At 66.5% G+C, this 111,542-nt stretch carries 111 protein-coding genes, 2 tRNA genes and 4 pseudogenes (1 of these 117 running past the window's edge); 58 read left to right on the top strand and 59 right to left on the bottom strand.

Annotated features, from left to right (window positions below):
* Positions 1 to 447 (bottom strand): annotated as a pseudogene (locus ASG67_RS10735) (aminopeptidase P family protein) (it extends 1,271 nt beyond the left edge of the window).
* 528 nt (positions 448 to 975) lie between these two features.
* Entirely contained in the window at positions 976 to 1,593 is a 618-nt protein-coding gene (locus ASG67_RS10730) for a TIGR02281 family clan AA aspartic protease (protein ID WP_056530513.1), read from the bottom strand.
* Positions 1,594 to 1,718: 125 nt separating this feature from the next.
* Here ASG67_RS10730 and ASG67_RS10725 point away from each other — a divergent pair, with 125 nt between their 5' ends.
* Genes ASG67_RS10725 through ASG67_RS10715 form a run of 3 tightly spaced genes read left to right on the top strand, consistent with a single transcriptional unit; the run spans position 1,719 to position 4,762 of the window.
* The gene (locus ASG67_RS10725; RefSeq protein ID WP_056529652.1) at positions 1,719 to 3,806 is read left to right on the top strand and encodes a S9 family peptidase; all 2,088 of its coding nucleotides are present in this window, start codon (positions 1,719 to 1,721) and stop codon (positions 3,804 to 3,806) included.
* Entirely contained in the window at positions 3,807 to 4,361 is a 555-nt protein-coding gene (locus ASG67_RS10720; protein ID WP_056529649.1) for a DedA family protein, read from the top strand.
* Positions 4,358 to 4,762, top strand: coding sequence for an acyl-CoA thioesterase (locus tag ASG67_RS10715; RefSeq protein WP_156460802.1), 405 nt, complete (start codon positions 4,358 to 4,360; stop codon positions 4,760 to 4,762). The genes ASG67_RS10720 and ASG67_RS10715 overlap by 4 nt, the downstream gene beginning before the upstream one ends.
* Before the next feature lie 7 nt (positions 4,763 to 4,769).
* On the opposite strand, the gene ASG67_RS10710 is transcribed toward ASG67_RS10715, so the two are convergent.
* The 3 genes from ASG67_RS10710 to ASG67_RS10700 all read right to left on the bottom strand — a co-directional run bounded on the left by ASG67_RS10710 (position 4,770) and on the right by ASG67_RS10700 (position 10,506).
* The gene (locus ASG67_RS10710; RefSeq protein ID WP_056529644.1) at positions 4,770 to 6,047 is read right to left on the bottom strand and encodes a hypothetical protein; all 1,278 of its coding nucleotides are present in this window, start codon (positions 6,045 to 6,047) and stop codon (positions 4,770 to 4,772) included.
* Between the two features lie 72 nt (positions 6,048 to 6,119).
* The gene (locus tag ASG67_RS10705) at positions 6,120 to 8,564 is read right to left on the bottom strand and encodes a glycosyl hydrolase 115 family protein (protein WP_156460764.1); all 2,445 of its coding nucleotides are present in this window, start codon (positions 8,562 to 8,564) and stop codon (positions 6,120 to 6,122) included.
* A 133-nt stretch (positions 8,565 to 8,697) separates the two neighbouring features.
* The gene (locus tag ASG67_RS10700; RefSeq protein WP_235535164.1) at positions 8,698 to 10,506 is read right to left on the bottom strand and encodes a glycoside hydrolase family 15 protein; all 1,809 of its coding nucleotides are present in this window, start codon (positions 10,504 to 10,506) and stop codon (positions 8,698 to 8,700) included.
* A 136-nt stretch (positions 10,507 to 10,642) separates the two neighbouring features.
* On the opposite strand from ASG67_RS10700, the gene ASG67_RS10695 reads away from it, so the two are divergent.
* Together ASG67_RS10695 and ASG67_RS10690 are read left to right on the top strand one after the other, a co-directional pair.
* Entirely contained in the window at positions 10,643 to 11,785 is a 1,143-nt protein-coding gene (locus ASG67_RS10695; RefSeq protein WP_056529639.1) for a Gfo/Idh/MocA family protein, read from the top strand.
* A 1-nt stretch (position 11,786) separates the two neighbouring features.
* On the top strand, positions 11,787 to 12,590 hold the full coding sequence (locus ASG67_RS10690) for an SDR family NAD(P)-dependent oxidoreductase (protein ID WP_056529636.1): 804 nt from the start codon (positions 11,787 to 11,789) through the stop codon (positions 12,588 to 12,590).
* 37 nt (positions 12,591 to 12,627) lie between these two features.
* On the opposite strand, the gene ASG67_RS10685 is transcribed toward ASG67_RS10690, so the two are convergent.
* Together ASG67_RS10685 and ASG67_RS10680 are read right to left on the bottom strand one after the other, a co-directional pair.
* Positions 12,628 to 13,290, bottom strand: coding sequence for a dTMP kinase (locus ASG67_RS10685; protein ID WP_056529633.1), 663 nt, complete (start codon positions 13,288 to 13,290; stop codon positions 12,628 to 12,630).
* Positions 13,287 to 13,574 carry a chorismate mutase gene (locus ASG67_RS10680; protein WP_056529631.1) on the bottom strand — a complete coding sequence of 96 codons (288 nt, stop codon included), beginning with the start codon at positions 13,572 to 13,574 and terminating at the stop codon, positions 13,287 to 13,289. Before ASG67_RS10680 ends, ASG67_RS10685 begins: the two co-directional genes overlap by 4 nt.
* 99 nt (positions 13,575 to 13,673) lie before the next feature.
* Between ASG67_RS10680 and ASG67_RS10675 the strand changes: the two genes are divergently transcribed.
* Both ASG67_RS10675 and ASG67_RS10670 read left to right on the top strand, forming a co-directional pair.
* Positions 13,674 to 14,684, top strand: a complete 1,011-nt coding sequence (locus tag ASG67_RS10675; protein WP_056529628.1) for a polyprenyl synthetase family protein — start codon at positions 13,674 to 13,676, stop codon at positions 14,682 to 14,684.
* Positions 14,685 to 14,883: 199 nt separating this feature from the next.
* Positions 14,884 to 15,144, top strand: coding sequence for a hypothetical protein (locus ASG67_RS10670; RefSeq protein ID WP_056529625.1), 261 nt, complete (start codon positions 14,884 to 14,886; stop codon positions 15,142 to 15,144).
* A 187-nt stretch (positions 15,145 to 15,331) separates the two neighbouring features.
* Here ASG67_RS10670 and ASG67_RS10665 read toward each other — a convergent pair whose 3' ends face one another.
* Positions 15,332 to 16,357 (bottom strand): cation diffusion facilitator family transporter, encoded by a 1,026-nt coding sequence (locus tag ASG67_RS10665; protein WP_200940779.1) that lies wholly within the window; start codon positions 16,355 to 16,357, stop codon positions 15,332 to 15,334.
* Between the two features lie 67 nt (positions 16,358 to 16,424).
* Here ASG67_RS10665 and hrpB point away from each other — a divergent pair, with 67 nt between their 5' ends.
* The gene (hrpB, locus tag ASG67_RS10660; RefSeq protein WP_056529624.1) at positions 16,425 to 18,875 is read left to right on the top strand and encodes an ATP-dependent helicase HrpB; all 2,451 of its coding nucleotides are present in this window, start codon (positions 16,425 to 16,427) and stop codon (positions 18,873 to 18,875) included.
* A gap of 9 nt (positions 18,876 to 18,884) precedes the next feature.
* Positions 18,885 to 19,166 carry an ETC complex I subunit gene (locus ASG67_RS18900; RefSeq protein WP_056529621.1) on the top strand — a complete coding sequence of 94 codons (282 nt, stop codon included), beginning with the start codon at positions 18,885 to 18,887 and terminating at the stop codon, positions 19,164 to 19,166.
* Between the two features lie 115 nt (positions 19,167 to 19,281).
* Here the strand turns inward: ASG67_RS18900 and msrA (ASG67_RS10650) are convergent, their stop codons facing one another.
* Positions 19,282 to 19,818: a peptide-methionine (S)-S-oxide reductase MsrA gene (msrA, locus tag ASG67_RS10650; RefSeq protein ID WP_056529618.1), complete on the bottom strand. Its 537-nt coding sequence runs from the start codon at positions 19,816 to 19,818 to the stop codon at positions 19,282 to 19,284.
* A gap of 60 nt (positions 19,819 to 19,878) precedes the next feature.
* Here msrA (ASG67_RS10650) and galE point away from each other — a divergent pair, with 60 nt between their 5' ends.
* Both galE and ASG67_RS10640 read left to right on the top strand, forming a co-directional pair.
* Positions 19,879 to 20,868 (top strand): UDP-glucose 4-epimerase GalE, encoded by a 990-nt coding sequence (gene galE, locus ASG67_RS10645; RefSeq protein WP_056529617.1) that lies wholly within the window; start codon positions 19,879 to 19,881, stop codon positions 20,866 to 20,868.
* Between the two features lie 3 nt (positions 20,869 to 20,871).
* Positions 20,872 to 21,690, top strand: a pseudogene (locus tag ASG67_RS10640) (HpcH/HpaI aldolase/citrate lyase family protein); the annotation flags it as partial.
* Here the strand turns inward: ASG67_RS10640 and ASG67_RS19505 are convergent.
* The 11 genes from ASG67_RS19505 to ASG67_RS10585 form a co-directional block, all read right to left on the bottom strand.
* Complete coding sequence (locus tag ASG67_RS19505; RefSeq protein ID WP_056529616.1) at positions 21,676 to 22,353, bottom strand: phosphatase PAP2 family protein; 678 nt, start codon at positions 22,351 to 22,353, stop codon at positions 21,676 to 21,678. The pseudogene ASG67_RS10640 and the gene ASG67_RS19505 sit on opposite strands and share 15 nt — an antisense overlap.
* 233 nt (positions 22,354 to 22,586) lie before the next feature.
* Entirely contained in the window at positions 22,587 to 23,234 is a 648-nt protein-coding gene (locus ASG67_RS10630; protein ID WP_056529615.1) for a PEPxxWA-CTERM sorting domain-containing protein, read from the bottom strand.
* A gap of 236 nt (positions 23,235 to 23,470) precedes the next feature.
* Positions 23,471 to 23,546: transfer RNA gene (locus ASG67_RS10625), tRNA-Lys, on the bottom strand.
* Between the two features lie 21 nt (positions 23,547 to 23,567).
* On the bottom strand, positions 23,568 to 24,044 hold the full coding sequence (gene folK, locus ASG67_RS10620) for a 2-amino-4-hydroxy-6-hydroxymethyldihydropteridine diphosphokinase (RefSeq protein WP_056530503.1): 477 nt from the start codon (positions 24,042 to 24,044) through the stop codon (positions 23,568 to 23,570).
* 52 nt (positions 24,045 to 24,096) lie between these two features.
* Positions 24,097 to 24,528: a hypothetical protein gene (locus tag ASG67_RS10615; protein ID WP_056529614.1), complete on the bottom strand. Its 432-nt coding sequence runs from the start codon at positions 24,526 to 24,528 to the stop codon at positions 24,097 to 24,099.
* A 65-nt stretch (positions 24,529 to 24,593) separates the two neighbouring features.
* Positions 24,594 to 25,454 carry an N-carbamoylputrescine amidase gene (gene aguB / locus ASG67_RS10610; protein ID WP_056529613.1) on the bottom strand — a complete coding sequence of 287 codons (861 nt, stop codon included), beginning with the start codon at positions 25,452 to 25,454 and terminating at the stop codon, positions 24,594 to 24,596.
* Positions 25,455 to 25,462: 8 nt separating this feature from the next.
* Complete coding sequence (locus ASG67_RS10605) at positions 25,463 to 25,822, bottom strand: DUF3147 family protein (protein ID WP_056529612.1); 360 nt, start codon at positions 25,820 to 25,822, stop codon at positions 25,463 to 25,465.
* Positions 25,822 to 26,790 (bottom strand): agmatine deiminase family protein, encoded by a 969-nt coding sequence (locus ASG67_RS10600; RefSeq protein WP_056529611.1) that lies wholly within the window; start codon positions 26,788 to 26,790, stop codon positions 25,822 to 25,824. The genes ASG67_RS10605 and ASG67_RS10600 overlap by 1 nt, the downstream gene beginning before the upstream one ends.
* Entirely contained in the window at positions 26,787 to 28,424 is a 1,638-nt protein-coding gene (locus tag ASG67_RS10595; protein ID WP_056529608.1) for a M28 family peptidase, read from the bottom strand. The genes ASG67_RS10600 and ASG67_RS10595 overlap by 4 nt, the downstream gene beginning before the upstream one ends.
* 170 nt (positions 28,425 to 28,594) lie before the next feature.
* Positions 28,595 to 29,209, bottom strand: coding sequence for a 30S ribosomal protein S4 (gene rpsD / locus ASG67_RS10590; protein WP_056529605.1), 615 nt, complete (start codon positions 29,207 to 29,209; stop codon positions 28,595 to 28,597).
* A gap of 205 nt (positions 29,210 to 29,414) precedes the next feature.
* On the bottom strand, positions 29,415 to 29,645 hold the full coding sequence (locus ASG67_RS10585; RefSeq protein ID WP_056529602.1) for a hypothetical protein: 231 nt from the start codon (positions 29,643 to 29,645) through the stop codon (positions 29,415 to 29,417).
* Between the two features lie 98 nt (positions 29,646 to 29,743).
* On the opposite strand from ASG67_RS10585, the gene ASG67_RS10580 reads away from it, so the two are divergent.
* On the top strand, positions 29,744 to 30,043 hold the full coding sequence (locus ASG67_RS10580; protein WP_056530500.1) for a chorismate mutase: 300 nt from the start codon (positions 29,744 to 29,746) through the stop codon (positions 30,041 to 30,043).
* On the opposite strand, the gene ASG67_RS10575 is transcribed toward ASG67_RS10580, so the two are convergent.
* The 5 genes from ASG67_RS10575 to rpiB form a co-directional block, all read right to left on the bottom strand.
* Positions 29,981 to 31,102 (bottom strand): TrmH family RNA methyltransferase, encoded by a 1,122-nt coding sequence (locus ASG67_RS10575; RefSeq protein WP_082543460.1) that lies wholly within the window; start codon positions 31,100 to 31,102, stop codon positions 29,981 to 29,983. The two genes, ASG67_RS10580 and ASG67_RS10575, sit on opposite strands and share 63 nt — an antisense overlap.
* Before the next feature lie 125 nt (positions 31,103 to 31,227).
* On the bottom strand, positions 31,228 to 31,689 hold the full coding sequence (gene nrdR / locus ASG67_RS10570) for a transcriptional regulator NrdR (RefSeq protein WP_056529600.1): 462 nt from the start codon (positions 31,687 to 31,689) through the stop codon (positions 31,228 to 31,230).
* A gap of 7 nt (positions 31,690 to 31,696) precedes the next feature.
* Positions 31,697 to 31,870: a small multi-drug export protein gene (locus ASG67_RS19220; RefSeq protein WP_200940778.1), complete on the bottom strand. Its 174-nt coding sequence runs from the start codon at positions 31,868 to 31,870 to the stop codon at positions 31,697 to 31,699.
* 5 nt (positions 31,871 to 31,875) lie between these two features.
* The gene (gene glyA / locus ASG67_RS10565) at positions 31,876 to 33,186 is read right to left on the bottom strand and encodes a serine hydroxymethyltransferase (RefSeq protein WP_056529597.1); all 1,311 of its coding nucleotides are present in this window, start codon (positions 33,184 to 33,186) and stop codon (positions 31,876 to 31,878) included.
* Complete coding sequence (rpiB, locus tag ASG67_RS10560) at positions 33,183 to 33,623, bottom strand: ribose 5-phosphate isomerase B (protein WP_056529594.1); 441 nt, start codon at positions 33,621 to 33,623, stop codon at positions 33,183 to 33,185. The genes glyA and rpiB overlap by 4 nt, the downstream gene beginning before the upstream one ends.
* 149 nt (positions 33,624 to 33,772) lie before the next feature.
* Between rpiB and ASG67_RS10555 the strand changes: the two genes are divergently transcribed.
* The 4 genes from ASG67_RS10555 to ASG67_RS10540 are packed head-to-tail and all read left to right on the top strand — an operon-like array spanning position 33,773 to position 36,104.
* Entirely contained in the window at positions 33,773 to 34,342 is a 570-nt protein-coding gene (locus tag ASG67_RS10555; protein ID WP_056529591.1) for a sigma-70 family RNA polymerase sigma factor, read from the top strand.
* Entirely contained in the window at positions 34,332 to 35,066 is a 735-nt protein-coding gene (locus ASG67_RS10550) for an anti-sigma factor domain-containing protein (protein ID WP_056529588.1), read from the top strand. Before ASG67_RS10555 ends, ASG67_RS10550 begins: the two co-directional genes overlap by 11 nt.
* Positions 35,063 to 35,500, top strand: a complete 438-nt coding sequence (locus ASG67_RS10545) for a DUF3429 domain-containing protein (RefSeq protein WP_235535163.1) — start codon at positions 35,063 to 35,065, stop codon at positions 35,498 to 35,500. Before ASG67_RS10550 ends, ASG67_RS10545 begins: the two co-directional genes overlap by 4 nt.
* 31 nt (positions 35,501 to 35,531) lie before the next feature.
* Complete coding sequence (locus ASG67_RS10540) at positions 35,532 to 36,104, top strand: Uma2 family endonuclease (RefSeq protein WP_056529581.1); 573 nt, start codon at positions 35,532 to 35,534, stop codon at positions 36,102 to 36,104.
* 21 nt (positions 36,105 to 36,125) lie between these two features.
* On the opposite strand, the gene hemA is transcribed toward ASG67_RS10540, so the two are convergent.
* The gene (hemA, locus tag ASG67_RS10535) at positions 36,126 to 37,367 is read right to left on the bottom strand and encodes a 5-aminolevulinate synthase (RefSeq protein WP_056529578.1); all 1,242 of its coding nucleotides are present in this window, start codon (positions 37,365 to 37,367) and stop codon (positions 36,126 to 36,128) included.
* Between the two features lie 97 nt (positions 37,368 to 37,464).
* Positions 37,465 to 38,262 carry a glutamate racemase gene (murI, locus tag ASG67_RS10530; protein ID WP_056529575.1) on the bottom strand — a complete coding sequence of 266 codons (798 nt, stop codon included), beginning with the start codon at positions 38,260 to 38,262 and terminating at the stop codon, positions 37,465 to 37,467.
* A gap of 128 nt (positions 38,263 to 38,390) precedes the next feature.
* Between murI and plsY the strand changes: the two genes are divergently transcribed.
* The 3 genes from plsY (at position 38,391) to topA (ending at position 42,750) form a co-directional block, all read left to right on the top strand.
* The gene (plsY, locus tag ASG67_RS10525; protein WP_056529571.1) at positions 38,391 to 38,993 is read left to right on the top strand and encodes a glycerol-3-phosphate 1-O-acyltransferase PlsY; all 603 of its coding nucleotides are present in this window, start codon (positions 38,391 to 38,393) and stop codon (positions 38,991 to 38,993) included.
* Complete coding sequence (dprA, locus tag ASG67_RS10520; RefSeq protein ID WP_056529568.1) at positions 38,986 to 40,065, top strand: DNA-processing protein DprA; 1,080 nt, start codon at positions 38,986 to 38,988, stop codon at positions 40,063 to 40,065. Before plsY ends, dprA begins: the two co-directional genes overlap by 8 nt.
* Before the next feature lie 96 nt (positions 40,066 to 40,161).
* Positions 40,162 to 42,750, top strand: coding sequence for a type I DNA topoisomerase (topA, locus tag ASG67_RS10515; RefSeq protein WP_056529565.1), 2,589 nt, complete (start codon positions 40,162 to 40,164; stop codon positions 42,748 to 42,750).
* A 45-nt stretch (positions 42,751 to 42,795) separates the two neighbouring features.
* Here topA and ASG67_RS10510 read toward each other — a convergent pair whose 3' ends face one another.
* Complete coding sequence (locus tag ASG67_RS10510; RefSeq protein ID WP_056529563.1) at positions 42,796 to 43,092, bottom strand: SEL1-like repeat protein; 297 nt, start codon at positions 43,090 to 43,092, stop codon at positions 42,796 to 42,798.
* 70 nt (positions 43,093 to 43,162) lie between these two features.
* Positions 43,163 to 43,999 carry a pantoate--beta-alanine ligase gene (gene panC / locus ASG67_RS10505; protein WP_056529561.1) on the bottom strand — a complete coding sequence of 279 codons (837 nt, stop codon included), beginning with the start codon at positions 43,997 to 43,999 and terminating at the stop codon, positions 43,163 to 43,165.
* A gap of 76 nt (positions 44,000 to 44,075) precedes the next feature.
* Between panC and ASG67_RS10500 the strand changes: the two genes are divergently transcribed.
* From ASG67_RS10500 to ASG67_RS10485, 4 genes are all read left to right on the top strand, one after another.
* Positions 44,076 to 44,879 (top strand): division plane positioning ATPase MipZ, encoded by an 804-nt coding sequence (locus ASG67_RS10500; protein ID WP_056530496.1) that lies wholly within the window; start codon positions 44,076 to 44,078, stop codon positions 44,877 to 44,879.
* Complete coding sequence (locus ASG67_RS10495; protein ID WP_056529558.1) at positions 44,876 to 45,154, top strand: molecular chaperone DnaJ; 279 nt, start codon at positions 44,876 to 44,878, stop codon at positions 45,152 to 45,154. The genes ASG67_RS10500 and ASG67_RS10495 overlap by 4 nt, the downstream gene beginning before the upstream one ends.
* Positions 45,151 to 46,515, top strand: coding sequence for a phosphoglucomutase/phosphomannomutase PgmG (gene pgmG, locus ASG67_RS10490; RefSeq protein WP_056529555.1), 1,365 nt, complete (start codon positions 45,151 to 45,153; stop codon positions 46,513 to 46,515). The genes ASG67_RS10495 and pgmG overlap by 4 nt, the downstream gene beginning before the upstream one ends.
* A 62-nt stretch (positions 46,516 to 46,577) precedes the next feature.
* Complete coding sequence (locus tag ASG67_RS10485; protein WP_056529553.1) at positions 46,578 to 47,339, top strand: exonuclease domain-containing protein; 762 nt, start codon at positions 46,578 to 46,580, stop codon at positions 47,337 to 47,339.
* An 18-nt stretch (positions 47,340 to 47,357) separates the two neighbouring features.
* Here the strand turns inward: ASG67_RS10485 and ASG67_RS10480 are convergent, their stop codons facing one another.
* Positions 47,358 to 48,158, bottom strand: coding sequence for a class I SAM-dependent methyltransferase (locus ASG67_RS10480; protein ID WP_156460763.1), 801 nt, complete (start codon positions 48,156 to 48,158; stop codon positions 47,358 to 47,360).
* Between the two features lie 141 nt (positions 48,159 to 48,299).
* Between ASG67_RS10480 and ASG67_RS10475 the strand changes: the two genes are divergently transcribed.
* Together ASG67_RS10475 and ASG67_RS10470 are read left to right on the top strand one after the other, a co-directional pair.
* Positions 48,300 to 51,197, top strand: a complete 2,898-nt coding sequence (locus tag ASG67_RS10475) for a TonB-dependent receptor (RefSeq protein ID WP_056529547.1) — start codon at positions 48,300 to 48,302, stop codon at positions 51,195 to 51,197.
* A gap of 53 nt (positions 51,198 to 51,250) precedes the next feature.
* Complete coding sequence (locus ASG67_RS10470) at positions 51,251 to 51,838, top strand: NADPH-dependent FMN reductase (protein ID WP_056529546.1); 588 nt, start codon at positions 51,251 to 51,253, stop codon at positions 51,836 to 51,838.
* A 225-nt stretch (positions 51,839 to 52,063) separates the two neighbouring features.
* On the opposite strand, the gene gyrB is transcribed toward ASG67_RS10470, so the two are convergent.
* The 5 genes and pseudogenes from gyrB to dnaN form a co-directional block, all read right to left on the bottom strand.
* A complete protein-coding gene (gyrB, locus tag ASG67_RS10465) occupies positions 52,064 to 54,640 on the bottom strand; it encodes a DNA topoisomerase (ATP-hydrolyzing) subunit B (protein ID WP_056530493.1) in 2,577 nt (858 codons plus the stop codon).
* 58 nt (positions 54,641 to 54,698) lie between these two features.
* Positions 54,699 to 54,842 (bottom strand): annotated as a pseudogene (locus tag ASG67_RS19830) (PEPxxWA-CTERM sorting domain-containing protein); the annotation flags it as partial.
* A gap of 162 nt (positions 54,843 to 55,004) precedes the next feature.
* A pseudogene (locus tag ASG67_RS19500) lies at positions 55,005 to 55,988 on the bottom strand (PQQ-dependent sugar dehydrogenase); the annotation flags it as partial.
* A gap of 304 nt (positions 55,989 to 56,292) precedes the next feature.
* Complete coding sequence (gene recF, locus ASG67_RS10455; RefSeq protein WP_056529540.1) at positions 56,293 to 57,336, bottom strand: DNA replication/repair protein RecF; 1,044 nt, start codon at positions 57,334 to 57,336, stop codon at positions 56,293 to 56,295.
* Between the two features lie 248 nt (positions 57,337 to 57,584).
* The gene (gene dnaN, locus ASG67_RS10445; RefSeq protein ID WP_056529535.1) at positions 57,585 to 58,703 is read right to left on the bottom strand and encodes a DNA polymerase III subunit beta; all 1,119 of its coding nucleotides are present in this window, start codon (positions 58,701 to 58,703) and stop codon (positions 57,585 to 57,587) included.
* Positions 58,704 to 58,881: 178 nt separating this feature from the next.
* Between dnaN and ASG67_RS10440 the strand changes: the two genes are divergently transcribed.
* The 4 genes from ASG67_RS10440 to ASG67_RS10425 all read left to right on the top strand — a co-directional run bounded on the left by ASG67_RS10440 (position 58,882) and on the right by ASG67_RS10425 (position 62,128).
* A complete protein-coding gene (locus ASG67_RS10440) occupies positions 58,882 to 59,397 on the top strand; it encodes a hypothetical protein (RefSeq protein WP_235535162.1) in 516 nt (171 codons plus the stop codon).
* A gap of 39 nt (positions 59,398 to 59,436) precedes the next feature.
* The gene (rlmN, locus tag ASG67_RS10435; RefSeq protein ID WP_056529530.1) at positions 59,437 to 60,633 is read left to right on the top strand and encodes a 23S rRNA (adenine(2503)-C(2))-methyltransferase RlmN; all 1,197 of its coding nucleotides are present in this window, start codon (positions 59,437 to 59,439) and stop codon (positions 60,631 to 60,633) included.
* A gap of 1 nt (position 60,634) precedes the next feature.
* Positions 60,635 to 61,396: a sulfite exporter TauE/SafE family protein gene (locus tag ASG67_RS10430; protein WP_056529527.1), complete on the top strand. Its 762-nt coding sequence runs from the start codon at positions 60,635 to 60,637 to the stop codon at positions 61,394 to 61,396.
* A gap of 156 nt (positions 61,397 to 61,552) precedes the next feature.
* Positions 61,553 to 62,128, top strand: coding sequence for a type II secretion system protein N (locus tag ASG67_RS10425; RefSeq protein ID WP_156460761.1), 576 nt, complete (start codon positions 61,553 to 61,555; stop codon positions 62,126 to 62,128).
* A gap of 21 nt (positions 62,129 to 62,149) precedes the next feature.
* Here ASG67_RS10425 and ASG67_RS10420 read toward each other — a convergent pair whose 3' ends face one another.
* The 3 genes from ASG67_RS10420 to ASG67_RS10410 all read right to left on the bottom strand — a co-directional run bounded on the left by ASG67_RS10420 (position 62,150) and on the right by ASG67_RS10410 (position 65,435).
* Positions 62,150 to 62,785, bottom strand: coding sequence for a PEPxxWA-CTERM sorting domain-containing protein (locus ASG67_RS10420; RefSeq protein ID WP_235535161.1), 636 nt, complete (start codon positions 62,783 to 62,785; stop codon positions 62,150 to 62,152).
* Positions 62,786 to 62,838: 53 nt separating this feature from the next.
* Positions 62,839 to 64,716 (bottom strand): rhamnogalacturonan lyase, encoded by a 1,878-nt coding sequence (locus tag ASG67_RS10415; protein ID WP_056529521.1) that lies wholly within the window; start codon positions 64,714 to 64,716, stop codon positions 62,839 to 62,841.
* A gap of 107 nt (positions 64,717 to 64,823) precedes the next feature.
* Positions 64,824 to 65,435, bottom strand: coding sequence for a flavin reductase family protein (locus ASG67_RS10410; protein ID WP_056529518.1), 612 nt, complete (start codon positions 65,433 to 65,435; stop codon positions 64,824 to 64,826).
* 26 nt (positions 65,436 to 65,461) lie between these two features.
* Between ASG67_RS10410 and ASG67_RS10405 the strand changes: the two genes are divergently transcribed.
* The 4 genes from ASG67_RS10405 to ASG67_RS10390 all read left to right on the top strand — a co-directional run bounded on the left by ASG67_RS10405 (position 65,462) and on the right by ASG67_RS10390 (position 70,745).
* Positions 65,462 to 66,175, top strand: a complete 714-nt coding sequence (locus ASG67_RS10405; protein WP_056529515.1) for a cytochrome b/b6 domain-containing protein — start codon at positions 65,462 to 65,464, stop codon at positions 66,173 to 66,175.
* Positions 66,172 to 66,927, top strand: coding sequence for a molybdopterin-dependent oxidoreductase (locus tag ASG67_RS10400; RefSeq protein ID WP_056529512.1), 756 nt, complete (start codon positions 66,172 to 66,174; stop codon positions 66,925 to 66,927). The genes ASG67_RS10405 and ASG67_RS10400 overlap by 4 nt, the downstream gene beginning before the upstream one ends.
* A 45-nt stretch (positions 66,928 to 66,972) precedes the next feature.
* Positions 66,973 to 68,196 carry an SAM-dependent methyltransferase gene (locus ASG67_RS10395; protein WP_056529509.1) on the top strand — a complete coding sequence of 408 codons (1,224 nt, stop codon included), beginning with the start codon at positions 66,973 to 66,975 and terminating at the stop codon, positions 68,194 to 68,196.
* 185 nt (positions 68,197 to 68,381) lie between these two features.
* Positions 68,382 to 70,745: a TonB-dependent receptor gene (locus tag ASG67_RS10390; protein WP_235535160.1), complete on the top strand. Its 2,364-nt coding sequence runs from the start codon at positions 68,382 to 68,384 to the stop codon at positions 70,743 to 70,745.
* Between the two features lie 42 nt (positions 70,746 to 70,787).
* Here ASG67_RS10390 and ASG67_RS10385 read toward each other — a convergent pair whose 3' ends face one another.
* Positions 70,788 to 71,273, bottom strand: coding sequence for a hypothetical protein (locus ASG67_RS10385; protein WP_056529506.1), 486 nt, complete (start codon positions 71,271 to 71,273; stop codon positions 70,788 to 70,790).
* A 12-nt stretch (positions 71,274 to 71,285) separates the two neighbouring features.
* Here ASG67_RS10385 and ASG67_RS10380 point away from each other — a divergent pair, with 12 nt between their 5' ends.
* Both ASG67_RS10380 and ASG67_RS10375 read left to right on the top strand, forming a co-directional pair.
* Positions 71,286 to 72,509: an argininosuccinate synthase gene (locus ASG67_RS10380; protein WP_056529502.1), complete on the top strand. Its 1,224-nt coding sequence runs from the start codon at positions 71,286 to 71,288 to the stop codon at positions 72,507 to 72,509.
* Positions 72,510 to 72,554: 45 nt separating this feature from the next.
* Entirely contained in the window at positions 72,555 to 74,168 is a 1,614-nt protein-coding gene (locus ASG67_RS10375) for a hypothetical protein (RefSeq protein ID WP_200940776.1), read from the top strand.
* Here ASG67_RS10375 and ASG67_RS10370 read toward each other — a convergent pair.
* The 4 genes from ASG67_RS10370 to ASG67_RS10355 all read right to left on the bottom strand — a co-directional run bounded on the left by ASG67_RS10370 (position 74,132) and on the right by ASG67_RS10355 (position 76,781).
* Positions 74,132 to 75,262, bottom strand: coding sequence for a GNAT family N-acetyltransferase (locus ASG67_RS10370; protein WP_056529499.1), 1,131 nt, complete (start codon positions 75,260 to 75,262; stop codon positions 74,132 to 74,134). The two genes, ASG67_RS10375 and ASG67_RS10370, sit on opposite strands and share 37 nt — an antisense overlap.
* A 96-nt stretch (positions 75,263 to 75,358) precedes the next feature.
* A complete protein-coding gene (locus ASG67_RS10365) occupies positions 75,359 to 75,832 on the bottom strand; it encodes a RidA family protein (protein ID WP_056530481.1) in 474 nt (157 codons plus the stop codon).
* Positions 75,833 to 75,876: 44 nt separating this feature from the next.
* Positions 75,877 to 76,512: a hypothetical protein gene (locus ASG67_RS10360; RefSeq protein WP_056529495.1), complete on the bottom strand. Its 636-nt coding sequence runs from the start codon at positions 76,510 to 76,512 to the stop codon at positions 75,877 to 75,879.
* Positions 76,509 to 76,781, bottom strand: a complete 273-nt coding sequence (locus tag ASG67_RS10355; protein WP_056529493.1) for a DUF3572 domain-containing protein — start codon at positions 76,779 to 76,781, stop codon at positions 76,509 to 76,511. The genes ASG67_RS10360 and ASG67_RS10355 overlap by 4 nt, the downstream gene beginning before the upstream one ends.
* 36 nt (positions 76,782 to 76,817) lie before the next feature.
* On the opposite strand from ASG67_RS10355, the gene ASG67_RS10350 reads away from it, so the two are divergent.
* Positions 76,818 to 77,192 carry a response regulator gene (locus tag ASG67_RS10350; RefSeq protein ID WP_056530478.1) on the top strand — a complete coding sequence of 125 codons (375 nt, stop codon included), beginning with the start codon at positions 76,818 to 76,820 and terminating at the stop codon, positions 77,190 to 77,192.
* A 115-nt stretch (positions 77,193 to 77,307) separates the two neighbouring features.
* Here ASG67_RS10350 and rpmG read toward each other — a convergent pair whose 3' ends face one another.
* Entirely contained in the window at positions 77,308 to 77,475 is a 168-nt protein-coding gene (rpmG, locus tag ASG67_RS10345) for a 50S ribosomal protein L33 (RefSeq protein ID WP_017977469.1), read from the bottom strand.
* Positions 77,476 to 77,674: 199 nt separating this feature from the next.
* Here rpmG and ASG67_RS10340 point away from each other — a divergent pair, with 199 nt between their 5' ends.
* The 3 genes from ASG67_RS10340 to ASG67_RS18390 all read left to right on the top strand — a co-directional run bounded on the left by ASG67_RS10340 (position 77,675) and on the right by ASG67_RS18390 (position 78,767).
* On the top strand, positions 77,675 to 78,013 hold the full coding sequence (locus ASG67_RS10340) for a hypothetical protein (protein ID WP_235535159.1): 339 nt from the start codon (positions 77,675 to 77,677) through the stop codon (positions 78,011 to 78,013).
* Positions 78,014 to 78,080: 67 nt separating this feature from the next.
* A complete protein-coding gene (locus tag ASG67_RS10335; RefSeq protein ID WP_056529490.1) occupies positions 78,081 to 78,578 on the top strand; it encodes a Dps family protein in 498 nt (165 codons plus the stop codon).
* Positions 78,579 to 78,590: 12 nt separating this feature from the next.
* Positions 78,591 to 78,767 carry a DUF1328 family protein gene (locus tag ASG67_RS18390; protein ID WP_082543456.1) on the top strand — a complete coding sequence of 59 codons (177 nt, stop codon included), beginning with the start codon at positions 78,591 to 78,593 and terminating at the stop codon, positions 78,765 to 78,767.
* Here ASG67_RS18390 and ASG67_RS10330 read toward each other — a convergent pair.
* Positions 78,764 to 79,438: a metallophosphoesterase gene (locus ASG67_RS10330; RefSeq protein WP_235535158.1), complete on the bottom strand. Its 675-nt coding sequence runs from the start codon at positions 79,436 to 79,438 to the stop codon at positions 78,764 to 78,766. The genes ASG67_RS18390 and ASG67_RS10330 overlap by 4 nt on opposite strands.
* Positions 79,439 to 79,648: 210 nt before the next feature.
* Between ASG67_RS10330 and ASG67_RS10325 the strand changes: the two genes are divergently transcribed.
* The gene (locus ASG67_RS10325; RefSeq protein WP_056529487.1) at positions 79,649 to 81,223 is read left to right on the top strand and encodes a cisplatin damage response ATP-dependent DNA ligase; all 1,575 of its coding nucleotides are present in this window, start codon (positions 79,649 to 79,651) and stop codon (positions 81,221 to 81,223) included.
* Here the strand turns inward: ASG67_RS10325 and ASG67_RS10320 are convergent.
* From ASG67_RS10320 to ASG67_RS19750, 3 genes are all read right to left on the bottom strand, one after another.
* On the bottom strand, positions 81,216 to 82,190 hold the full coding sequence (locus tag ASG67_RS10320) for a glutathione S-transferase family protein (protein WP_056529485.1): 975 nt from the start codon (positions 82,188 to 82,190) through the stop codon (positions 81,216 to 81,218). The two genes, ASG67_RS10325 and ASG67_RS10320, sit on opposite strands and share 8 nt — an antisense overlap.
* A gap of 64 nt (positions 82,191 to 82,254) precedes the next feature.
* The gene (locus ASG67_RS10315; protein WP_082543455.1) at positions 82,255 to 83,091 is read right to left on the bottom strand and encodes a glutaminyl-peptide cyclotransferase; all 837 of its coding nucleotides are present in this window, start codon (positions 83,089 to 83,091) and stop codon (positions 82,255 to 82,257) included.
* A 91-nt stretch (positions 83,092 to 83,182) separates the two neighbouring features.
* Positions 83,183 to 84,058 carry a cold-shock protein gene (locus ASG67_RS19750; protein WP_056529481.1) on the bottom strand — a complete coding sequence of 292 codons (876 nt, stop codon included), beginning with the start codon at positions 84,056 to 84,058 and terminating at the stop codon, positions 83,183 to 83,185.
* Positions 84,059 to 84,391: 333 nt separating this feature from the next.
* On the opposite strand from ASG67_RS19750, the gene ASG67_RS10305 reads away from it, so the two are divergent.
* From ASG67_RS10305 to ASG67_RS10280, 6 genes are all read left to right on the top strand, one after another.
* Positions 84,392 to 85,012: a ribonuclease D gene (locus tag ASG67_RS10305; RefSeq protein ID WP_056529479.1), complete on the top strand. Its 621-nt coding sequence runs from the start codon at positions 84,392 to 84,394 to the stop codon at positions 85,010 to 85,012.
* On the top strand, positions 85,005 to 85,643 hold the full coding sequence (gene lptC / locus ASG67_RS10300; protein WP_056529474.1) for an LPS export ABC transporter periplasmic protein LptC: 639 nt from the start codon (positions 85,005 to 85,007) through the stop codon (positions 85,641 to 85,643). The genes ASG67_RS10305 and lptC overlap by 8 nt, the downstream gene beginning before the upstream one ends.
* Before the next feature lie 6 nt (positions 85,644 to 85,649).
* On the top strand, positions 85,650 to 86,195 hold the full coding sequence (locus ASG67_RS10295; protein ID WP_056529471.1) for an LptA/OstA family protein: 546 nt from the start codon (positions 85,650 to 85,652) through the stop codon (positions 86,193 to 86,195).
* A gap of 175 nt (positions 86,196 to 86,370) precedes the next feature.
* Positions 86,371 to 87,144: an LPS export ABC transporter ATP-binding protein gene (gene lptB / locus ASG67_RS10290; protein WP_056529468.1), complete on the top strand. Its 774-nt coding sequence runs from the start codon at positions 86,371 to 86,373 to the stop codon at positions 87,142 to 87,144.
* A 51-nt stretch (positions 87,145 to 87,195) separates the two neighbouring features.
* A complete protein-coding gene (rpoN, locus tag ASG67_RS10285; protein WP_056529465.1) occupies positions 87,196 to 88,674 on the top strand; it encodes an RNA polymerase factor sigma-54 in 1,479 nt (492 codons plus the stop codon).
* A complete protein-coding gene (locus tag ASG67_RS10280; RefSeq protein WP_056529463.1) occupies positions 88,671 to 89,507 on the top strand; it encodes an endonuclease/exonuclease/phosphatase family protein in 837 nt (278 codons plus the stop codon). The genes rpoN and ASG67_RS10280 overlap by 4 nt, the downstream gene beginning before the upstream one ends.
* Before the next feature lie 10 nt (positions 89,508 to 89,517).
* Here ASG67_RS10280 and ASG67_RS10275 read toward each other — a convergent pair whose 3' ends face one another.
* On the bottom strand, positions 89,518 to 91,164 hold the full coding sequence (locus ASG67_RS10275; RefSeq protein ID WP_056529460.1) for a S10 family peptidase: 1,647 nt from the start codon (positions 91,162 to 91,164) through the stop codon (positions 89,518 to 89,520).
* A gap of 161 nt (positions 91,165 to 91,325) precedes the next feature.
* On the opposite strand from ASG67_RS10275, the gene ASG67_RS10270 reads away from it, so the two are divergent.
* Positions 91,326 to 92,165, top strand: a complete 840-nt coding sequence (locus tag ASG67_RS10270) for an SPOR domain-containing protein (RefSeq protein WP_235535157.1) — start codon at positions 91,326 to 91,328, stop codon at positions 92,163 to 92,165.
* A 134-nt stretch (positions 92,166 to 92,299) separates the two neighbouring features.
* Here ASG67_RS10270 and ASG67_RS10265 read toward each other — a convergent pair whose 3' ends face one another.
* From ASG67_RS10265 to ASG67_RS10255, 3 genes are all read right to left on the bottom strand, one after another.
* On the bottom strand, positions 92,300 to 92,539 hold the full coding sequence (locus ASG67_RS10265; protein WP_056529458.1) for a hypothetical protein: 240 nt from the start codon (positions 92,537 to 92,539) through the stop codon (positions 92,300 to 92,302).
* Positions 92,536 to 92,808, bottom strand: a complete 273-nt coding sequence (locus ASG67_RS10260; RefSeq protein WP_056529453.1) for a DUF1488 family protein — start codon at positions 92,806 to 92,808, stop codon at positions 92,536 to 92,538. Before ASG67_RS10260 ends, ASG67_RS10265 begins: the two co-directional genes overlap by 4 nt.
* A gap of 72 nt (positions 92,809 to 92,880) precedes the next feature.
* Positions 92,881 to 93,894: a ligase-associated DNA damage response exonuclease gene (locus ASG67_RS10255; RefSeq protein ID WP_056529450.1), complete on the bottom strand. Its 1,014-nt coding sequence runs from the start codon at positions 93,892 to 93,894 to the stop codon at positions 92,881 to 92,883.
* Between the two features lie 79 nt (positions 93,895 to 93,973).
* Here ASG67_RS10255 and ASG67_RS10250 point away from each other — a divergent pair, with 79 nt between their 5' ends.
* From ASG67_RS10250 to ASG67_RS10235, 4 genes are all read left to right on the top strand, one after another.
* Positions 93,974 to 94,324, top strand: coding sequence for a hypothetical protein (locus ASG67_RS10250; RefSeq protein ID WP_056529449.1), 351 nt, complete (start codon positions 93,974 to 93,976; stop codon positions 94,322 to 94,324).
* Between the two features lie 173 nt (positions 94,325 to 94,497).
* A complete protein-coding gene (locus ASG67_RS10245; protein WP_082543454.1) occupies positions 94,498 to 96,903 on the top strand; it encodes a ligase-associated DNA damage response DEXH box helicase in 2,406 nt (801 codons plus the stop codon).
* Positions 96,904 to 96,955: 52 nt separating this feature from the next.
* Positions 96,956 to 97,906: a retropepsin-like aspartic protease gene (locus ASG67_RS10240; protein WP_056529445.1), complete on the top strand. Its 951-nt coding sequence runs from the start codon at positions 96,956 to 96,958 to the stop codon at positions 97,904 to 97,906.
* 275 nt (positions 97,907 to 98,181) lie between these two features.
* Positions 98,182 to 99,576 carry a M20/M25/M40 family metallo-hydrolase gene (locus ASG67_RS10235; RefSeq protein WP_056529443.1) on the top strand — a complete coding sequence of 465 codons (1,395 nt, stop codon included), beginning with the start codon at positions 98,182 to 98,184 and terminating at the stop codon, positions 99,574 to 99,576.
* On the opposite strand, the gene ASG67_RS10230 is transcribed toward ASG67_RS10235, so the two are convergent.
* Positions 99,557 to 99,913, bottom strand: a complete 357-nt coding sequence (locus ASG67_RS10230) for a hypothetical protein (protein WP_156460760.1) — start codon at positions 99,911 to 99,913, stop codon at positions 99,557 to 99,559. The genes ASG67_RS10235 and ASG67_RS10230 overlap by 20 nt on opposite strands.
* Before the next feature lie 133 nt (positions 99,914 to 100,046).
* Here ASG67_RS10230 and pdeM point away from each other — a divergent pair, with 133 nt between their 5' ends.
* Positions 100,047 to 100,709 (top strand): ligase-associated DNA damage response endonuclease PdeM, encoded by a 663-nt coding sequence (pdeM, locus tag ASG67_RS10225; RefSeq protein ID WP_056529437.1) that lies wholly within the window; start codon positions 100,047 to 100,049, stop codon positions 100,707 to 100,709.
* A gap of 190 nt (positions 100,710 to 100,899) precedes the next feature.
* Here pdeM and msrA (ASG67_RS10220) read toward each other — a convergent pair whose 3' ends face one another.
* The 6 genes from msrA (ASG67_RS10220) to ASG67_RS10200 form a co-directional block, all read right to left on the bottom strand.
* The gene (gene msrA / locus ASG67_RS10220; protein ID WP_056530466.1) at positions 100,900 to 101,505 is read right to left on the bottom strand and encodes a peptide-methionine (S)-S-oxide reductase MsrA; all 606 of its coding nucleotides are present in this window, start codon (positions 101,503 to 101,505) and stop codon (positions 100,900 to 100,902) included.
* 52 nt (positions 101,506 to 101,557) lie between these two features.
* Positions 101,558 to 101,701 (bottom strand): hypothetical protein, encoded by a 144-nt coding sequence (locus ASG67_RS19210; protein ID WP_199038346.1) that lies wholly within the window; start codon positions 101,699 to 101,701, stop codon positions 101,558 to 101,560.
* A gap of 198 nt (positions 101,702 to 101,899) precedes the next feature.
* Positions 101,900 to 103,099, bottom strand: a complete 1,200-nt coding sequence (locus ASG67_RS10215) for a pyridoxal phosphate-dependent aminotransferase (RefSeq protein WP_056529434.1) — start codon at positions 103,097 to 103,099, stop codon at positions 101,900 to 101,902.
* Between the two features lie 38 nt (positions 103,100 to 103,137).
* Positions 103,138 to 104,898 (bottom strand): aminodeoxychorismate synthase component I, encoded by a 1,761-nt coding sequence (pabB, locus tag ASG67_RS10210; protein ID WP_235535187.1) that lies wholly within the window; start codon positions 104,896 to 104,898, stop codon positions 103,138 to 103,140.
* Positions 104,886 to 105,647: an SDR family NAD(P)-dependent oxidoreductase gene (locus ASG67_RS10205; RefSeq protein ID WP_056529431.1), complete on the bottom strand. Its 762-nt coding sequence runs from the start codon at positions 105,645 to 105,647 to the stop codon at positions 104,886 to 104,888. Before ASG67_RS10205 ends, pabB begins: the two co-directional genes overlap by 13 nt.
* Before the next feature lie 74 nt (positions 105,648 to 105,721).
* Positions 105,722 to 107,128 (bottom strand): sigma-54-dependent transcriptional regulator, encoded by a 1,407-nt coding sequence (locus ASG67_RS10200; RefSeq protein WP_056529428.1) that lies wholly within the window; start codon positions 107,126 to 107,128, stop codon positions 105,722 to 105,724.
* 143 nt (positions 107,129 to 107,271) lie between these two features.
* Between ASG67_RS10200 and ASG67_RS18895 the strand changes: the two genes are divergently transcribed.
* The 6 genes from ASG67_RS18895 to ASG67_RS10175 all read left to right on the top strand — a co-directional run bounded on the left by ASG67_RS18895 (position 107,272) and on the right by ASG67_RS10175 (position 111,440).
* Complete coding sequence (locus tag ASG67_RS18895; protein WP_233150947.1) at positions 107,272 to 107,409, top strand: aa3-type cytochrome c oxidase subunit IV; 138 nt, start codon at positions 107,272 to 107,274, stop codon at positions 107,407 to 107,409.
* A gap of 7 nt (positions 107,410 to 107,416) precedes the next feature.
* Positions 107,417 to 108,538, top strand: a complete 1,122-nt coding sequence (locus ASG67_RS10195) for an NAD(P) transhydrogenase subunit alpha (protein WP_056529425.1) — start codon at positions 107,417 to 107,419, stop codon at positions 108,536 to 108,538.
* A 61-nt stretch (positions 108,539 to 108,599) separates the two neighbouring features.
* Positions 108,600 to 108,911, top strand: coding sequence for an NAD(P) transhydrogenase subunit alpha (locus ASG67_RS10190; protein ID WP_056529422.1), 312 nt, complete (start codon positions 108,600 to 108,602; stop codon positions 108,909 to 108,911).
* A complete protein-coding gene (locus tag ASG67_RS10185) occupies positions 108,904 to 110,337 on the top strand; it encodes an NAD(P)(+) transhydrogenase (Re/Si-specific) subunit beta (RefSeq protein ID WP_056529419.1) in 1,434 nt (477 codons plus the stop codon). The genes ASG67_RS10190 and ASG67_RS10185 overlap by 8 nt, the downstream gene beginning before the upstream one ends.
* Positions 110,338 to 110,394: 57 nt before the next feature.
* Entirely contained in the window at positions 110,395 to 111,294 is a 900-nt protein-coding gene (locus tag ASG67_RS10180; RefSeq protein ID WP_056529416.1) for a MarR family transcriptional regulator, read from the top strand.
* A gap of 70 nt (positions 111,295 to 111,364) precedes the next feature.
* Positions 111,365 to 111,440, top strand: a tRNA-Val gene (locus tag ASG67_RS10175).
* Positions 111,441 to 111,542: the final 102 nt, after the last annotated feature.

Raw genomic sequence — 111,542 nt, 5'->3', positions numbered from 1 at the left:
CACCGATCGCCGCGCGCTTGGCGGCGGAAGAGGCGCCGGCGAAGTCGTCGTGATGGACCGTCATGATCGCGGGCGACGGGGCGGGGCCGCATCGATCGGGTTGGTATCGACCGGCACCAGCACGGCGCCCCGATCCGCCAGCGCGGCGCTGGCCTCGTCCACCCAGGCGCGGGTGTGGAGCCAGGGATCGTAACCGATGCGCGCGCCGCCATCGACATGCTCGCCCAGCCAGCCCGCGACCGAGGTCTGCGGCACGCTGACGAACTGCCAGTCGTCACCCGATACCTGTTCGCGCACCTGCAACGTGTAGCGGCCATCGGTGAAGATCGCCGCATCGGCGGGCAGGACGACGGCAGTGCCGGCGGAACCCTGAAAGCCGGTCAGCCATGCCAGCCGCTGCGCATAGGCGCCGACATATTCGCTCAGATGCTCGTCGGTCAGGGGGATGACGAAGCCGTCGAGACGCTGGCGGGCGAGGGGCGCGCCCGCCCGCGCGTGGGGGCGATTATAACGCCGGTGGTGTGGCGGGTGGTCATCAGGTGATGGCTTTTGCCAGATGCGGGGGGTGTAGGACAGGGGTGTGTGGGTTCACGCGAAGGCGCGAAGGCGCGAAGAGAAGTGCAGAAGGAGGTGATTCACGCGGAGACGCGGAGGCGCGGAGATTTCGTTTTGGGTTATCGTGCGGGCAGTTACCGGGCGAGCCGATATGGGTGGCGCGGATGAGGTGGATGATGTTTCACCGGGCGTAACCCCTCCGCGTCTCCGCGTCTCCGCGTGAACATCACTTTTTCTGCTTCGCGGCTTTGCGGCTTCGCGTGAACATCCTGTTTTGAGGTTCGGAGTCTTGCTGCCCGTTCCTGTCAGAGTGATCGCCTTGGGCCACCCTCACCCTTCCGACGCTGCGCGCCTCCCTCCAGCGTCGGGTGAACAGTGCGGGGCACTGTTCACCCGACGCTCCCGAGGGGAGAGGGATTTTCAGGTGTTTGGCTGGGGGTGGTGGGGGACGAGGATCAGCGTGTTGTCCTCGACGCGCCAGGATTTCAGTCTGGACAGGAAGTTCATGCCGATCACGTTGATGTCGCCGAAGGCGGGGGAGACGACGACGGACAGGTCGCGGGCGACGATGTTGCCGAGGCGCAGTTCGTCGACGCTGGTCGTCTGGGCCTGCACGGTGCCGTTGGCGGTGCGCAGCAGGATGGGGACGATCCCCTCACCGACCGACAGGCCGGCGGCGGCGGCGGTGCGGGTCGAGATGGCGGTGACGGTGGCGCCGCTGTCGACCAGCATCCGCCGTTCGGTCTCGCCGATCCGCACGCGGACCCAGAAATGGCCGTCGGGGCTCATCCTGACGCGCATCGTGTCGCCGACGACGCGCTGGTCCTCCAGCTTCAGGAACCGGGTCACGCGGCCGAGATAGGGGTCGAATTCCGCCCGCTGGCCCAGCACCGTCAACAACAGCAGCGCGATCGCGCCCCAGGTGACGACCTGCACCGCCAGCCGCACGATCATCAGGCGCCGCGCGAGCATCAACACCGCGACGACCGCGATCACGGCGGCGTAGAGCGTGGGATGGGAGACCGGGTCGGGGATCATCGAACGATGATGATAGCGCAGGCTGCCTGTATGCAAGATGACCGGACCCAAGACGTCGACCCGGTACGGGGGCGGATCGACGGAAGTAGGATGTTCCGGCGGCGCGCAGGCGTTATGGGGCATGAATGACCGAACCAACCATTACCGCCGCTGCGCTGCCGACGCCGCCTGTCGCGGCTGTCCGCCCGTACAGCTACACCGCGCACGGGGTGACGGTGGACGATCCCTATGCATGGCTGAAGGACGCGGCCTATCCGGACGAGGTCGAGGATGCGGCGATCCTCGATTACCTGAAGGACGAGAATGCGTATTTCGAGGCGGTGATGGCCCCGCACCGGCCGCTGATCGACCGGCTGTACGAGGAGATGAAGGCGCGCATCAAGGAGGACGATTCCTCGGTGCCGCAGAAGGACGGCGACTGGCTGTACTGGACCGCGTTCGAGACGGGCGGTCAGTATCGCAAATGGTGGCGCAAGCCCGTGGCCGGCGGCGACGACGAGCTGTTGCTGGATGAGCCGGCGCTGGCGGAGGGGAAGGAATATTTCCGGCTCGGCGCGTTTTCGATCAGCAATGGCGGCAATCTGCTGGCCTATGCGATCGACGACAATGGGTCGGAGCGGTTCACGGTGCGGGTCAAGGATCTGACCACCGGCGAGCATCTGCCCGAGGTGATCCCAGGCATGTTGTCGGACATCGTGTGGACGGCGGACGACAGCGCGTTCCTCTATGGTCTGGCCAACGAACAGTGGCGGACGGACAATGCACGGCTGCACCGATTGGGGACGCCGGTGGCGGACGATATCGAGCTGTACAAGGAGGCCGACGAGGGCTTCCGCGTGTCGGTGGGCGAAACGGGGTCGCGGCAATGGATCGTGATCGGCACGGGCGACCATGTGACGAGCGAGATCCGGCTGGTGCCGGTGAACGACCCGACCGCGACGCCGATCCTGGTGTCGGCGCGCCAGCCGGGGCGCGAATATGACGTGGACGAGCATCAGGGCACGCTGTTCATCCACACCAACGACATAGATCCGCAATTCCGCCTGTGCACCGCATCGATCGACGCGCCGGGCGAGTGGGCCGAGCTGATCGGGCCGAGCGCGCATTTCTATATGACGGGTGTCGATTGCTATCGCGATTTCTTCATCGTCGAGGGGCGTGAGGACGGGCTCGATCAGATCGAGATCCACCGCTATGATTCGAGCGTGCCGGTGCAGCGCGTGGCGTTCCCGGAGGCGAGCTATGCCGCGGGCATGGGCGACAACCCCGAATACGACCAGACCGTGCTGCGCATGGGATATGAGTCGATGGTGACGCCGGGGACGGTGTTCGATTACGACGTCGCGACGGGCGAGCTGACGACACTGAAGGTGCAGGAGATTCCGTCGGGCTATGACGCCGGTCGCTATCGAACCGAACGGGTGAAGATCGCGGCGCGCGACGGGACGGAGGTGCCGGTGTCGATCGTGTATCCGGCGGGCTTCGTGCGCGACGGGACGGGGCCGCTCTATCTCTACGCGTATGGCGCGTACGGCATGGCGATCCCGCCGGGGTTCTCGACCGGGCGGCTGAGCCTGCTCGATCGCGGCTTCGCCTTTGCGATCGCGCATATCCGGGGCGGCGACGATCTGGGCCAGCAATGGTATCTGGACGGCAAGCTGGAGAAGCGCACGAACACGTTCAATGACTTCGTCGATGTGGCGCGCGGGCTGGTCGCGGGCGGCTGGACGGGCGAGGGGCGGATCGCAATCGCGGGCGGTTCGGCGGGTGGCGAGCTGATGGGCGCGGTGGCCAATTCCGATCCCGGATTGTGGGGCGCGGTGGTGGCGGACGTGCCGTTCGTCGACGTGCTGAACACCATGATGGACGCGGACCTGCCGCTGACGCCGGGTGAATGGCCGGAATGGGGCAATCCGATCGAGGATGCCGACGCGTTCGCGCTGATCCGCTCATACAGCCCGTACGACAATGTCGTGGCGCAGGATTACCCGCCGTTGTTCATCAGCGGCGGCCTGAACGATCCGCGCGTGACGTATTGGGAGCCGGCGAAGTGGGCGGCGAAGCTGCGCGCCACGAAGACGGACGCCAATGTACTGCTGCTGAAGACCAATATGGGCGCGGGGCATGGCGGCAAGTCGGGCCGGTTCGAGAGCTTGCGCGAAGTGGCCGAGGAGCATGCGTTCGTGCTGTGGCAGCTCGGGATCGCCGAATAGGTGGCGATCGAGGCGTTCCTGGCGCGCTATGGCCTGGCGGCGATCTTCGTCGGCGCGGGCGTGGAGGGCGAGACCGTGGTGGTGACGGGCGGGCTGCTCGCGCATCAGGGTATCGTGCCTTTATGGGGCGCGATCTTAGCGGCGGTGGCGGGGTCGTTTGTGGCGGACCAGATATTCTTCCAGATCGGCCGGCGGTACCGCGACCATCCGCGCGTCCGGCGGATCATGGGCCGGCCGGCGTTTGCCCGAGCTTTGTCGGCGTTCGAGCGTCATCCGGCGTGGTTCATCCTGATCTTCCGATTCCTGTACGGCGTGCGGACGATCAGCCCGATCGCCGTCGGCACCACCAATGTCGCGATGCGGACGTTCCTGCCGCTGAACCTGCTGGCGGCGGCGCTGTGGGGGACGCTGTTCACGACGCTGGGGTATGTATTCGGCGACGGGATCGAGGCGTTGATGGGGCGGTTGAAGCCGTCGCCGCAGACGCTGGGGATCATCGCGGGGGTGGTGGTGCTGGTGATCGCGATCCGCTGGTGGCGGGCGCGGGAGGTATGACGGCGGGGGTGCAGTTCCGGCAGGACTTCGTCGCGGCGGCGGCGGATATCGACGAGCTGGGGCATGTGAACAACGCGGTGTGGGTGCGCTGGATTCAGGACATGGCGACCGCGCACTGGGCGGCGGTGGCGCCGGCCGAGCATCAGGCGGCCTATGCGTGGGTCGTGACCCGGCACGAGATCGATTATCGCGGCAACCTGACCGAAGGTGGACGGGTGACGGGCGAGACATGGGTCGGCGAGCCAAAGGGCGCGCGATTCGACCGGCATGTGCGCTTCGTGGATGACGCGGGCCGGGTGAAGGTGGCGGCGGTGACGACCTGGGCGCTGATCGACCGGGCGACGGGCCGGTTGCTGAGGGTGCGACCGGAGGTCGCGGCGCCGTTTCTGGTGCGCGACTGACCGGGGGTCAGTCGATCGTGTCGGTGTTCAGGATCGCATCGATCTTTGCCACCATCGCGGTGTAACGCGGATCGGTGATGCTGCCATAATCGCGGATGAAAGCGGCCTTCTTCATGCCTTCGGGCTGTTTCAGCAGCACGGGCGGCAGCAACTGGTCCGGCGTGGCGGCGGCGAGGCGGGCGGCCTCGCCCGGTTCGTTGGCGCGGCCGGCGGCGCGGAAGCCGGCGCGGTCGGCGGAAACATCGACGAACGAGAAGCCGGACGGATCGCCGATCGCGAAGCTGGATTGCGGCGACAGGCTGTCGGCCAGTTCCTTCCATTCGCCGATCGCCTGCGCGAACTGTGTGCCTGAGGCGGCGGCGATGGCGGCGGAGAGCGACCAGTGTTTGGGCAGGTCGGCGCGGCCGTGAATCGTGACGGTCGGCGGCGCGATGTGGCAGGCGGCGATGCCGGCGGTGGCGGCATCGGCCAGCTCCGCAACGCGGTCATCGACCAGGAAGATCGCCAGCGCGACGAAGGCGGCGCGGTTGCGAACGACGTCGGTTTCGGCCCCTTTGGGAGCGGAGAAGACGCGGCGGACATGCGTCGCGAAATCGTCCGACGGCGTGCGGCGCTGGGCGGCGGCGAGCGCGCAATAGAGACGGGTGGCGACGGCGCCATCGATCGGGCCGGGCGGGCGGGGCAGATCGACCACGGCGGCGACTTCGCCGCCGCCGACCGCGATGCCGCGGACCAGCGTATCAAGCGGGCCGACCTCGATCCCGCGCCACAGCGCGAAGCGGCGGGTGGTCTCGATCAGCTTGCGCGTCCAGAAGGGCGAAAAGGTGACACTGCCGATCCGCAGCCGCGCGTGGGGAAAACCGGTCTGGCGACCGCCGGTGACGAGATCGGCATTGAACCAGCGACCGAGCGGCAGGGCGCGGCTAACCGTGACAGCCACCGCCTGATCGCGCAGCGTGACGGCGAAGCGGGCGGGGCGGAAACCATGGCTGGCGAGCGCGGCCATGCCCTGCAACTCGTCGGCGCCAAGGCGGATGCCATGGGCGCGTGGCGTTTTGCCCTCGCCACGCAACTGCATCACGGCGTCGCGCCCGGCGCCGGCCTGTTCGGCGGTGGGGGCGGGCATCGGCGGCACGGCGGGCGCTGCGCTGGTGAACAGGAACCAGAGGGCGACGATCAGGGCGACGATAACGGCCAACGCCCATCCCAGCCCGCGCAGCCAGCGACGAGGCTGGCGCGGTGCCGGATCGGCGATGGTGTCGAGCGGAAGGGTAGCGGCGGCCATGCGGATCGTGCCTATCCCCGATCGCTCCGTCCACGTCCACCGCGACCCGGCAGGACGTGCGCGGTGTGCGGCTTATTGCGGTGCAGCAAGTCGTAGCCGGTCCATTGCCAGCCCTTCGTCGGCGCTGGCAATGGTCACGCGGTGGCGGCCGGATGATAGCGTGCCGGGGACGGCGACCGACAACAGATTGTCGAGGACACCGGCCGACCAAGCCGGGTCGCCGGTGGTCCGCGGTATCACGATGGCGTGCGGGTGGCCGTCGATCGTGACGGTCAGGTTGAACGCGCTGTCACCACCGCCTCCGGGGAAGGTTGGCAGAATGTCGATCGCCAGCGACTGGGGCGTCGTGAGGGTGAGGTCGTAGGACAGCGATGCCGTGCCACCGGCGGCGATCATCGCCCCGTGGCCGCGCCCCAGTCCCGCGACGAAGCGCCAGCCCTTGGGTGGTGCGACGCTTTCCGCCTCAATGATCGACGGGTCGCTGGCCGGGCGCAGGGCGGGGGGTGGGCTGTCGTCGATCAGACCGGCGGCGGGCAGGGCGAGGGGGACGGTACGATAGCTGGTCCATTGGTTGTCAGCGGGCTCCTCGGCCATGAAACCGCGCCATTTGCCGTTGGCGATGGTGTCGAAACGGCGGGTGAGCGCCTTGATCGCGGCGTCCGAGCGGTTGGCGTCGGCGCCCCAGCGACGGGCGATGCCGGGTTGGGCGTCGATCATCGTCGCATAGCGCTCGGCGGCAAAATAGCGGCGGTTGGCGAACGCGGCGGCGCGGACGGGGTAGGCGACCAGTTCGAAAAAGGCATCGGCCTGTGCGGGCGGGATGGCCGGTTCGATCCGGTCGAGGTCGGCGACGAGCGCGTCGAAGGCGGCGAGGCGGGTGTCGATCTGCACAGGCGTCAGCGGACTGCGGCGGGCGCGCTGGCCGGGCAGCCACCATTGCAGATGCTCGGGCCGGCGTTCGAGATTGAGGGCGTACCAGCGGTTCAGCACATCGGCGATCGCGGGTGACGCCTTGCCGCCGAAGGTGCGGGTGGCCCAATCGGCGAGGAAGGTGGCTTGCGTCTGCGTGCGCGATCCCTCGACGTTCCAGGCGAGGTCGAGGAAGGCGGTGACGCCGATCTCGGCGGGTTTCAGGTCGCCGACATTGGCGATCCAGACGCTGCGCGCGCCCTGATCGAACGCGCGGGTCATCTCGGTGCGGATCAACGCGGGCGGGGTGGTGCCGAGCCAGAGATAGGACAGCGGCGCACCGAGATAGGACAGGTGGTAATAGATGCCCGAGCCACCCGACCGCCGTCGCTCGGGGGCGTTGGGGAATTGGCGGATATAACCGAAATTATCGTCGGGCCAGACGAGCGTGACGTCGTCCGGCACCTTCAATCCGGCACGATAGAGATCGAGCACTTCCTTGTAGGGCACGAACATCTGGGGGATGCGATCGACCTGCGGATCGATGTTTTTGGCAAGCATGGCGCGCTGATCGGCGAAGACTCGAGTCAACAGGTCGATCTTGCCGGCGGGCGTGTCGGCGCCGACAATGCCGGAATCGTGGATGCCGCGCATCCCGAGCGTCCACAGGCTTTCGTAGCGCGCGTTGCTGCGGACGCGTTCGTCCCAATAGGCGCGGACGCCGTCGCGGTTGGTGGCATAGTTGAAGCGGTCCGGCGCGTCGGTCCACTCGCCGACATTATCGCGCAGCATCGGTTCGGCGTGGGAGGACCCCATGACGATGGCATAGTCGTCGGCCAGCTTCGCGTTGGCGGAGTTGCGGTTGAAGGGCGCGCTGACGTGATGCATCGCCGGCCAGACGGTGTTGGCCTTCAGCCGCAGCATCAGGTCGAACAGGCGCGCATAGGTCTTGGGACCGATGCCGCCGTTTTCTGGCTCGAACGTCTTGGCGGCCCAGGGGTGGAGGCCCCAGTCCTCGTCGTTGAGGAACACGCCGCGATACTTGACCGAGGGTGGGCCGAACCGGTGCGTGCCGGCGGCGATGTGGAGTGCGGCGTGGTGGGTGGCGGGGACGTCGGCCCACCAGTGCCAGGGCGACACGCCGATCGACTGGCTGAGTTCGTACACCCCGAACGCGGTGCCGCGCCGGTCGCTGCCGACGATGACCAGCGCGGCGGGGATGCCGGGCGCCGGGCGGCGGACTACGATAATGAGGAAACTCTCCCACGCCCCGCGCAGGCGCCGGACGTCAAGTGTGCTGGCGCGGACCAGCGCGTCGATCGTGCGGTTGCGGCCGAGCGTGCCGATGATGACGGGGCGGGTGCCGGGTATCGGCGCAGTCGTGGTCGTGGTGGTGGCGATGCCGGTGACGGCGCGGATGTCGGCGGCGAGATCGGCGGCGGCGCGGGCGACGACGGCATGGTCGGCGGGGTCGTAGAGGATCGGGGCGGCGGTGGCGTTGGCGGCGAGGGGAAAACTGTTTTTCGTGGAATGGTCGGTGGCGAGTTGTGCGGCGGCGGGGGAGGTCAGGAGGGTGAGGATCAGGAAGAGGGTGGAAGTCAGTCTCATTTACGGCCCTCTCCAATCGTATTTTGAGACTGTCATAGCGCGTGTTGAGCCGTCGCGCATTCGGCTTTGATGGCCGCCCTCACCCCTCCGGCGCTTTGCGCCTCCCTCCACTCCCGGTTGGAGAGGGAAAGTTCTACAATTCCCGGCCGGTCAGGGTGGCGATGGCCTGGATGATGGCCAGATGTGTCAGGCCCTGAGGGGTGTTGCCGAGAAAGGCGTGGGTGTCGGGGTCGATCATTTCTGCATAGGTGCCGACGCCGCGGCCATCGAGGGTGGCCATGGCGGCGGTAAACGTCGCCTCTGCCCGGTCCTGTTGACCGAGCAGGGCGCGGGCCTCGACCAGCCAGAAGGTGCAGGCAAGGAAGCAGCCTTCCTCCTTGTCGGCGCCGGTGTAGCGGTAGTGGAAGGCGCCGCGGCCGAGTTCCTTGTCGATCGCGTCAAGCGTGCGGGCCAACCGGTCCTGCCCGTCGAACTTGAAGCGGACGGCGAGCGCGATGCTGGCGTCGATCTGGTCGGCGCCGGGGTACATCAGATACGCACCACGCTTCTCCGACCAGCAATGCTCGCCGATCCAGTCGGCGATGCGGGTGCGCTCGCGTTCCCAGCGGTCGCGACAGGTCGAGGGCATCTGGCCCTCGTCAACCAGCTCGATCGCGCGTTGCAGCGCCTGCCAGCAGCTGATCTTGGACATGGTGTAGTGCTGGGGTTCCTCCAGTTCCCAGATGCCGGCGTCCTTCAACCGCCAACGATCAGCGCATTCGTCGGCAAGGTGCGACAGGGTTTCGGCACTCTGCGAATCGATGATGTTGCCGCACGCGACAAAGCGGCCGACGGTTTCGAAGATGTCGCCATAGATGCCATGCTGATGCTGGTCGCCCGCCAGGTTGCCCATCACCACCGGTGTCGAATTGCGATAGCCGGGGACGTCGACCTCTTCGGGCGGGGGCACTTCCTTGCCGTCGAGCGTGTAGCAGACCTGCGGCTGGCCTTCTCCCAAGCGTTTCAACAGCCAGGTCAACGCGGCCTTCGCCTCGCCCCAGGCGCCGATACGCAGGAACGCCTTGATCGTGTAGCCGGCGTCACGAATCCAGGCGTAGCGATAGTCCCAGTTCTTGGGACCGCCGATCTTCTCCGGCAACGAGCTGGTGGCGGCGGCGGCAATCGCGCCGGTGGGCGAATAGAGCAGCAGTTTCAGCGCGAGCGCGCTGCGGATCAGCTCGGGCCGCCACGCGCCGTCATGGTGGAGCAGCGACGACCAGTCACGCCATTCCTTGTCCGATCGATCGATGCGGGCGTCGATATCGGCGATAGGGGGAACGATCAGCGGCTCATCCTCGCCCGCCACGATCGCCAGCGTTGCTCGCTCACCGGCGTTGACCGTGACGGTGGCGGCGATGCCTGTGTCATCCATCCGGCCGATGCGGACATTGTCGGTGCGCAGGAACAGGCCGAGGACATGGCCGGCGTGGAAGATGTCATGTCGGCCGCGCCGTGACAGGTACGGGTTGATTGTGTCGGCCTGACGACTGAAGCGCAGGTCGATGGCAAAGGTGACGCTACCCTCCACCCCCTCGATCCGGCGGGCGAGTTCGGCCCAGGGCAGGCGGCCGGCGGTGTTGCTGTTGAGCGATTCGACCAGGGTGGCGCGACCGGTGTCGGTGGTGAAGACCGTCTCCAGCACGTTGCTGCATTCGCGATAGCAGCGGGTGACGGTGTGGGAGGAGTCGGGCGTGATCGCGAAACGGCCGCCCTCTTCGGCGGAGAGCAGCCGGTCGAACAGCGGCGGCGAATCCATGTTGGGGACGCACCACCAGTCGATCGAGCCGTCCGACCCGCTGAGCGCAATGCCGCGGCCGTCGCCGAGCGCGCCATATTCCTCGATCGGCAGATAACCGTCGGCGTCGCGCGTGGCGCCGCAGGTCTGTTGGGGAGAGGTGGTCACGTATTGCTCCGGCAGGGGTCCGGTTCGTCAACCGATGGCGGGCGCGAACGGCTCCGCCCGACATGCAGGCGGTAGAGAAAAGAGCCGTGATGCGTTGCGGCATCAAATCCCAAGACATTGATCGCAGGAGACTATCATGAGCATCGCATCGGCATTCGGTTTCGGTTCGGACAAGAAGGTTCGTTATGCCGTCGTGGGTCTGGGCGACATCGCGCAGGCGGCGATGATGCCCGGCATCGCCCATACCGATAACTCGGAACTTGTCGCATTGGTGACGGGCGACGCGGAAAAGGCGCAGCGGCTGGCCGAGATGTACGACGTCGCCGACACATACACGTACGAGCAGTTCAGCGAGATGCTGGCGTCCGGCAAGGTCGATGCGATCTATCTGGCGACCCCCAATTGGCGTCATGCGGAATTCGCAATCCCGGCGCTGGAAGCCGGTGTGCATGTGCTGGTCGAGAAGCCGCTGGAGATTTCGGTCGAACAGGGTCGGGCGATCGAGGCGGCGGTAAAGGCGTCCACCGCGAAGCTGATGGTGGCGTATCGCCTGCATTTCGAGCCGGCGACACTGGATGCGATCACCCGCATCCGCGACGGCGAGCTGGGCGACCTGATCTGCTTCACCTCGTGCTTCGGGCAGATGGCTGATCCGGCCAATCACCGCGCGGATAACGGGATCGAGGCGGGCCCGCTGTTCGACATGGGACCGTATCCGATCAACGCGACGCGTTATCTGTTCGGGGACGAGCCGACCGAGGTCGTATCGGCGGTCGCGACGCGGCACCCCAATGCGGGCCTTGGCGATATCGACGATACGGTGGCGGTGACGCTGCGCTTTCCGGGCAACAAACTCGCGCAGTTTACGGTGTCCTATTATGCCAACAACGTGAACAGCCTGATCATCGCAGGCACCAAAGGGTCGATCCAGATGAGCCCGGCCTTCGGCTATGGCGATCCGCTGGAGCAGAACCGGACGATCGGCGAGGACAAGAGCCACGAAAGCTTCAAGAAGACCGACCAGTTCGGCGGGCAGATGAAGTATTTCTCCGACTGCATCCTGAATGGCCGCGATCCCGAACCGGATGCCGAGGAAGGTATCGCCGATCTGCACGTGATCGAGGGGATCGTGAAGGCGCTGGAAACCGGCACGTCGCAAAAGTTGGAACCGTTTACGCGCACGCGCCGCATCGACCCGGAGACGCAGTTGCAGACGCTGTCCTACAAGGCGCCGCCAAAGGAGGAAGTGAACGCGTCCAGCCCGACGCGGGAGTCGTAAGTTGGATTACGGGATCAAGGGTCGCATCGCCCTCGTGTCAGGGGCGGATTCCGGCATGGGCAAGACGGTCGCGCGGATGCTGCTGGAAGAAGGGTGTCGCGTCGCGATCACCGACCGGACGGATGGGGAGCTTCACACCAGTCTGGCGGACTTGAAACAGTATGGCGAGGTGATCGCGTTCGAGGCGGATGTGACCGACAATGACAGCGTGATCGCACTGTTTGAGCAGGTGCGACGCAAGCTGGGCGACCCCGATATCCTCGTCAATTGCGCGGGCGTCACCGGGGCGACCGGTGATTTTCTGGAGGTGGACGACAAGGGCTGGCTCGATACGCTCAACATCAACCTGATGGGCGCGGTGCGGATGACGCGTCAGGCGATACCGGCGATGCGTGAACGCGGCTGGGGCCGGATCGTCCTGATGGCCTCGGAGGATGCGGTGCAACCCTATGTCGACGAACTGGCATATTGCGCGTCGAAGGCGGGGGTGCTGAACCTCGCGAAAGGTCTGTCCAAGGCCTATGGCTGCGACAATGTGCTGGTGAACAGCGTATCGCCGGCCTTCATCGCAACACCGATGACCGACAAGATGATGCAGAAGCGGGCGGACGAGAACGGGACGTCGATGGATGAGGCGATCGACAGTTTTCTGAAAGAGGAGCGGCCCGGCATGACGCTGAAGCGTCGCGGCAAGGCGGAGGAGGTCGCGGCGGCGATCGTGTTCCTGTGTTCCGAAGGGGCGAGCTTCATCAATGGGGCGAATATCCGGGTGGATTCCGGGTCGGTGCAGACGATGGCGGGATAATTTCCCCACGATCTCGGATCATCCTGCCCGTCTTGGCCTAACCAATCGCGGCGATGATCGCGCCGGCAATTTCCCGTGGCGCGCGTAATACATCGTCGGCGATCGTCGGCACCGTCGCCCAGCGGCCGAGCAGTTCCGCCGCCGCCATCAGCGCATAGTTGGTGCGAACGCGGGTCTGCAGGGCGAAATCGGCCTCGTAAGCATCGAGCGCGTCATCGGTATAGCTGCGCTTGCGCTTTTGCAGGATCAGGGTGCGGGCGATGTCGGCGGGGGTGTCGAGATAGACCGACAGGTCGGGGACCGGTAAGCCGAACTGGTTGACCTCCAGCCGGGCGATCCACGCCATCAGATCGCGCGCCTCGTCCGCGGGAACCTGTGCGGCCTGATACGCCATGTTGGAGGCGATGTAGCGGTCGAACACGACTACCTCGTGCGTCGCCGCGGCTGTCGCGATGACCGCCGCCGATTCGAAGCGGTCGAGCGCGTAGAGCGTCGCCATCGCCCTGGGCGAGGCGGTGTGGGGTAGGCGGCCGGCGAGGTAATCGCCCAGCACATGTCCGCCCAGCGTATGCGTGTAGCGCGGGAAGGACAGGACCGTCGCCGTGCGGCCGGCGGCGTTTAGTTGCGCGGCGACCTCGGCGGCGGCGGTCGCCTTGCCGGCGCCGTCACCACCCTCGATCGCCAGAAGGAAACCGGTCACGCCTGCATCCGGGCGTGGTGGCGGATCACCTCGTCGATAATGAAGCGCAGGAACTTCTCGGAAAATTCGGGGTCCAATTGCGCCTCGGTCGCCAGTTGGCGCAGGCGGGCGATCTGGCGTTCCTCACGACCGGGATCGGCGGGGGGCAGGCCGTGCGTCGCCTTGTGACGGCCGACCGCCTGCGTCACCTTGAACCGTTCGGCCAGCATATGCACCAGCGCCGCATCGATATTGTCGATCGACTGGCGATAGCCCTGCAACACCTGATCGGCCGGTTCGGTCATGGTCGGACGCTCCTTTTCGAAAGGCTCTTTGCGCGAGGGAGGGCGCCATGGGCAAGGGCGGGGTTGCGTTGCGGCGGGCTTGCCGCCACTTGGGCAGTGATGACCGCGACCGTCCACCGCCTCAGCGCCCGTACGCCTTCGCTCGAACCGATCATGAGCCTCGTCACCGGGGACATGAATGCGGTGAACGCGGTGATCCTCGATCGCATGCAGTCGGACATACCGCTGATCCCCGAGCTGGCGGGCCATCTGATCGCCGGCGGCGGCAAGCGGATGCGGCCGATGCTGACGCTGAGCAGCGCGCGGCTGATCGGCTATACCGGTAATCGCCATCATCGCCTCGCCGCCGCGGTGGAGTTTATCCACACCGCCACGCTGTTGCATGACGATGTGGTCGATGGGTCTGACCTGCGTCGGGGCCGGCGCACGGCAAACATCATCTGGGGCAATCCGGCGAGCGTGCTGGTCGGCGATTTCCTGTTCAGCCGGTCGTTCGAGCTGATGGTCGAGGACGGCAGCCTGAAGGTACTGAAGATCCTGTCGAACGCGTCGGCGGTGATCGCGGAGGGCGAGGTGAACCAGCTTACCGCCGCGCGTCGGGTCGATCTGCACGAGGATCGCTATCTCGATATCATCGGCGCCAAGACTGCAGCGCTGTTCGCCGCCGCGTGCCGCATCGCCGCGGTGGTGGCGGAGCGGCCCGAGGCGGAGGAAGCGGCGCTGGACGCCTATGGCCGCAATCTGGGCATCGCGTTCCAGCTGGTGGACGATGCGATCGATTACGTGTCCGACGCCGGTACGATGGGCAAGGATGCGGGCGATGATTTCCGCGAGGGCAAGATGACGTTGCCCGTCATCTTGGCCTATGCGCGCGGCGATGCCGACGACCGCAAGTTCTGGAAGGACGCGGTGGAGGGGCGGCGCGACAGCGACGAGGATTTCCTGCACGCGATCTCGCTGGTCCGCCAGACGCGGTCGGTGGACGATACGCTGGCGCGGGCGCGACATTACGGCCAGCGCGCGATCGATGCGATCGGCGGCTTCCCCGCGAGCAAGGCCAAGGAAGCGATGGTCGAGGCGGTCGAATTCGCGGTGGCGCGGGCTTACTGAACGGCATTGCCGTGCCGCTATGGCGCGAAGTCCGGTAATGCTGCATAGGATGCGCATCGCATTTCCCCATCGAGCATGGTGCGACTGAGAGATGCGCGCGCTCCCGCTATGATCGGGAGTTGATTATCATGACATTCATGTGTGAGGCCGGATCTGCCGGTGGGCAGACATCGTGGATGCTGGCGTCCGAGGTGGTCCGATGACCTTCACCGACACCCTGACGAGCGACCGCGATCGCCCCGGTTCGCGCGCCCTGAACATCGCCGTCGAGCGGGCTGCGGTGGTGCAGATGTGCCAGAAACACGACGTGGCGATCAGCGCGATCGAGACGCTGGCATCGGGCGGCACGCATGTAGTGATGGTCAACGGCGCCGGGGCCGAGCAGTTACGGCAGATATATGGGACAAAGGTGATTTTGGGTCCGGTGACGCGATCACGTTGGACACAGTCGCGGATTTGACGGCGTGTTCCATTTGGGGGACGAACGGAAGAAGGGGTGATTCACGCGGAGGCGCGGAGAAGAAGAAGTGGCGGCGTGGATCGCGATGCGCGGGATCGTGATCCGGTAAAGATTGCAGTTATCGACAAGGGCCTGCGGCTCCGGCCGTACGAATTGCCGTGACGCTTCTCTTCTCAGCATTGTCCGGTCAGTCCTGACAGCCGCCGACCGTACATCCTTCCCCGGTTTCGACCTGTAGCGTCGCGTGGCCGATGCCGAATCGGTCGTGCAGCATCGCCTGCGCGGCGGCGAGGAAGTCGTCGCCGGGCGCGCCGGCCGGCATCAGCAGGTGCGCGGTCAGTACCGGCTCGGTGGTGGACATCGGCCAGATGTGCAGATCGTGGATGCGGTCGACGCCGTCCAGTTCCATCAGCGCACCGGCGACGCGGTCGTAATCGATGCCGCGCGGCACCGCGGCCAGCGCCATTTCGGTCGTCTCGCGCAGCAGGCCCCAGGTCTGCCAGAAGATCAGGCCGGCGATGACGAGACTGACGACCGGGTCGATCCAGCCGAGACCGGTCTTCCAGATCACGATGCCGGCGACCACAACACCGGCGGACACCAGCGCGTCCGCTGCCATGTGCAGGAACGCGCCACGGATGTTGACGTCGCCGTGGCGGCCGCTGGCGAACAGCCATGCGGTCAGCGCGTTAACGAGGATGCCGACGCCCGCGACCATCGACACGGTCAGGCCCGCGACGACGGGCGGATCGTCGATCCGCTGCACCGCCTCCAGTACGATCGCGCCGAGCGCCACCAGCAACAGCAGCGCGTTGAGCAGCGCGGCGAGGATCGTCGATCCTTTCAGCCCATAGGTGAAGCGCTTGCTGGCCGGACGGCGTGCGAGAGAGGCACCGCCCCATGCGACGGCGAGGCCGAGCACGTCCGACAGATTGTGGCCGGCATCCGCCAGCAGCGCGACCGATCCGGTCCAGATACCGGCGCCGCCCTCTGCCAGCACGTAGAGGATGTTGAGCGAGATGCCGATCGCGAAGGCGCGGTCGTACGAGGCGAGGCCGTGGTGGTGCGCGTGGCCGTGACCATGGCCGTGACCGATGCCGAAGGCATGGGGTTGGTCGGCCGCATGATCGTGGCCGTGGTCATGCCCATGATCGTGCCCATGATCGTGCCCGTGATCGTGGCTGTGACCATGCGCGTGATGTTGTCCGCTCACATCGATCCTTTCGGCGACCTCGCGCCCCCTGTCCCACCAGCCCCTGCCTGTGGCAAGGCCGGACGCCATGAACTCGCCGTCATCTTACCCGCCGCTGCCGATCGAGGCGGTGCTGCCCGATCTGCTTGGCGCGCTCCATGCGGGATCGTCGGCGGTGCTGGTCGCGCCGCCGGGAGCGGGCAAGACGACGGCGGTGGCACCGGCGCTGCTCGGCGAGGGATGGTGCACGGGCGAGATATTGCTGCTGTCGCCGCGCCGGCTGGCGGCGCGGGCGGCGGCGGAGCGGATGGCGGCGCTGGCGGGGGAGCCGGTCGGGGCAACGTTCGGCTATGCGACGCGGCTCGATACTAAACGGTCGGCGGCGACGCGGGTGACGGTGATGACGCAGGGCATCTTCGTCGCGCGGATTCAGGCGGACCCGGAGCTAGCGGGCGTGTCGGCGGTGCTGTTCGACGAGGTGCACGAACGCAGTCTCGATTCGGATGTCGGGCTGGCGTTCGCGCTCGATGTGCAGGCGGCGCTTAGGCCGGACCTGCGGCTGGTGGCGATGTCGGCGACGCTGGATGGCGCGCGCTTCTCTGCGTTGATGACGGACGCGCCGGTGATCGAGAGCGAGGGGCGGAGCCATCCGCTAGTGCTGCGCCATATCGGCCGCGCGGGCGAACGACGGATCGAGGACGAGATGGCCGCCGCGATCCGGCGTGCGCTGGCGGAGGAGGAGGGCGGGGTGCTCGCCTTCCTGCCCGGCGTGGCGGAGATCGAGCGGGTGGCGGAGCGGCTCGACCGGTTGCCGGAGGGCGTGGTGCTGCACCGGCTGCACGGGAGTCTGGACCCCGCCGATCAGCGCGCGGCGATCAGGCCGGGGGCGGGGCGCAAGCTGGTGCTGGCGACGTCGATCGCGGAGACGAGCCTGACGCTGGATGGCATCCGCATCGTGATCGATTCGGGGCTGGCGCGGCGGCCGCGATATGACCGGGCGGCGGGGATGACGCGGCTGGTGACCGAACGCGCGAGCCAGGCGGCGGCGACGCAGCGGGCGGGGCGGGCGGCGCGGCAGGGGCCGGGGGTCGCGTATCGATTATGGGAAGAGGCGGCGACGGCGGGGCTGCCGCGATTCGATCCGCCGGAGATCGTCGAGGCTGACCTGTCGTCGCTGTTGCTGGCGGCCGCGATCTGGGGCGTCGGCGATCCGCGCGAGCTGGCGTGGCTCGATCCGCCGCCGGTCGCGGCGGTGACGGAGGCGCGAGCGCGGTTGCTGGCGCTGGGCGCGATCGGCGAGGATGGCCGGCCGACGCCGCATGGCCGCGCGATCGCCGGCCTGCCGATGCCGCCGCGATTGGCGCATATGCTGCTGGCGGCGGGGGAGCGCGGATTGACGGGGGTGGCGGCGGATGTCGCGGTGCTGCTCGCCGAGCGAGGGATCGGCGGCAACGATCCCGATCTGGAGACGCGGCGGCGGCGCTGGCGCACGGAGCGGGGACCGAAGGCGGAGGGCGCGCGGAAGCTGGCGCAGCGCTGGGCGAAGCTGGGGCCGCGGGGCGAGGCCGGCACGGGGGGTGAAGGTCTTTGCGTGGCGCTGGCGTTCCCCGACCGGGTGGCGCGGCGGCGGGATGCGTCGGGCGAACATTGGGCGAGCGTCGGCGGGCGCGGGTTCCGGATCGATCCGACATCGTCGCTGGCGTCGGCCGAATGGCTGGCGGTGGCGGAGACGCAGGGGTCGGCGGCGGGTGCGCGCATCCTGTCGGCGGCTATGATCGACCTGCCGACGATCGAATCGCTGTTCGCGGATCGGATCAGGCTGACGCGAACGGTGACGTTCGATCCGGCGACGGGTGGCGTGCTGGCGCTGCGCGAGCGGCGACTCGGCAGTTTGCGGCTGCAATCGGGGCCGGACAGTGCGGCCGAACCGGCGGCGGTCGCGGCGGCGTTGCTGGAGGGGGTGCGGACGCATGGGCTGGACCGGTTGCCGTGGGACGACCGTGCGGCGCAGTTGCGCGACCGGGCAGGCTATGCGGGGATCGATATCGACGCGATGATGCTGGCGCGGCTGGAAGAGTGGCTGCCGCCGTTGCTGGCCGGCCGGCGGCGGCTGGATCAGATCGGCGGCGGCGATCTGGTCGAGGCGATGCGGACAATGATCGGCTGGGACGAGATGCGGCGGATCGACCGGTTGGCGCCGGCCAGCTTCACCAGCCCGGCGGGCAGCACGCATGCGATCGATTATGCCGCCGAGGGTGGTCCACGCGTCGATTTGCGCGTGCAGTCGCTGTTCGGGCTGGCGGTGCATCCGGTGGTGGGGGAGGCCCGCGTGCCGCTGGTGCTGTCGTTGACCAGTCCGGCGGGGCGACCGATCCAGACGACGCGCGACCTGCCGGGTTTCTGGGCGGGAAGCTGGACGGCGGTGGCGAAGGAAATGCGCGGGCGCTATCCGCGCCATCCCTGGCCCGACGATCCCGCCGCCGCGCCCGCGACGCTGCGGACGAAAAATGCGGATGCACGGGCGCGCGGATCGCGGTAGGACGAGCCCATGGCAATCGCTCGCATTTTTCAGCGCCCCAAGAACTCAATGCAGTCCGGGCGTGCACGTACCGACCAGTGGCAGCTCGAATTCGAGCCGTCGGAGGCCAAGCAACCCGATCCGCTGACCGGCTGGGCCGGCAGCGGCGACACGCGCGACCAGATCCGGTTGCTGTTCCCGACGCTGGAGGCGGCCGTGGCGCTGTGCGAGCGGGAGGGGCATGACTACACCGTCGTACCGGCGCCGGAGAAGAAGCTGAAGTTGCAGGCGTATGCGGATAATTTCCGCTAACATTCTACGGTAGCATCGCCCTCACCCATCGCCGGCTTCGCCGTCTCTCCCTCTCCCGATGGCAGAGGGAAGGGGCCCGCCGCCGGAGGCGGTGGAAAGGGTGAGGGCGGCGGTTCTACGCCGCCACCGCCTTCGACCGCGCGGCAAAGCTCTTGCGGAGCTTCTGGAGCTTGGGCGGGATCACCGCCATGCAGTACGGATTCGACCGGCCCGACGTTTCCCAATAATCCTGATGATAGCCCTCCGCCGGATACCAGGTATCCATCGGCTCGATCGTGGTGACGATCTTGCCCCCATTCTCGCCGGCGCGGGTGATCGCGGCCTGCATCGCCTCTTCCTGTTCGGGTGAGGCAGGGAACATGGCGGAGCGGTACTGCGTGCCGACGTCGTTGCCCTGACGGTTCAGCTGCGACGGATCGTGCGTAGCAAAGAAGATGTCGAGGATATCGTCCAACGACACCTGTTCAGGATCGAAGCCGACGCGAATCGCCTCGGCATGGCCGGTGTCGCCGCCGCAGACCTGCTTGTAGGTCGGGTTGGGCACCGTGCCGCCGATATAGCCGCTTTCGACCGACGTGACGCCGATCACATCCTTGAACACCGCTTCCGTGCACCAGAAGCAGCCGCCTGCCAGCGTTACATAGTCCGTCATCACCAACTCCTTTGATCGCAAGATAGGAAGCCGCTAGTCAGCGCGAAAGGGAGACGGCTGATGACGGTGATGGTGACAGGCGGTGCGGGTTATATCGGCAGCCATGCGGTATTGGCGCTGCTGGATGCGGGGCATGAAGTCGTCGTGGTCGACAATCTGGTCACCGGGTTCGACTGGGCGGTCGATGATCGCGCGACGCTGGTTCAGTGCGATGTCGCCGACGAAGGCCGAGTACGCGCGGCGATCCGGGGTCACGGCGTCGATGCGATCCTGCATTTCGCCGGATCGGTGGTGGTGCCCGAATCGGTCAGCGATCCGCTCAAATACTACCGCAACAACACCGCCGCCTCGCGCTCGCTGATCGAGAGCGCGGTCGTGGAGGGAGTGAAGCATTTCATCTTCTCGTCCACCGCCGCGACCTATGGCACGCCGGTCCGCACGCCGGTGGCGGAAGGTGATCCGACGGTGCCGATCAATCCGTACGGCATGTCGAAGCTGATGACCGAGGTGATGCTGCGCGATGTCGCGGCGGCGCATCCGATCAATTTCTGTGCGCTGCGCTATTTTAATGTCGCCGGTGCCGACCCACAGGGACGTTCGGGCCAGTCCACAGCGGGCGCGACGCATCTGATCAAGGTGGCGGTCGAGGCGGCGACGGGACGGCGGAGCCATGTGTCGGTGTTCGGCACCGATTTCGACACCCGCGACGGCACCGGCGTGCGCGATTACATCCATGTCACCGATCTGGCGGCAGCGCATGTCGCCGCGCTCGATCTGTTGCGCGCAAAACCGACCGAGAGCCACACCTTGAACTGCGGCTATGGCCGGGGCTTCTCGGTCGCCGAGGTACTGGACGCGGTCGATCGCGTCACCAACGTGACGATCGAGCGCAAGCTGGAGGGCCGGCGTGCCGGCGATCCGGCCGAGCTGATCTCGGACAACCGCGCAATCATGGCGACGGTGGACTGGACGCCGAAACATGATGATCTGAATGGCATCATCACCGATGCGCTGGCGTGGGAGCGCAAGCTGGCCGAGATGGGTCGATAGGCCGTGCGCCTGCGATCTTTGTTGTTCGTGCCCGGCGACCGGCCGGAGCGGATGGAGAAGGCGCTGGCGTGCGGGGCGGACGCGCTTATTCTCGATCTGGAGGACTCGGTAGCGCCGTCCCGCAAGCATGAGGCGCGGGCGGCGGTGGCGGCGTTTCTGGCCACACCGCGGCGGTTGCCGCTGATCGTGCGGGTCAATCCGTTGGGGTCGGCGCTGATCGACGATGATCTGGCGGCGGTGCTGCCTCATGCCCCCGATGCGCTGATGCTGCCCAAGGCGGAGGGGGCGATGTCCATCACCGCGCTGGCTTTGCGGACGATTCTGCCGATTCTGCCGGTCGCGACCGAGACGCCGGCGGCGATCTTTCAACTGGGTAGCTATGCCGGCGTGGCCGACCGGTTGATTGGCCTGACCTGGGGGGCGGAGGATCTGCCCGCCGCGATCGGGGCGAGTGCGGCGCGGGAGGCGGATGGCCGCTATACCGCGCCGTACCAGTTGGCACGATCGTTGACGCTGTTCGGCGCCCATGCCGCCGGGGTGGCGGCGATCGAGACAGTTTATCCCGATTTTCGCGATGCCGATGGGCTGGCTGCCTATGCCGCGCGGGGGCGGCGCGATGGCTTCACGGGAATGATGGCGATCCACCCGGCGCAGGTGGCGGTCATCAATGCCGCCTTCACGCCGACGGCGGACGAGATCGCCCATGCGCAATCAGTGGTCGATCTGTTCGCCGCCAATCCGGGGGCGGGGGCGCTGCAACTGGACGGGCGGATGGTCGATGCGCCGCACCTGAAGGCGGCGGAACGGTTACTCGCGCTCGCCGCCGATCGAGGCGCGGGTGCGGGCGGTGGCCCACCACCAGCCGAGCGCCCACAAGGTCCCGAAGCTCCACCCGGCGAGCACGTCGGACGGCCAGTGGACGCCGAGATAGACGCGGCTAAGGCCGATCGCGCCGACCAGCAGGACCGAGACCGCGAACAGGTAGCGCCGCGCGGCTGATTCGCGCACCACCTGTGACGCCAGCGCCGCCAGCGTCAGGTACACGATCGCGCTGTTGGCGGCGTGGCCGCTGGGGAAGCTGGCGCTGGATACCGGTACTAGATGATCGACCAGATCGGGGCGGGCGCGTGCCACCATGCGCTTGACCAAGGCGACGACCTCACCGCCCGACCAACTGGCCGCGACCAGCATGGCGGCAGTCAGCCACAACCGTTCGGCCAGCATCAACCCGGCGGATATTGCCACGACCAGGGTCAGGACGGTGCCACCGCCCAGCGCGGTCAGATCGACCGCGACGCCGGGCAGCCATGCTGGACCGCCCGACGCGCGCAGGCCGGCGACAATTGCGCGGTCGGGATCGAACGGCAGCCGGTCGAGCAGCGCGCCGATCGCCAGCGCCAGTCCGGCTGCAACGGCGAGCAGGGCGATACCGGCGAGAGGTGGGGGCAGGCGACGACGCCCGGCCGGATCGTGGCGGTCGCTCATGGCTGATCCATGCCGGTCGGGCGGCGCGGGTGGAAGACGCAATGGCTCATGCCGGCGGCGTTATCACGCTGATCGACAGAGGAAAGCGATACACGGCGATTTCGAGTGTTTGGGCGAAGGAGCAACTTGGCTGCCGGCAGATATTCCAAACCTGGATGAACCCCGACCCATAACGCAAAAAAGCCGCCAGCTCGAAAGCTGGCGGCCTTAAAGTGCCTAAAAACAGGGAGTAATTAGGCGAACGCAACCGCGATCTTGCGGCGGCGATAACGGGTTGCGGCACCGACCATGCCGAAACCAAGCAGCATCAGCGCCCACGTGGTGGGCTCCGGCACTGCAAATACGACGTTGTCGACTTCGAGAGCGTTCACACCGCTGGAGAAGCGAACACCCGAGATACGCTGCTCGCCGGCGGTAGCTACCAGCGTGACGCGACGGTTGGTCGACGGCAGATCCTGATTACCGTTGGCGGGAACGATGAAATCCGAGCCCGTGAAGCTCTGGATCACGTTCCCAGCGGCGTTCAACAGCGAGACGGTGTTGAACGTGTCGATCGAACCCAAGAAGAAGCTGACGCTCTCGAACGACAGAGCCGACTGCAGCGTTGCCGTGCCATTAGCCTGAACCGCAAGATAAGGCGTCTTATCGCTGAAAGCAGGCTCTGCATAATTGTTGTTGGAATCGCCCGAAACGATGCCGGCGGTGCCCGTCGTGGTCAACGCAAACGGTGCCGTTACCGGCGAGTTAAAATTAATCAGCGTGCCGGCAGGCGGCGTAAAAGCAGCACTGCTGCCCGGCGTGGTCATCACGACGACGGCAGCCGATGCCGGCATGGCGAGAACGGCGGCTGCGGTTGCAGCCAGAATGAAAGTGGAACGCATGGAACTACCCCTGTTTATCGTGCGCCTCATCGCGGGCGCTGCGCAACCAAGACAGTATTCCGTCTGAGTCAGCTTCTATTACCCGGAAAAAAATCTGAGTCCCACACGCATGCAAGCATAGTTTGTTAACTAAGCCCCATAATGGGACAGCTTCGCTCGATCGAACCGCATCAGCATCGGTGACGGGGTTGTGGCCTCGTCTTTAGGTGGCGTTGGAAGAATAGGTGCTGAGACGATGGTGGGTCCGCCGGGGCTCGAACCCGGGACCTCTCGATTAAAAGTCGCTTGCTCTACCGACTGAGCTACGGACCCCCACGATCGTCGAGGTGCGACCTAGGTGCGGGGACGGCGGCGGTCAACCTGGCTCAGCAGATGACGGACACGAAGGCCCGATATCGGGTCGCGCCAGTTGGCCGCGATTCGCGCCAGTGGCGTGAGAACGAATCGGCGGTCACGGAAGGTGGGATGCGGGATTGTCAGCGTCCGTGTGCGCCACGTGCCGCCCGACCAGAGGATGATGTCGAGATCGATCGGTCGTGTGCCCCAGCGACGACCGGGTCGACGACCCATCAGCCGCTCGATTGCCTTCAGCCGGGTTAGGAGGGCGGGGGGACTCTCTTCACTGCGGATCAGCGCGGCGGCATTGGCGAATATCCGGGTGGAGGGTCCGATCGGCGCGCTGGCGATGATCGGCGAGACGGCCTCCACGTCGCCGATCGCCGCCAATGCGGCGACGATGGCAGCGGATGGCCGGCCGTGGTGCCCGTACCGGTTGGCGCCGAGCGCGATGGCGTAGAGGGTCGTGGCCATCATCGCCGCTTATCGCAGCCGCCGGATCGACGCGAGCGTGAAGGCCCTGCCGTTACACCTCGACGGACATATCCGTCAGCAGGGCAGTGATGCCTTCTTCCTCCTTGCCGATATGGCGTTTCAACTGGTTGATTGTCAGGCGGGCAGAGGCCTTATAGGCATCCCATTCCGCGGTGACATCACGATGCTGCCAATAGACCAGATGCGTGCGGAACGCTTCGCCGGCGCCGATGCATTCGATCTTCATCGCGCGGGCGCGTTCGATGCGATCGGGCGAGCCCGACGTCACCGCCGGATCGAAGATCTCCTCATGCTTGAAGATTTGATAGTCGCGCAGAACTTGCGCCATCTCGGCCCGCAGACCGGCGATCGCCGGCAATGCGGTGTCGGGCCCGCCATCGATGCACGCGGCCCCGCGGGTCAGGATGTCCTGCGCCAGGCGCTGGTGGTGATGCAGGCGATCGAGCAGGGAAAGATGTTCCATCCCCGGCATTTGCAGGGACCATCGTATATAATCGGTTACGACCCCAAATCGGTCGATCCCGCCGCTCAGATATCCTGCACCAGCCGCCCATACAGATCGGGACGGCGGTCACGGAAGAAGCCGAACGCGGCACGATGGCGCTTCACCCGGTCGATATCGAACGTCGCGGTGATGACGCCCTCTTCCTCACGATCGAGTTCGGCGACGATATCGCCGCGTTCGTCGGTGATAAAACTGGTGCCGTAAAAGGTCTGGCCATGCTCCACGCCGATGCGGTTGGCGGCAATCACCGGTACCACATTCGATACCGCATGACCGACCATCGCCCGTCGCCACAGCCGGGCGGTGTCGAGCGAGGTGTCGTGTGGTTCGCTGCCGATTGCGGTCGGGTAGAAGAGCAGTTCGGCGCCCATCAACATCATAGCGCGCGCGGTTTCGGGATACCATTGGTCCCAGCAGACGCCGACGCCCAGCTTCGCCGCCGGCGTGGCTGGCGGACCGCGCCATACCTTGAAGCCGGTGTTGCCGGGACGAAAATAGAATTTCTCCTCGTAACCGGGGCCGTCGGGGATGTGGCTCTTGCGATAGACGCCCTGCACCTCGCCATCGGGACCGATCATCGCGAGGCTGTTGTAATGATGCGGGCCGTCCGCCTCGAAGAAGCTGGTCGGGATCGTTACCTTCAGCGCCTCGGCCAGCGCCTGCATCGCCAGCACGGCCTTATGCTCGCCGACGGGGGCGGCGTTGGCGAACAGGCCCTCGTCCTCGACCCGGCAGAAATATTCGCCCTCGAACAGCTCGGGCGGCAGGATCACTTGCGCGCCGCGCCCGGCCGCTTCGCGCACCAGGCGCGAAACGTTGGCGATGTTGGTGTCGATATTGTCGGTGAAGCCGAGCTGAAGCGCGGCGACGGTGATCTTGGTCATCAATGGTCCTAAAGCGTGACGCCGAAGCGCGCGGCGATCGCCACGGTGACGAGATAGAGCAGCATCGTCAGCGTACAACCCGCCAGCAGCGCCAGCAGCGCCGGCACGAAGCCGACGCCGTGCCGCAGCAGCACAGGGATCAGCAGAAACATCGGCAGCGATGGGATCACGTACCAGAAGGTCGCTTCGGCGTAGGCGGCGAGCCGCACGCGGTCGCCGGTATCGCGCCACAGCCAGATCATGCCCAGCACGGATACCAGCGGCAAGGACGCGAGCAATGCGCCCGCGCCCGGACTACGCCGCGCGATCAAAGCCACCGCCGCGACGATCGCGCCCGACAGCAAGGCCCTGACCACGAATTGCAGCATCAGGCGGGAATTTGCTGCGATATGCAATGGAAGCTGCCGCCGCCGGTCAGGATGTGGTCGGCGCGCTGGCCCACCGCAATCCGGTCCGGGAACAGCGCCTGGATCGCGGCAACCGCGGCATCGTCGTTCTCTGCGCCATAGAGCGGTACGACCACGGCGGCGTTGCCGATGTAGAAGTTCATGTAGCTGGCCGGCACGACCTCGTCGTCGCGAAGGACACGGCCGGGCGAGGGGACCGTCACCACGTCAAGCCCGGCGGCGATCAGGTCGCGGCGGGCGTGGCTGTATACCTGCCAGTTGGGATCGTTCTCCGCCGGCTCGGGGATCGCGACTCGGCCGGGTGCGACAAAGCGCGCCAGGTTGTCGACATGGCCGTCGGTATGGTCGTTGAGCAGCCCTTCGCCCAGCCACACGACGCGTGACAGGCCGAGATCGTCGCGCAGCTTCGCTTCGATCTGGGCCTTGGTCAGTGATGGGTTGCGGTTGGGGTTGAGCAGGCATTGTTCGGTGGTGACGACGATGCCGGTGCCGTCGCCGTCGATGGCGCCCCCCTCCAGCACCCAGTTGCAGGTCGCGACGCGGCGGCCGAGGCGTTGCGCCAGACGCAAGCCCACCGTGTCGTCACCGGGCAGATCGTATTTGCCGCCCCAGCCGTTGAACTGGAAATCGCTGGCGCTGCCGTCCGACAGGATGATCGGGCCGGTGTCGCGCAGCCAGATATCGCCGAACGCCTGCACCTCGATCGTGGCGAACGGTGCGACGGCGCGCGCCGCCTCTGCCGCCTCGGCATCGGCGCAGACCAGGATTACGCGCTCACCGCGGCCGTCGGCATGGACAGTGCGGGCGAAGGCGACGACTTCGTCACGGGCGGGGTCCAGATCGTCTTCCCACAGCTCGGGATGGCTGGGAAAACCGATCCAGACCGCTTCATGCGGCGCCCATTCGGCGGGAGGGGTCGGGCGTGTCATTTGGCTGCTCCCGCGCGGGCCTTGTCGCGCACCGCCCGGAATTCAGCGGTCCGATACCAGTTGGGCCACAGGGTCGTGTCGTCGGCGAGCTGGCGGCCGAGTGTGTAATAGATCGTCAGATCCGACACCGCGCCCGACCAATCCCAATTGGGATCATATTGGTCGGCCGGCTTGTGATAGCGATTGGCGGTGTAATCGTCGCTGGCCGCCTTGCCGGCGGCGGGGCCGCCCTTCACGAAATCCTCACCCGATTCGCCGCTGAGCACGGGGACGCCGAGGCGTGCGAACGAGAAGTGATCGGAGCGGTAATAGCTGCCGCGTTCCGGGCTGGGCTCCACGCCGATGCGGCGGCCCTGCGCGACGACGATCGGCTTCACCAGATCCTCGATCTCGCTCTTGCCCGCGCCGGTCAGCACGAAATCATGCGCGAGGCCGTGGACGTTCAGCACGTCCATGTTCACGCCGCCAGCCGTCTTGGCTAGCGGATAGACCGGGTGTTCGGCATAATAGCGTGAACCCAGCAGCCCCGATTCCTCTGCCGTGACGGCGAGATACACTTCGGTACGCTTAGCCGGTCCGACCTTCGTATTAGCCTCCGCCAGTGCGACGAGGCCGGCGACGCCCGTCGCATTATCCTCGGCGCCGTTGCAGATATCGTCGCCGTTTACCGCGTCGCAGCGGCCCAGATGGTCCCAGTGCGCCGAATAGAGGACATATTCATTCGGGGCGGTGGTGCCGGGCAGGACGCCGATAACGTTCTTCGATGCCTGACGCTTGATCGCATTGCCGAAGCCCGTCGACATTTTCAGGCCGAGCGGTACGGCCTTGAAGCCCTTGGTCTTCGCGGCTTCGGACAATGCGGCGAAGTCCTTGCCGGCGCTGGCGAACAGTTCCTGCGCCTTGGCCAACTGCATCCAGCCGACGACCTGGCTCTGGTCCATGTGATCGCCCTTCTCGTCCAGTTCCAGTTGCGGGCCGGTCCAGGACGATTGCACGACCGCCCAGGGATAGGCGGCGGGTTCGGTCTGGTGGACGATGATTGCGGCGGCGGCGCCGTGCTTGGCGGCATTCTCGAACTTGTAGGGCCAGCGGCCATACCAGGTCATCGCGCGACCCTCGAACGGGCCTTCACGCGACATCGTCTGCCAGTCGGCATCGTTGATAAGGATGACGACCGTCTTTCCCTTCACATCGACACCGGCATAATCGTCCCAGCCCTTTTCAGGCGCGGTGATGCCGTAACCGACGAAGACGACATCGCTGTTACGCACGTCGATGCGCGGCGTGACGCGATAGGTGCCGGCGACCATGTCGGTGCGATACGCCATCGTGACCGGCGATTTGCCACCGGTGAAGGATAGGGGCTGCACGTTCGTGGCGGTGATCTCCACCATCGGCACGTCCTGCGTCCATTTGCCGTTGTTGCCGGGCTTCAGCCCCGCCTTCTGAAAGCGATCGACGATATAGGCGACCGTCTTTTCCTCGGCCGGGGTCGTCGGCGCGCGGCCTTCGAACGCGTCGGACGACAGGTCGCGGGTGACGGTCTTCAGTGTCTCGACGTTGATCGCGGGGGTGGTTTGCGCCGCGAGTGGGGCGGCGGTGGAAAGGAGAAGTAGGGATAGGGCGGTGCGCATGGGATGCTCCTGTGATGGAGCGCGTTCTGGCAATCGCTGCGCGCCTTGTCCAAACGAAAAGGGCAGCCCCGTGAGGAGCTGCCCTTTCTGTTCCAAAACCGCGCCGCGGCAAAGCCGCGTCGTCGAACGGGCTTTTGGCCCGTCGGCCGCCCGGTGGCCTTCTTCCTCGCTTAACGCGAGTAGAATTCGACCACCAGATTCGGCTCCATCTTCACCGGGTAAGGAACCTCGTCCAGCGTCGGTACGCGAACGAACGTCACCTTGGCGTTGCCGTCCTGCGCGACATAGTCGGGGATTTCACGCTCGGCGAGGTTCTGCGCTTCCAGCACCAGCGCCATTTCCCTGGCCTTCGTGCCCAGCGTGATCTCATCGCCGACGAAGCAGCGACGCGACGCGATGTTGCACTTCACGCCATTGACGCGGATGTGACCGTGGCTGACGATCTGGCGCGCGGCGAAGATCGTCGGGGCGAACTTGGCGCGATAGACGAGCATGTCGAGACGCTGCTCGAGCAGACCGATCAGGTTCTGGCTGGTATCGCCCTTCATCCGGGCTGCTTCATGGTAGCAGGCGCGGAACTGTTTCTCGGTCACGTCGCCGTAATAGCCCTTGAGCTTCTGCTTGGCGCGCAGCTGGATGCCGAAATCCGAAACCTTGCCCTTGCGGCGCTGGCCATGCTGGCCGGGACCGTATTCGCGCTTGTTCACCGGGGACTTAGGGCGGCCCCAGATGTTCTCGCCCATACGACGGTCGAGTTTGTACTTCGCGCTTTGACGCTTCGACATGATAGATCCTTGGCAATTCGAACGACGTTGACCGCCGATCCGCGAACGGACGGGCGGGTTGGTCCCGGTATCGCGCTACGTCTCAAAGATATGAGGGCAGGCCCGCCGCTTCACCGGGGTGCGGGGGCATTGCGAAGGCGCGCGGTTAGCGGGACGCTCCGCCCGAGTCAAGTTTTGGAGGGATTTTTGGGGAGACTGGGGGGCGTTACTGGCCGGTGTTGATCGCGCCATTCTGGATGCGCTCCATCCGCTGGCGCGCCACGGCGCTGGCCTCGTCCCATTCGCGCCTTGTGTGACAGACCTTTTTCGCACCAAGGCGCGAACCGGTGACGCCGGAGGTGCGGCAGATGCGCTTTTCCGGATCGGCGGTGGGGGTCGGCATAGCAGCAGGGGTCGCGGTTTGGATGAAAGCGGTCAGAAGTATCGCGATCGACATGGTCACTCCCCGAGTTACGACACCCGACGCTATCGTTTCGCCATGAACGTGTCGATCCGCCGTTTGCGGCGGCGTGGATGAGCGTTATGCGAAGCGGCATGACTCTCGTTGCCCCCGCCGACTGTTCCACCATGGCCGAGGTGCGCGCCGGCGTCGATCAGGTCGATCGCGATCTGGTGGCGCTGCTGGCGCGCAGGTTCGGCTATATGGACGCCGCCGCGCGGATCAAACCGGTGCGCGGCGCGGTGCGTGACGAGGATCGCAAGGCGCAGGTGATCGGCAACGCCTGCACCGCTGCGCGGGATGCGGGCGTGCCGGAGGCGGTGGTCGGCGATCTATGGGAGCGTCTCGTCGAGGCCTCCATCGCCTATGAGCTCGCCGCGTTCGACCGGCGCTGACCGCCGGGCCTTGCGACCGTCGAGCGCAGCCAGTACGCCGCGCATCGTCCGCACCTCCTGCGCCGACCAGCCAGGCTTGGTCAGCAATGTGCGTAGCGTCCGTCGCACGGTTTCGGTGCGGGCGGGCGGGAAGAAGAAATTCGCGGCGACCAGCATGTCGTCGAGCTGCGCGATCATGCCGTCCAATTCGCCCTGCGGCGCGGGCAGCGGCATCTCCGTCTCCGGCGGCTGCGCCAGTTCCTGGCCCTTCGACCATTCATAGGCGACCAGGATCACCGCCTGCGCCAGGTTCAGGCTGCCGAATTCGGGATTGATCGGCACGGTGATGATCGTCCGCGCGAGGGCGACGTCGTCGGTTTCCAGCCCAGACCGTTCGGGGCCGAACAGGATCGCGGCGCGGCCGGGATCGGTATGGATCGCCCGCGCCGCCGCTTCGGGCGTGGCGACCGGTTTGGTGACGCCGCGTTTGCGGACGGTGGTGGCATAGACATGCGTGCAGTCGGCGACGGCGGCCGCGACGCTGTCAAAGACCGCCGCCTGTTCCAGCACGATATCCGCGCCGCTGGCAGCGGGGCCGGCCTGCGGATTGGGCCAGCCGTCGCGCGGAGCGACGAGGCGTAGTTCGACGAGGCCGAAGTTCAGCATGGCGCGGGCGGCCTTGCCGATGTTTTCGCCGAGTTGGGGGCGGACGAGGACGATGACGGGGGGTGGGGTCTGTTCGATCTCTGTTTCCAAACCGTTCGTCCTGAGTAGGGGCTGAGCCTGACGAAGACCCGTATCGAAGGATTTCCGCGCCAGTTGGCTGACGAGTCCCCTGTCGCCGGCGATCAACGCCTCCTTCTTGGCGCGAGACCAGCCCTTAATTTGGCGTTCCGCTTCTAACGCCTCGTTACGGGAGCCAAAATCCTGCTGCCAGGCCAGTGTGACCGGACGTCGCTTTTGCGTGTAGCCCTTTGTCTCGCCCGTTTCATGCTGACCGACGCGGTGTTCGAGGTTGTCGGTGTGGCCTACGTAGAAACTGCCGTCGGCGCAGCGGAGCATATAAGCGTGGAAGCTCAAGCGACGGGTCCTTCGATACGCGTCTTCGACTACGCTCAGCCGCTACTCAGGACGAACGGGAGTTGGAAGGGCGATCTCGACATTGCTGAAGGCGAATTAAGCGAAGGCGAACCCTATCCTTAACCCTAACCCCGCCCCGCTTCTTCCACCTGCCTGGCAAACGCCTCGAAATCCCGTGCCTCGCTGAAGTCGCGGTACACGCTGGCGAAGCGGATATAGGCGACCGAGTCGAGCGCCTTCAGCCCGTCCATCACCATTTCGCCGATCCGGGCGGATGTGACTTCGCTGTCGCCGAGCGTTTCCAGCCGGCGCTGGATGCCGGACACCAGTTTCTCGATCCGCGCCGGTTCGATCGGCCGTTTGCGGGCGGCGATCGAGACCGAGCGCATCAGTTTCTCGCGGTCGAACGGTTCGCGCCGCTCTTCGCTCTTCAGCACGGTCAGTTCGCGTAGCTGGATGCGTTCGAACGTGGTGAACCGTGCCGCGCACCCCTCACACTGCCGCCGCCGCCGGATCGCCGCCCCGTCTTCGGTGGGGCGGCTGTCCTTTACCTGGCTGTCTTCATGGCCGCAGAACGGGCAGCGCATTCAGTTTTCAGTCCTTACGCTTGGAATAGGCGAAGGCCGCACCGGCAATCGCGCCCAGCACCGGGCCGACGACGGGCAGTGGAATCGCGATGACCGCGCCGATCGCGCTGTACTTCGCCATTTTCTTGCCGAGACCCGGCGTGTTCTTCACTTCGGTCTGGATTTCATCGAATTTCGACATGATGCTTATCCTTGATAGATCGGGAACCGTGCGCACAAAGTGCGTACCCGCGCCCTAACGTCCGCCTCGACTTCCGGGTCCCCGTGTTCGCCTTTCTTGGCAAGACCGTCGAGCACGTCGGCGACCATATGGCCGATCTCGCGGAATTCGGCGGGGCCGAAACCGCGTGTCGTCCCGGCGGGTGAGCCGACGCGGATGCCGCTGGTCTTGACCGGCGGCAGCGGATCGTTGGGGATGCCGTTCTTGTTGCAGGTGATGCCGGCACGCTCCAGCGCCTCGTCCGCGTCGCGGCCGGTGATGCCGAGCGGGCGCAGATCGATCAGGGCCAGATGCGTGTCGGTGCCGCCCGCGATCACATCGGCGCCGCGTTCCTTCAGCGTGGCGGCGAGCACCTTGGCGTTTTCGACCACGGCGGCGATGTAACTCTTGAAATCGGGGCGCAGCGCCTCGCCAAAGGCGACCGCCTTGGCGGCGATGACGTGCATCAGCGGGCCACCCTGAAGCCCCGGGAACACCGCCGAGTTGAACTTCTTCGCCAGTGCCTCGTCATTGGTCATGATCATGCCGCCACGCGGGCCACGCAGCGTCTTGTGCGTGGTCGTGGTCACGACATGCGCATGGCCGAACGGCGTGGGATGCAGGCCGGCGGCAACGATGCCGGCGAAGTGCGCCATGTCGACCATGAAATATGCGCCGACCTTGTCAGCGATCGCCCGGAATTTCGCGAAATCGATCGTACGCGGATAGGCGGAGCCGCCGGCGATGATCAACTTCGGCTGATGCTCGACGGCGAGGCGTTCGACCTCGGCATAATCGATCAGGTGCGTTTCGGCATCGACGCCATACTGGATCGCGTTGAACCACTTGCCCGACATCGCGGCGCGCGCGCCGTGGGTCAGGTGGCCGCCGGCATCCAGGCTCATGCCGAGGATCGTTTCGCCCGGCTTCACCAGCGCCAGCATCACCGCGCCGTTCGCCTGCGCGCCCGAATGCGGCTGCACGTTGACGAAGCCGCAGCCGAAGATCTGCTTGGCGCGATCGATCGCCAGCTGCTCGACCTCGTCGGACGGTGCGCAACCCTGATAGTAACGCTTGCCGGGATAGCCTTCGGCATATTTGTTCGTGAAGACCGAGCCCTGCGCCTCCAGCACCGCTTTCGACACGATGTTCTCCGACGCGATCAGTTCGATCTGCGTCTGCTCCCGTTCCAGCTCATGCGCGATGCCGGCGAAGATCGCGGCGTCGGCATCGGCCAGACCGCGGGTGAAGAAGCCGTCCGGTTGGACGTCTGAAATATCGTGGGGCTGGGTGCTCATGCGGCGAACTCCTTCGATAGCTTGTCGACGCGGTGTTGATGACGGCCGCCTTCGAATTCGGCGGACAGGAAAGCGGCGACGCAGGCCTTGGCCATTTCCTCGCCGATCAGGCGGGCGCCCATCGCGATGGCGTTGGCGTCGTTATGCGTGCGGGCGAAGCGGGCGGACAGCGGCTCCGCCACCTGCGCGCACCGGCAGGCGGGGTTGCGGTTGGCGGCGATGGCGATGCCGATCCCCGATCCACACAGTGCGATGCCGCGATCGGCGCGACCGTCCGCCAGCGCATCGGCAATGGCGTAGCCGTAATCCGGATAATCGACGCTGGCGGTGCCGTCGGTCCCCAGATCGATGACGTCGTGACCCGCCTCGTGCAGCCAGGCGACCAGCGTCGTTTTCAACGACACGGCGGCATGATCGGAGGCGATGGCGATACGCATGGGCGATCCCTGCTGACGGTGAAGCGGATGGATGCCAGCGCCCTTACCGACAGACGGCGAAAATGGCCACAGCGTTGTCGCCGTCATCGGCCCGTCGTCGGTTCAGCATTCGGCCTTGTCGCCAGCGCCGCAGTCGCTAGTCTTCCCGAATGCAACGCACCGCCACCGATGACGCCCGCGCCCATCTGGCCGGCGTGCTGATCGCCACCGGGAGCGAGGATCGTGCCGCCTTCCGCGAACTGTATCGACTGACATCCGCGAAGCTTTTCGGGATCGCCCTGCGTATCTGTGGCGATCGACAGGCTGCGGAGGACGTGTTGCATGACGTCTACCTCATTATCTGGCGCCGGGCGGGCGCATGGGAACCGGGACGGGCAAGCCCGATCACCTGGCTGGCGACGATCGCCCGCAACCGCGCGATCGACTGGCAACGGTCGCAGCGCGTCCGCCGCGCCGCACCGATCGAGGACGCGCCGGACATCGCCGACACCGCACCCGATGCCGAAGCGATGCTGATGGCGTCGGACGGATCGCATACGCTGCAGGATTGCCTGCGCGAGCTGGAAGGACGCCAGAGCGAGGCGATCCGCACCGCGTTCTTTGATGGCGTCACCTATGCCGAACTGGCGGAGCGCCGGGGCGTACCGCTGGGGACCGCCAAAAGCTGGATCCGTCGTGGCCTTGCCCGTCTGAAGGAGTGCCTCGACCGTGCCGCCTGAACCGCTCATCCCCGATGACGAACCGGACGTGGCGGCGGGCGAACTGGCGCTGGGATTGCTGGATGGCGAGGAACGGGCCGTCGCGCTTCGCCGGGTGCTGTCGGAACCGGGTTTCGCCGCCGATGTAGAGCGCTGGCGGATGTATCTGTCGCAACTGTTCGACCTGTGGCCAGAGGCGCAGCCGCCGGAGGATCTGATCGACCGGATCGACGTCAGCCTGGGCGGCGTCGCGCCTGCCCGGCGCGGGCGGTCGTTCCCGTGGCCATTGCTGGCGATCGTCAGCACGGCGCTGGCCGCGTGCCTGTTGCTGGTCGTCGCATTGCGGCCGGGTGGCCCGCCGCCGGGCGGCGGGCCGATGGGGCCGCCGCCAATGGAGAACGGGAGTGTCACCGCCTCCGCGCCGATCCTGGTTGCGGCCCTCGGTGATGCCAAGGCGCCGGTCGCCGCCGCCTTCGATCCGACGGACGGCAGCATCCGCGTGACCGCCGCGCCCGATGCACCGGCTACGCGCGTCGCGCAGCTCTGGGTGATCGGCGGCGATGGCGTGCCGTATCCACTAGGCCTGCTGGCGCGTGATGCGACGTTGCTGGTCGTACCGGCGGCGGATCGCGCGCGCATTGCGGCGGGGGCGACGCTAGCCATCTCGATCGAGCCCGAGGGCGGATCGCCGACCGGCAAGCCGACCGGGCCGGTGGTGGCGACCGGCGCACTGGCGGCGGTGTGAACGGGTCGATCGACCGTACGACCCGGCTGCTGGGGTTTGCCGGGTTGCTGCCACAGGCGGCGCTGCTCGCGGGGCTAGCGACCGGGCATGACGGGCTCGGTGTGCTCCACGCCATGGCGTTCGTTTATGGCGCGCTGATCTTCAGCTTTCTCGGCGGCATCTGGTGGGGATGGGCCGTGCGCCGGTCGGGCGGGCAGGGGGCGCTGGCCGGGCTGGCTGTGGCGCCGACGCTGGTCACGATCCTGCTGGTCGGCGTGGCGCTACACGGTTCGCTGCGCTGGGCGCTGGTCGGGCTGGGTAGTGGATTGCTGCTGACGCTGCTGGTCGATCGCCATCTGGTCGCGACCGGCGAGGCGCCGGCGGGCTGGATGCGCCTGCGTGTGCCCCTGTCGGTGGGGCTGGGGGCACTCACTATCCTGACGGGGGTGGTGTGAGGCGTCGGCGGCGATCTGTTATGGTCGAGGCATGACCGCGGCCGGCAACATCAGTCAATTGCGTCAGACGCCGGTACGTTTTTCGGCGGCCGAGTTCATGGAATTGACGCAGCATCCACCGATCGTCGATTGGCCGGGCAAGATCGAGCTGGTTGAGGGAGAGATTGTCCGCATGGCACCGGCAAACGTGCGGCACTGGAATGCGCAACGTCTTGCTTTTCTTCGCCTGCAATCCGTTTTTGCCGATTTGGGTACGGGCTGGATCGTCGGTCAGGAACCAACTGTTCGGCTCGCCCCTGATACGATCCGCGAACCGGATGTGGCGGTATTGTGCAATCCCGATATGGCCGCGACCCTGTTCGATCGCGCGGCACTGTTCCTGGCGGTCGAGGTAGCTGATACCAGCTTGGCGATCGATCTTGGCGTGAAGCGGCTGGATTACGCCACGGCGCTAGTGGCGCATTATTGGGTGATCGATCTAAATGGCCGCTGCATTCATGTGATGAGCGATCCGCAATCGCAGGATTACATGACGCGAACGATCGTCCGTTTCGGCGAGTCGATCGCCGTTCCCGGCACGGACGGCACCATCGTAACCGACTGAGTCGCCGCGTCCGGCCAGCGGTCAAGCCGCTTGGCGCAGTTCCAGCCGGCTCCAGATTTCCACCAAGGCACCCGTCAGGTCGCGCATCATCGCCTCGCTATGTGCGGGGCCGGGGGTAAAGCGCAGACGCTCCGTCCCGCGCGGGACGGTGGGGTAGTTGATCGGCTGAACATAGACGCCGTACTCCGCGAGCAGGATGTCGCTGATCTTCTTCGCCTTCACCGGATCGCCGACCATCACCGGCACGATATGCGTTTCCCCGACCATCACCGGCAGTCCGGCCTCCGCCAGCATCGCCTTCAGCATCGCCGCCGCCGCCTGCTGCCCCTCGCGCTCCGCCGTCGAGGATTTCAGGTGGCGCACGCTGGCCAGCACGCCGGCGACCAGCACGGGCGACAGGCTGGTGGTGAAGATGAAGCCGGGTGCATAGCTGCGGATGACGTCGATGATCGTGCGGCTGGCGGCGATATAGCCGCCCATGACGCCGAACGCCTTGCCCAGCGTCCCCTCGATGATCGTCAGCCGCTCGGCCACCTCGTCGCGTTCGGAGATCCCGCCACCGCGCGGGCCGTACATGCCGACCGCGTGAACTTCGTCGCAATAAGTGAGCGCGTTGTACCGGTCGGCGAGGTCGCAGATCGCGGCGATCGGGGCGACATCGCCCTCCATCGAATACACGCTCTCGAACGCGACCAGCTTGGGCACCGACGGGTCTTCGGCCGCCAGCAGTTCTTCGAGATGGGCCAGATCGTTGTGGCGAAAGATGCGCTTCTCGCACCCCGAATTGCGGATGCCCGCGATCATCGACGCGTGGTTCAACTCGTCGGAAAAGATCACGCAGCCGGGCAGGATCTTGGCCATCGTCGCCAGCGTCGCCTCGTTCGAGACATAGCCGCTGGTGAACAGCAGCGCCGCTTCCTTGCCGTGCAGGTCGGCAAGTTCGCCCTCCAGATCGACATGGTAATGGGTGTTGCCGCCGATGTTGCGGGTGCCGCCGCTGCCGGCGCCGACATCGTGCAGCGCCTCTTCCATCGCGGCGATCACCTTGGGATGCTGGCCCATGGCGAGATAGTCGTTGGAGCACCAGACGGTGATCGGCTTCGGACCGTTATGCCCGGCAAAGCAGCGCGCATTGGGGAATGCGCCCTTGTTGCGCAGAATGTCGATGAAGACGCGGTAGCGCCCTTCGGCATGAAGGCGATCGATCGCCTGGGTGAACACGCGCGAGTAATCCACCCGCACATCGGTGCCGTCGCTGCTCATGGGCTGTCCATGTAATGGCGTCCCCCTCGCGAGGCCAGCGCATAAAAGCGGTGACTATGATCGACGGGACGGACAAATTGTCCCGGCTTCCGTGGATTTACAGCGTTTCCAGCAGCGGAAAGCCGCGTGTCGCCAGGGTGGCGGCGATCGCGCGGGTGCGATCGTCGGCCCGCGTGAAGACCAATGTGCCGGGCCGCGGCGTCGCCGGCCACGCCTGACCTTCCGTCAGATGGGCGATTCGCCGCGCGATTCCCGGCCCGCCATCGACGAACCGGACGCCTGGTGGCGCGACCACGATCATATCGTCTTCGAGCAGCGGGAAATGCGTACACGCGTTGACGATCACGTCGATCCGGTCGCCACCGTTCTGCGCGAACAACCCCTGCAACTCCGTGCCGATGCGGTCGAGCGATGGCGGCTCGCCGGCCAGCGCCGCCTCGGCGATCTCGACCAGCGCCGCCGATCCGTGGCGCAGGACGCGGCAGTCGCTGGCGAAGCGCGCGGCCAGATCGTCGACATAGGGCTGGCGCACGGTCGCCTCGGTCCCCAGCACGCCGATGACTCGCGTCGCGCTCATCGCCGCCGCCGGTTTGATCGCCGGCACCGTGCCGACCACCGGCACGTCGAGCGCGGCGCGCACCGCGGGCAGGGCGATGGTGGAGGCGGTGTTGCAGGCGATCACCACCAGTCGCGGGCGATAGCGTTCGACCAGCCGGCCGAGCAGCGCCGGCACGCGCGCGGCAATCTCCGCCTCGCTCTTCGTGCCATAGGGAAAGCCCGCCGAATCGGCGGCATAGACGATGCGGGCATGGGGCAGCAGCGCCAGCGTCGGCCCGACCACCGACAGGCCACCGACGCCGGAATCGAAGAACAGGATCGGGGCGTCGTCGATCATGAACCCGCCCTTAGCCGGCCCGGCGCGATCGCGTCACCCCCTTGGAGCCCCGCCCTTGAGCGAAGTGAAGGGACAGGCGGTGGACAGGCCGTCGCCCGGCACGGTATAGTGGAACGAAGGGGGAAAATTTGCACACTGATATCCTCTGGATCGCTCCGGCGTCGGCATTGCTGATCGGCTACCTGCTGGGGTCGATCCCGTTCGGCGTGATCCTGACGCGCGTTGCCGGTGCCGGCGACCTGCGCCAGATCGGGTCGGGCAATATCGGTGCGACCAACGTGCTGCGCACCGGCCGCAAGGGCTTGGCGGCGGCGACGTTGCTGCTCGACATGCTCAAAGGGCTGGCGGCGGTGCTGATCGTCGAGCGGCTGTTTCCGGGCGAAGGCGTGCTGGCCGCGGCGGCTGCGTTCATCGGCCATTGCTATCCCGTCTGGCTGCGCTTTCGCGGCGGCAAGGGCGTCGCGACGCTGATGGGGATCGTCGTCGCGCTCCATTGGCCGATCGGTATCGTCTATGCGGTCGTGTGGCTTTCCTTGCTGGCCGGATTGCGGATTTCGGCGGTCGCCGGGATGGCGGCGGCGATCAGCGCGCCCGTCGCGGCGGCGCTGTGGGGACGGTTCGATCTCGTCATGCTGTTGCTGGCGCTCGGTCTGCTGGTGATCTGGAAACATGGCGACAATATCGAGCGACTGCTGGCCGGCACCGAACCCCGCATCGGCCGGCGTGACTGACACGATCACGGCGCGGCTGTGCCTGCTCAGGACCGGTGGCATCGGCCCGGTCGCCTATCGCCAGCTGTTGGCGCGATTCGGCGATGCCGGCCGCGCGCTGGAGGCGTTGCCGACGCTGGCCCGGCGTGGTGGCGGCATGGCGCCGCCGCCGCCCGACGCGGCAGCGATCGATCGCGAGCGGGAGCAGGTCGCCCGCCTCGGCGCGCGATATCTGTTTCATGACGATGCCGATTATCCGCCGTTGCTCGCTGAGCTGGACAATGCGCCGCCGGTGCTGATCGTGCGCGGCAACCTGGCGCTGGCGGCGCGGCCGTGCGTGGCGATCGTGGGCGCGCGCAACGCGTCCGCCGCCGCCTGTCGATTTGCGCGGCAACTGGCGCATGATCTGGTGGCGCAGGAGGCTACCGTCGTCTCCGGTCTGGCGCGCGGTATCGACACGGCGGCGCACGCCGGATCGCTGGCGGGCGGGACGATCGGAGTGATCGCCTGCGGCATCGACGTCATCTTCCCGCCGGAAAACGCCGCCTTGCAGGAAGAGGTCGCGACGCGCGGCCTGCTGATCGCCGAACAGCCGCCGGGTACGGAACCGCGCGCCCGCCATTTTCCTTATCGCAATCGCATCATCGCCGGCCTGGCGCAGGGCACCGTGGTGGTCGAGGCGGCGCCAAAATCCGGATCGCTCATCACCGCGCGGCTGGCGGTGGAACTGGGCCGCGAGGTGATGGCGGTGCCCGGCAGCCCGATCGATCCCCGCGCACAAGGATGCAACGGCCTGATCCGCGAGGGCGCGATCCTGATCCAGTCGGCCGCCGACGTGCTGGAACAGATCCGCCCGATCGATCCGCGCGCGGTGCGCTCCCCCGCCCATGGCTGGGGCGGGCCGCCGCCCGAGGATGCCGACGATGCGGCGCGATCCGCCGTGTCGGCGTTGCTGGGCCCGGCGCCGGTGCCGGTCGACGAGGTGATCCGCCAGTCCGCCCGCCCGCCGGCGGTGGTGCAGACGGTGTTGCTGGAACTGGAGCTGGCCGGGCGGCTGGAGCGCCACGCCGGCGGGCGGGTCAGCCTCGGTTGATCGTCCCGCTCGATATCGGATAGCGCCAGCGGCTTGACGCGGCCCGGCCGATTTCGCCACCCTCGCGCGTACACGTAAGGACGCTATTAGCCCATCATGCAGCTTGTCATCGTCGAATCGCCCGCCAAGGCGAAGACCATCGAAAAATACCTCGGCTCGGATTACCGGGTTCTCGCCTCGTACGGCCATGTTCGCGACCTGCCGCCAAAGGACGGATCGGTGAACCCGGACGACGGGTTCGCGATGGAGTGGGAGAATTACGCGGACAAGGCCAAGCAGCTGAAGGCGATCGCCGATCTGTCGAAGACCGCCGACCGCCTGATCCTGGCGACCGATCCCGATCGCGAGGGCGAGGCGATTTCGTGGCATGTGCAAGAGGTGCTGCGGGCGCGCAAGGCGCTGCCCAAGGATGTGCAGCGCGTCACGTTCAACGCGATCACCAAGCCCGCGATCCTGGCGGCGATGAAGGCCCCGCGCGAGCTGGATACCGACCTGATCGACGCGTACCGGGCACGGCGCGCGCTGGATTATCTCGTCGGCTTCACCCTGTCGCCGGTGCTGTGGCGCAAGTTGCCCGGCGCCAAGTCGGCGGGTCGCGTGCAGTCGGTGTCGCTGCGCCTGATCGTCGAGCGCGAGCGCGAGATCGAGGCGTTCCGGGCGCAGGAATACTGGTCCGTCACCGCCCAGATGGAGCAGGACGGCACGCCGTTCACCGCGCGCCTCGTCCAGTTCGAGGGCAACAAGCTCGACCGCCTGTCGATCGGCAACGAGGGCGACGCGCTGCGCGCCAAGGCTACGGTCGAGGAAGGGCGTTTCTCGGTCCAGTCGGTCGAGACCAAGCCCGGCACGCGCAACCCACCGCCGCCCTTCACCACCTCTACCTTGCAGCAGGAAGCGGCGCGCAAGCTCGGCTTCTCCGCCGATCACACGATGCGGATCGCGCAGGGGCTCTATGAGGACGGCGCGATCACCTACATGCGGACCGACGGCGTGCAGATGGACGGCAGCGCCATCTCCGCCGCGCGTCTCGCCATCGCGAACCGGTATGACGCCGGCTATGTCCCGGACAAGCCGCGCCAGTACCAGACCAAGGCGAAGAACGCGCAGGAAGCGCACGAGGCGATCCGCCCGACCGATTTCGGCAAGGACAAGGCGGGCGGCGGCGATCACGCGCGGCTGTACGACCTGATCTTCAAGCGTGCGCTGGCCAGCCAGATGGCGTCGGCGCGGTTCGAGCGGACGACGGTGGAACTGGCCGAGGGGACCGGGCGGCATGTGTTGCGCGCGACGGGTCAGGTCGTGCTCTTCCCCGGCTATCTCGCGCTCTACGAAGAGGGTCAGGACGACAGCGCCGACGAGGAATCGCGCCGCCTGCCCCGGATGCGCGAGGGCGATGCGCCAGCGAAGAAGGCGGTCGATGCCGAACAGCATTTCACCCAGCCGCCGCCGCGTTTCTCCGAAGCGTCTTTGGTCAAGCGGATGGAGGAACTCGGCATCGGCCGGCCCTCCACCTATGCATCGATCATCAAGACGCTGAAGGACCGCGCCTATGTGCGGATCGAGAAGAACCGTTTCTTCGCGGAAGAGAGCGGCCGGCTCGTCACCGCGTTCCTGGAGCGGTTCTTCCAGAAATATGTCGGCTTCGACTACACCGCCGATCTGGAAGAGGAACTCGACGACGTGTCGGGTGGCCGCGCGCAGTGGCAGGCGGTGCTGGAGGCGTTCTGGCGAGACTTCAAGCCGCTGACGTCGGAGGTGATGGAACAGCAGCCGAGCGCCATCACCGCCGAACTCGACGTGTTCCTCGCGCCCTACCTGTTCCCCGACAAGGCGGATGGCAGCGATCCACGGCTGTGCCCGAATTGCGGCGAGGGCAAGCTGGCGCTGCGGGGCGGTCGCTTCGGCGCGTTCGTCGCCTGCTCCAACTATCCCGAATGCAAATTCACCCGGCGTTTTGCGCAGGGCGGCTCGGCCGACGAGGACACCGGGCCCGAGCAATTGGGCAAGGACCCGGAGACGGGCCTGCCGGTCGAGCGGAAATCGGGGCGATTCGGTCCCTATATCCAGCTGGGCGATGGCAAGGATGCCAAGCGCGCGTCGATCCCCAAGGATGTCGAACTCGATCTGGAATGGGCGCTGAAATTGCTCAGCCTGCCGCGTACGATCGGCAAGCATCCTGAATCGGGCGAGGACATCACCGCCTCGATCGGGCGATACGGTCCGTATCTGGCGCATTCGGGCAAATATGCGCGGCTGCAATCGACCGCTGATGTGTTCGAGACGGGCATGAACGCGGCGGTGGTGAAGCTGGCCGAGGCGGCGGCGGGCGGCGGTCGCCCGGCACGCGGGGCGGCACGCGCGCCGCTGAAGGAACTGGGCAAGCATCCGCGGACCGAACTGGAACTGAAGCTGATGGAGGGCCGGTACGGCGCCTATGTCACCGATGGCGAAACCAACGCGACGTTGCCGAAATCGATCACGCCCGATCAGTTGACGCTGGAGGAAGCGGCTTCGTTGATCGATGCACGGGCGGCGGCCGCACCGGCACCGAAGAAGAAGGCGGCGCCCAAAAAGGCGGCCGCCAAGAAGCCCGCGGCAAAGAAGGATGCGCCGGCCAAGGCGGCGGTGAAAAAGCCCGCTGCCAAGAAGGCCCCGGCGAAGAAAGCGGCCGCCAAGGCGGAGTGAGCCGGCGGGGAGGAGCGGTCGGGACTTCCCGGCCGCGCATCCTGGTCAGGCCGCGCGTTGCTGCATCGATCCCAGCCACGCACGCGCCGCGGCCTGGGCGCGGGAAATTTCCCGGGCGGTCAGTTCCTCGGCCACCTCGGCGCGGGCATCCTGGGCGGCCTCCAGCCCGGCGCCGGCCGCCAGATTGAACCATTTATGCGCCTCGATCAGGTCGACGCCGACGCCGGCGGTGCCGGTCTGGTAGCAGATGCCGAGGTCGTAGAGAGCATCGCCATCGCCGCGAGCGGCGTCGGCGAAGCGACTATCCATCAGAAACTGCGCATTCTTGAAACTGTTGCCCATGGGAACATCCTGTCCGCTGTTGCACACAGCTTGGACGGGAACGCTTCACCAAATGGTTAATGCGTTAACGTCACTCGACGGGAATGTTGTCGATCAGGCGCGTCGTCCCCATCCGGGCCGCTGCCAACAAGCGGCGCGGGCGGTCCGCTGCCGGATTCGGGGCGAGCGACTCGGCATCGACCAGCTCGACATAGTCCACCGCGAACCCCGCCGTCGTCAGCGTCGCCTCGGCATCGGCCAGCGCCGCCCCGACATCCTCACCGCGGCCGATCGCCCGCGCGGCGATGCCCAGCGCGCGGGGCAGCGCCACGGCGCGAACACGCTCGCCATCGTCTAGATAGATATTGCGCGACGACAAGGCGAGCCCGTCGTCATCGCGCTGGGTAGGCACGCCGACGATCTCCACGCCGATATCGAGATCGATGACCAGCCGGCGGATCACCGCCAGTTGCTGGAAATCCTTTTCGCCGAAACAGGCGACGTCAGGGCGGACCTGATTGAACAGCTTGGCCACCACCGTCGCGACACCATCGAAATGGCCGGGCCGCGCCGCGCCGTCGAGGCCGTCGCTGATGCCGGACACCGCGATGCTGGTCGCGAAGCCGTCCGGGTACATCGTCTCGACCCCCGGCGCCCAGAGCAGGTCGCAGCCATGTTCGGTCAACAGGCGCGCGTCCGCTGCCTCGCGTCGGGGATAGCGGGACAGATCCTCGTTGGGGCCGAACTGGCGCGGATTGACGAAGATCGAGGCGACGACCTTCGTACCGCCGCGCCGCGCCGTCTCGATCAGCGCCATGTGGCCCGCGTGCAGCGCGCCCATCGTGGGAACGAGCGCCACCCGCGCGCCCTCCGCCCGCCAGCCGGCGATGATTTCGCGCAGCTCTTCCAAATCCCGGACGGTACGCAAACGAAACTTCCCCCTCGAACAATGCGGGCCGTGCTTCTATGGAGCAGACAAGCAACGATCAACAGGGGAATGGGTGTTGCCGAGCGGCCCGCATATCATCGTCTTCGCCAATGAAAAGGGCGGGACCGGCAAATCGACCACCGCGGTCCATGTCGCCATCGCGCTTGCGGCGAAGGGCGCGCGTGTGGCGTGCTTCGATCTCGACCATCGCCAGCGTACCGTCGGCCGGTATCTGGACAACCGCGCCGAGACGATCCGGCGCATCGGCACCGCGCTGCCGATGCCGCGTCACGCCACGCATGACGGCGTCAGCGAGGATTTCTTTGCCGAAACCTGGCACGGCCTGCTGAAGGATACCGACTTCCTGATCGTCGACACGCCCGGCCGCGACGATCCGTTCGCGCGGACGGCGGCGACGCTGTCGAACACGCTGGTCACGCCAATGAACGACAGTTTCGTCGATTTCGACCTGATCGGGCAGGTCGATCCGGAAACGTTCCAGGTGACGCGCCCGTCCTTTTATTCCGAGCTGATCTGGGACGCACGCAAGCAGCGGGCGCGGGCGGACGGCACGACGATCGACTGGGTCGTGCTGCGCAACCGGCTCCAGCATATCGAGGCGCGCAACATGCGCCGCGTGCAGGAAGCGCTCGGCCAATTGTCGAAGCGGGTCGGGTTCCGGATCATTCCGGGTCTGGGCGAACGCGTGATCTATCGCGAGATGTTCCCGCAGGGGCTGACGATGATCGATGCGCGTGAGTTCGGGTCGATGGGTCTGGGCCATGTCGCCGCGCGACAGGAACTGCGCGAGATGATGGCGGCGCTGCAACTGCCGGAAGTCATGTCGGGTCAGCCGGTCGTGCCGGGCGTCGCTGCATGAAATTCCTGCTCGCCGCCCTCATCATCTGGGTGGTGTGGAAATATCTGCGACCCTCTGGCAAGCGCCGCATGGCCGCCGAGGAGGTGGAGGCGCGGGCCATATTGGGCGTCGGCCCGCGCGCGAATGCGGAGGCGATCCGGGCGGCGCATCGTCGGTTGCTGGCCGGGGTGCATCCCGATCGCGGCGGATCGACCGAACTGGCGCGCCGCATCAACGCCGCGCGCGACACGCTGGTCGGTCGACCGGCGGGCGATCGGACGATCGACGGCGCGTGAGCCACCGGTTCGATCCCACGATCCTGCGTGAATACGACATTCGCGGCACGGTCGGCGTGACGCTGCACGAAGCGGATGCAGTGGCGGTCGGTCGCAGCTTCGCGACCTGCGTGCGGGCGGCGGGCGGTACGCGCGTGGCGGTGGGGCGCGACGGACGGCTGTCGTCGCCGATGCTGGAGGCAGCGCTGGTCAATGGCCTGGCTGCGGGCGGCGTCGACGTGGTGCGGATCGGCCTCGGGCCGTCGCCGATGCTTTATTATGCCGAAGCGGTGATGGAGGTCGATGCCGGCATCCAGGTGACGGGCAGTCATAATCCCGCCGATCACAATGGTTTCAAGATGGTGCTGGGCCATCGCTCGTTCTGGGCGGACGATATCCGGCATCTCGCCCGGCTGGCCGAGACCGGCGACTGGAGCGAGGGAGACGGCAATGTGACCGAGGCCGACATGCTCGACGCCTATGTCGGCCGACTGTTCGCGGGTTATGGCGGCGGCGCATACCGGATCGGCTGGGATTGCGGCAGCGGCGCCGCCGGGCCGGCGGTCGAACGGCTGACGGCACTGCTGCCGGGTGAACATCATCTGCTCTATACCCAGCCCGACGGCCATTTCCCGCATCACCATCCCGATCCCAGCGAGGAGGCGAATCTTGCCGATCTGCAGGCTTTGGTGGCCGAGAAATCTCTCGATTTCGGGCTCGCTTTTGACGGCGATGGCGACCGTATCGGCGCGGTCGATGGCAAGGGGCGGGTGTTGTGGGGCGACCAGATACTGGGCCTGATCGCCGAGCCGCTGCTGCGTGAACTGCCCGGCGCGACGATTATCGCCGATGTGAAGGCCAGCCAGGCGTTGTTCGACCGGATCACCGATCTGGGCGGCAAGCCCTGCATGTGGAAGACCGGGCACAGCGCGATCAAGACGAAGATGGTGGAGACCGGCGCGCCACTGGCGGGCGAGATGTCCGGGCACATCTTCTTCGGACACGACTATTACGGTTTCGACGATGCGCTGTTCGCGGCGGTGAAGCTGATCCGCGCGATCCATGCCAGCGGACGATCGCTGACGCAGTTGCATGACGCGATGCCGGCGCTGGTATCGACGCCCGACCTGCGCATTCCGGTCGCCGAGGATCGCAAGCTGGCGGTGGTGGCCGAAGTCGATGCGCGCCTGGATGAGCAGGGTATCGCGGCCGATCGCACCGATGGCCTGCGCGTGATGCGGCCGGACGGCTGGTGGCTGTTGCGCGCCTCGAACACGCAGGGCGCGCTAACGGTGCGGGCGGAGGCGGGCGACGAGGCTGGCCTTGCCCGGTTGCTGGCCGAGGTGGACGGGCATCTGGCGGCGAGCGGCGTTACCCGCTGACCCATCGCTAAAAGCCGACGCCCGGCTCGATTTTTGCCGTCCGAGCGCCCACATGGGCGGTCATGCCTCCGCCCCAACCACAGATCGTCCGCGTCATCGACCTGGAAACCACCGGTAACGCACCGCCCGCCCATGCGGTGATCGAGATCGGCTGGCAGGATGTGGCGTTGGGCAAGGACGGCCGCTGGGAACTATATGGCGAGGGTGGCAGCATCCTCGTCAATCCCGGTCGCCAGATTCCACCGATCACGATGGCGATCCATCATATCCGCGACGAGGATGTGGCGGACGCGCGCTGGTGGCATGACGTCGCCCGTCCGGTGCTCGATCCTTGGCCGCGTCGCATCGCGCTGGCTGCACACCGCGCGAGTTTCGAGGAGCAATTCTGCACCGCCTCGCTGACGCGCAGCGCCGATTGGATCTGCACGTGGAAATGCGCGCTGCGCCTGTGGCCCGACAGCCCCAGCTTCTCCAACCAGGTACTGCGATATTGGCGCAAGCCGGAGGGGATGATCCACGAACGCGGCCTGCCGATCCACCGTGCGTTTCCCGACAGCTATGTCACCGCCCACCATCTGCGCGATCAGTTGAACGAGGCGTCCGTCGAGCAGCTGATCCAGTGGTCGAAGGAGCCGGGGTTGCTCCCCCGCGTCCGCTATGGTCCCGATCGTGGCAAAGAATGGCGTGAGATCGAGGAGGAAAGCCTGATCGGTTTCCTCGGCGATCGCGATCCCGACATCCGCCACACCGCCGAAACCGAAATGGCGCGGCGTCGCGGCGGTGGTCACGTCGGCCGGATGACCGCGCAGGAACTGCTGCTTTAGACGCTCCCAGATGTCTGGTCAGGGTTTGCGGAATTTGTAGGCGAACTGGTCGGTCTTGCCCCTCACCGTCGGGTCGAACACGGCCTTGCTGTGATCGTCGGCCGGGTTACGCAGCACCTTGCTCTCGCCGGCGAAGCGGAAGCCGGCGGACTCGACCTGCTGGCGGACGGCGGCTGGATCGATTCGGTGCGTCGTGCCGGTATGCGCCATGCCGGTACCGGGCGCGTCGGCATGGTCGATGACGACATAGGTGCCGCCCTTTTTCAACAGCTTGAACACCGCCGCGTCGAACGCGCGCAGCGCCGGTTCGCCCGCACCGTTGTTGGGGATGTCGTGATAGTTCTGGACCGTCCAGAACAGGTCGACCGGCACCGGCGCGGTCGGCAGGTTGGTTGCCTGAACCTCGGCGGTGACGTTGGTCAGGTTGCGCGCCTTCAGGGCCGGCAGGCTCTTTTCCGCATAGCGGGCGCCCGCCGCCGGCCAGACCGCAAAGACCTTGCCCTTCGGTCCCACGATGCCGGTAAAGATGCGTGTCCAATATCCCGATCCCGGCAGGTAATCGACGACGACGTCGCCGGGCTTCACGCCGGCAAAGGCCAGCACCGCCGCCGCCTGACGCCGGGCGTCGTCGCCCTGCTGGTCGGCGCGTGCCGGATCGGCAAGCGTGCGCACGATCGGCGCGGACGCCTGTTGCGCCATCGCCGGGGCCGTCACCAGTGTCGCCGCCGCGATCCACATCGCCTTCATGCCGCTCTCTCCTGCTCTCGTCGTCGCCTTGCGGGCACAGCCTAACAGGTCGCTCCCGAAAGCAAAGGTCATCGCCCATGCCCTTTGCTTGACGACGCGAACCCAATGGGCGTAGAGGAAATTCAAGAAGCGAGACCTGATATCACATATTGGGAAACCGCCTTCATGGAGTTGTCCGTACCGGGCGCGTTGCTCCGCTTGATGGAGGGGATAATGACCCACACTACTGCCGCCGTCCTGAACGGCGTATCGCGCGCCGCCCTGGGTGCCGCTCTTTTCCTCGCTGCCGGCACCGTTGCCGCGCAAACAGCGCCGGTCGCCTCCACGCCGCAAGGCGCGCCGGTGCCCCCGCCCGTGCAGGCGACCACCGACCAGCCGACACAGCCCGCGCAAGCAGACGACGCCAGCGGTCCGGATATCGTCGTCACCGGCATCCGTGCCAGCCTGGCCAACGCACTCAGCGCCAAGCGCGATTCGGCGCAGGTGCTCGATGCCATTTCGGCCGAGGATATCGGCAAGTTTCCCGACAAGAATGTCGGCGAGGCGTTGCAGCGCGTTACCGGCGTGCAGATCACGCGGGCCGGCGGCGAAGGCTCCGGCGTGTCGATCCGCGGTGCCGATCCCGCGCTGAACCGGGTCGAGATCAACGGCCAGACCGCGCTCAGCACCGCCGCCGGCGTCGCCAGCCGCTCGGTCGAGTTCCGCGACATCCCCGCCGAGTTCGTCTCGCGGCTGGAGGTGGTGAAGTCCGCCACCGCCGACATGACCGAGGGCGGTCTGGGCGGTACGGTGCGCATCATCACCCGCCGGCCGTTCGATTCCAAGGAGGGCTTCCTCTCCGGCTCCGCACAGGCGGTGTACGGCGATCTGGCCGATCGCGTCGATCCGAAGTTCGCGCTGATCGGCAGCAAGCTGTTCGCCAACGACACGATCGGCGTCCTGCTGTCGGGCACCTATGAAAAGCGCAGCCTGTGGTACGATCAGGCACGCACCACCGGCTGGCGCCAGATCGAGCGCTTTCCGACATCGGCGACCAATCCCGCCAGCACCGGCTGCCTCGCCGCGCGCAATCAGGCACGTTGCGTCGATATCGACAGTAACGGGTTCGGCGACTTCTTCCCGGACATCCCCCGCTACGTCGTCAATCGCGAGCTGACCGAGCGCTATGCGTTCAACGGCATCGTCGAATGGCGGCCGAGCGACGATATCCACGCCTTTGTCGAGGGCACCTACACCCGCGGCAAGCAGAAGATCGATTCGCAGTTCCTGCAGCTCAGCACGACGCAGGCAGTCGCCAATGGCGGCGTCGATCTGGCGAACACGACGCTGGGCGAGGATCAGACGGTCGACAAGGTCACCTTCATCGGTGCGGCCGGGGCGCCGGGTGGTCTGAGTGCCACCTATCGCAACATTCTGGGCGTGATCGATCGTCAGCAGTTCAACGGGCAGGTCGGTGCCGACTGGGACGTGACCGACCAGTTCAAGATCACCGGCCGCGCCGCCTATGCCAAGGCGAAGGCGTACAACAACGAGATCAACGCGACGGCGGTGGCGCAGGGCCTGTCTTCTATCACCGTCGATTACAGCAACGACCAGCAGGCGCCGAACATCACGCTGCCGATCGATGTCGCCACGACGCAGGGGCTGACGCAGTTCATCGTGCTGCGCCGGCCGCGGTACAACGAGCAGCAGGAAATCGACCTGAAGCTGGACGGCGAATACAAGCCGGAAAGCTGGCTGACCTCGCTGAAGTTCGGCGTGCAGAAGCGCGACGTGAAGGTCACCAGCCGGTTGTTCGACGGCACGAAGACGTACAACGCCTTCGTCGCAAACACGCCGGGCCGAGGCAACATCACCAGCAACACCTATGCCAGCGGATCGTCGCAGACGGTGGTGGATTCGACCGGCACGACGACGGATATACTGAGCCAGATCCAGAACATCGTCGGTCCCAACGCGACGTTGGGCGACCACGATTTCTTCAACACCGGCGATCTCGGTTTCGACGGGATCAAGCGCTGGCTGAATCTCGGCATGAATGTGGCGAATGCGGCGGGAATACCCGATCCGTTCGTCAATCCAGTGGCGGCGGATACGTGGCGCGTCACCGACAAGAATTTGGCGGCCTATGTCTCCGCCGCGTTCGAGCTGGAACCGCTGGGCAAGCGGCTGACCGGTGTGGTCGGCGCGCGCGTCATCAACACGAAGACGGACACGCGCGGATCGGTCGTGTCGGCGCCTGCTGGAACGCGGCCGGGGTCGGTGACGCCGTTCGCGTCGAAGGGCGAATACACCGAATTCCTGCCCAGCCTGAACCTGAAACTGGAACTGATCCCCAACAAGCTGCAGCTGCGCGGGACCGCCACCGAGGTAATCGCGCGGCCGGCGCCGTCCGATCTGGCGCCGCGCTTCACGCTCGACAATGTCGGCTTCACCGGATCGCGCGGCAATCCTGCGCTGCAGCCGTACCGCGCCCGCCAGTATGATCTGGGCGTGGAATGGTATTTGAGCCGCGTGAATTTCGTCTCGGCGACGCTGTTCCGCAAGGACATCAGCTCGTTCGTCGATCGCACGACGCAGCAAGAGGTGATCGACGGCGTCAACTACACCATCACGCTGCCGGTCAACGGCACGTCGAAGGTGCAGATCAACGGCGCGGAGTTCGGCGGCCAATACGCGTTCGATTTCCTGCCCAAGCCGTTCGACGGTTTCGGCGTGACCGCGAACTACACCTGGTCGGACGACAAGGGGTATAACCAGAAGGATTACTTCACCGGCGACGCGCTGACGTTCCCCGGCCTGTCGAAGCACAGCTACAACCTGTCGGGTTATTACGACAACGGGTCGCTGTCGGCGCGGCTGTCGTACAACTGGCGCTCGCGGTATCTGATCGCGGCGCTGGATCGCGGTAACAATCCGGCGGTGGGCGAGCCGTTCGGCCAGTGGGACGCATCGGCGAGTGCGAACCTGACCGAGAAGGTGTCGCTGTTCCTGGAGGGCGTGAACGTGTTCAATGCCCAGCGTACCGAGAACGCGGCCAGCATCTATCGCCGCAATATCATCGAGACCTATGGCCGGCGCGTCTATGGCGGCGTGCGGGTGAAGTTCTGACCGGATTGTCGGGGCGATTGTCGATGGAGGCGCGATAGGGCAGGCTGGCGGCCATGAAAAAGCTGTTGGTCCTGTACGGTTCCTATCGCGCCGATCGCATGGGCATCCGCCTGGCGGATTACTGCGTTCGCGGGTTTCGCGAGCGCAGTGTCGAGGTGGAACTGATCGATGCGCGGGCGGTCGGGCTGCCGATGCTCGACCGGATGTATAAGGAGCATCCCGCCGGCACGGCGCCGGCGGCGATGGAAGCACTGGCCGGCAAGATCCGCGCGGCGGACGCGTTCCTGTTCGTGGTCGGCGAGTATAACTGGGGCGTGCAGCCGGGGCTGAAGAACTTGACCGACCATTTCCTGGAGGAATGGTTCTGGCGGCCGGCAGCGATCGCCAGCTATTCCGCAGGCCGCTTCGCCGGCGCGCGAGCGGGGGTGGCGTGGCACGGGACGCTGTCGGAAATGGGCATGGTGGTCACGTCGAGCACTTTGGCGGTCGGGCCGATCGGTGCGGCGCTGGATGAGGGTGCGCAGCCGATCGGTGGCGGCGGTGCCTCACTGGTCCGGGCGTTTCCGCGCTTCGCCGATGATCTGACATGGTGGGCGGATGCGGCGGCGGCGCAGCGGGCGGTCGTGGCGCCGCCTTATTGAGGCCGGCCGCTATCGGCGGAAAGTCCCGAAAGTCACACCTGCCATACGCGCGCGATCATGCGCGTGGGCGCGCCCGCGCGTGATTATAGCGGTTCGACGGTTTTAAAGAGCGACTGTCCGACCGGGATAATCGATGATGTCGCTGTAGGACATAGCGGACAGGTGTCCGGCACGTCGAAATGCCGTTCCCCGGCAGAGGCCGGGGAACGGTCGGTGTGGCGTCCCTCAGACGTCCAGATTCGCCACGTTCAGCGCATTGTCCTGAATGAATTCGCGACGAGGCTCGACGACTTCGCCCATCAACTGGGTGAAGATCATGTCGGCCGCCGACACGTCGTTCGACGTCACGCGCAGCATCGTGCGGTTCGAGGGGTCCAGCGTGGTTTCCCACAGCTGTTCGGCGTTCATCTCGCCCAGCCCCTTGTAGCGCTGGATCGCCAGCCCCTTGCGGCCGGCGGTCAGGATCGCGTCGAGCAGCTGCGACGGGCGTGCCACACGGCTTTCGCCACGCACCAGCGCACTGGTGGCCCCGGAAGGCTGACCGACCGCGCCGGCCTCGTCCTGCGGTTCGCCGCTGTCGTCGGCGGCGGCCTCCTCGGCGGCAGCGGCCTGCGCGGTGCTGCGCGAAGGGATCAGCTTGCCGGCATGGGCGAAGCTGGCCGACTGTTCGCTCGCCAGCGTATGCAGCTTGCGCGCTTCGGCCGACGAGATGAAGCTGGCCTCGACGATGTGGTGATCGGTCACGCCGCGCCACAGTCGTTCGAAATGAATGCCACCCTCCTCGGTCAGGCGCGCGGACCATTTCGCCTCGCCGACATGGCCGGTATCGCCCGATTCCAGCCGGCGCGTCACCTCCGTCGCGGTCGCTTCGCGTTGATCGCGGGTCAGGGTCGGGTCCAGCGCGCCGGCCAGTGCCAGCACCTCGATGATCCCGGCGTCGTACCGCCGGGGGACGTAGCGCATGACCGAGCGCATCCGCCGGGCATGGTCGGTCAGATCCTTTAGGTCGGCGCCGGTGCGTGGGCCGTCGACGGTTTCGAAGACCATCATCTGCACGCCCGCCTCGACCAGATAATCGTCGAGCGCGGCATCGTCCTTCAGATACACTTCCGACCGGCCCTTGGTCGCTTTGTATAGCGGCGGCTGGGCGATGAAGAGGTGGCCGCGCTCGATCAGTTCGGGCATCTGGCGATAGAAAAACGTCAGCAGCAGCGTGCGGATGTGTGCGCCATCGACGTCTGCGTCGGTCATGATGACGATCTTGTGATAACGCAGCTTGTCCGCATCGAAGCCGGCGCGATCGACGCCGGTGCCGATGCCCGTGCCCATCGCCTGGATCAGCGTACCGATCTCGCGGCTGGAGATCATCCGGTCGAACCGGGCGCGTTCGGTATTCAGGATCTTGCCTCGCAGGGGGAGGATCGCCTGGAAATGGCGGTCGCGGCCCTGTTTGGCGGAGCCGCCGGCGGAGTCGCCTTCGACCAGGAACAGTTCGGACTTGGCGGGATCGCGCTCCTGACAATCGGCCAGCTTACCGGGTAGCGAGGCGATATCCATCGCGCCCTTACGCCGGGTCAGTTCGCGGGCGCGCTTGGCGGCTTCGCGGGCGGCGGCGGCGTCGATGATCTTGCCGACGATCGATTTGGCGTGCGCCGGATTTTCGTCGAGCCACTCGGCCAGCTTGTCCGCCATCAGGCTTTCGAGCGGCTGGCGAACCTCGGACGAGACCAGCTTGTCCTTGGTCTGCGACGAGAATTTGGGATCGGGCAGCTTGACCGAGACAATCGCGGTCAGCCCCTCGCGCATGTCCTCACCCGTCAGCGAGACCTTTTCCTTCTTCAGCAGGCCCGACTTTTCCGCATAGCTGTTGAGCGTGCGGGTCAGCGCGGCGCGGAACGCGGCCAGATGCGTGCCGCCGTCACGCTGCGGGATGTTGTTGGTGAAAGCGAGGACGTTTTCGTAATAGCTGTCGTTCCATTCCAGCGCGACGTCGATGCCGACCTCGTCCCGCTGGCCGTGGATCGCGATCGGTTCGGGGAACAGCGGCGATTTGGCGCGATCGAGCCACTTCACGAACGCGGCGATGCCGCCTTCGTAATACAGCTCCACCGTGCGCGCCTCTTCATGGCGTGCGTCGGTCAGGAACAGGCGGACGCCCGAATTGAGGAAGGCGAGTTCGCGGTAGCGGTGTTCCAGCTTATCGAAATCGAATTCGATGATCTTGAACGTGGCGGGCGAGGGCAGGAAGGTGACGCGCGTGCCCTTGCGGCCATCGGCCGTACCGGTGATCTTCAGCGGCGCGACCGCGTCGCCGAACGCGAAGCGCATGTAATTTTCTTCGCCATCGCGCCAGATCGTCAGGTCGAGCCACTCGCTGAGCGCGTTGACGACCGATACGCCGACGCCGTGCAGGCCGCCGGACACCTTGTACGCGTTGTCGTCGCTGGTGTTTTCGAACTTACCGCCGGCGTGCAGCTGGGTCATGATGACCTCGGCAGCCGAAACGCCTTCCTCGGCATGGATGCCGGTCGGGATGCCGCGGCCGTTATCGGTGACGCTGACCGATCCGTCGGCGTTCAGGGTGATGTCGATGCGGTCGCAGTGCCCGGCCAATGCCTCGTCGATCGCGTTGTCGCTAACCTCGAACACCATGTGGTGCAGGCCCGATCCGTCGTCGGTATCGCCGATATACATGCCCGGCCGCTTGCGCACGGCGTCGAGCCCTTTCAGCACCTTGATCGAAGAGGCGCCGTAATCGGAAGTGTTGGGAAGGTTGGGAACCGGATCGGGGGAATTCGTCATGTCGGGGGTATAGCGACTGAGCGCCATATCCCCAAATGAAAGCCGCGGTTTTCCGCCCTCAGGTGGTGGCGCAGGTCGGCGACGCGTGCCGCCGGCGCAGCATCGCGCCCGCCAGCGCCATGCCGACGATCATCATCGCCCAGCTTGCCGGTTCCGGCACCGCGCCCAGCAGGCGATAGATGTCGCCGTCCTTCTTGGTCAGCAGGTACAGCTCGCCCAGCGCATCGACGCCCATACGCAAATCGACCCGGTATGTCCCCTCCAGCGCCATCATGCTGGTCGGCAGGCCATCGAGATTGAGCTGCAGTTCACGGAGCAGGGCAAGGCCGCCTTCGCCGCTCGTGTCGCCCGGCGTGAAATAGAAGATGCGGCCGTTGACGATATCGTCGACCAACATCTGGCCGGCGAGTTCGGGGATCAGCGATCCACGATACAGCTGCACCGCGCCGATCGCCGAGCCTTCGCCGTGGTCATATTGTGCGATCGGATCGGTGAAGCGGCCGGTATTGGCATCGTCGGTGACGGTGGAGACGGACTTGTCGGTCGATCGCCCGAAACTGCCTTCGCGCAAAGGCCAGCCATAGTTCGCGCCGGCCGTGCCGATGTTCACCTCCTCCAGCTGCGCTTGGCCGACGTCGCCGATGTACATCCGGCCGGTCAGCACATCCCAGCTGAACTGTTGCGGATTGCGCAGGCCCGATGCCCAGACCTCGCCCAGCGCACCGGCCTCGCCGACATGCGGATTGTCCTTGGGCACCGAATAGGCGAGCGGGCCGGCGCTATCGGGATCGGTGGGGTCGATGCGCAGGATCTTGCCGAACGGGCTGCCGAGGTCCTGTGCGTTGTCATCGGGATCGTTGACGCCGCCGCCATCGCCCAGGCCGATGTACAGCTTGCCATAATCGGTCGACGTGGCATCCACGCTGGTGTTGAACGAGATGGTGCCGGGGCCGTGATCGCCCTGCGGCTGTGCCACGCGCAGCACTTCACGCGTCGCCACGATCTTCGCGGTCGATGCGGCGGGATCGGCGACGGTCCATTCGCGGACGACGTCGTGATGGTTGACGGGGCCGTTGCCGGCATAGGTCGCGGGCGGTGCGCCCGCCGCGGCGGTGGTGTCGATCGTATAGAAGGTGCGATAGCCGGGCTTCGTCGGGTCGACGTTGAAATTCGGGTGGAAGGCGGACGAGACCAGTCCGGTCTGGCTGTTGATCTCGGCGAACCCGACATTCTGCTGGCGGATATCGAAATAGACGCCGGGCGCGGTGCCGGCGGTCGTGGTGACCGAGATCACGCCGTGGGTGTCGTTGACGAACAGGCGGTTCGATCGGTCCTTCACCGCCCGCATCGATTGGACGGCCGCCGTTCCATAGACGGCGGGGGCGGTGACGAAGGGGGACACGTTGACGCCGATGCCGGGCGCGATCGCTTGCATCACGGGATCGAGTACCACGGCGGCCTGCGCGTTCGCGGCCAGTCCACAGGCGAGCGCAACCATGCTCGCCCGCGTGATGCGGTTCATCAAACCCATCGCTGTCATGCTCCCCCGTTAACCGCTCCATCATAGTTTTGTGGGTTGGGAAGGGCAGGCCCCAATCAGGCCGTATCGTACCAAATTGGGTCACTTCGCGGCGCCGCCATCGGGCATCCGGTCACAGTTCGATGCGGGTCGCGTCCAGGCCGATCGCGTCGAACAACGCCGGCTCGGTGCCGGTCATCCAGGTCTGGCCGCGCCCTGCCAGCCGGTCGAACAAGGCGGCGCGGCGCGTGGGGTCGAGATGCGCGGCGACCTCGTCGAGTAACAGCACAGGCGCGCGGCCGGTGCGGTCGGCGACCAATTCGGCATGGGCGAGGACGATGCCCAGCAGCAACGCCTTCTGCTCGCCGGTGGAGGCGAGGGCGGCGGCCTGATCCTTGTCGAGATGAGTGACCGCCAGATCGGCACGGTGCGGGCCGACCAGCGTCCGCCCCGCCGCCGCATCGCGCCGCCTCCCCATCGCCAGCGCGGCGGCGAACGCCTCCGGCTCGATCGCCTCGCCGACCAGCGCCAGCCCGGCGCGGGCGAACGGCCCCGCCGGCACCGCCGCCAGCCGTTCGGCCAGCAGCGTCACCGTATCGGCGCGGGCGGTATCGAGCGCGGTGCCATGCTCCACCATCCGCGCCTCCAGCGCGCTCAGCCAGTCGGGATCGGCATGACGCTCGCCGGTCAGCAGGCGGTTGCGCTCCCGCATCGCCGCCTCGTACCGGGTCGCGTGCATGGCGTGCGAGGGGGCGAGCGCCAGCGTCAGCCGGTCGAGGAACCGCCGCCGCTCGCCCGCCGGCTCGACGAACAACCGGTCGGTCGCGGGGGTGAGCCACAGGACCGTCACCCATTCGGGCAGCGTGTTGGCGGACGCGGTCGCGCCCTGCACGCGGACCAATCGCCGTTCGGGTGCGGAAGCGAGCGCGCCGGTCGCCACTTCAACATCGCCGGCGACCGTCGCCGCCACGCCGAACCCGCCATCGCCCCCCTGCCGCGCCATCGCCGCCAGCGGCGCGCGGCGCAGCCCGCGACCGGGGGCGAGCAGGGATACGGCCTCCAGCACGTTGGTCTTGCCGGCGCCGTTCTCGCCCGTCAGCACGACGAAGCCGGGGCCGGGCGACAGCGCCAGTGCGGCATGATTGCGAAAATCGGTGAGGATCAGGCGGGAGGGCATTTCAGGTGGCGACGGGAGGAAGCGACACCAGCAGAAACGTATCGCGATAGATCACCGGGAATGGGCTCGCTTGCGCATTTCGGCCACGCCCCGAGTCTTCTCCAGAACGTCCCGACGCTGGCGAATGACGTCACCGGCGACCGGAGCGGCGGCCGTCAGTCGGCCATCCGCGTCGGGAATATTATAGGCATCCACGATCGCGGCTCCTCCTGTTTGAGCATCTGGGGCCGCGTCGGGGATGGCCGCAATCAGACCCGCATCGGCATCAACACATAGAGCGCCGGGCTCTTGTCGTTCTCGCGGATCAGGGTGGGGGCGGCGGCGTCGGCCAGGTGTACCTCGACGACGTCGCTGTCGATCTGGCCGAGAATGTCGAGCAGATAGCGGCTGTTGAAGCCGATCTCGAACGGCGTCGCGACATATTCGCCGGACACTTCCTCGGCGGCGGTGCCGTTTTCGGGGCTGGTGACCGACAGCGTGATCTTGTCGCGGTCGAGCGCCATCTTCACCGCACGGGTCTTCTCCGTGGCGATGGTCGAGACACGGTCGACGCCCTCCATGAAGCTCTTGGGATCGATCTTCAGGATCTTGTCATTGCCGGTGGGGATGACGCGCGAATAATCGGGGAAGGTGCCGTCGATCAGCTTCGACGTCAGCAGAGCGCGACCGAGATCGAAGCGGATCTTGGTGCCCGACAGCGATACGCCGACCGATCCATCGACCTCGTCGAGCAGCTTGCGCAGCTCGGCGACGCATTTGCGCGGCACGATCACGTCAGGCATGTTTTCCGCGCCATCAGGGCGGGGCAAGGTGATGCGCGCCAGGCGATGACCATCGGTCGCCGCCGCCTTCAGCACCGGCTGCGCGCTGTCGCCGTCGGCGACGTGCAGGAAGATGCCGTTCAGATAATAGCGCGTTTCTTCGGTCGAGATCGCGAAACGCGTCTTGTCGATGATCTGCTTCAGCGTTTCGGCGGGCAGTTCGAACTGGGTCGGCAGCTCACCCTCGGCGATCACCGGGAAATCGTCGCGCGGCAGTGTGCCGAGCGAGAAGCGGGCGCGGCCGGCGACGATTGCCATCCGGCCCTCGGCGGCCGACAGCTGGACCTGCGACCCCTCGGGCAGCTTGCGGGCGATGTCGAACAGCGTGTGGGCGGACACGGTGGTGGAGCCGGGCTGATCGACCGCGGCTGGCACCGATTCGTTGATCTGAAGATCGAGGTCGGTCGCCATCATCTTCAGCGTGCCCTCGGCGGTCGCCTCGAGCAGCACGTTCGACAGGATGGGGATGGTGTTGCGCCGCTCCACCACGGACTGGACATGGCTCAGCCCCTTGAGGAGCGTTGCGCGTTCGATCGTCGCCTTCATGCGGTATCCCCTTCGGCCCCAACGAATCCCGGGGCCGGAAAATTGGCGGCCAGTCCTACTGAAAAAAGGGGGCAGGGCAAGCGTTCCGGCGGGATCGTTTCGGAACGAGGACACGACCGCACATGGAATTGCCGTTGCGTCTGCTCGCCGGGCGGTGAAAAGCGCGCGGATGCGGCAGGTGGCACGGATCGGAGCGATGATGCTGGGTCTGGCCGCGTGGCCGACCAGCGCGGCGCCAATTGGGGCACAGCGCGACCCGACTAGCCAGACGGTCGGCGTCTATCGCGGCTGGGCGGCGTTCCGCGATGCCCGGCGCTGCTATGCGATCGCCCGCCCCGTGGTGGCCGCGGGCGGATGGCGCACGCCGGCGGCGGCCAGCATCGCGACGTGGCCGGCGCGCGGCCTGCGATCGTCGCTGCACATCCGCCTCAGCCGCCTTGCCGCCCCAGGCGCGGTCATCACGCTGACCGCCGGCGAGCGCCGGTTCCAGTTGATCGGGCGCGGGCATGACGCCTGGGCGACCGATTCGGCCAGCGACCGTGCGCTGGTCGCGGCGCTACGGTTGGAACGCAGCATGAGCGTGGAGTGGGTGGGGGTCGGCGGGCGGCCGTTCGCCGATACCTATGCGCTGGCTGGCGCCGCCACCGCGATCGACGCGGCGGCGCTGGCGTGCCTGGGGCTTGGCGGGCGGTAGGAGTGGAAAAAGCCACGTTTTTGCAGTAAGGCCCCGGCCATGCAGACAGCCGCGAACCTGATGCCCATCCCCGGGCATGTCGATCCCGTACCCGTGCCGCGCGCGCCCAGTCTTCGGGCGGATGGGCGGATCGACCTGATCGGGTTGACCAAGGAGCAGTTGCGCCAGACCTTGCTGGATGCCGGCATGGAGCTGAAACAGGCCAAGCTGCGCGGCAAGCAGATATTCCACTGGCTGTACAATCGCGGCGCGACCGAGTTCGCGCAGATGACCGATATCGCCAAGGCGCAGCATCCGTGGCTGACCGAGCGGTTCGTGGTCGGCCGCCCGGAAGTGGTCGAGGCGCAGGTATCGACCGACGGCACGCGCAAATGGCTGCTGCGGTCGCCCGACGGGCAGGATTACGAGGCGGTGTTCATCCCCGATGCCGATCGCGGTACGCTGTGCGTGTCGAGCCAGGTCGGCTGCACGCTCAACTGCACCTTTTGCCACACCGGCACGATGCGGCTGGTGCGCAACCTGACCGCGGGCGAGATCGTGGGGCAGGTGATGCTGGCCCGCGATGCGCTGGGCGAATGGCCGTCGCAGCCCGAGGGCCGGATGCTGACCAACATCGTGATGATGGGCATGGGTGAGCCGCTGTATAATTTCGACGCGGTGCGCGATGCGCTGAAGCTGGTGATGGACGGCGACGGTCTCGCTTTGTCGAAGCGGCGGATCACGCTGTCGACGTCGGGCGTCGTGCCGATGATGGCGCGTGCGGGCGCGGAGATCGGCGTGAACCTCGCGGTGTCGCTGCACGCGGTGACCAAGGAAGTGCGCGACGAGATCGTGCCGCTCAATCGTAAATACGGCATCGAGGAATTGTTGCAGGCGTGCGCCGATTATCCCGGCGCCAACAACGCGCGGAGGATCACGTTCGAATATGTGATGCTGAAGGACAAGAACGATTCGGACGCCGACGCGCACGAACTCGTCCGGCTGCTGCGCCATTACGATCTGCCCGCCAAGGTGAACCTGATCCCGTTCAACCCGTGGCCGGGCGCGAATTACGAATGTTCGACACCGGACCGCATCCGCTCGTTCTCCGACATCGTGTTCGAGGGCGGCATCTCGGCCCCTGTCCGCACCCCGCGCGGGCGCGATATCGATGCGGCGTGCGGCCAGTTGAAGACCGCGGCCGAGAAGAAGAGCCGCGCCGACCTAGATCGCGAGGCGGCCGCGCTCGTTGCTTGATATGGGGCTTGATCCCGCATCGCTATCACTGGCGGCGGGGGCGGGGGTAGTCGGCGGCGCGATGAACGCGCTGGCGGGTGGCGGCACGTTCGCGACGATGCCCGCGCTGCTGGCGTTGGGAACGCCCGCCAACATCGCCAACGCCACGTCCAACCTGGCGCTGATGCCCGGGGCGGCGGCGAGCGCGTGGAGTTTCCGTGATGAACTGGCGCCCGTCGGCGACGTGCCGGTCCGGCGACTGGCGGCGATCACCTTTGCCGCCGCGCTGGTCGGCAGCGCGCTGCTGGCATGGACGCCGGGGGCGGCGTTCGACGTGATCGTGCCGTGGCTGTTGCTGGTCGCGACGCTGGCGATCGTGTTCGGGCCGCGACTGGCCGACTGGTTGCGGCATCGGGTGACGATCGGGCCGCGCGTGCTGGTCGCGGCGCAGGCGGTGTTGGGCGTCTATGGCGGCTATTTCGGCGGCGGCATCGGTATGATGATGACCGCGACCTATGGTCTCCTCGCCGGGGCCAGCCCGCGATCGATGTTCGCGCCGCGCACGCTGATGCTGGCCACCGCCAACTTCTCCGCCGCGATCGTCTTCGTCCTGGCGGGGCTGGTGCGGTGGGAGGCGTGCGTGCCGATGCTGGCGGGCGGGATCGTCGGCGGCTGGCTGGGCGCGATCGTGGGCAAGCGGTTGCCGCCCTGGGCGGTGCGCGGCTGGACGATCCTGGTCACCGCGCTGACGACGACGGTGTTCTTCTACCGCGCCTATGGCTGAAATGCGCTCGGACATTCGGTCTGACGATTGCCTCCCGGCCCCGCCTCTCCTACCTTGATGATAACCGGCGGATTCACCGCCGACAGGCTCCCCTCGATGGGAGCGGGAGAGCGATGACGTGCGGCACCTGAAGCGCACCCTGATTTGGCGGGCGGCATGACCACCCCGGTCCGGCCCCACGCCACCATCCGACCGGAACTGCTGCCGGCGCGATCGGCACAGCGATCGCTTTATGCGCTGGGCATAATCGCGCTGCTGCTGATCGGCACGGTCGCGTTCTGGCACTGGTCGCCGGTCGAACCCGTGGCATCCGCCGGGACGGGCGTCGTCGTGGTGGCGGGCGACACGCCGGCCGCGACCGATCCGTCCGCCGGGGTCGGCATCGAATTGCGCGCGGTATTCGTCGGTGGGACGCCCGCTGCGTCGTCGGCGACGATCGGCCGCGACGGGCAGCAGCCCGCGACATTCCGGATCGGCGATACGGTCGCGCCCGGCATCACGCTGGCAGCGGTCGAGAGCGATCATGTTGTATTGATCGAGAACGGCGTGCGGTCCGACCTCTATCTGCTCGGCGGTGTCGGGGCGGGGCCAGCGCCTGCCCGGCAAGGGCTCGATCCGGCGCCGGTACGGCCGTCGGGCGAGTTGAGCGCGGAGGAGATCGTCGCCCGGACCAATGCGGGCGGGGCCGAACCGGTGCGCAAGACGCCGGAGGAGGAAGCGGCTGGTCGCTGACCACGCCGCTTCCCGATAGGTTCAGGCGAAGACCACGCGTGTCCGGCGACGGCGCATCGTGATGCCGACCAGCGCGAAGCCAGCGATCATCATCGCCCAACTAGCCGGTTCCGGCACCGCCGCGACATAGTTCAGCGCGCCGTTGAAGGCGCGGGGCGACGACGCATCGCCGAACGCATAAGTCACGCCGTACCCGACGCCGATCGCCAGCCGCTCGTCGGCGGCCAGCACATCGCCGACCGATCCGGCGCTGTTCGTATAGGCGATCGAGAACGCGCCCTGCGTATCGGTGACGTAGAAGCCGTACAGGCTGTCCGCCGCCAGATCGAGATCGGCGATGTCGAGCAGCGTGACCGCACCCAAGCCGGCGGTGGTCAGCGCGTTGAAATTGCCGAGCAGGGTCCATGCGTCGGGCGTGTTGACCGCGGTGCCGATGCCGCCCGCGCGGTAATAGACCGCATAATCGAAGGTGCCGGCCTCTGCATTGATGCCGATGCTTTGCAGCGATACGCCGCCGGTCAGCACCGACACGTCGAACATCACGCCGTCATTGCCGTTGTCGGCATCGAACGCCGTCGTCAGCGTCGCCGCCGTGGCCGGCGCGCTCAATGCCATCGCCGCCGCGCCGAGCGCAACGAGTCCCGAAATCCGCTTCATCATGCTCTCCCTCTTTATGTTTTCGGGGGCGACGCGCGCCGCCCCCGCATCGGTTACGGCGCGGTCGTTTCGCCCAGATAGAAGCCGGTGTGCGTCGGCTGGTTGTAGGCGGTGTTCTGCCACGCGACGCTGGCGCGATAGACCGGGTCGTGCATCAGCGTCGGCAGGCGCGTTTCGGTGGGGTAGGGCGTCGCATAGATGCGCAGCGACTGGTTGTCGGCGGCGGCCATCACCACCTCCTCGCGCCAGTCGCCCAAGATGTCGGCGGCCAGCGCCGGCGTCGCCTTGGTACCGTTGGCGGAGATGGTGCCGGTCATGTTCAGCAGCGTCGTCGCGGTGCCGGTGGTCCAGTTCCACTTGCTGATCGTCGTGCCGTCGAGCAGCTCGCGTAAACGGTCGCCGTCCCACCAGATGGCAAAGTTTGTCTGGGCGGGCTTGGCGGCGCTGATTACCTGACCGGCGGCCGTCATCAGGCCGGTGTGGCGGGCGGACCAGTTCTCTTCGCCGGCGTAACGTGGATCGATATCGGCGGAGACGCCGCGGCCATTGTCGCGATTACCGGAGACGGTCCACAGCACCTGGCCGGTGCGGGCGTCCATCATCGTGGCGGCGATGCCGCCGTTGCCGGCGAAATCCTCATGCACGCCGAACCGTTCCAGACCGGGGCGATTGGGGTCGAGGTCGCCGACGTGGAGGGCGTCGCCATGGCCGACCTTGATGTTGTTGACCTTGGCGGTCCACATCGCCGTGCCGTCATCGTCGATCGCCATCGATCCGTAGATGATCTCGTCACGGCCGTCGCCATCGACATCGGCGATGCTGAGATTGTGGTTGCCCTGACCGGTATAGTTGCTGGGCACGCCCTGCGCCGAGGAATCGAAGAACCAGCGTTGCACCAGCTGGCCGTTCCGGAAATCCCACGCGGCCACGGTCGAGCGGGTGTAATAGCCACGGCCCATCACGATGCTGGGCCGCGCGCCGTCGAAATAGGCGGTGCCGGCGAGGAAACGATCGACGCGGTTGCCGTAATTATCGCCCCAGATCGCGCTGAGCTGGGCGCCGGTCGGGTTCTCGGTGTTGGGGTGGCGGCCGGGGACGTACTTCACCGTGCTGAGCGCGCGGCCGGTGGCACCTTGGAACGCGGTCAGATATTCGGGGCCGGCCAGGACATAGCCGGCGGTGTTGCGGAAATCGGCGGATGCGTTGCCGATCACCCGGCCCTCGCCATCGACGGTGCCGTCGGCGGTCTTCATCACCACTTCGGCGCGGCCGTCACCGTCGTAATCCTGCACCTGGAACTGTGTGTAATGCGCGCCGGCGCGGATGTTGCGGCCGAGGTCGATCCGCCACAGACGGCGACCGTCGAGCGTATAGGCGTCGAGCAGCACCGGGCCGGTATAGCCGGACTGCGAATTGTCCTTCGAATTGGTCGGGTCCCACTTCAGCACGATCTCGTACCGGCCATCGCCGTCGAGATCGCCGACGCTCGCGTCGTTGGCGGTGTAGGTATAGGCGACGCCGTCGGGCGTCGTGCCGCCGGCGGGTTGCTGGATGGGGATCGTGCCATATCCCGCCGCCCAGACGCGGGCGGTGAAGGCGCGGTCCTGTTCGCGACCGTTCACGACCACCTTGATCGCATAGGTCGATGTCGCCGTGCCGCCGTCATCGCGGAAATTGGTCGCGCCGGTCAACGGCGCGGCATTCAGCTTCACGCCGTCACGGTACAGGTTGAAACCGGTGCCGGCGGCGTCGGTCGACAGCAATCGCCAGCTGACCAGGATGCCGGTGCCGCCGATCGCCGGCACCGCCGTGACGCCCCGATCGAGCCGTTCGATCTGTCGCGCGCCGATTGCCGGGGCGGCGGCCACCAATGTCGTTGCGATCGCGACGATCGATGCTCGTGCCGCGGTTCTCCAAAGCGCCTTGCTCATGCTCATCCTCTCCCTGCCGCCGTGTTCGGTCGACAGGGACAATGATGCAGGCTTAATTTGAGTCGATCAATAGTTGATTTACTATTCCATATAACGAGAGTCGTTACTCAATCCGGTCGTTTCATGCGGAACAGCGCATCCTCGCGCGTCTCAAAATAATCGGCCGGACCGCCGCCGCGAGAGATCGGTCGGGCACGGGCTGTCTGGTAGATGCCGTCTTCCAGCAGGGCGGCATCGATATGGATGCCGACCGCCTCGCCGATCACCAGCCATTGGTCGAGCGCGCGGCCTTCCTTGGTCTCCAGCCGGATCAACTGGGTCAGCTTGCATTCGAACGCGACCGGGCTGGCCGCAACGCGGGGCGGGGCAACGAGCCGGGAAGGAGTGGCTTCCAGTCCGGCGAGCGTGAATTCGTCGTCGTCAGTCGCCGCCGAACTGGCGTTCATCGCCTCGGCCAGATCGCGGGTGGCGAGATTCCAGACGAATTCGCCGGTCGCCTCGGCATTGGCGACCGAGTCCTTCCACCCCATCGACGAAAAGCCGATCAGCGGCGGCCGGTAATTGAACAGGTTGAAGAAGCTGTAGGGTGCGAGGTTGCGTTTGCCCGCCGCCGACACGGTGGAGATCCAGCCGATCGGTCGCGGCGCGACGATCGCGTTGAGGGGGTCGTGCGGCAGGCGATGGCCTGCCGCGGGTTCGTAGAAATGCCATTCGGTCATGCCCGCATAACTGCTATGGCGGGTAAATGGTTACAGAGCCCGTCCCCCCCGGCACGATCATTAGCCGCCATTCGATCGGCACGCGCATCTGGCATTGGGTGAATGCGGTCGCGATCTTCGTGCTGCTCGGCTCCGGCCTCGGCATCTCGAACGCGCATCCGCGGCTGTATTGGGGGCGGTACGGGGCGAACTTCGATTATGCGTGGCTGCAACTGCCGCGCTTTCCGGCGTGGATCACCATCCCGGCGAACTACAACCTTGCCATCTCGCGGCGCTGGCACCTGTTCTTCGCGCTGGTGCTGGGGTTCGGGTTACTGGCGTATATGCTCGTCAGCCTCATCAACCGCCATTTCCGCCGCGACCTGACGCTGCGGCGAGCGGAGTTGAACCGGCGGCATTTATGGGCCGATTTCCGCGCGCATCTGAACTTCCGGTTTCACGACCCCGAACGGCCGCGCGATTATAATATCTTCCAGAAGCTGTCGTACATCGTCGTGCTGTTCGTGATGCTGCCGCTGGTAATCCTGACCGGCATCGCGCTGTCGCCTGGCATGGATGCGGCGTGGCCATGGGTACTGGATGTGCTGGGCGGGCGGCAATCGGCGCGGTCGGTGCATTTCATCATGGCGACGCTGATCGGGCTGTTCACGATCCTGCATCTGGTGCTCGTCATCCTGGCGGGGGCGGGCAACGAGGTGCGATCGATGATTACCGGTCGCTGGCGGGTGCCGGCAGAATGACGACGCCGCCCTTTTCGCGTCGATCGCTGCTCGCCGGTGGCGCGGGATTGCTATTGGCCGGGTGCGACCGGGTGATCCAGATCCCCGCCGCCCGCAAAATCCTGTTCGCGGGCGAGGATATGCAGCGCGGCCTGCACCGCGCGCTTCAGAATCGCGGTGCGCTGGCGCCCGAATTCACGCCCGCTCAGATGTCGCCGGTGTTCCGGTCGAACGGCACGCGCGACCCGAATACGCCGGCGTACAGGGCGATGGTCGCCAATCGCTTCGCCGACTGGCGGCTGGCGGTCGGCGGGCTGGTCGATCGGCCGCTGTCGCTGTCGCTTGCCGATCTGCGCGCGCTGCCCAATCGCAGCCAGATCACGCGGCATGACTGTGTCGAGGGTTGGAGCGCGATCGGGCAGTGGACCGGGCCGATGCTGGGCAATGTGCTGAAGGCGGCGGGGATGCGGGAAACCGCGCGCTATGTCGTGTTCACCTGCGCCGATCTGTACGGCGGCGCGCCTTATTACGAATCGATCGACATGGTCGACGCGTTTCACCCGCAGACGATCCTGGCCTGGGCGATGAACGGCCGTCCGCTCGACATTCCGCATGGTGCGCCGGTGCGGCTGCGCGTGGAGCGGCAACTGGGGTACAAGCACGCCAAATACCTGATGCGGATCGACGCGGTCGCCAGCCTGGACGGGATCGGCAAGGGCAAGGGCGGTTTTTGGGAAGATACCGTCGATTACGATTGGTACGCCGGAATCTGAACGCGGGTGGTGGCAAGGATCGCCGACCGATATTAAGTGAACGGCATGGCGCTGATCGACCGTTTCTTCACTGCCCAGGTCAAGCGTGGGCAGCTCACCGTTACCCATGCCGATGGCATTACCCGGACCTTCGGGACCCCCGATCCCACCCTGCCCGATGTGGCAATCCGCTTCACCGACCGGGCCGTGGTGGGGCGCATCGCGCGGCATCCGGCGCTGGGCGCGGCGGAGGCGTTCATGGACGGGCGGCTGGTGATCGATCGCGGCGATATCCGCGATCTGGTCAATCTGCTGAAAGGCAATTCGCCGTGGGAACGGGGGAGCACCCTGCGCCCCGCCGCGCCGATCCGGCTGTTCGGGCAGGTCATCCACCGGCTCGACCGCATCAACATGGCGCGCCGGTCGAAGCGCAACGTCGCGCATCATTACGATCTGTCAGACCGGCTGTACGACCTCTTCCTCGACGCCGATCGCCAGTATAGCTGCGCGTACTTCACCGATCCCGCCAACACGCTGGAACAGGCGCAGGCCGACAAGAAGGCGCACATCGCCGCCAAGCTGCTGCTGAAACCGGGCATGAAGGTGCTCGATATCGGGTGCGGCTGGGGCGGCATGGCACTGTACCTCCACGCCAAGACCGGCGCCGAGGTGCTGGGCGTCACCCTGTCCGAGGAACAGTTGAAGGTCGCGCGCCGCCGCGCGCAGGAAGCGGGCGTCGCCGACAAGGTGCGGTTCGAGCTGATCGATTACCGCGCCGTCACCGGCATTTTCGACCGGATCGTGTCGGTGGGCATGTTCGAACATGTCGGTCCGGCGCATTATGGCGCGTTCTTCCGCCAATGCCGCGACCTGCTGGCCGATGACGGCGTGATGTTGCTCCACACGATCGGCCGGATGGGTGGCCCCGGCGTCACCGACACCTTCACCACCAAGTACATCTTCCCCGGCGGGTACAATCCCGCCCTGTCCGAGATCGTGCGCGGGTATGAGGGGACCAAGCTGTTCCCGACCGATATCGAGGTCCTGCGCCTGCATTACGCACTGACCATCGATGAATGGTACGACCGCACCGTCGCCGCCAAGGAGCAGATCGTCGCGCTATACGACGAGCGCTTCTATCGGTTGTGGACGTTCTACCTAGCCGGTGCGGCGGCGGCGTTCCGGACCGGTGGCATGGTCAATTATCAGGTGCAATTGTCGAAAAGCCGCCTCGCTGTGCCGCTGACCCGCGACTATATCGCCGATGCGGAGCGCGTGTTGCGCGAATGACACGGGCGTGGCGACATCGCCACGATTGCCACAAACCGGTCACATATCGGGATTAGCCAGCCGGTCAGGGGTATCCGCTTCTTCGCAGGGAGTGTGCCTTGCCATCCGGTACGCGAAAACGCGGCCGGGCCGGCGGGACACGGGGTGACGGACGCCACCGATGACACCTGTTGGGGGATATATCCGTGCCATTCCGTTACCTGAAGCCCGCCCTGTCGCTGGGCGCGGGGCTTTCCGCGCTCGCGTTCGCCACCGTCGCCACGGCGCAGACCCCGCCCGCCGCCGGTGCGCCCGATCCCGCCTCGACCCAATCCGCCGCGCCCGCCGCGAGCGATGATACGGGGCTGGAGGAAATCACCGTCACCGCCGAGCGTCGGTCGGAGAATCTCCAGCGCGTGCCGGTGTCGGTCGCCGTCGTCGCCGGGCAGGAACTGCGCGATTTCCAGTCGGGCGGTGAGGACATCCTGGCGCTCGCCGGGCGCGTGCCCGGCCTGTATGCCGAGACGACGACCGGCCGCATCTTCCCGCGCTTCTATATCCGTGGCCTCGGCAACATCGATTTCTACCTCGGCGCGTCGCAGCCGGTGTCGATCATCCAGGACGATGTCGTGCTGGAACATGTCGTCCTGAAATCGAACCCGGTGTTCGACGTCGATCAGGTCGAAGTACTGCGCGGGCCGCAGGGTTCGCTGTTCGGCCGCAATACGACCGCGGGCATCATCAAGTTCGACACGATCCGCCCGAGCCAGACATGGCAGGGTCGCGCGCAGGCGTCGGTAGGCAGCTACTACACCACCAGTTTCGACATGGGCGTCGGCGGGCCGCTGGTCCGCGATCTCGTCGCGGTGCGGCTGTCGGCGCTGATCCAGCACCGCGCCGACTGGGTCGACAACGCCTTTGCCGGCACCAGCCCCGACGGCACCGCCACCCCGCGCAAGGATGCGATGGGCGGTTTCGACGAGCGTGACGTGCGTCTGCAATTCCTGCTGACCCCCACCGACCGCGCCTCGGTCCTCGTGTCCGGTCATGCCCGGTGGTACGACGGCACATCGACGCTGTTCCACCGCGGCGCACTGAAGCGTGGATCGAACGATGCCTCCGCCGAACCACGCGGTGTCGTGGCGTATGACGAGGGGCAGGACAATCCGCAGTCCTACGACACGCAGGGCGCGTCGGTGAACGCCAGCTATGATTTCGGCGGCGTCACGCTGACCTCGATCAGCGCGTGGGAGACGACCAGCGGATACAGCCGCGGCGATACCGATGGCGGCGCGGCGGTGCTGTTCCCCTTCAACGGCCGGCCCAACGGTTTCGGCCAGAGCCAGGGTCAGGTCCGCGATCTCGACCAGTACACGCAGGAGGTTCGCCTCGCGAGCGCGGCGGGCAATCGCTTCACGTGGCAGCTGGGCGGCTTCTATTTCAACTCGGCCGACACCACCGATTTCTACCAGCGCACGTTCTTCCTGCGCCAGCCCGATGCGCTCGGTGCCGTCCGCAATCCCAACAACTGGGTGCGGTTGTTCAACACCAACCGCAGCTATGCGGGCTTTGCGCAGGCCAGTTACAAGCTGACCCCCGATTTCACGATCACCGCCGGTGGCCGCGTGACCGAGGACAAGAAGCGTACCCGCCTGTTGAAGAACGCCGGCTCGGCCGCCAATCCCTATCGCGGCCGCACCGATGTGACGCTGAAGGACACCAAGCCGAGCTGGGATGTGAGCGCGCTGTATCAGGTCGATCCCGCCAACAGCATCTATGCCCGCGTCGCGCGCGGTTTCCGGGGGCCGACCATCCAGGGTCGCTCGGCGGTGTTCAACGCCGATTTCACGACGGCGGACAGCGAGACGGTGACGTCGTACGAGGTCGGCACCAAGTCGAGCCTGTTCGACAACACGGTCCGCTTCAACACGTCGGTGTTCACTTACACGGTCAACGACATCCAGCTGAACGGCAATGATTCGAACGGCAACGGCGTGTTGTTCAACGCCGACAAGGTGCGCGCGTACGGCATGGAGGCCGAACTGGAATGGCGGCCGGTGCGCGATCTGGCGTTCAGCCTGGGCACCAGTGCGCTGTCGTCGAAGATCAGGGACAACCGCGTCTTCGCGCAGACGTGCAGCCTGAACGGGGTGCAGACCTGCACCGTGCTCGATCCGTTCTTCACGCGAGGGACCGGCACCGGGCGCACGTACTTTGCGCAGATCGACGGCAATCCGCTGCCCAATGCCCCACGCTGGAACCTCGACGCGGCGGTGCGGTACGATGTGCCGCTGGCCAATGACGGCAAGGTGTTCTTTGGCGCCGACGGCAATATCCAGGGCTATACCAACTTCATCCTGTACCGGACGCGCGAATTCTATGCCGACGGCAATTTCGAGATCGGGTTGAAGGCCGGTTACGCAGCGCCGAACGACGCGTGGGAAATCGCCGCCTTCGCGCGCAACGTGACCAACGAGAAGAACCTGAAGGGCGTGATCGAGAATTACAACGCCGCCGTGTTCAACGAACCACGGATCATCGGCGTGTCGCTGAGCGGCCGCTTCAAGTAACGGCCAGACCCGGTGGCGCCCGCGCACCACCGGGTTTTTCGTTCAACGGCCCTTGCTGACGCCGGCCTTCGCCGCCGCGCGTTCGTCGGTGCCGACCTTGCCGTCGCGATTCGCGTCATAGGCATCGAACGTCGCGGTCAGCAGCGCCTGTGCTTCGGCCTGCGTCACCTTGCCGTCCTTGTTGGCGTCGGCGCGCGTGAACCACAGGTCCGACAGGCGCTTGGCGTGGACGGGATCGATCTTCTTGCTGCCCGCCGCCATTGTCCCGATCCGTGCCTGCACCTCGGCGCGGGTCAGCACGCCGTCCTTGTCGGTGTCGGACGCGGCGAATTCGCGGGAGAATTTGGCGGAGGCCGATGCGCGGGTTTCCTGCGCCGACAGTGGGGCGGCGACGGCCATGACGGCAACAGCGGCAATAACGAAACGCATGCAGATGATCTCCAGACGGGTGCCGCCGTCTTGCGTGACGGCGGCTGCATCGGCGCTGAACGCATCACCGGACGGTTGCGCCCCGCGCGCCCAGCGCATAGGGGCGCGGACATGACCGACACGCCCGCGATCAACAAAGTCGTCCTCGCCTATTCCGGTGGCCTGGACACCAGCGTCATCCTGAAATGGCTGCAGCAGAATTACGGGTGCGAGGTCGTGACCTTCACCGCCGATCTGGGACAGGGCGAGGAACTGGAACCGGCGCGCGCCAAGGCCGAGCTGATGGGCGTGAAGCCGGAAAACATCTTCATCGACGACCTGCGCGAGGAGTTCGTGAAGGAGTATGTCTTCCCGATGATGCGCGCCAACGCGCTGTACGAGGGGACGTACCTGCTCGGCACGTCGATCGCCCGGCCGCTGATCGCCAAGCGCCAGATCGAGATCGCGCGCCAGGTCGGCGCCGATGCGGTCAGCCACGGCGCGACGGGCAAGGGCAATGACCAAGTCCGCTTCGAGTTGGGCTATTACGCGCTGGCGCCCGACATCAAGGTGATCGCGCCGTGGCGTGAGTGGGATCTGACCAGTCGCACCCGCCTAATCGAATTTGCCGAATCGCACCAGATTCCGGTCAGCAAGGACAAGCGCGGCGAAGCGCCGTTCTCCACCGACGCGAACCTCCTCCACACCTCGTCCGAGGGCAAGGTGCTGGAAGATCCGTGGGATGAGGTGCCCGAATATGTCTATTCGCGCACGGTGAACCCAGAGGACGCGCCGGACACGCCCGAGACGATCACGATCGATTTCGAGCGTGGCGACGGCGTGGCGCTGAACGGAGAGGGGATGAGCCCGGCCACGTTGCTCGCGCGCCTGAACGACCTTGGTCGCGCGCACGGCATCGGCCGGCTCGATCTGGTCGAGAATCGCTTCGTCGGCATGAAGAGCCGCGGCATGTACGAAACGCCGGGCGGCACCATCTATGCGATGGCGCATCGCGGGATCGAGCAGATCACGCTCGACCGGGGCGCCGCGCATCTGAAGGACGAGCTGGCGCCGCGTTATGCCGAGCTGGTCTATAACGGCTTCTGGTTCTCGCCGGAGCGCGAGATGTTGCAGGCGGCGGTCAACTACAGCCAGGAAAAGGTGACGGGCACCGTCCGGCTGAAGCTGTACAAGGGATCGTGCATCGTCACCGGTCGCAAGTCGCCGCATTCGCTGTACAGCGAAAAGGTCGTGACGTTCGAGGACGATCAGGGCGCGTACGACCAGCGCGACGCCGCCGGCTTCATCAAGTTGAACGCGCTGCGCCTGCGCCTGCTCGGCCGGCGGGATCGCTGACCCGGCCGGTTGCGCTGACGACTCCCGGCGCTTAAGGCATTCGTGATGGGGGAAAAGCTGCACTGGTGGCAGACGCGGTGGTTCGTGGCGCTGATGGCGATCGCGGTCACCATTCCGCTATGGTGGCCCGAGATTCCACCGTTGGTCGATCTGCCCGGCCATATGGGGCGTTACCGCGTCCAGCTGGCGATCGGTGACAACCCGTGGTTGCATCAATGGTATGATTTCCGCTGGTCGCTGATCGGTAATCTCGGCATCGATCTGCTCATCATCCCGCTCGCACCGATCTTCGGGCTGGAACTGACGGTGAAGCTGATCGTGATGGCGATCCCTGCGCTCACCGTTACTGGCCTGTTGTGGATATCGCGCGAGGTGCACGGCCGCATCCCCGCGACCGCATTGTTCGCATTGCCGCTGGCGTACAGCTATCCCTTCCAGTTCGGGTTCGTGAATTTCGCGCTGTCGATGGCGCTGGCGCTCAACATGTTCGCCTGGTGGTTGCGGCTCGCGCGGCTGGGCCGGCTGCGGCTGCGCGCGATCGTCTTCCTGCCGCTGTCATGCGCATTGTGGGTCTGCCACACCTTTGGCTGGGGTGTGCTCGGCGTTCTCGCCTTCTCGGCCGAGCTGATCCGCCAGCACGACCTGCGCAAGGATGGCCGCGGTGGCCATTGGCTGGAGGCGCTGGTGCGCGCCGGTCTCGGCTGCCTGCCGCTCGCGCTGCCGATGGCGCTGATGATCTTCTGGCGATCGGGCGACCACGTCACCGGCCAGACCGCCGACTGGTTCAACTGGCAGGCCAAATTCAGCTGGGTCACGATGGTCCTGCGCGACCGGTGGCAGGCATGGGACGTCGCCTCTGCCACGGTGCTGTTCCTGATCCTGGTAAAGGGCGTCCACGATCGCCGGATCGAACATTCGCGCAATCTGGCGCTCTCGGCGATTTTCCTGCTGATCGTGTTCCTGATCCTGCCACGCATCGTGTTCGGCTCGGCCTATGCCGACATGCGCCTTGCCCCGTTCGCGCTGGCGATCGCGGTGATCGGCCTGCGCCCGCGCGGTGGCCTGTCGTTTCGCGGCGCCGCGACCTTCGCGACGCTGGGCCTGATCTTTTTCGGCGCGCGGCTGGTGGGGACGACGTGGAGTTACTGGCTCTACGATCGCAGTTATGACCGGGCGCTGGCGGCGTTGCAGTATATTCCCGACCGGGCGCGTGTCGTCAGCTTCGTCGGCCGGCGCTGCCGCGACGACTGGGCATATAGCCGGCTGGAACATGTCCCCGGCCTGCTGCTCGAGCGCAAGTTCGCCTATACCAACGATCAATGGTCGATGGCCGGCGCGCAACAACTGACGACGCGCTACTACGCGGCGAAGGGCTTCGCGCATGATCCGTCACAGGTGGTGACCGACCGGCGCTGTCGCGGCGAGTGGTGGCGGCCGCTGAGCATGGCGCTGGCGACCTTCCCGCGTGATGCGTTCGATTATGTCTGGCTGCTCAACCCGCCGCAGTACGACCCGGCGCTGGTGCGAGGGCTGACGCCGATCTGGCGCGATGGCCGTAATGTGTTGTTCCGCATCACCGATCGTCGTCCGCTGGCGGATATACCCCCCGCCTCAACTCGGCCTCAGCCGCGCTTGAACGGCGCCATCTCGGCCAGATAGCTTGCCTCCGCCGCGACCCCTTCGCATTCGCGGGTCAGGAAATCGGCTACCGCGCGACGGAAATTCGGATCGGGGATATAGTGCGCGGACCAGGTCGGCACCGGCACATAGCCGCGCGCCAGCTTGTGTTCGCCCTGCGCCCCCGCCTCGACCCGCGCCAGGCCGCGCGCGATCGCCGCGTCGATCGCCTGATAATAGCACAGCTCGAAATGGAGGAACGGCACCTCCTCCGTCGAACCCCAATACCGGCCGTACAGCGCATCGTCGCCGACCAGATTGAGCGCCCCCGCGATCGGCACGCCATCCCGCTCCGCCAGGATCAGCAGCACCCGGTCGCCCAGCGCCGCACCCAGCAGGGGGAAGAACGACCGCTTCAGATATGGCGTCCCCCATTTGCGACGGCCGGTATCCTGATAAAACGCCCAGAACGCATCCCAATGCTCTGGCCGGATCGCGTCGCCCGACAGATGCCGGATCGTCAGCCCCTCGACCGCCGCGGCGCGTTCCTTGCGGATCGCCTTGCGCTTGCGCGACGCCAGCGCGGCGAGGAAATCGTCGAACGTCGCATAGCCGTCATTGGCCCAGTGGAACTGCGTGCCCTGCCGGATCAGCCAGCCCGCCGCCTCGAACGCCGGCACCTGCTCGTCGGTAACAAAGGTGGCATGGGCGGAGGACAGGCCATTCTGGTCAACCACCGTCTCCAGCGCGGCGATCAGCGCCGGGGCGACTGCCGGATCGCGCAGCAACAGCCGGGGCCCCGGCACCGGGCTGAACGGCGAAGCGATCTGCAATTTTGGATAATAATCGCCACCCGCACGCTGCCACGCATCCGCCCAGCCATGGTCGAACACATATTCGCCCTGGCTGTGCGACTTGGCATAGGCGGGGACGATGCCGGCGGGGCGGCCATCGGGGCCGTCGATGACGATCGGCAACGGTTGCCACCCCGATCGCCCGCCGACGCTGCCCGATTGCTCCAGCGCGGCGAGGAAGCCGTGGCTGACGAACGGGTTGCCGGCACCCGCGCACGCATCCCAATCCGCCGCCGCGATGGCGCAGACCCCCTCGCACAGGCGTGCGCTGACACCGGTCAAGAGTCTGCACCGGATTGGCGGGGCGGGAAGGCGAAGCGGGCGGCAAACGTCATCGTCGCCTCATATAGGGGCGACGACGCAGACGGGCAGGGGGTATCAGGCGAGCAGCTCGCCGATCTCGACGATCGCATCGATCTCTACCGCCGCGCCCAGCGGCAATACCGGCACGCCGACGGCGGAGCGGGCATGGCGGCCGGCATCGCCGAACAGCGCCGCCATCAGCTCCGACGCACCGTTGGCGACCTTGGGCTGATCGGTGAAGTCGCCGGTCGAATTGACGAACACGCCCAGCTTCACGATCCGCCGCACCCGCGACAGGTCGCCGAGATGCTTCTTCAACTGCGCGACGATCATCAGGCCGCACAGCCGGGCGGCTTCCTGACCCTGCTCTAGCGACACCGACTCGCCGAGACGGCCGGTCACCAGCGTGCCGTCCTTGAACGGCAACTGGCCCGACAGATGGACGAGGCCGTTGACCTCGACGACAGGGACATAGGCGGCAACGGGGGCCGCGGCCTCTGGCAGGGCAAGGCCGAGGTCGGCGAGCGTGCGGTCGATATGGTCGGTCATGGCGCCGGGCGTGCCTTCACCGCCCCCGCCAGTCAAGCCGCACTTCAGGCGGCGGCCCGCCCCTCGGCGAATCGCGCCATGATCCAGTCGCCGGCCAGTCGCCAGTCGTCGATCCGCGCGTGCGCCGCCGGCGCCGGCGGCATCGCCGCGGCAAGTTCCGGGTCGGAAATCATGTGCAGGCGGTGGACGCCCGGTGCCGCCCGCGCGACCGATTCGTGATGCACCGCCAGATCGTCGACGAACACCGTCACCGGGTCGCCATGTTCGGCCACCAGCCGCGCGACGGGATCGCCCTTGCCGCCCTGATTGCATTCCACACGGTGCTTGATGCCAAAGCGAGCAAGCTGGTCGATCCGCGCCTGCTGGCAATGATCCTGCAGGTTGGTGAGCACGACGATATCCGCCCGTTCGGCCAGCATCGCCAGCGCCTCGGCGGCATGCGGTACCAGCGTCTGACGGTTCATCTCGGCCGGGAAGAACCCGCCCAGCAGGCCCCACATCGCATCCTGATCGGGGGGCGGGCCACCGTCGCGCCGGGTCAAGCTGCTCCGGAAATCGCCCGCGCCGATATTGAAATCGATGTCGTGCGCCTCGTCCAGCCAGTCGCGGAAGTGCCGGACCATGTGCAGCAGCACTTCGTCGCAATCGGTGATCAGCAGGGGTTTCACGGGGGACGTCATGCCTGTTCCAGCCGGTAATGGGCGGCGACCAGCGCCTGGGGCGACACGCCCAGCGCCGTGGCGCAGGCGATCAGATCGGGCTCATACCCCTCCAGAAACCCCAGCGCCGCCGACAGGACGGCCGGCTCACCGACGCGGCTGCGCAGGTCGTCCGGGTCGAGTCCGGTGACCGCCAGCAGGCGATCGGCGCGGTCCGGTTCATTCAGGGTCCACACAAGCGCCTGTAGTGCCAGGGAAACAGCGTCTTCGTTTGTAACGGGGCCGGGCATTGTCTATCGTCCGGTTGAGAAGGGATCATGCAGCGCGTGGCGAAAAAGGTGCTCGTTGTCGAGGACAACGAACTCAATCTGAAGCTCTTCTGCGATCTCCTGCGTGCGCATGAGTGGGAGGCCGAGCCTGTCCGCGACGGGCGTGATGCGGTGGCCCGCGCGGCCGAATTCAAACCCGACCTCATCATCATGGACATCCAGATGCCGCATGTGACCGGCTATGAGCTGATCCTGGCGCTGAAGCAGGACCCGGCGCTCAGCCGTATCCCGATTATGGCGGTGACCGCCTATGCCGGGCGCGATGACGAGGATCGTATCCGCGCCGCCGGGGCGGATGCCTATATCTCGAAACCGATCAGTCTCGCCCGGTTCATGAGCGCGGTGAGCGAACTCGCCTCTGGCTTTCGCTGATACCGTTCGTCGTCGGCCACCGTTGGCATTCACGACAAAAAGCCGCGAGGATGACCCGCGGCTGACTGCCCGATCAATCGTAAAAACGAAGGGCGGCTTTACACCGCCCGCCGGATCACTTGATCTTGGCTTCCTTGAACTCGACATGCTTGCGCACGACGGGGTCATACTTGCTGAAGCTCAGCTTCTCGGTCTTGGTCCGCGGGTTCTTCTTGGTGACGTAGAAGAAGCCGGTATCGGCCGTGCTGACGAGCTTGATCTTGACGGTGGTTGGCTTGGCCATGAGCCCTAATCCTGAAAAAGAAGAGAGCGGCCAGCCGTCAGGCCACCGCTCGATCAGTGGCGGCGCATGGCGCATGATCGCGGCCGAGTCAACCATAACGGGCATTTTGCCCGTGTTTTAACCATGGGGTTCATCGGGCTTTAACAAAACTGTGCGCAGCATGATGCGGCATCAGAACAATGATTTGGGGACGGCCACCATGGCATCGATACAGGCGCTGGCACAGATGACCGACCTCGATGCGGTTCGTGCCGACCTCAACATCCGCATCGCCGCGATCGATGTGCGCGCGCCATACGCCCGCGCTCGTGAGATCGCGCCGGACGTCGATGCGATTCGGGTGATCGCGCATCGCAACGGCCTGAACCCCGCCGTCACCGTCGCGCACTTCCTCGATTCGGCGCTGTCGCGCGGCGAGTGCGGTGCGCTCGTCCATGGTTGGCTGTCGCTCCTCGTCGATGCGATCGGCAGCGATCGTCAGGATGTCGCCGCGTGCGAGACGTTCGCCGCCGCCTGCTCGGTCCGCCTGTCGGGGTGAACGATTAAGGGGGGAGCCATTTACCGGGCGGATCGTTTCGAATCCGAATCTGACACCGGAGCTTGGCATGGCCGATATCAACCCCGCCCTCGAAACCCCCAGCGACCTCAATCGCAACGACACCCGCACCGTCGCCGACGCGCTAAACGTGGCGCTGGCGGATTGCTTCGCGATCTATCTGAAGACCAAGAATTTCCACTGGCACGTGTCGGGTCCGCATTTCCGCGATTACCACCTGCTGCTCGACGATCAGGCGGCCCAGATTCTGGGCGTGACCGATGCGATCGCCGAGCGCGTGCGCAAGACCGGCAACACCACGCTGCGGTCGATCGGCGACATCACCCGTCGCCAGCAGATCGCCGACAACGACCGGGATTTCGTGCCGCCGCATGAAATGCTCGCCGAATTGCGCGAAGACAATTTGAAGCTGATCGAGACGCTGCGCGACGCGCGTGAGCGGGCCGAAGCCGCCAAGGATACTGCCACCTCGTCCATCGCCGACGAATGGATCGATCAGGCCGAAGAGCGCGCCTGGTTCCTGTTCGAAGCCAGCCGTCAGTCGTAAGAGGAAACCGTCATGCTCAAGCTCGCGATCATCTTCCTCGTCATCGGTCTGGTTCTCGGCGGCCTCGGCTTTGGCGGCATCGGCGGCGCCTTTGTCGGCATCGCCAAGATCCTTTTCTTCATCGCGCTGGCGCTGTTCGTGATCTTCCTCGTCCTGGGGCTGGTCGCGGGCAAGAAGGTGCTGGATTAGCCGCTCAGGCGCACCAGCCAAAGATCGGCTGGTGCGCCGAGCCGCAATGGCAGGACGCTCGTACCCAGCCCGGCGCTGATTATCGTCGTTCGGCTCCCCTCGTGAACCACGCCACAGCCAAATCGATCGCCAAATTTCGACACATGGCCCAGCGCGCCATAGAACGGCAGCACGATTTGCCCGCAATGGGTATGTCCGGCCAGCAACAATGACACGTCACCCGGAAGATCGGGTGCGACATCGGGTGAATGCGCCAGCATCAGCGATACGCCACCCAATCGCCGCATCGCCGCCAACGTGCCAGGTAACCGGGCATGATGCGTCGGCTGGTCGTCCAGCCCGCCGATGGTCAGCGGTCCGCGCCTGACTGCCCCGTTCGCCAGCACCGTGATCCCCGCCGCCCGCAACGTCATCCGGACGCGTTCCGCATCGGTCCAGTAATCATGATTGCCCAATACAGCGATCGTTCCCCATCGCGGTCTCAGTGCCGCCAGGGATGCGAGTTGCGGCGCGGCCGCTGCATCGGCCGGCGCATGGCCAGCGATGAAGTCACCGGCGATCACCACCAAATCGGGATGCTGCGCGTTCACCTGATCGACGATGCGCGCCAGCCGTTCCGCCTCCATCGCCGAATTGCCGACATGCAGATCGCTCAAGAGCGCGACCGTCATCGGCGCCGTTCCCGCGGCCAACCGGGCAGTACAACAGATACCCGGCGCACAACCGGGTCCGCCCTCGCGTTGCGCCAGGCGATCACGACCAGGCCACCGGCGAGCACCGACAGGATGAGCGCTATCGCCAGAAGACGCCGAACGATCACGGCGCCTTCATACCTGCCCCTCTTGCGGGAGCGCAACGCCGACCCTGAGCGTTGCCACCTCATGCATGCTTTCGCCGCGCTCCTCGATTCGCTGATCTATACGCGGGGCCGCAATGCGAAGCTGAAACTGATCGCCGATTATCTGCTCGTCACGCCCGATCCCGATCGCGGTTGGGCGATGGCGGCGCTGACCGGCGATCTCGATCTGAAGGGCGTGAAGCCCGCGCTGATCCGGGCGTTGATCGAGGAGCGCGTCGATCCCGTCCTGTTCCGCATGAGCCGCGATTACGTCGGCGACACCGCCGAGACGGTGGCGTTGCTGTGGCCCGCACCCGTCGTGCCGGTCGATCCCGAACCATTGTCGATCACGCAGGTCGTCGACCGTCTCCGTCATCTGTCCCGCACCGAGGCGCCGGCGATGCTGGCGACGATGCTCGACCGCAGCGATGCCGAGGAACGGTTCGCGCTGCTAAAGATGGCGACGGGCGCGTTGCGCATCGGCGTCTCCGCCCGCCTTGCCAAGACCGCCTTCGCCGATGCGTTCGGGCTGGATGTCGAGGCGGTGGAGGAGGTGTGGCACGGCCTGTCCGCGCCCTATCCCGAACTGTTCGCCTGGGCCACCGGCACCGGTGCGCAGCCGACCGTCGCCGACGTCCCCGTCTTCCGCCCCTTCATGCTCGCGCACGGGCTGGAGGATGCGCGTGTCGATCTGGCCGATTACGCCGCCGAATGGAAATGGGACGGCATCCGCGTCCAGATCGTCCACGTCGCCGGTCAGACCCGCCTGTACAGCCGCACCGGCGACGACGTGACCGGCAGCTTTCCCGACGTCGCCGCCGCATTTGCCGAAACCGGCGCGGTCGATGGCGAATTGCTAGTGAAGGGCGACGCGCAGGGCGGTGAGGCGGCGAGTTTTAATGCGCTGCAACAGCGGCTGGGGCGAAAAATCGTGTCGGCCAAAATGTTGGCCGATTATCCCGCCTTCGTCCGCCTGTACGATATCCTGGTCGATGGCGACGAGGATTTGCGCGCGCTGCCATGGACCAAACGCCGCGCGCGGCTGGAGGCGTTCGTGCCGCGCCTCGATCCCGACCGGTTCGATATCAGCCAGATCATCGACGCCGCCGACTTCACCGCGCTGGAGGGCATCCGCGCCGGATCGCGCGATGCGGCGATCGAGGGCGTGATGCTGAAGCGTCGCGATTCGCCCTACACCGGCGGCCGTCGTGCCGGGCTGTGGTACAAATGGAAACGCGATCCGCTGACCGCCGATTGCGTGATGATGTACGCCCAGCGCGGCAGCGGCCGGCGGTCGTCGTACTACAGCGACTACACCTTCGGCTGCTGGACGGAGGAGGGCGAGTTGCTCCCCGTCGGCAAGGCCTATTCGGGCATCACCGACGAGGAGTTGCGCCAGCTCGACAAGTTTGTGCGCAACCATACCACCGGTCGCTTCGGGCCGGTGCGCGAGGTCGAGAAGACGCTGGTGCTGGAGATCGCGTTCGATTCGATTCACACCTCCACCCGGCATAAGTCGGGCGTCGCGATGCGCTTCCCGCGTATCGCCCGCATCCGCCTCGACAAGCCGGCCGCCGAAGCGGACCGGATCGCGACGTTACAGAACCTGATCACCTGAACGGCTCGACCAATCTGGCCCAGGGCAGAGCCGGCCCCACCGGTATGATCCCACAGGGGTTCAGATCGCGGTGGCTGGCATAATAATGCGTCTTGATGTGATCCAAATGCACCGTCGCCGCGATCGCGGGGATCGCCAACATGCGTTCCAGATATGCCTCTAGCGCGGGGTAATCGACGATCCGCCGGACATTGCATTTGAAATGCCCGACATAGGTTGCATCGAACCGCACCAGCGTGGTGAACAGGCGGATGTCGGCCTCCGTCATCTGCCCGCCGACCAGCCAGTCCGCACCGGTCAGCCGCTCCTCCAGCCGGTCGAGCGTCGCGAACAACGGCTCCACAGCCTCTTCATAGGCGGTCTGCGTCGTCGCGAAGCCTGCCTTGTACACGCCGTTGTTCACCCGGTCGTAGATATCGGCGTTGATCGCATCGATCTCCGGCCGCAGCGATGCCGGATAATAATCGCCTTCGGTCGCGCCCAGCTCGTCCCAGGCGCCGGTCAGCATCCGGATGATCTCGGACGATTCGTTGCTGACGATCGTATCGGTTTCGCGGTCCCACAGCACCGGCACCGTCACCTTGCCGGTGTAGCCAGGCCGCGCGCGGGCGTAGAGCTGCCACAGATAGTCCGCGCCGTGCAGCGGATCGCCGGTGCCGCCATGATCGCGCGCGAAGGTCCAGCCATGGTCCAGCATCACCGGATCGACGACCGACACGCCGATGATGTCCTCCAGCCCCTTCAGCGCACGGACGATCAGCGTGCGGTGCGCCCAGGGGCAGGCATAGCTGACATACAGATGATACCGCCCCGCTGCCGCCGGTCGCCCCGGCTGGCCATCTGGCCCCGGCCCGCCATCGGCAGTTACCCAGTCGCGAAAGCCCGCATCCTGCCGCTGAAAGCTGCCGTCCGCCGAGTCGTCCGTCACATTGCCGGCGTGCCACGTGCCGTCGATCATCCTGCCCATGCGTATCTCCCTTGTGGCGGGATACGCGTGAGGGGCCGTCAGCGATCCGTGGCGGCGGCGATGCCTATCGGTCGTTCAGCCGTATCTCGAACACCGTCGGCCACAACTTGCCCGTGACGAACAGCCGCTTCTTCGCCGCATCATAGGCGATACCGTTAGCCACCGCCTCCGGGTCGCGCGCCCCGATCTCCGCGACCAGCGGGCGCAGGTCGATGATCCGCGTCACTCGGCCGCTCGCCGGATCGATCCGTACCAAAAACGGCTGGTGCCAGACATTCGCCAGGATCGCGCCGTCCACCCATTCCAGCTCGTTGATCTGGTCGAGCGGCCGGCCGTTCAGCGTCACCGACACCTGCCGCCGCACCTTCAGCGTCATGGGGTCGAGGAAGCGCAGCGTCGCCGTGCCATCCGACTGGATCAGCGCGTGGCCGTCGCTGGTCAGGCCCCAGCCTTCGCTGACGAAGCGCGATTGGCCGTGCCGCTTCAAAGTCTTGGCGTTCCAACGATGGGCGATGCCGTCATGCCAGGTCAGGCTGATCAGCTCGTTCCGCCATGCCGCAAGACCCTCGCCGAACTGCGCCGGTGGGATCGTGCCACGCCGTTCGACTTTGCCATCGGCCAGCCGCACCCGGCGGACATCCGATTGCCCCTCCCGCCCGACGCTTTCGTACAGCGCGCCGTCGTGCCAGATCAGCCCCTCGGTAAAGGCGGTCGCATCATGCGGGTATCGTGCGACGACGGTGACGCCGGCCATCGGCGCCCGTGCGGCGGTTGAGGCGGCGGTTGCCGGACGCGCCTGTGTCGAGGCCACCGACGGCATCAGCATGGCGGCGGCCAGGAAGATGGCCGCTGCGCCGGTACGCAGGAGCCGGTGAGTGGGGAGCAGTGTGCGGAAGGACATCCGCACTCCGTAAACGCAAACGGCCCGCCGGGCAAAATTCCAGGCGGGCCGCTCGTCAGACGTCGGTAAGACTAATCGGCGAGAAGCCGGATCAGCTGCCCTGCGCCAGGTTCACTGCCGCGTACTTGCCGCGACGATCGACCTCGATCTCGAACTGCAGGCGATCGCCCTCGTTCAGGCTCGCCATGCCGGCGCGCTCGACGGCCGAAATGTGCACGAATGCATCGGGCTGACCATCGTCGCGCTGAATGAAGCCGAAGCCCTTCATCGCGTTAAAGAACTTGACGGTGCCCGTCGCCTTCTCACCGGTCAGCTGACGCTGCGGTGCGCCGCCGGACGCGCCGCCGAAGCCACCACGATCGCCGCCACCCTGACGGGGGCCACGATCACCACCGCCGAAGCCGCCCTCGCGGGGTTCGCGCGGGGGCGCACGATCGGTGACGGCCATCGGCTCGCCGTCGATCTTCAGTTCGGTCGCCGAGATACGGCCACCGCGATCGACCAGCGTGAAGCCCATCGGCTGACCTTCGGCCAGACCGCTGAGACCGGCCTGCTCGACGGCCGAGATGTGCACGAACACGTCTTCGCCGCCATCATCACGGACAACGAACCCAAAGCCCTTCTGCGCGTTGAAGAACTTTACGACACCCGTGCCTTCGCCCACGACCTGGGGGGGCATGCCGCGACCACCGCCGCCGCCACCGCCACCAAAGCCGCCGCCACCGCCGCCGCTGAAGCCGCCGCCACCACCGCCGCGGAAGCCACCACCGCCACCGCCGCCGCCAAAGCCGCCGCCACCGCCGAAGCGATCGCCGCCGCCACCGAAGCTGCTGCCGCCGCCGAAGCTGTTACCGCCGCCGAAACCGCCGCCGCCGAAGCCGCCGCCGTTATCGTCGCCGCCGAAGCTGTCGCGCTTGTCGCGACCACGTCCGCCACGATTACCGCGGCCGCCTTTATCGAAACCCATAAGCCCTGTTCGTCTTCCCGGTTCGCCCGTATGATGCATCCTCAAGAACACGAGCGCCGGACGAAGCTCTCACGATCCTTTGGCGCGAAACCTTTTGCGCCTGATTCGAGATATAGCGGAACAAAACGAACGCCGCGAACAAATTCGTCAACTTCATGGCAGGAACCGGTACGGAAAGCGGCGGAACGTTGCCCGAACGGCACAGAAGGCACACCGATCATTTCCCGCAATCGATTATCAGGGGTCCGATCCGGTGGTTACGGCGCCACGACTCGCGTGCCGCCGCGGTCACCGGCCATTGAGCGTTCACGCCCCAGCCGCTACGGCGAGCGCATGAGCGTATATTTCCACGAGGAAGACATCCCCGCCGGCCTGTTCGCGGGCGCCACCAGCATCGCCGTCGATACCGAGACGATGGGCCTTATCACCCCGCGCGACCGGTTGTGCGTGGTCCAGTTGTCCGATGGCGGCGCGGACGAACACCTCGTCCGGTTCGGCCCGGGCAGCGATTATGCCGCGCCGAATCTGCGCGCGCTGATCGCCGATAACGGCGTGCTGAAACTCTATCATTTCGGTCGCTTCGATATCGCCGCGATCCGACATTATCTGGGCGTCGTCGCGGCCCCCGCCTGGGACACCAAGATCGCGTCGCGGTTGGTGCGCACCTATACCGATCGTCACGGCCTGAAGGAGCTGGTCCGCGAACTGCTGGCGCAGGACCTGTCGAAGGCGCAGCAATCGTCCGATTGGGGCGGCCCGGAACTGTCCGACGCGCAAAAGGAATATGCCGCGTCCGATGTGCGTTACCTCCACCGGTTGAAGGCGGAGCTGGAGCGCCGGCTGACGCGCGAGGGGCGGATGGAACTGGCGCAGGCGTGCTTCGATTTCCTGCCCGTGCGTGCCGAACTCGATCTGGCCGGGTGGCCGGAACAGGACATTTTCGCCCATGTCTGAAGTCGCGCGCCATGTCCGGTCGGCGCGGCAGGACTGGGCCGCGCCCGGCAGCCGGCACGACCGGCTCGTCGGCATTGCCCGGGTCGTGCTGCCGATGGGCATTGGCGTGCTTGCCGCCTTCCTCGTCATGGCGCCGCTGACCGCGGCGGGCGACGTGTCCTTCGTGCTCGACAAAAAGAAGGTGGAGGTAGCGCACGAACGCATGAAGATTCAGGCTGCGCGTTACCGGGGTCAGGATACCAAGGGCCAGCCGTTCGAACTCGACGCCGGCTCCGCGATCCAGCGCAGTTCCGCCGAACCCGTCGTACAATTGCGCGATCTGCAGGCGGGCATCCAGTTGGTCGATGGCCCGGCCCGGATCGTGGCGGGGCAGGGGCGATACAATATGGATAATGAGCGCGTCACGCTCGACGGGCCGATCGCGGTGCGCGCGGCGGGCGGTTATCGGCTCGATACGCGCGACGCGACGCTCGATCTGCAATCGCGCCAGATGCAGAGCACCGGCGCCGTCACCGGCACCGTGCCGCAAGGGGTGTTCAGCGCGAATCGGATGCGTGCCGATCTGGAAAGCCGTACCGTCACGCTCGATGGCAATGCCCGCTTGCGGTTCGACCCGCGAGGGGCGAAATAGCGCCGCATGCGCGCGCCCATCCTCATCCTCTCCGTCCTCCTGACGGGACTCGCCACGGCGGCCCCCGCGCAGCAGCGTCACAACACCAATGCGCCGATCGATTTTGGCGCGGACCATATCGAATTGCAGGATCGCGCCAACCGCGCCGTGCTGACCGGTAACGTGTCGGTGAAGCAGGCGGAGATGACATTGGATGCCACGCGGATGACCGTCGCCTATACCGGCCAGGTCGTCGGCGGCAGTCCGCAGGTGTCGCGGCTGGATGCGTCGGGCGGCGTCACTGTCCGTCGGCCGGACCAGATCGCCAAGAGCCAATATGCGATCTACGATCTGAACAAGCGCCTCATCACCATGCTGGGCGCGGTCAGCCTGACGCAGGGCGGCGGCAACACCGTCAACGGCGGCCGGCTGACGATCAACCTCGATACCGGTCGCGCGGTGATCGACGGATCGTCGGTCCCGGGCAGCAGCAGCGGCGCACCCGCCGGCACGGTGCAACAGCGCGGCGGCCGTGTCACCGGCACCTTCTCGGTCCCGCAGCGGAACAACTGACGGGCGGCGGGATGCCGTTCCCGTGCGTCGGTCGCCGCGATCGGGGCTTCCCGGTCGGCGCGCGCTGGGGCATATCGGCCTTTGCGTTTTTCCATGCATGTTTCCTGCCAGACCTGGTGACGCAGGCGCCCGACGCTAACCTTCTGGCAACCCTCTGCTGCGAGATGTCGACCCGATGGACGTGACCACCCTCGAAACCGCACCGCCGATCGCCGAGCCGCCGGTGGCCCACGGATTGCAGGTCGTGTCGATCGCCAAGTCCTATGACAAGCGCACCGTGCTGACCGACGTGTCCGTGTCGGTCGGGCGCGGCGAGGTGATCGGTCTGCTCGGGCCGAACGGCGCGGGCAAGACGACGTGCTTCTATTCGGTGATGGGTCTGGTGAAGCCTGATTCGGGCCGCATCATGCTGGACGGCGACGACATCACCGGCCTGCCGATGTATCGCCGCGCGATTCTCGGCCTCGGTTACCTGCCACAGGAAACCTCGATCTTCCGGGGCCTGTCGATCGAGAAGAACATCCTGACCGTGCTCGAACTGTCGGAGCCTGACCGCGACGCGCGTCAGGCCAAGCTCGACCGCCTGCTGGAGGAATTCGGCCTGACCCGCCTGCGCGCCGCGCCCGCCATGGCGCTGTCGGGCGGCGAGCGTCGCCGTGCCGAGATCGCCCGTGCGCTCGCCGCCGATCCGTCGATCATGCTGCTCGACGAGCCGTTCGCGGGCATCGATCCGATCTCGATCGCCGACATCCGCGATCTGGTGAAGGACCTGAAGCGCCGCGACATCGGCGTGCTCATCACCGACCATAATGTTCGCGAAACCCTCGACATCGTCGACCGCGCCTACATCATCTATGACGGCCGCGTGCTGTTCACGGGCAGCCCGGCCGAACTCGTCGCCGACGCCAATGTCCGCCGCCTGTACCTCGGCGAGACTTTTTCGCTGTAGCGTGATGGTGGTGCTTTCCCCCACCGCCGCCGCCTCCGGGCCGAGCCATCCATGAGCCTCGCCCCCCGCCTCGACCTGCGCCAGTCGCAATCGCTGGTGATGACGCCGCAGCTGCAACAGGCGATCAAGCTGCTCGCCCTGTCGAACCTGGAGATCGAGGGCTTCATCGCCGAGGAGGTCGAGCGCAACCCCCTGCTCGAAGCATCCCAAACGGACGAAGTGGTGAAGCCCGAACGCATCGAGCGCGAGGAGCCGGCCGCCGCCGACGAACTGCTCGCGGGCACCGCCCCGGCCGAACCGATCGACGTCGATTACGCCACCGAAAGCCACCAGCAGGATTCGATCAGCGACGGCGGCGGTAGTTTTGATGGCGCGCTATCGGCTGGCGGTTCGTCCGGCAGCGGCCAGATGCCGGAGGACGGGCCCGATCTCGATGCCTTTGCCGACACCAGCTATTGCCTCGCCGACCACCTGCTGGCGCAGGCCGGCACCGCGGTATCGGCCGTCGATTTCTTCATCGCCCAGCATCTGATCGACCAGATCGACGAGGCCGGGTATCTGACGGTGCCGTTGCTCGACATCGCCGGCCGCCTCGGCATTTCGCTCGCGCGGGTCGAGGATGTGCTGGCGACCATCCAGACCTTCGATCCCACCGGCGTCGGTGCGCGCGATCTGTCGGAATGCCTGACGCTCCAGGCGAAGGAGGCCGACCGTTACGACCCGTGCATGGCGAAACTGCTCGCCAATCTCGATCTGCTCGCGCGCGGCGATCTTGGCCGGCTGAAACGCCTGTGCCACTGCGACGACGAGGACATGGCCGACATGGTCCGTGAGTTGCGCGGCTATGATCCCAAACCCGGCTGTCGCTATGGTGGTGAGCCGGCGCAGGCGGTCGTCCCCGACCTGTTCGTGCGCGCGACCGGTAGCGGCTGGCTGGTCGAGGTGAACGGCGCCACGCTGCCCCGCGTCCTCGTCAACCGCCGCTATCACGCCGAACTCAGCCACGGCCCGCAGGACAAGGCGGCCAAGGCATGGTTGTCCGATTGCCTCGCCAGCGCCAATTGGCTGGTGAAGGCGCTCGACCAGCGTCAGCGCACGATCGTGAAGGTCGCGACCGAGATCGTGAAGCAGCAACAGGCGTTCTTCCGCCACGGCGTCGCGCATCTGAAACCGATGACGCTGCGTCAGATCGCCGACGCGATCGAGATGCACGAATCGACCGTCAGCCGCGTGACGAGCAACAAATATCTCTCCTGCGCGCGCGGCATGTTCGAGATGAAATATTTCTTCACTAGCGCGATCCAGGCCGCCGATGGCGGTGACGCCGTCTCGGCGCAGGCGGTGAAAAGCGCGATCCGCGCGCTGATCGCCAGTGAAGGAGCCAAGATCCTGTCCGACGACACGCTGGTCGAACTGTTGCAGGCCAAGGGCTTCGACATCGCACGCCGCACCGTCGCCAAATATCGCGAGGCGCTGGGCATCGGCAGCTCCGTACAGCGCCGCCGGCAGAAGACGCTGGAGGGAGCATGATCCGCGCGTTTTTCGTGGCGCTCGCGCTGTTGCTGGCGCCGGCTGCGGCGTCGGCGCGCGACCTGCGCGTCATGACCTTCAACGTCCGCCTGCCGATCGCCAGCGACGGCCCGAACGAATGGGCCAATCGCCGCGATCTATTCGCCGCCACGGTGGCAAAGGCCGATCCCGATATCATCGGCACGCAGGAACTGTTCCAGCGGCAGGGCGACGACGTCATCCGCCGTCTGCCCCGCTATGCCTGGTTCGGGCGCGACCGTCGCGGCGGCCACGGCGACGAGCATATGGGCATCTTCTATCGCATGGATCGCCTGCGCCTGCTCGCCAGCGGCGATTTCTGGCTGTCGGATACGCCCGATACGGTGGCCAGCATCACCTGGGGCAACATCCTGCCACGGATGGTGACGTGGGGTCGGTTCCGCGATCGTGCCGGTCGCCGCTTCGTCCTATTGAACACGCATTTCCCCTATCGCGATCAGGACGAGCCGGCGCGCGAAAAGGCCGCCCGCCTGATCGCCGCGCGCCTGCCCGCCATCGCCGGTCGCGATCCGGTGGTGCTGACCGGCGACTTCAACACCGTGCCTGACAGTCGCGCCCATGCGACGCTCGCCGCGACATTGTCCGACGTCTGGACTACCGCCCCGCATCGCACCGGGCCGGCGGAGACCTTTCACAACTTCACCGGCAAGCCGGATCGGCGGATCGACTGGATATTCGTCCGGGGCTTCACGGTCCGCAGCGCGACGACGCTGACCGATCACACCGGCGATCGCTATCCGTCGGATCATTTTCCCGTGGTCGCCGACCTGGGGTGGCCGGCGACCCGGAAATAACCCGCCGCGTTCAGTTCGTCGGCGTATCCCCACCCGTGCTCGTCGTGGCCGGCACCGGCGGCGTCGCCGACCGTGCATCGCTCACCGCCTCGTCGTACCAGCCCGCCAGATCGGCCTTCATCCGGTGCAGCGCGTCCGGGTTCAGATAGGTCATGTGGCCGGCGGGATAATAGGTGAAGCGCAGGTTCGCCTGTTGCGGCCGTTCCAGCATCATGTGGCCCAGATCGTTCTCGGTGCCGAAGAACGGCGTCGCCATGTCGTAATACCCGTTCATCGACAGCACCTTCAGATACGGATTGGCCCGCATCGCCGCCGCCAGATCGACCGCCGTGTTCGGGTTGTTCTGGCCACCGCCACCGCTGCGCCCCGGCGCGTCATGCTTCCAGTTCCACGACCAACCCGCCGCATCGCGCGCCGACAGGCGGTACGGCATCTCGGTCCTGTACCCCAATGTGCCCGTCAAATAATCAGTGAATGAGGCGATGTACGCGCCCGAGATCGCGTCCGACGACGCATCCGTTTCCGGCCGCTCGCCGGCCGCATCGGTGTCGATCCCGGTGTAACGCGAGTCGAAGCGGCCGATCGTGCGCGCCTGCCCGCGCAGCAATTCCTTCTGGAACCGGGGCAGGTCGATGCGCAGGTTCGCGCGCTTGATGAAATCCGGGCTGATCCCGATCAACTGGCTCATCTGGTTCGCCACGGCATCGCGTTCCGCATCGGAAATGCTCTGCCCCTTGGCCAGCGCGACCATGTACGGCCCCGTCGCAAAGGTACGCGCCTGCGCCACCGCCGTCGCCACGTCCGCCGGCCGGTTCGGCATCCGGTTGTGATACCATGCCGTCGCCGCATAGCTGGGCAGATAGTTCAGATAGACCTGGTCCAGCCCCGGCTGACGATAACCGTAATTCATGATCGAAGACAGCAGCACGACGCCGTTCAGCGCCATGCCGCGCTCCTGCAACTGATACGCCAGCGCGCCGGAGCGCAGCGTGCCATAGCTTTCGCCGAACAGGAATTTGGGGCTGGTCCAGCGACTATACTTGGTCGAATACCGCAGGATGGCCTTGGCGAAGGCGTCCGCATCCTCGTCGGTGCCATAGAAGTCCGATGGCTTCATATCGCCCAGCGGCCGCGAATAACCGGTGCCGACCGCGTCGATGAACACCATGTCGGTCTTGTCGAGCAGCGTGTCCGGGTTCGGTCCGACGTCATAGGGCGCCGGCCGGATGAATTCGGGGTTGGTCGTGCGGATACGGATCGGCGCGAACGACCCCATCCGCAGCCAGAAACTGGGGCTGCCCGGCCCGCCATTGTAGAAGAACGTCACCGGCCGCTTGCTGCCGGGCTTCACGCCGTCCAGCGTGTAGGCGGTGTAGAAGACGCTGGCGGTCGGCTTGCCTTCGATATCGCGGATCGTCAGCGTACCCGCGCTGGCGGTATAGGGCAGGCGGCGACCACCCACCGTCACCGCGTCGCGATGCTTCACCTCCTGCTCCTCGATCGGTGCGGTCGCCCAGGCGGATTCGGCCTCCTGCTTCGCGATCTCGGTATGCGTCTTGCCGCCCGCCGGTTTGGCGTCGGGCTTCGCCTCCTGCGCGAAGGACGGCGCGGCGATGACGGTGGACAGCAGGAAGGAGATCAGCAGCTTTGACGGCAAGGCGCGTTCCTCGACATTTAGGGAAGGATGCCTGCACTGTTCCCGCGTTCCGAACGACTTGGCAAGCCCCGCATCATGACGTCGGATCACACACGCCCCGGCGCAGCACCGCTTTACGCCGACGACGAAGCGGGTAGGGGGAAACGGGTAGGGAAACCGCCATGGGGGCCATGAACATGCGCAAGACGATCGCCGGCACGACGCTGGCCCTGTTGATCGCCGGCTGCGCGCATCGCGACAAGCCCGCACCGCCGCCGCCGGTCGAACCACCCGTGCCGGTCGAAACGCCGACCCCACCGCCACCGACCCCTACGATCAACAGCGATCTGGGGCCGGAGGAAGCAGTCTGGCATCTGCGCGCCGCCCTGAACGTCGCGGCGCTCAGTTGCGGGCAGGGGCCGGCCGGCGCCGCGATCGTCACCCGCTACAATGCGTTTCTGACCGATCGTAAAGGGGCGCTCGCCACCGCCTATGCCGCCGAAAAGGCCCGCCATGGCAGCGACCCCGCCACGCTCGACCGACACATGACGCAGCTCTACAATTTCTTTGCCGATCCGGCGGCCCAGCGCGGTTTCTGCACCGTCGCCGGCACCGTGGCCGAACGCACATCGGCGACCCCGGCCGACGCGCTCGCCACCTTTGCGCCGACCGCGCTGGTCGAACTCGAAGAACCCTATGTCGCCAGCCGCCGCAATCCGGCCGCACGTATGGCCGCTGCCACGGCGGCACCGGCGGCCATCGCCAGCCTGCCCGGTGCGGCGCCATGGCGTATCCAGATCGGCGCCTTCACGGGCCAGCCGGCAGCGGAGGCCGCCTGGCAAAAGGCGCTGGCTCGTGTCCCCTCGCTGGCGGCGTATCAGCCGTCGTACGAACAGGTGCCTGGCAAGCCGCTGGTTCGTGTCCGCGTCGGTGCGGCGTCGGACCGCGCAGGCGCCATCCGCCTTTGCGCGGCAGCGGCGGCGGGCGGGTTCGACTGCATGCCGATCGGCGGAGCACGGTAATCATATCGATTCGTCATCGCGAGCGGAGCGAAGCATCCCAGAGCGTCATGCGCGCCGCTCTGGCTTGCTTCACTACGCTCGCAATGACGGGATGCTTTGCCAACTCTGTTCCCCGGCCGTACCCGGGGAACGCCTCAATCCAGCCGCTCCGCCAGCGCCCGGATCGCCAAGCCTGCAAAGGCCGTGACCGGCTCGCCGTCATCGACCGCCACTGGCCGTTCGGGCGTCAAGACCGCCTCGGCCTGCATCTCGCCGTCCAGCGTGGTCCATTCCCTGACCGCGCCACGCAGGCTCGTCACCTCGGGCAATTCGCTGTCGCCGCGCGGCACATTCTCCAACGCCGCGCTCATCTGCCAGTCGATCGTCGTCGTCATGCCAGATCATTTTCGCTGACGACGACGATCGCCTGATCCTGATCGCGCGCCGCGGCGGTAGCCGCCAGTTCCTGCACGCGCGGCAGATGCTGGTGGAACAGCGCCACAGCCCGGTCATCGGGCGTCTCGGCGGCCAACGCCTCCAACAGATCATATTGCGCGGCAAAGGCACGGGCCTCGCCATCGACGCTAGCGGCGAATTCGACGCGGCGTTCGTCGATATTGTCGAACACGGTGGCGGGGTCGATGGTCAGCCGGTGATCGGCCATGGGCTTGCTCCAGATGAGAGGTTCAACAGCGCAAGAGGCGGACGGATGTTCCCATAAGCCGTTGTCCGGGCATCAATCGTCCTCGTCCTCGAACCCCACCAGCGCCAGCGCGCGTGCCTTGATCTGGCGGGTCATGCACCAATGGACCAGCGCGTCCTCGCGACCATGCGTCACCCAGACTTCCTTCGGCGCGATTTCGGTCAACGTGTCGGTCAGCTCGTCCCAGTCGGCATGGTCGGACAGGATCAGCGGCAGTTCGATGTTCTTCTGCACCGCCCGCTGCCGCACCCGCATCCACCCGCTCGCCATCGCGGTGATCGGATCGGGCAGCCGCCGCGACCAGCGATCGTTCAGCGCGCCGGGCGGGCACATCACGACATGCCCCGCCATGGCCGCCTTGGGCGTATCCGCCACCGGGATCAGCTCGCCCAGTCGCACGCCGTGTTCGGCATACAGGTCGCACAGCCGTTGCAGCGCGCCGTGGATATAGATCGGCGCCTCATGCCCCCGCTCGCGCAGTTCGGCGATCACCCGCTGCGCCTTGCCCAATGCATAGGCGCCAACCACGACGCAGCGATCGGGATTGGCGTGCAGTCGCGCGATCAGCTTGTCGATCTCGTCGCCGGTATCGGGATGTCGGAACACGGGCAGCGCGAACGTCGCCTCCGTGATGAAGACGTCGCATTTCACCGGCTGGAACGGCGTGCAGGTCGGATCGGGCCGGCGTTTGTAATCGCCCGACACCACCACCCGCTCGCCCCGGTAATCCAGCACGATCTGCGCCGACCCCAGCACATGGCCGGCGGGGACGAAGCCCACCTCGACCTCGCCACCCTTGTCGTCGGACAGGCGAATCGTCTCGCCATACGCGACCGGTTCACCGGTCTGCGGGCCGTATCGCGCCTCCATGATCGCCAGCGTTTCCGGCGTTGCCCACACCCGGCCATGGCCGCCCCGCGCATGGTCGGCATGGCCATGCGTCACGAGCGCGCGGGGGGTCGGCTCCGACGGATCGATCCACGCATCGGCGGGCCGCACATAGATGCCGTGCGGATGCGGTTCGATCCAGTCGCCGAGCTTTGCCATGTCCCCCCAACGCAGGGAACGGCCGGAGGATCATCCGGGTTCGATTGCCCACGCCGATGACGCGGGATAGGGGTGGGCGATGGCAAAGGCTGACCGACTTGAACGCCTCGACATCCAGCGGCTTGAGCTTGAGGCGGAATACACCGCCGCGCTGGTCGAGGCGCTGCGCAAGACGGCGGCGGGGAAGATGAAACTGTTCGGCCACCAGAACGACCGTGCGTCCCGCGCCGCGATCGCGCCAACCGTCGATAACCTCAACGAGGTCGGCGAGGCCATCGACGAGGCGAGGGACCGTCTCGGCCTGTCGCCGTTCGACCTTCACCGGCAATTCGTCGCCTCGCGCGGGCCGGTCGGACCGCAGGCGGTCGGCGAGCCGAAACGGGCACAGGCGTGGCTGGATCGACTGGCAACGTCGTCACCCGACGCCTGATGCCGGCGGTTCCGGCTGTCCTACAGGCCGGTCGAATGCTATCCCCGGATCGTCATCGCCGCCCCGTCCCCCTGTCGATGGCGGATCGTGAAAATAGGTACGGTTTAGGCCTCACCTTAGCCTAACTTTCCACCGGTTATCGCCGCCGCCCGGCGACCCTACATACCGTCCAGATGAATCTCCCCACCCCCCTGGCCGACTGGTTCGCGACCCGCGGCTGGCACCCTCGGCGCCATCAGCTCGCGATGCTGGCCGAGGGGCGGGCAGGCCACCATGCCTTGCTGGTGGCGACCACCGGCGCGGGCAAGACGCTGGCAGGCTTCCTGCCGACCCTGACCGAATTGATCGAGGCGCCGACCGAGGGGCTCCACACCCTCTATGTCAGCCCGCTGAAGGCGCTGGCTGTCGACATCCAGCGCAACCTCGTCACGCCCGTCGAGGAGATGGGCCTCGATATCCGCGTCGAGACCCGCACCGGCGACACGCCGTCGGACCGTAAGGCACGGCAGCGGGTAAAGCCGCCGCACATCCTGCTGACGACCCCCGAATCGCTGTCGCTGCTGCTCAGCTATCCCGACAGCGCGACGATGTTCGCCGGCCTGCGGACGATCGTGATCGACGAGGTCCATGCCTTCGCCACCGGCAAGCGCGGCGACCTGTTGTCCCTGTCGATGGCGCGGCTGCAACGGATTGCCCCCGACCTGCGCCGCGTCGCGCTGTCCGCCACCGTCGCCGACCCCGACGGCTATCGCGCCTGGCTGGCGCCGGACGGCGACATCGACACCGTCAGTCTGGTGCGGGGCGAGGCGGGCGCCGACCCCGTGATCGACATTCTGTTGCCCGAGGACCGCGTGCCATGGGCGGGCCATTCCGGCCGCTATGCCGCCGCACAGGTGATGCGGGAGATCGAGGCGCACACCACGACGATCGTCTTCTGCAACACCCGCAGCCTCGCCGAGCTGATCTTCCAGGACCTGTGGAAGGCGAACGAGAAGAGCCTGCCGATCGGCGTCCATCATGGCAGCCTGTCGCTGGAGGCGCGGCGCAAGGTCGAGGGTGCGATGGCGGCGGGCAAGCTCAGGGCGCTGGTGGCGACCGCCAGTCTCGATCTCGGCGTTGACTGGGGTAATGTCGACTGCGTCATCCAGATGGGCGCGCCCAAGGGATCGTCGCGACTGTTGCAACGGATCGGCCGCGCCAACCACCGGCTGGATGAGGCATCGAAGGCGATCCTCGTGCCCGGCAACCGCTTCGAATATCTGGAGGCGCGCGCCGCGCTGGATGCGGTCGAGGCGGGTGAACTGGACCCCGATGTGTTCCGCCCCGGCGCGCTCGACGTGCTGGCGCAGCATGTGATGGCCTGTGCCTGCGCCGCGCCGTTCCAGCAGGCGGAACTGCTCGACGAGGTCCGCTCCGCGCTGCCCTATTCGGCGCTGACCGACGAGGTGTTCGACCGCGTCCTCGGCTTCATTCGCGACGGTGGCTATAGCCTGCGTGCCTATGACCGATTCAAGCGATTGGTGCAGGATGCCGATGGCCGCTGGCGCGTCGCCCATCCGAAGTTTGTTGCGCAGCATCGCCTGAACGCCGGCATCATCGTCGAGGCCACGATGCTCACCGTCCGTTTCCGCAACGGCCGCAATCTGGGCAAGGTCGAGGAGGGGTTCGCCGCCACGCTGAGCCATGGCGACACCTTCTTCTTCGCCGGCCTGAGCCTTGAAGTCGAAAAGATCGATACCGAGGACCTGATCGTCCGTGCCACCAGCCGCCCGGCGCGGGTGCCGAGTTACGGCGGCAGCCGGATGCCGCTGTCCACCAGCCTCGCCGACCGGGTACGGGGTTTCCTGTCGAGTTCGGCGGAATGGTCGCGCTTTCCCGACGATGTCCGCGAATGGCTGGAAATCCACGAACGCCGCTCCGTCCTGCCGCGGCCGGGCCAATTGCTGGTCGAAACCTTCCCGCGCGAGGGCCGGCATTACATGGTCGCTTACGGTTTCGAGGGCTGGAACGCGCACCAGTCGCTGGGCATGTTGCTTACTCGGCGGATGGAGACGCAGGGGCTGAAGCCGCTGGGCTTCGTCGCCAATGATTATGCGATCGCCTGTTTCGCGCTGGAACCGATCACCGATCCGGCGTCGCTGTTCTCGGCTGACATTCTGGAGCACGAGTTCGTCGAATGGGTGCAGCAATCGCACCTGCTGAAACGAGCGTTCCGCGAGGTCGCGGTGATCGGTGGGCTGGTGGAGCGGCAACATCCCGGCAAGCGCAAGACCGGGCGGCAGGTGACGTTTTCGACCGACCTGATCTATGACGTGCTGCGCAAATACGAACCGTCGCATCTGTTGCTGCAAGCCGCCTGGGACGATGCGCGGGCGCGGATGACCGATGTCGGGCGACTCGCCAACCTGCTCGACCGGGCGGCGGGGACGATGCTGCATGTCGATCTGGACCGAGTGTCGCCGCTGGCGGTGCCGGTGCTCGTCCTGATCGGTCGCGAGCGGGTATCGACCAACGCGGGCGACGATGCGCTGCTGGTCGAGGCGGAGGTGCTGGCGGCCGAGGCGATGCGGATCGACTGAATGCTTGCCAAGCGGCTTGGCGAGGCGCAGCTTTCCGGGCAGAATGGAGAGGATGTTTGCCCTGATAGCGGCGGCGGGGCTGTGGTTGACGCCGCCCGCGCTCGCGCAGTCGCCCGTGCCGGATGTGGCCGCCGCCCTGCCCGCAGTGCCGGCCGATCCGGGTGACGAACTCGCGCTGGAAGAACTCGACCTGCGGATGACCGTGCCGGTGACGATCGCCGGCAAGGGTGCGTGGCCGTTCGTGATCGATACAGGGGCCGAGCGGACGGTGGTGTCGACCGAACTGGCCGCCAGCCTGGGGCTGGCACCGGGCCCGTCGGTCCGGGTGACGACGATGGCGAGCACGCTATCGACGCCGACGGCGCGGGTGCCGCTGTTGAAGGTCAGCCGCCTGTCGCCCGACCTGATCGAGGCGCCGGTCTATGCCCGTCGCTTCATCGGTGCGGCCGGGATGCTGGGGCTGGATGCGTTGCAGGGCCAGCGGGTGGTGATCGATTTCGACCGCAGCAACATGACGCTGACGCCCGCACGGCGCCGGATGCAGCGCCCGGCGGCATCCGACGAGATCGTGATCGTGGCCAAATCGCGGTTCGGCCAGTTGATCGTCACCGACGCGCACTGGCGTGGCAAGCGGGTCGCGGTGGTGATCGATACGGGATCGCCGGTCACGATCGCCAACAGCGCCCTGCTGCGGCTGGCGAAGTCGTCGTTGCCGATCGGGCCGATATCGATGATCGCGGCGAGCGGCGAAACGCTGGTCGCCGATGTCCATCAACTCGATCGGCTGGAGATTGGCGGCGTGACCTTTTCCGGCGTCGGCGTGGCGGTGGCCGATGTCATACCGTTCGGCCGATTCGGGCTGGCGGATAAACCGGCGCTGCTGCTGGGGATGGAGACGCTGAGGATGTTCCGGTCGGTCGAGATCGATTTCACCAACCGCACGATCCGGCTGGCGTTGCCGCGCAACACGTTGAGACGGGGGACGTCGTTCGCAGCCAATTGAGGCGGCCGGCGGGGTGGAAAGTCGCTAAAGTCACACCTGCCACGCGCGCGCGATCGTGCGTGTGGGCGGGTACGCGCGGGCGCGGGATTATAATGGCGGTCCACAGACCATGAGAAAGAGCGGATGTCGAAGGGGATACGCTGTCGTGGCGGTGTAGGACAGGGCCGGTTCCGCGTGAACGTCATGGTGTGGCGCGCATCGACGGCATGACGTCACGCCGGTTGCATAGGCGTCCGCGACGCGCTCTATTGCGGCTTCATGACAAAGGAGCGGGCATGCGGGTGATGGGATGGGCGCTGGCGGGCGCGGTGATGGCGGCGACGCCGGCGATGGCGCAGGACCGGCCCGACCAGAAGGCGTTCTTCGATCTGTACAAGCAGCTCGTCGAAACCAACACGACGCTGTCGGTCGGCAGTTGCACGCAGGCCGCCGCGCAGATCGCGACGCGGCTGAAAGCGGCGGGGTTCGCCGATGCCGACCTGCATGCCTTCTCCGTCCCCGATCATCCCAAGGAGGGTGGCCTCGTCGCGGTGTTGCCGGGCAGCAATGCGGCGGCCAAGCCGATGCTGTTGCTCGCGCATCTCGACGTGGTCGAGGCCAAGCGCGAGGACTGGACGCGCGATCCGTTCACGCTGGTCGAGGAGGATGGCTATTATTGGGGCCGCGGCACCGTCGACGACAAGGCGCAGGCGGCGATCTGGGCCGATACGCTGATCCGGTTGAAGCAGAGCGGACCCAAGCCTAAGCGGACGATCAAACTGGCGCTGACCTGTGGCGAGGAGACGACCTTCGCGTGGAACGGCGCGGAATGGCTGGCGAAGAATAAGCCCGATCTGGTCGCGGCGGAATTCGCGCTGAACGAGGGCGGCGGCGGCCGGCTGGACGAGAACGGCAAGCGCCAGACGCTGGCGATGCAGGTCGGCGAGAAGGCGGCGCAGAATTACACGTTCCTGGCTACCAATCCGGGCGGGCACAGTTCGCAACCGGTGCCGACCAACGCGATCTATCAACTCGCCGATGCGGTGAAGGCGGTGCAGGGATATGAATTCGCGGTTCGCTTCACCGATACCACGCGGGCGTTCTTCACCGCGCAGGCCAAGGCCAGCGCGCCGTTGATGGGCGATGCGATCGGCAAGTTGCTGGCCGATCCGACCGACAAGGCGGCGGATGCGACGGTGAGCGCGGACAAGGCGTACCACTCGACGCTGCGCACCACCTGCGTCGCGACGTTGCTGAACGCGGGTCACGCGGAAAACGCGCTGCCGCAGCGGGCGACCGCCAACGTCAATTGCCGCATCTTTCCGGGCGAGACGGTGGACGGCACGCTGGCCAAGCTGAAGGAACTGGCCGGGCCGGCGGTGACGGTGACGGCGAACCAGCCGGTGCGGCCGGTCGCGATCCCGCCCAAGCTGACGCCGGCGATCATCGATCCAGCGCGCAAGCTGGCGGCGAAGCATTTCCCCGGTGTGCCGTTCGCACCGTTCATGTCGACCGGCGCGACCGACGGTATCTTCCTGCAGGCGATCGGCATCCCGGTGTACGGCGTACCAGGGATGTTCATCGACAAGGACGGCAGCGGCACCCACGGCCTGAACGAGCGGATCCGCGTCCGCTCGCTCTATGATGGCCGCGATTACCTGTTCGATCTGGTCAAGGCTTACGCGGGGTAGCGGCAGCCGGGCGCGAGGCGGCGGCGAGTGCACTCAGCTCGGCGCCGCAGCGCTGGCTTTCCGGGCCGACCGGCACCTTTTGCGCGGCGGCGGTCTTGGCGGCGGCATCGAGCACGGCGGGCAGGTTGACGTTCGGATTGCGACCGCGCAGCTTACCCAGATAATAGGCGGTGCCGTTCTTCACCGCCTCCATCTTGTCGGCGGGCATCTTCCCTTGCGTGCTGATGAAGCCGAGCATGACGACGCAGCGCGCATCCGCCTGTTCGGGGGTCAGCCGGGCAGGCGCGGCGGCCGCGCCCTGGACGAGGGCGGCGGCGATCAGGATCGGAAGGGGCATGGGATTTCCTTGTTGCTCGATGGGGAACATAGGGCCGGCGCGGTGATCCTGCACCTGTCGTTTGTGTCAGCGGCCGGAAGTCCATCGGCAACAAGCTCTTGCGCGGACCCGGCGGCATGGGCATGGGCGGTCCATGGTTCCCCTTTCGTTCGGCGGGCATGAGTTTCTGGCACTGGCCGAGGGTGCGCTCTATTGGCCGGCGCGCGCCGCGTTGCTGGTCGCGGACCTGCATCTGGAAAAGGCGAGCTGGTTCGCGGCGCGGGGGCAACTGCTGCCCCCCTATGATTCGCAGGCGACACTGGCGGCGCTGACCACGCTGGTCGCGCGGACCGGGGCGACCGAGATCTGGTGCCTGGGCGACAGTTTCCATGATGTCGAGGGATGCGACCGGTTGCCGGTGGCGGCGCAGGACATGCTGCGCGACCTGATCGCGGCGACGCGCTGGACATGGATCACCGGCAACCACGATCCCGCCATCCGCGACCGGTGCGGCGGCGACGTGGCGGAGGAGGTCGTGGTGGACGGCATCGTCATGCGTCACGAAGCCGATCCGCGTGAGACCCGACCGGAACTGTCAGGACATTTCCACCCCAAGCTGCGCGTTCGGGTGCGCGGGCGTCAGGTGGCGCGGCGGTGCTTCATCGGTAGCGGCACGAAGATCATCCTGCCCGCATTTGGATCGCTGACCGGCGGGCTGGATGCGGATCACCCGGAGATCGTGCGGGCGGTGGGCAAGGCAGCGCAGGCGTGGGTGCCGGTGGCGGATCGGTTGTTGCGGTTTCCGTTGGCGGCTTGAGTGGTTGTGGCCGTCGTTGCGAATGCAGCGAGGCAATCGAAGGCAATGCGCGGGGCACTGGTTTGCTTCGCTATGCTCGCAATGACGACGTCAGGGGTGTCAAAACGACGCCGCATATTGTCGGCTGGTCGCCCTCACCCTTCCGCGGCTTTGCCGCTCCCTCCCTCTCCCGGTGGGAGAGGGAAGTCTTCTAGCGCGCCAGCGAGGGGTAGGCGGCGCGGAAGGCGGCCAGTTTCGGTTTGTCCCAGGCGACGATGTAGGGATGGCCTGGATTACGGTCGAAGAAATCCTGGTGATAGGCTTCGGCCGGATAGAATTTGCCCTGTTCGAGCTTCGTCACGATCGACTTGGGGAAGGCGTGGGCCTGACCCAGTTGCGCGATATAGGCGCGGGCGACGGTGGCCTGCGCAGGCGTCTGGGGGAAGATGGCGGAGCGGTAGCTGGGGCCGCTATCGGGGCCTTGGCGGTTCAACTGGGTCGGATCGTGGGCGACCGAGAAATAGATGCGCAGCAGGGTCGCATAGCTCACCTGGCGGGGATCGTAGCTGACACGGATTGCCTCGGCATGACCGGTCGTTTCGGTCGATACCTGATCGTAGGTCGCGGTGCCGGCCTGACCCCCGGCATAGCCGGCGGTTACGGCCTTCACGCCCTTCATATGACCGAACACCGCCTCCATGCCCCAGAAACAGCCACCGGCGAGGACTGCGGTCTGCATACCGGGGGCAGCGGGCACGTCGCTGCGCGCGGCGGGGACCGGGACGGCGCGTTCAGCCTGTGCGTGATCTACCGCCATCGTCGCGGCGAGCACGGCCAGCGTGCCGATCGCGATGCCAGCCGCCTTCATCTCAGCGGACCTGATGCGTGGGGGTGAAGCGGCTCGCCAGTTCGCGCGTCGCCTCGGCTGGCTGGAGCGCCACGAGGCCGATCGCGCCGAGCACGAAGCCGCCGGCAAACTGCCACACGAAACTGGACTTGAGAAAGCTGATCATGATCCTTGAACCTAAAGAGCGACACCGAACGTCCGGTGCAGCTACGTTGAGTGGCATGTCGTGGATGCACCACGTCACGACAAGATGACTGTCCTGAAACATAGCGTTGCCGGAATGAACGCTCGCTGGGCGAGACGTTCATTCCGGTGTCAGGATGGGGCAGAGATTGCCGGGCCGGGCGCGATGCCCGGGCGGCGGTCAGCGCAGGGCGGCGGTGGCCTCGGCGATGCGGTTGCAGGCTTCGGTCAGCAGCGCGTCCGAGGTCGCGTAGCTGATGCGCAGTGCCGGCGAGAGGCCGAAGGCGGCGCCCTGCACCGCGGCGACGCGAGCCTCGTCGAGCAGGTAGGTCACGTATGCCTCGTCGTCGGTGATCGTCACGCCCTTGGGTGTCACGCGGCCGATCAGCGGCGCGAACGACGGATAGACGTAGAAGGCGCCCTCCGGCATCGGGCAGGTCATGCCGGGGATCGCGTTGAGCGCCGCCACGACGAGATCGCGGCGGCCACGGAACGCCTCGTTGCGTTCGGCGAGGAACGACTGGTCGCCGGTCAGCGCGGCGACGGCGGCTGCCTGCGCGATCGAGCAGGGGTTGGAGGTCGATTGCGATTGCAGCTTCGACATCGCCTTGATGAGCCATGGTGCGCCGGCGGCATAGCCGATCCGCCACCCAGTCATCGCATAGGCCTTGGAACAGCCGTTCACGGTCAGCGTGCGCTCGTACAGTTCGGGCACCACTTCGGCGATCGTCGCGAAGCGAAAACCGTCATAGACGATGTGTTCGTACATATCGTCGGCAAACACCCAGACATGAGGGTGGCGCAGCAACACCTCGCCCAGCGCCTTCAGCTCGGCGACCGAATAGGCGGCGCCGGTGGGGTTGGACGGCGAGTTGAGGATCACCCACTTGGTGCGCGGGGTGATCGCGGCATCCAGCGCTTCGGGCGACAGCTTGTAGCCCTGTTCGGGACCGGCGGGAGCGATGACGGGGGTGCCGCCGGCGAATTGCACGACGTCCGGATAGCTGACCCAATAGGGGGCGGGGATCACGACCTCGTCGCCGGCCTGCACGGTGGCGACCATCGCGTTGAACAGCGTGTGCTTGCCGCCGACGTTCACGCTGATCTGGTTGGGCGTGTAGGTGAGCGCATTGTCGCGCGCGAACTTGGCGACGATGGCGTCCTTCAGTTCGGGCGTGCCATCGACATTGGTATATTTCGTCTTGCCGTCACGGATCGCCTTGATCGCGGCTTCCTTGACGAAATCGGGCGTGTCAAAATCGGGCTCGCCGGCACCCAGGCCGATCACATCGACCCCGGCGCGCTTCAATTCCATCACCCGGCTGGTGATGGCGAGCGTCGGCGAAGGGCTGATGCGGTCGAGCGCGGCGGAGGTGTGCATGGTCGGGCCTTATTGGCTGGGGGCGGCGGCGCTATAGCCTATTTCGGTGGCGCAACAAGACTGGCGGGCATGAGGCCGCGCAGCGCATTGCCGAGAAAGAAGCCGTTCGCGAGATCGGCGACGCGGACGTCGCCCGCCACTGCGCGGCCGGTATCGATCAACTCGGCGCGCAGGATGCCGGGCAGCAGCCCCGCCGGGCCGGCGGGCGTCACCAGCACGCCATCGGCGCGGGGGACGAACAGCGAGGTGAAGCTACCCTCGGTCAGCAGGCCATCGTGCACGAATACGACTTCGTCGGTGCCGGCGGCGCGGCGGGCGTCATCATAAAAGCGGCGGTCGGTGGTCTTGTGGCGCAGGCGTAGGTCGGCAGGCGGCACGGGCAGTGGCACGATCGCGACCGACAACGGGCCGGAATGGACGGGCGGCAACGGCAACGTCTCGATCGCGATCGCGCCCGCGGGGGCGAGGAGCAGGCGGATGCGCCGTCCCTCGCGCAGGCGGAAGGTGGCGGCCTGCAACTCGTTGCGCGCGGTGTGGCGATCGAACGCGAAGCCGAATCGCGCCGCGCTGTCGCGCAGCCGGTCCATGTGCCGGTCGAGATGCATGATTCCCTCGTCGGCATCGAAGGCCATCGTTTCGATCAGGTCGAACGCGGGCGTGCCGTCGGCGACGAAGCCCCCCTTGGCGAGGCATTCCTGCCACTCGGCGGCGGGGTCCGAATCGGCGACGATGCCGGCACCCAGCGACAGCGTCGCGTGGTCCGCGCCGGGCGCGATCGCCAGCGTGCGGATGGCGACGTTGAACTGCGCGTCGCCGCCGGCATCGATCCGGCCGATCGCACCGGTATAGGCGCCGCGCGCCTGCCCCTCGATCGCGGCGATCGCCTGCATCGCGCGGACCTTGGGCGCGCCGGTGATCGAGCCACAGGGGAAGGTGGCGGCAAGTACATCGATCGCATCGCGGCCGGGGGCGAGCGTGGCGGTGACGGTAGACGTCATCTGGTGGATCGTCGGATAGGTTTCGACCGCGAACAGTTCCGGCACGGCCACGCTGCCGGGCACGGCGACGCGCGACAGGTCGTTGCGCATCAGATCAACGATCATCAGGTTTTCCGCCTGATTCTTGGCATCAGTGGAAAGCGCGGCGGCGAGCGCGGCATCGCCGGCGGCGGTTTCGCCACGCCGGGCAGTGCCCTTCATCGGCCGGCAGGTCAGGCGGTCGCCATCGAGGCGAAAGAAGAGTTCGGGCGACAGGCTGACCAGCGTGTCGTGGCCGGTGGCGACCACGGCGCCGTACCCCGCTGCGGAACTTCCGCGCAGGCGGGCATAGAGGGCGAGCGGATCGCCGACGAACGGCACGGTCGCGCGGAAACTGAGATTCGCCTGGTACAGGTCACCGGCGGCGATCAGCGCGAGGATATCGCGGACGTGGGTTTCATAGGTTTCCGGTTCGACCAATGGTTGTGGCGTGCCGATCCACGCGCCGGCCGGGTCGGGCAGCCAGTGGGCGGCGTTGACCGGTTCCCAAGTCTCGAACAGACCGAACCAGAGTAGCGGCGTGGAGGATGGCGGCGGTGGCGACAGACCGGGTTCGAACGCCGCCCCGGCCTCGTATGACAGGAAGCCGGCGGCATGGAAACCACGGGCGGTAGCGGCGCGGAGGCGATCGATCGCGGCGGGGACGTCATGCGGCGTCATCGCCTCGACCGTCTCGACCGGTTGGCGATAGAGGCGCGCGGTGCCGCCGGGGCGGGCGTCGTCGAGCAGGACGTAAGGCGCGGGGGTGGTCACAACGTGTATCCGCCATCGACCACCAGCACACTGCCGGTCATCAACGCAGCATCGTCGGAGAGCATGAAGGCGATCTGGCGTGCGACCTCGTCGGCGCTGGCGTAGCGGCCGAGCGGCGTCGCCAGCGCGGCGAGTTCGGCAAAGGCTGCGTCGCGACCGATCGCGGCGGCGCGGTCCGCGAACATCGGCACGGCATCCCAGACGGGTGTCTCGACCCCGGCGGGGGCGATGGCGTTGACGCGGATGCGGTCCGACGCGCCTTCTTTCGCGGCGACACGGACGAGTTGGATCAGGGCGGCCTTCGACGCGGCATAGGCGGCGATGCCGGGTTCGGCCTTGATCCCGGCGGCCGACGCCAGCGCGACGATCGATCCGCCGCGCGTGGACCCACTCGCCGTCATCGCGCGCATTGCCGCGCGTAGCGTCAAGAAAGCGCCGTCGAGATTGACGGCCATGATCCGCCGCCATTCGGCGAAATCCAGCGTCGCGATGGTGCCCGCGCCGGCGACGCCGGCATTGATGACGGCATGGTCCAGCCGCCCCAAAAACGGTGCCGCGCTATCCCAGAACGATTCGTCGGCCACGTCGCCGGGCAACAGATCGAGGGTGCAGTCGAAGGTCAGCCGGGCCAGCGCCGCCGCATCACGATCGACGAGCACCAGTCGCGTAGCGCTCGCCGCCGCCAGATGACGTGCGGTCGCCAGGCCGATGCCCGATGCGGCGCCCGTGACCAAAATGGTGCGATCGTTGAACGACATTGCCGAGGATTAGGACGCGCAAACTGACTTGTCTTCCTTTCGGCGCACAATTCAGGTCGGTCGGCCGCAAAAAATCAGGTGCCGCCGTCGATTCCGAGCTCGCCGAGCTTGCGATAGAGGGTCGACCGGCCGATCCCGAGTCGCCGCGCTACCTCTGTCATGCGGCCGCGATAGTGACCGATGGCGAGGCGAATCACGTCCGCCTCGATATCGTCGAGCGGGCGCATATGGCCATCGGGATTGAACAGGGTGACGCCGCCGCCCTCCGCCGCACCGCCGCCGCGACGATGGCCCATCGCGGCGATCTGCGGGAAGTCGCACCGGGTGAGCGCCGATCCCTCGCACAGGACGGCGGCGCGGAAGAGCGCGTTCTGGAGCTGGCGGACATTGCCCGGCCACTCATAGGCGGCAAGCAGGTCGAGCGCGTCGTCGGTGATGCCGAGTGGGCGCAGCCCCGGCTGGCGGGCGATCCGCGCGAGCAGGTGGCGCGACAGCGCGGGGATGTCGCCGATGCGTTCCCGCAACGGGGGGATCGTGACCTGCACGACGTTCAGGCGATAGAACAGGTCCTCGCGGAAGCGCGCGGCCTCGACTTCGTCGCTCAGGCGCCGATTGCTGGCGACGATGACGCGGACATCGACCGCCTGGCCATGCCGCGCGCCAAGCGGCTGAATCTCGCCCGTCTGCACCAGTCGCAACAGCTTCACCTGCGCGTCGAGCGGCATCTCGCCGATCTCGTCGAGGAACAGCGTGCCGCCCTCCGCCTCGCGCACGCGGCCGATCTTGCGTTCGAAAGCACCGGCGAAGGCGCCCTTTTCATGACCGAACAGCTCGCTTTCGACCAGGTTGGCGGGGATCGCGCCGCAATTGACCGACACCATCGGCTTGCGCCCGCGCGGCGAGGCGGCATGGATCGCCTTGGCCACGACCTCCTTGCCGACGCCGCTTTCCCCTTCGAGCAAGACGGGGACGCGCGCGCGCGCAGCCTTGGCGGCGATCGCCAGCGCGGTTCGGAATTCAGGGGCGGAGCCGACGATCTCGTCAAAGGCGAGGAGGGCGGGGATCTTTTCGGTCAGCGGGCGCAGTTCGCCGGCACTGCTGCCCGCGACGGCGGCTTCCAGTGCGGCGAGCAGGCGTTCGGGGGCGAGCGGCTTGACCAAGAAATCGGTGGCGCCGCTGCGCATCGCGGCCACTGCCTGATCGGCGGAGCCGTTGGCGGTGAGCAGCATGATCGGCAGCGCGGGGCGTCGTTCGCGCAGTTCGGCGATCAGGCGCGTGACATCGGTATCGGCGGCGTGATGATCGATCATCACCGCATCAAGCTGCATGCCGTCCTGCGTGCCGAGCGTGGCGATCGCCTGTTCGAAATCGGCCGCGAAGATCGATCGCCAGCCGCCCCGCGACGCCAGCGCCGCGACGAGTCGGCGCTGCGCCGGTTCATCGTCAATCAGGAGTAGCAATCGCTGTCCGTTGCGCGTCATTCGCCGAATCCGTCCCAGTTCGGTACGGTCGATAGGCAGCGGACAGTAAAGGTGGCCTTAAGCGCATCACCTGTGCCGTAGGGGTTGAGGTAGGGCGACGGGGTCGATAGGGTCGCACTCGATACAGGATCGAGGATGCAACGATGGCCGGTAACGGATCTGGTAAGGGTGATCTGAACGCGCACGTTGCGACTTATGACCGAATGATCGGCATGATGAAATGGGGTGCTTTAGGGGTGTTCCTGATCGCCGCGATCGTCGTCTGGCTGATCGCGGTCTGATCCGGCCATGAAAATCGCCATCCTCCGCGAACGGGCCGATGGCGAGCGGCGGGTGGCCGCCACGCCGGAAACCGTGAAGAAATTCATCGGCCTTGGTGCGGATGTCGCGATCGAGGCGGGAGCGGGCGAGACGGCGGGCTATGCCGATGCTGCCTATGCCGATGCCGGCGCGACGGTGGCGGATCGCGTCGCGACGATGGCGGCGGCGGATATCGTGCTGGGCGTGCAGGGACCGGACCCCGCATCGCTGGGCGGCGCGGCGCCGGGGGTGTGGCTGGTCGCCAGCCTGAACCCGGTCGGCGACCGGGCGCGGGTCGACGGCTATGCGGCCGCCGGGGTCGAGGCGCTGGCGATGGAATGGATGCCGCGGATCACCCGCGCGCAGTCGATGGACATCCTGTCGTCGCAATCGAATCTGTCGGGGTACAAGGCGGTGCTGGACGCGGCAGCCGAATATGGCCGTGCCTTTCCGATGATGATGACCGCGGCGGGCACGGTGGCGGCGGCGCGCGTGTTCGTGATGGGCGTCGGCGTCGCCGGGTTGCAGGCGATCGCGACGGCGCGGCGACTTGGTGCACAGGTATCGGCAACCGACGTACGGTCGGCGACGAAGGAACAGATCCAGTCGCTGGGTGCGAAACCGATCTTCGTCGAGAACGTCGCCGGGATCGAGGGCGAGGGGGCGGGCGGTTATGCCGGCGAGATGAGCCCGGAATATCAGGCGGCGCAGGCCGAACTGGTTTCCGCGCATATCGCCAAGCAGGACATCGTCATCACCACTGCGCTGATCCCCGGTCGCCCGGCGCCGCGACTGGTGAGCGATGCCCAGGTCGCCAGCATGCGGGCCGGCAGCGTCATCGTCGATCTGGCGGTGGAGCAGGGCGGCAATGTCGAGGGCGCGGTAGCGGGCGAGATCGCGCTGCGCCACGGCGTGAAGATCGTTGGCCACCGCAACGTGCCGAGCCGGCTGGCGGCGGACGCCTCGGCATTGTTTTCACGCAACCTGTACAATTTCTTGAGCGCGTTCTGGGACAAGGATACCGGGCGACCGGTGCTGGATGCCGAGATCGGCGACGCGATCCGGCTGACCAAGGATGGCGCGGTGGTGAACCCGAGGCTGGTTTCTTGAGCGCCGCCCTCCATCCTGTCCACGCGATGCACGGGCGGGATAATTCGGGAGTTGGACGGCCATGACCTTCATCGCGATCCTGTCGATCTTCGTCATGGCCTGTTTCGTGGGCTATTATGTCGTGTGGTCGGTCACGCCGGCGCTGCACACGCCGCTGATGGCGGTGACCAACGCGATCTCGTCGGTTATCATCGTCGGGGCCCTTGTGGCATCGGCCGCGGCCGGATCGCCGGTTGCCAAGTGGCTGGGGCTGCTCGCGGTGGTGTTGGCGAGCGTCAACATCTTCGGCGGGTTCGCGGTCACTGCCCGGATGCTGGCGATGTACAAGAAGAAGGAGCGGCCCGCCGCGACGGAGGAGAAGCGGCATGCATGAGGTCGCGGCTAATCCCTGGGTGGCGCTGGCCTATCTGATCGCGGGCGTGTGCTTCATCCTGGCGCTGCGTGGGCTGTCGAGTCCGGCGACAAGCCAGCGGGGCAACCGGCTGGGCATGATCGGCATGGGCATCGCCGTCGTCACCACGCTGGTGACGCATGAGATCGCGTCGCTGCCCGAGATCCTGATCGCCATCGCGATCGGCGGTGGCATCGGCTTCATCACCGCGCGGAAGATCGCGATGACGGCGATGCCGCAGTTGGTGGCGGCATTCCATTCGCTGGTGGGTCTGGCGGCCGTGCTGGTCGGGGTGGCGGCGTTTCTGAATCCCGATGCGTTCGGCATCGCGACGCTGATGGTGCCGCTGATCGGCGATCCGGTAGCGATCATCCATACCGCCAGCCGGGTGGAACTGTCGCTGGGCGTGGCGATCGGCGCCATCACCTTTTCGGGCTCGGTCATCGCGTTCCTGAAGCTGAACGGCACGATGGGTGGCAAGCCGATCCTGTTGCCGGCGCGGCACCTGTTGAACCTGGTCATCGGCGCGGCGATCCTGTTGCTGATCGTGCAGTTCACGCAGGCGCAGAGCGCGTGGGCATTCTGGGCGATCGCGGTGCTGGCGTTTTTGATCGGGTTCCTGTTGATCGTGCCGATCGGCGGCGCGGACATGCCGGTCGTGGTCAGCATGTTGAACAGCTATTCCGGCTGGGCGGCGGCGGCGATGGGTTTTACGCTCGGCAATACGGCGATGATCATCACCGGCGCGCTGGTCGGGTCGTCGGGCGCGATCCTTAGCTACATCATGTGCCGGGCGATGAACCGTAGCTTCATCAGCGTGATCGCGGGCGGATTCGGTGCAGTGGCTGGGCCGAGCGGCGATGGCGCGGCGATCGACCGGCCGTGGAAGCGCGGATCGGCGGAAGATGCCGCGTTTCTGATGAGCCAGGCGGAACAGGTCATCATCGTGCCGGGATACGGCATGGCGGTGGCACAGGCGCAGCATATCCTGCGCGAGATGGCGGATCGCCTGAAGGCCGAAGGCGTGCGCGTGAAATACGCGATCCACCCCGTCGCCGGCCGCATGCCCGGGCACATGAACGTCCTGCTGGCCGAAGCGAACGTGCCGTATGACGAGGTGTTCGAGCTGGAGGACATCAATTCGGAATTCGCGCAGACCGACGTCGCCTTCGTGATTGGCGCCAACGATGTCACGAATCCGGCGGCGAAAACGGACAAGACCTCACCGATCTATGGCATGCCGGTACTCGACGTGGAAAAGGCGGGAACGGTGCTGTTCATCAAGCGGTCGATGGGCGGCGTCGGTTATGCTGGGGTCGACAACGAACTGTTCTATCGCGACAATACGATGATGTTGCTGGCCGATGCCAAGAAGATGGTCGAAGAGATCGTCAAGGCGCTGGGATGATCGGCGTAGCGCGGCGCGGGGGCGCTGGCCAAGGGGGATTGTCGACGCGTGCGTGAGATGTTCGATGTAGTGGTGCTGGCCGCACCGGCGCGTCTGCGCGAGGCCGAGGACGCCGTGACGATGGCGGGCGGCCGGGTCGCGGCAATGCTGAACTGGGACGAGGCGGCGACGCTGATCGACCGCCAGTTGGGCAACCCCGTGCTGTTAATCCAGTCGGAGGGTATTGCGGGGGTGGTGATCGATGCCGCCCTGCCATTTATCGACAGCGCCATCGACCTACTGGCGCCCCAAATCGTCGTGACGCTGGACCGCGAACAGATCGACTCCATCGCCGGTACGCTGCTGGGGACGACCGACTTGCTGTGCGAGGCGGGGACGGGCCAATTGGTCGCGACGCTGGCGGTGGCGGGGCAGTCGTCGAGCCGAACGGGCTTGTCCGATAGCGTGCGGGACGGCGATAGCGATCGTCTGCAACGGCTGAACAGCGAGATCGCGCGGATCGCCGATCTGCTCGTCAGGCTGGCCGATGGCGAAACCGGCCTGACGGCATCGGGGCCGGACACGGCGGCGGCCCGGCGGGACGGTTTCGGCGTCGAACCGACGACGGAATCCGCCGATCCGCAGACGGTGCGGCAGGCGATCCGCGCACGGCGGCTGCGTGATTCGTTTTTCGGTAGCGGACTGTTCGAGGATCCGGCCTGGGACATGCTGCTTGACCTGTATGCCGCCCATCTGGAGGGGGGCCGTGTGTCGGTATCCAGCCTGTGCATCGCCGCCGCGGTGGCGCCCACCACCGCGCTTCGTTGGATCACGCGGCTGAGCGATGCTGGACTGGTCGAACGGCTGCCCGATCCCACCGACCGGCGTCGCGCCTTCATGACGCTGTCGGGGCGGGGGCTGGACGGGATGCAGGGTTATGTCGCCGCGGCCCGCCGGGTCGGTGTGCCGATCGCGTGACGCGGTCCTTGCGTTATCCGTCGGCAAGCCGCTAAAGGCATCGGACGCGGCGTTGCCGCGAGGGGCGCGCGGGCGCTTAGCTCAGTTGGTAGAGCATCTCGTTTACACCGAGAGGGTCGGCGGTTCGAGCCCGTCAGCGCCCACCACGCACCCCCTTTATGGATGGCTCGCCCCTTATCCGAATCGTTGTCATCCTACGACAGCAGGTCGTTTGAGGAAGGAGCGAAGGTCATGGACGTATCGGTTCT

This window comes from Sphingomonas sp. Leaf339 (assembly GCF_001426195.1).
Classification (GTDB): domain Bacteria; phylum Pseudomonadota; class Alphaproteobacteria; order Sphingomonadales; family Sphingomonadaceae; genus Sphingomonas.
This window is presented reverse-complemented; position numbering and strand designations above follow the sequence as displayed.

Coding starts and splice junctions, on each gene's coding strand:
- ASG67_RS10330 (WP_235535158.1), bottom strand. CDS start 79,438: ATGACGGTCGCGCTCTTGAGCGATCTGCATGTCGGCAATTCGGCGATG.
- ASG67_RS10255 (WP_056529450.1), bottom strand. CDS start 93,894: ATGGCAAAGCTCGGCGACTGGATCGAACCGCATCCGCACGGCATCTAT.
- ASG67_RS19505 (WP_056529616.1), bottom strand. CDS start 22,353: ATGAGCGACCGCCACGATCCGGCCGGGCGTCGTCGCCTGCCCCCACCT.
- ASG67_RS10260 (WP_056529453.1), bottom strand. CDS start 92,808: ATGGCCGATCACCGGCTGACCATCGACCCCGCCACCGTGTTCGACAAT.
- folK (WP_056530503.1), bottom strand. CDS start 24,044: ATGGCCACGACCCTCTACGCCATCGCGCTCGGCGCCAACCGGTACGGG.
- dnaN (WP_056529535.1), bottom strand. CDS start 58,703: ATGAAGGCGACGATCGAACGCGCAACGCTCCTCAAGGGGCTGAGCCAT.
- ASG67_RS10410 (WP_056529518.1), bottom strand. CDS start 65,435: ATGACCGAATGGCATTTCTACGAACCCGCGGCAGGCCATCGCCTGCCG.
- ASG67_RS10555 (WP_056529591.1), top strand. CDS start 33,773: ATGCAACGCACCGCCACCGATGACGCCCGCGCCCATCTGGCCGGCGTG.
- ASG67_RS10180 (WP_056529416.1), top strand. CDS start 110,395: ATGTTCGATGTAGTGGTGCTGGCCGCACCGGCGCGTCTGCGCGAGGCC.
- ASG67_RS10215 (WP_056529434.1), bottom strand. CDS start 103,099: ATGCACACCTCCGCCGCGCTCGACCGCATCAGCCCTTCGCCGACGCTC.
- ASG67_RS10405 (WP_056529515.1), top strand. CDS start 65,462: ATGGTTACAGAGCCCGTCCCCCCCGGCACGATCATTAGCCGCCATTCG.
- ASG67_RS10195 (WP_056529425.1), top strand. CDS start 107,417: ATGAAAATCGCCATCCTCCGCGAACGGGCCGATGGCGAGCGGCGGGTG.
- ASG67_RS10585 (WP_056529602.1), bottom strand. CDS start 29,645: ATGTCGATCGCGATACTTCTGACCGCTTTCATCCAAACCGCGACCCCT.
- recF (WP_056529540.1), bottom strand. CDS start 57,336: ATGCCCTCCCGCCTGATCCTCACCGATTTTCGCAATCATGCCGCACTG.
- ASG67_RS10715 (WP_156460802.1), top strand. CDS start 4,358: ATGACGGCGGGGGTGCAGTTCCGGCAGGACTTCGTCGCGGCGGCGGCG.
- ASG67_RS19220 (WP_200940778.1), bottom strand. CDS start 31,870: ATGTCGAAATTCGATGAAATCCAGACCGAAGTGAAGAACACGCCGGGT.
- galE (WP_056529617.1), top strand. CDS start 19,879: ATGACGGTGATGGTGACAGGCGGTGCGGGTTATATCGGCAGCCATGCG.
- glyA (WP_056529597.1), bottom strand. CDS start 33,186: ATGAGCACCCAGCCCCACGATATTTCAGACGTCCAACCGGACGGCTTC.
- ASG67_RS18895 (WP_233150947.1), top strand. CDS start 107,272: ATGGCCGGTAACGGATCTGGTAAGGGTGATCTGAACGCGCACGTTGCG.
- hrpB (WP_056529624.1), top strand. CDS start 16,425: ATGAACTCGCCGTCATCTTACCCGCCGCTGCCGATCGAGGCGGTGCTG.
- ASG67_RS10270 (WP_235535157.1), top strand. CDS start 91,326: ATGGGGGCCATGAACATGCGCAAGACGATCGCCGGCACGACGCTGGCC.
- hemA (WP_056529578.1), bottom strand. CDS start 37,367: ATGAGCAGCGACGGCACCGATGTGCGGGTGGATTACTCGCGCGTGTTC.
- msrA (WP_056529618.1), bottom strand. CDS start 19,818: ATGACGGACTATGTAACGCTGGCAGGCGGCTGCTTCTGGTGCACGGAA.
- rpoN (WP_056529465.1), top strand. CDS start 87,196: ATGAGCCTCGCCCCCCGCCTCGACCTGCGCCAGTCGCAATCGCTGGTG.
- ASG67_RS10470 (WP_056529546.1), top strand. CDS start 51,251: ATGAAAAAGCTGTTGGTCCTGTACGGTTCCTATCGCGCCGATCGCATG.
- ASG67_RS10475 (WP_056529547.1), top strand. CDS start 48,300: ATGACCCACACTACTGCCGCCGTCCTGAACGGCGTATCGCGCGCCGCC.
- ASG67_RS19750 (WP_056529481.1), bottom strand. CDS start 84,058: ATGGGTTTCGATAAAGGCGGCCGCGGTAATCGTGGCGGACGTGGTCGC.
- ASG67_RS10420 (WP_235535161.1), bottom strand. CDS start 62,785: ATGAAGCGGATTTCGGGACTCGTTGCGCTCGGCGCGGCGGCGATGGCA.
- ASG67_RS10605 (WP_056529612.1), bottom strand. CDS start 25,822: ATGCTGCAATTCGTGGTCAGGGCCTTGCTGTCGGGCGCGATCGTCGCG.
- ASG67_RS18900 (WP_056529621.1), top strand. CDS start 18,885: ATGGCAATCGCTCGCATTTTTCAGCGCCCCAAGAACTCAATGCAGTCC.
- ASG67_RS10200 (WP_056529428.1), bottom strand. CDS start 107,128: ATGACGCGCAACGGACAGCGATTGCTACTCCTGATTGACGATGAACCG.
- ASG67_RS10710 (WP_056529644.1), bottom strand. CDS start 6,047: ATGGCCGCCGCTACCCTTCCGCTCGACACCATCGCCGATCCGGCACCG.
- ASG67_RS10595 (WP_056529608.1), bottom strand. CDS start 28,424: ATGCGCACCGCCCTATCCCTACTTCTCCTTTCCACCGCCGCCCCACTC.
- ASG67_RS10510 (WP_056529563.1), bottom strand. CDS start 43,092: ATGGGCAACAGTTTCAAGAATGCGCAGTTTCTGATGGATAGTCGCTTC.
- ASG67_RS19210 (WP_199038346.1), bottom strand. CDS start 101,701: ATGATCAGCTTTCTCAAGTCCAGTTTCGTGTGGCAGTTTGCCGGCGGC.
- rpmG (WP_017977469.1), bottom strand. CDS start 77,475: ATGGCCAAGCCAACCACCGTCAAGATCAAGCTCGTCAGCACGGCCGAT.
- ASG67_RS10495 (WP_056529558.1), top strand. CDS start 44,876: ATGAAATTCCTGCTCGCCGCCCTCATCATCTGGGTGGTGTGGAAATAT.
- ASG67_RS10695 (WP_056529639.1), top strand. CDS start 10,643: ATGAGCATCGCATCGGCATTCGGTTTCGGTTCGGACAAGAAGGTTCGT.
- rlmN (WP_056529530.1), top strand. CDS start 59,437: ATGCAGACAGCCGCGAACCTGATGCCCATCCCCGGGCATGTCGATCCC.
- ASG67_RS10205 (WP_056529431.1), bottom strand. CDS start 105,647: ATGTCGTTCAACGATCGCACCATTTTGGTCACGGGCGCCGCATCGGGC.
- ASG67_RS10375 (WP_200940776.1), top strand. CDS start 72,555: ATGGGGGAAAAGCTGCACTGGTGGCAGACGCGGTGGTTCGTGGCGCTG.
- rpiB (WP_056529594.1), bottom strand. CDS start 33,623: ATGCGTATCGCCATCGCCTCCGATCATGCCGCCGTGTCGTTGAAAACG.
- ASG67_RS10280 (WP_056529463.1), top strand. CDS start 88,671: ATGATCCGCGCGTTTTTCGTGGCGCTCGCGCTGTTGCTGGCGCCGGCT.
- ASG67_RS10430 (WP_056529527.1), top strand. CDS start 60,635: ATGGGGCTTGATCCCGCATCGCTATCACTGGCGGCGGGGGCGGGGGTA.
- ASG67_RS10630 (WP_056529615.1), bottom strand. CDS start 23,234: ATGCGTTCCACTTTCATTCTGGCTGCAACCGCAGCCGCCGTTCTCGCC.
- aguB (WP_056529613.1), bottom strand. CDS start 25,454: ATGACCAAGATCACCGTCGCCGCGCTTCAGCTCGGCTTCACCGACAAT.
- ASG67_RS10320 (WP_056529485.1), bottom strand. CDS start 82,190: ATGGGCAGGATGATCGACGGCACGTGGCACGCCGGCAATGTGACGGAC.
- ASG67_RS10675 (WP_056529628.1), top strand. CDS start 13,674: ATGACCGCGACCGTCCACCGCCTCAGCGCCCGTACGCCTTCGCTCGAA.
- ASG67_RS10325 (WP_056529487.1), top strand. CDS start 79,649: ATGCATGCTTTCGCCGCGCTCCTCGATTCGCTGATCTATACGCGGGGC.
- ASG67_RS10425 (WP_156460761.1), top strand. CDS start 61,553: ATGACCACCCCGGTCCGGCCCCACGCCACCATCCGACCGGAACTGCTG.
- ASG67_RS10395 (WP_056529509.1), top strand. CDS start 66,973: ATGGCGCTGATCGACCGTTTCTTCACTGCCCAGGTCAAGCGTGGGCAG.
- ASG67_RS18390 (WP_082543456.1), top strand. CDS start 78,591: ATGCTCAAGCTCGCGATCATCTTCCTCGTCATCGGTCTGGTTCTCGGC.
- ASG67_RS10730 (WP_056530513.1), bottom strand. CDS start 1,593: ATGATCCCCGACCCGGTCTCCCATCCCACGCTCTACGCCGCCGTGATC.
- murI (WP_056529575.1), bottom strand. CDS start 38,262: ATGATCGACGACGCCCCGATCCTGTTCTTCGATTCCGGCGTCGGTGGC.
- ASG67_RS10705 (WP_156460764.1), bottom strand. CDS start 8,564: ATGAGACTGACTTCCACCCTCTTCCTGATCCTCACCCTCCTGACCTCC.
- ASG67_RS10485 (WP_056529553.1), top strand. CDS start 46,578: ATGCCTCCGCCCCAACCACAGATCGTCCGCGTCATCGACCTGGAAACC.
- ASG67_RS10600 (WP_056529611.1), bottom strand. CDS start 26,790: ATGACACGCCCGACCCCTCCCGCCGAATGGGCGCCGCATGAAGCGGTC.
- ASG67_RS10725 (WP_056529652.1), top strand. CDS start 1,719: ATGACCGAACCAACCATTACCGCCGCTGCGCTGCCGACGCCGCCTGTC.
- ASG67_RS10240 (WP_056529445.1), top strand. CDS start 96,956: ATGTTTGCCCTGATAGCGGCGGCGGGGCTGTGGTTGACGCCGCCCGCG.
- ASG67_RS10235 (WP_056529443.1), top strand. CDS start 98,182: ATGCGGGTGATGGGATGGGCGCTGGCGGGCGCGGTGATGGCGGCGACG.
- ASG67_RS10265 (WP_056529458.1), bottom strand. CDS start 92,539: ATGACGACGACGATCGACTGGCAGATGAGCGCGGCGTTGGAGAATGTG.
- ASG67_RS10355 (WP_056529493.1), bottom strand. CDS start 76,781: ATGCCCGGCCCCGTTACAAACGAAGACGCTGTTTCCCTGGCACTACAG.
- ASG67_RS10385 (WP_056529506.1), bottom strand. CDS start 71,273: ATGCGCTGGGCGCGCGGGGCGCAACCGTCCGGTGATGCGTTCAGCGCC.
- ASG67_RS10680 (WP_056529631.1), bottom strand. CDS start 13,574: ATGACCGAACCGGCCGATCAGGTGTTGCAGGGCTATCGCCAGTCGATC.
- ASG67_RS10250 (WP_056529449.1), top strand. CDS start 93,974: ATGGCAAAGGCTGACCGACTTGAACGCCTCGACATCCAGCGGCTTGAG.
- ASG67_RS10315 (WP_082543455.1), bottom strand. CDS start 83,091: ATGTCCTTCCGCACACTGCTCCCCACTCACCGGCTCCTGCGTACCGGC.
- ASG67_RS10415 (WP_056529521.1), bottom strand. CDS start 64,716: ATGAGCAAGGCGCTTTGGAGAACCGCGGCACGAGCATCGATCGTCGCG.
- ASG67_RS10190 (WP_056529422.1), top strand. CDS start 108,600: ATGACCTTCATCGCGATCCTGTCGATCTTCGTCATGGCCTGTTTCGTG.
- ASG67_RS10340 (WP_235535159.1), top strand. CDS start 77,675: ATGGCATCGATACAGGCGCTGGCACAGATGACCGACCTCGATGCGGTT.
- gyrB (WP_056530493.1), bottom strand. CDS start 54,640: ATGACGAATTCCCCCGATCCGGTTCCCAACCTTCCCAACACTTCCGAT.
- ASG67_RS10360 (WP_056529495.1), bottom strand. CDS start 76,512: ATGACGTCCCCCGTGAAACCCCTGCTGATCACCGATTGCGACGAAGTG.
- lptC (WP_056529474.1), top strand. CDS start 85,005: ATGTCTGAAGTCGCGCGCCATGTCCGGTCGGCGCGGCAGGACTGGGCC.
- ASG67_RS10615 (WP_056529614.1), bottom strand. CDS start 24,528: ATGGAACATCTTTCCCTGCTCGATCGCCTGCATCACCACCAGCGCCTG.
- ASG67_RS10480 (WP_156460763.1), bottom strand. CDS start 48,158: ATGACCTTTGCTTTCGGGAGCGACCTGTTAGGCTGTGCCCGCAAGGCG.
- ASG67_RS10365 (WP_056530481.1), bottom strand. CDS start 75,832: ATGACCGACCATATCGACCGCACGCTCGCCGACCTCGGCCTTGCCCTG.
- lptB (WP_056529468.1), top strand. CDS start 86,371: ATGGACGTGACCACCCTCGAAACCGCACCGCCGATCGCCGAGCCGCCG.
- rpsD (WP_056529605.1), bottom strand. CDS start 29,209: ATGTCGAAGCGTCAAAGCGCGAAGTACAAACTCGACCGTCGTATGGGC.
- ASG67_RS10335 (WP_056529490.1), top strand. CDS start 78,081: ATGGCCGATATCAACCCCGCCCTCGAAACCCCCAGCGACCTCAATCGC.
- ASG67_RS10380 (WP_056529502.1), top strand. CDS start 71,286: ATGACCGACACGCCCGCGATCAACAAAGTCGTCCTCGCCTATTCCGGT.
- topA (WP_056529565.1), top strand. CDS start 40,162: ATGCAGCTTGTCATCGTCGAATCGCCCGCCAAGGCGAAGACCATCGAA.
- ASG67_RS10400 (WP_056529512.1), top strand. CDS start 66,172: ATGACGACGCCGCCCTTTTCGCGTCGATCGCTGCTCGCCGGTGGCGCG.
- ASG67_RS10230 (WP_156460760.1), bottom strand. CDS start 99,913: ATGCCCCTTCCGATCCTGATCGCCGCCGCCCTCGTCCAGGGCGCGGCC.
- ASG67_RS10245 (WP_082543454.1), top strand. CDS start 94,498: ATGAATCTCCCCACCCCCCTGGCCGACTGGTTCGCGACCCGCGGCTGG.
- pdeM (WP_056529437.1), top strand. CDS start 100,047: ATGGTTCCCCTTTCGTTCGGCGGGCATGAGTTTCTGGCACTGGCCGAG.
- nrdR (WP_056529600.1), bottom strand. CDS start 31,689: ATGCGCTGCCCGTTCTGCGGCCATGAAGACAGCCAGGTAAAGGACAGC.
- msrA (WP_056530466.1), bottom strand. CDS start 101,505: ATGGCGGTAGATCACGCACAGGCTGAACGCGCCGTCCCGGTCCCCGCC.
- ASG67_RS10670 (WP_056529625.1), top strand. CDS start 14,884: ATGACCTTCACCGACACCCTGACGAGCGACCGCGATCGCCCCGGTTCG.
- ASG67_RS10305 (WP_056529479.1), top strand. CDS start 84,392: ATGAGCGTATATTTCCACGAGGAAGACATCCCCGCCGGCCTGTTCGCG.
- ASG67_RS10580 (WP_056530500.1), top strand. CDS start 29,744: ATGACTCTCGTTGCCCCCGCCGACTGTTCCACCATGGCCGAGGTGCGC.
- ASG67_RS10540 (WP_056529581.1), top strand. CDS start 35,532: ATGACCGCGGCCGGCAACATCAGTCAATTGCGTCAGACGCCGGTACGT.
- ASG67_RS10185 (WP_056529419.1), top strand. CDS start 108,904: ATGCATGAGGTCGCGGCTAATCCCTGGGTGGCGCTGGCCTATCTGATC.
- ASG67_RS10295 (WP_056529471.1), top strand. CDS start 85,650: ATGCGCGCGCCCATCCTCATCCTCTCCGTCCTCCTGACGGGACTCGCC.